The organism is Frankia sp. QA3 (assembly GCF_000262465.1).
GTDB lineage: Bacteria > Actinomycetota > Actinomycetes > Frankiales > Frankiaceae > Frankia.
The window spans coordinates 744,409-837,509 of the sequence record NZ_CM001489.1 but is presented as its reverse complement, the minus strand read 5'-3'; the positions used below and the strand labels follow the sequence as shown (position 1 = coordinate 837,509).

Genomic DNA, 93,101 nt, shown 5'->3' with positions numbered 1-93,101 from the left:
CGGGGCGGGCGGAGGGGTCGCGGCGGGCACGGTCCGCTGGGGGTCAGGCCGGCGGCCCCAGGCCGCGATGATGCTGGGCCCGAGGCCGAAAGGTGGCGCGCCACATCGGACGATCTCGAAGATGTCGTGACACAGGCTGCTCTGGCCGTATCCGGGCGGTTCGTCGGATTCGCGCTCAGCTCCGGTGCCGACGCGACGGCCGTCCCGGACCCCGCTGTGCTCGTCATCATCTCCCCCGCATGATCTCCCCCGCGCTCGTGCCTGAGGACATTCCAGGCGGTTCGCCGCGGCCCGTCCAGAGGTCTACCGATGCTGTTACCAGCACCAACAGGATGATGATGCCCGACAGAAAACGTCGTCCTGGCCACCGTCGAACTGACACCTCATCTCAGCCTGAATTCATCCTCACCACATTCCCGGGTCGATTCCCGGACGGCTGGAACCCTTTCTCGCCGATCCGGTCGCGGCCGCTCTCCGCCACCCGACGCGCCGGTGCGGGCTACCAGCGGGGAGGAGCACTAGCGCTTCCACGCCGTGGCCTTCGGCACCTGCTACAGCCGGCTCGTCGGCGAGGCGTGCCAGGAGGGAGTACGTCCACGCCGTCGGCGAGGTCACCCGGCGCCGCCTCGACACCGACGGGTACGCCACCCGGATGCCGGTGCGCCGCTGGCGGTGAACGCCGTCTCGGCGTCCCCCGACTCGACGATGCGCCCGCCGCGCAGCACGACCACCCGGTCGGCGCGGGCCACCACGGCCAGGTAGTGACTGATCAGCAGCAGGAAGCCGAACCGCCACGCCGCAGGTGCCGGAGGGTGCCGGCGGGCGTGCGTGGTGAGGTAGTCGCCGCTGGTGCGCGCGCCGAACCCGTCCAGATCGGCATCCACGCCCGACCGACGGAGAAGGATCGGCCGTCGTCGGATCGGACTCCCTGGGCCGGGAATTCAGCGATTCATGGCCTTCCGCCCACCGCCACAACCGCCTCGGGAACGGCGCCCTTCGCCGGGCGGACCGCGGGCGGAACCGACCGCCGCCAAGCCCGCCTTTTACCACTATCACCGGCGTTGCGGGAAGTCAGGGTGGTTGTCGGATTACCGCCGATTCAGACGATGCGGTCCCCGGCGGCGATACCATTCGGGCTCGTCGGCGGCTCCCGCCGCCATGTGCTGGTTCGGGGCGGTCCACATGGCACAGGTCTTCATCAGTCATGCGAGCGCCGATTTCGTGGTTGCGGAACGGGTGGCGGGCTGGCTTCGGGCGGCCGGACACCGGACGTTTCTCGACCATGATCTGGAAAACGGACTGGGCGTCGGCGACGTGTGGACGAAACGGCTGTTCGAAGAACTCTACGAGGCGGACGCACTCGTCGCGGTCGTCACCGCCGCATTCGGGGAATCGCCCTGGTGCGCGGCGGAGGTGGGTATCGCCCTGGCCAACGGACTGCGGCTGCTGCCCGTCCGAGCCGGCCCGGACGCCGCCCACCGGCTGATCTCCAGCGAGATCCAGTGGACCGACCTCGACCGCGACGGCGAGACAGCCCGCGCGGCGCTACTGGAATCCCTCCGGCGGCTGGATGGCGTTGACGGTCGGACCTGGTCCGCCGACGCGACGGTGTATCCGGGCCTGGCGGCCTTCACCACTGGTCAGTCGCGGGTCTTCTTCGGCCGGGCGACGGAGAGTCGTCAGCTCGCCGAGCGGGTGCGCGCAAGATCCGGGCCCGAGGCCGATGGGATGCTCATGGTCATCGGACCGTCGGGCTGCGGTAAGTCGTCGCTCGTGCGGGCGGGGCTCACGCCGATGCTGGCCGCCGATCCGCAGTGGCTCGTCCTGCCGCCACTCGTCCCGGCCGCCCGACAGACGGCGAGTCCACTGTCCGCTCTCGGCCAGCTGCTCGCCGCCGAGGGCCGTCGCCGCGGCCTGGGCTGGCGGACCGCCACCGTCGTCGACGCGCTCGACGATCCGAGCGAGATCATCCGCCTGCTGACCAGCCTCCTCGATGCGGCCGAGGCAAACAGGCTGCTACTCATCGTGGACCAGGCGGAGGAGCTGCTCGTCCAGACCAGCGAGGAACATCAGATCCACTTCGCCTCGGTGCTGCGGGAGGCGGCACGGGGGCCGGCTCGGGTGGTCGCGACCGTGCGGTCAGAATTCCTCGACCCACTGGTGACGCTGGCCGCCCGTACCCGCCTGCCCATCGACACCTTCGCCGTCAAGCCGCTGAGCCCGCAGGCACTGCCGCTGGTCATCACCGGCCCGGCCCGTCATGCCGGCATCGGCGTCGACGACGAGCTCGTGGCCCGGATGGTCGCCGACACCGGCACCGGGGACGCCCTGCCGCTGCTCGCGTTCGTCCTGGCCGAGCTCGGCGAAAACGTGTCCCGCGGCGGTGCGCTCTCCGGCGCACGCTATGACCGGCTCGGCGGGGTGCGCGGCGCGCTCGCGCACCAAGCTGACCAGGCGCTCGAGGCCGCCGCCCGCCGTGGCGCGCGCAGCGGCGACGCCGTGCTCGCCAGCCTCCTGCGACTCGTCGCCGTTGACGAGTACGGTCAGGCCACCCGCCGCCGGGTCCCCGTCGCGGACCTCCCTGACCGGGTCCGCGCCGATCTGCGCTTCTTCGTCGATCGCCGGCTGCTGACGATCCACGAGTCCGACGCGGACCCCCCGGCAACGGGGTCCGCCAACGGCCGCGCCGGGACGGCCGCCGACGCCGGGGCGAGTCGTCAGGTCGTCGACATCGCGCACGAGCAGATCCTCTCCGCGTGGCCGCCGCTGGCCGACGCCATCGGCGCAGCGATCGATCGACTGCGGCTGGGTTCACGAGTCCTGGAGGCTGCCCGGCAGTGGGCCGAGGACGGGCGCCCGGCGAGTCACCTGTGGGAGCCGGAGCGGGCCAGGCGGGCCAGGCAGGTCCTGGACGCAGACGATCTGCCCGAGCTCAGTCGGACGTTTCTCACCGCCAGCCGCCGCAGCAGCCTGGGCCGACGATGGCGGACCCTCGCGGTGCTCGGCACGCTGCTGTTGCTCGTCACGGCCAGCGGTCTCACCGCCACGGTGCAGCGGGCTGACGCGCTCGCCCGGGAACGGCACGCCACGGCCCACGGCCTCGTCCTGGCGGGCGAGCAAGAGCGCGAACAGGACGTGTACCGCGCGCTGCGCCTCGCCATCGCGGGCGTCGCCCTGCACAGCACCCCCGAGACGCGCAAGAGCCTGGAGTCGACCCTGGCGGCCACCCCATGGTCCCGCAGCCTGGACCTCGACAGCGTCGTCGCAATGGCCGTCAGCCCAGGCCTCGACCTGGTCGCCACCGGCGGGCGGGGCGGACACGACGGGAAGGGTGTCTGCCTGTGGCGCACGCCCGGCCCGGGCTCCCCCCTGCGATTCGCCTGCCTGGACGACCGGGAGGCGAGCGCACTGGCGTTCAGCGCCGACGGGCGCCGCCTCGCCGCCGTCGGCCGTCGCGAGGACGGCTGGCTCGCGATCTGGGACATCAGCGATCCGCAGCGCCCAAGGCGGACGGTGACCCAGCCCGACCCCGAGCAGGAACCGACGGCGGTGGTCTTCGGCCCCGACGGCCAGACCCTCGCCGTCACCAGCCGCCCCGTCTCCGGCTACGACGGCACGCTGACCCTGTGGGACGCCACCGGGAAGGGCGGCAAGCGCGGGACCACCCGGATCGGCGAGGAACCGACCGGCGTCGCCGTCAGCCCACTCGGGGGCGTCATCGCCGTCACTAGCCGCCACGCCAACGGCGGCGCGCTCACACTCTGGAACATCACCGGGCGGGGCGCCCCCACCCTGACCAGCAGAATCCCCGACGATCAAGAACTGACCGCGCTCGCCTTCAGCCCCGACGGTCACTCCCTCGCCACCACAAGCCGGCTCGGCGGGGACAACGACGACGGCGGCCGGCTGCAGTTCTGGCGTCTCACCGACCGGCATGTCCCGACCCGGGCCTTCGCCGACGTCGATGATCAGAACCTGGGCTCGGTCGCGTTCAGCCCCGACGGCCGGACCGTCGCGACCGCCAGCTTCCGCGCCCACAGCGACGTTGGGCGACTGCGGCTGTGGAACGCCGACGACATCGACCAGCCGGTCCGCGTCGCCAGCGTCGACGAGGACCAGACCCTGACCGCCGTGCGCTTCAGCTTCGACGGCCGGACGCTCGTGACCTCGACCACCCGGCAGGGCGATCCGGATGGTCGGGGCCGGGGACGGGTCCGGCAGTGGGACATCTTCGATCTGACCTCCCCGGCCCACATCGCCGACGTCCTCGACGACCGCAACCTCACCGCGGTGGCGTTCAGCCCCGACGGCCGCCTGCTCGCGACCACCTGTCTCAACGGCCGGATCCGGCTGTGGGAGTTCACCGCCCTACGTGTGGCCGGGCCGATCGTCACGATGGCTGGCGGCCAGGGCCTGACTGCCGCACGCTTCGCCCCGGACGGACACACCCTCGTCACCGCGAGCTTCGGGGGCGCGCGGGGCGGGAGCGCCACGGTGTGGGACGTCGCCAGCCCTCAGGCACCGCGCCGGCTCACCGACATCTACGACGACCAGAACATCACCTCTATCGCCATCAGCCCGGATGGACACACCCTCGCCACCACCAGCAGTCGGCCAGACGGTCACGGCGGGCGGCTTCGGCTGTGGGACCTCGCCAAGCCGCAAGGCCACCCGCTCGCCAGCCGGGACGACGCCCAGAGCCTCACCTCGGCCGCCTTCAGCCCCGACGGGCGCACCCTCGCCATCAGCAGCGCCGGCGGCGACGGGCGGGCGGCGCTGCTGAACGTCACCGACCTCCGTGACCCGACTCCGCTCGGCACGATCTTCCTTCGGAAGGGCCTCGCCGCGGTCGCCTTCAGCCCAGACGGACGCACTCTCGCCACGGCCAGCACCGGCGACGCCGACCAGGACGGCGGGTCGGTCGGACTCTGGGAGGTGAGCAAGCCCAGGTTCCCCAGCTACATCACGGGCTTCAGGACGTCATCGGCCAGGTCGTCAGTGGCGTTCGGCGTGGGCGGGCGCACCCTCGCCGTGACGAACGCGCCCACCACGAAGGACTCCGGCAGCTACACCCTGTGGAACACCACGGACATCAACAGCCCCAGTCCGGTCGGCAGTGGCGCGAGTGCCCTCGCCGTCGCATTCAGCCCCGACGGACGCACCCTGGCCACCGCGGGATCCAAGCCCGCCGGCGCCCGGATCAGCCTCCGCGACGTCCGCTGGGACCGCCGGCCGGGTGGGGATCCGGTGGCGCGGGCCTGCGATGCGGCGGGCGGCGGGTTCACCAGGACGGAGTGGAGGGAGGCCGTGCCCGGCTTCGGCTACCGCAACCCGTGCCGATGAGTCCGGTGGACGCACGCTCGCGGCGGGCCGCGGTCGCCGTCCGCGCGGATGGTGGCGGCCAGGTCGGGGCGGACCGACAGCATCAGCGGCGTCGTCACGTCCACGGTCCGGCCGGTGAAGACCCGGGCCGATCAGGCACTGCCACCAGCGGACCGGAGGACTGGTTGCGACCGGCTCGACCGGCGGCGGACCCGCGCGTCCGGGCCTGCGCGGCCGCAGGCGGCGGGCTAGCGCTTGGCGCGAAATTCTGTCGACGCCGGCGGGTGGACCGGGCATCGTGAGGGCCGTGACCGGTGATGAGCCCGCGGTGATCCGAGGCATGGTGCGCACCTACGATGCGGAGCGGGGCTGGGGTGTGCTCGACGCGCCGGAAGTTCCGGGCGGCTGCTGGGTCCACTACTCCATGATCGCGATGGATGGCTACCGGGAGCTCATCGCGGGCAGGCAGGTGACGTTCAGCTGGGAGCCGGTCGGCAACCAGGACGGCTACCGGTTCCGGGCGCTGACCGTGTGGCCCGGGACGACGCCGCAGGCCACCGACGGCCCGCCGGGCCGGTGAGGCGTCCGCGCACCAGGCGGACAGCCGGCCCGCCGTCAGACGGAGATCCGCTCCGGCGTGCCGGGGCCGTCCTCGCGCGCGCCCGCGGACCCCAGCCGGGCCGGGCCGTCCGCGTGCGGTTGGTCGTCCCGGCTCGACACTCGCGCGACGTCGGCCGTGAGGCGGTTGACGAGGTCGCGGTCGGCGGGGGTGGCCGGGGTCTGCAGCCAGATGGTCGACTCGGGATCGTCGCCGGGGCGCAGCACCGACAGCATCAGAGCGATCGTGCCCAGCGGCGTCGTCACGTCCACCGTGCGCCCGGTGAAGACCCGGACCGACCGGCACTGCCACCAGTCGTGCAGCTCGGGCCGGGCCTGCTCGAGCAGCTCCAGCACGGCGCGGGCGCGCCGGTCGTCCGGGTGGTGGCCGATCTGCGCCCGGAACTGGGCGAGCAGATCCTTCGCGACCTCCTCGGACTCGGTCATCCCGTCGCGTACCCGCGGCTGGGCGACGAGCATCCACAGCAGGTTGCGCCGCGGCTCGGGCACGTCGGCGGGGTCGCCCCACAGGGCGGTGTAGGCGTCGTTCCAGGCGGTGACGTCGAAGCGGCGGTCGAGCAGCAACGCCGGGCAGAACGGCCAGTTGTCCAGCACCCGGCGGAGCGCCTTGACCTGGGTGTGGTGGCGCTCGGCGGGCGGGGTGTGCAGCCCGGCCAGGGCGAGCGCGTGACGGCGGGCGTCGTCGTCGAGGCGCAACGTGCGGGCGACCGCCTCGAGGACCTGGCGGGACGCGGCGACCCGACCCTGCTCCAGCCACGCGTACCAGGCGAGCCCCAGCCCGGACAGCGCCGCGACCTCCTCGCGGCGTAGACCCGGGGTCCGCCGCCGCGGCGTCGAGGGCAGCCCGACGTCCTCGGGGCGCAGTCGCTCACGGTGGGCGCGCAGAAAGCTTCCCAGCTCGCGCTGGCGGGCGTCGTCGCTCATCGGATCCAGTCGGTTCGGGCGCCCGTCGCCGTGGCGCGGCCTGACAGCTCAGTCCGCCGCGTCGGGACCGACGCGGGCAGACGCGGCGCAGGTAGACACATGCGCCATGGTGCCATTGCGCCGCAGCCATGTCCGCCGCTGCCCGGCAGGAACCGCGCCGCCGCGACGACCGCGACGACCGCGCCGCAAGACGCCCGCGGGGAATTGAGGGCTTTGCTAAAGTCCTTCCCACGTCTTGAGTGCCAGCGTTCAGCCCCGGCTTGCTGGCCGGCAACCCTCCTTATGCAGCGGGGTGCCCCGGGTGGTGACGAGGCCGCGGCAACCCCGCCGACGGCAAGTGCCGACCCTTCTCGGGTCCTACCAGGAGCAATGATGACATCGATCATCTCTGCCGCGCCCCCGTCTCCCGGCCGGCAGGCCTGCCCCGACCAGCCGACCGGACGGCCAGGCGGCCACCAGGCAAGCGGCGACGCCGCGCCCGGCTTCCCGAGCACACGCCGCGCGCAGCGCACCGCGCCCGGCGCGCTGCTGGCGGTGCAGGGAGCGGGACTGGGCGTGCCGCTGGTCGGCGGCGGGTGGGCCGAATACGCCAACCTCGACCACGCGGCCAGCGCGCCGTGCCTGACCGCGGTGGCCGAGCACGTCGCCCGGGTGCTGCCCTACTCGGCGAGCGTGCACCGCGGCGCCGGGTTCGCCTCCCAGGTGTGCACGACCCTCTACGAGGGCGCCCGGCGCGACGTCGCCCGTTTCGTCGGTGCCCGCGACGGCGACCTGACCCTGTTCACCCGCAACACCACCGATGCCGTCAATCTGCTGGCCCGATGCCTGCCCGCGGCCGGCGGGGTCGGCGGGGTCGGCGGGGTCGTGGTGTTCGACGTGGAGCATCACGCGAACCTGCTGCCCTGGCGCGCCCGTGCGGGCTACCGATCCGTCGCAGCCCGGGCGACCCTGGCCGAGAGCCTCGTCGCGCTCGAGGCCGAGCTGAGCGCCGCACCCACGGCCCTGCTCGCGGTGACCGGTGCCTCCAACGTCACCGGGGAGACGCCCCCGCTGGCCCGGCTGGCCCGGATGGCGCACCGCGCCGGCGCGCGGATCTTCGTCGACGCCGCCCAGCTCGCCCCGCACCGGCGCCTCGACATGGCCGCCGACGGCCTCGACTACCTGGCGTTCTCCGGGCACAAGCTGTACGCGCCGTTCGGCGCGGGGGTGCTGGTCGGCCGGGCCGACTGGCTCGACGCCGCACCCCCCTACCTGGCCGGCGGCGGGGCCGTGCGCGAGGTGAGCACCGACGCCGTCAGCTGGGCCACCGGCCCGGCCCGCCATGAGGCCGGCACCCCGAACCTCGCCGGCGCGACCGCGATCGCCGCCGCCTGCCGCACGCTCGCCGCGCTCCCCCCGCACGCCTGGGAACGCCACGAGTCGGGCCTGCGCGCGCGGCTGCTGGGCGGGCTCGCCGGCCTGGACGGCGTCGTGATCCACCGCATCTGGTCCGACACCGACGACGGCCCGAACACCGACGACGGCCCGGACACCGACAGCGCCCGGGAGACCGGTGGCGGCCGGGACACCGACGACGGCGCCGGGGCCTGGCGGGACGCGGTCGGCGTCGTCACGTTCTCGCTGCCGGGACACGACCCGGCCCGGGTGTCGGCGTACCTGTCGGCCGAGCACGGTATCGGGGTGCGCGCCGGCCGGTTCTGCGCGCATCCACTGCTGGACCGGCTGGGGGCGCCGGGCGGCGCGCTGCGGGCCAGCATCGGCGTGGGCACGACGGCCGACCACGTCGACCGCCTGATCGCCGCGGTGGCGCGGTACCTGCGGGGCGGGGCCGGCTGGGACTACGCCCTGCGCGACGGGCAGTGGCAGCCGACCCCTGACGACCGGCGCCTCCCGGCCTGGGCCGAGGAGTACGCCGGCGCCGCCGCCCATGACCTGCCGGCCAGCCCCTGCGGGACCTGAGGTACCCGGCCGCACGACCCCCGCCGGCCGCCCGCCCAGGCGCGGGCGGGCGGACCCGGGCGGCCGGTGGTCACCTACCGGCCGCCCTCACCTGCCGGGTCACGCGGAGGCCGGACCCCCGGGTCTCGCTCGGGGGTGACCGCCACCAGCAGTTCTTCGGCGCTGGACGGGGTAAGTCCGTCCGACCTGCCGGCGAAGTAGCGGCGGGCGAGGCTGACGGCCGACACGTGTCGTGCCTGGGCGAGACCGGCGTCGCGGGCCAGCGCCAGCATCTCCGCCGGGGCGAAGAAGCTGACGAAGGGCGTGCCGGCGGCCCGCGCGGTGCGCTCGGTCACCTGCCGCAGGGGGCGCTCCGCCGGTTCGACGAGCTCCAGCGGCAGCATGAACGTCATGGCCAGGGTGGAGCCTGGGGCGAGGGCCGCGACCTGGCGCAGGGTGGCGACGGTCGCGTCCCTGCTGAGGTACATGGAGACACCGGCGGAGGCGACGAGCGCCGGGCGGCCCGCGTCGAAGCCGGCGCTCGCCAGCCCCTCCCACCAGGACCCGCCTGCCTCGAAGTCCACGGGCACGAGCCGCAGCCACGGCGGGACGCCGAAGTCGAGCTCGGTCAGGCGCCGCCGCTTCCACTCCTGCGGACCGGGCTGGTCGACCTCGAACACCCGCATACCGGCGGCGATCCGCGGCCGGCGCTGGGCGAAGGTGTCCAGGCCGGCGCCGAGGATGACGTACTGGTCGACGCCGCGGCCGGCCTGCTCGACGACCAGATCCTCGATGAGGCGAGCACGCGCCACGATGGACGCCCGGGTGCGGCTCGTGGCGTGCGGGTCCATGTCCGGGCGGCGCAGCCACCCGCCGTCCGGGGCCGCCAGCCGCAGCCCGACCTCGTCGGCGAACACGTGGGGCGGCGGGTCGAGCTGGACGTGCGCGGCCCGCCACAGCGCGACCCGCACCGCCGTGCTGTCCGGCCCCGCGGTTCGCTGCCCGTGGATCATCTTCCCGCTCCTCTCGACGACTCCGCTTACGGTGCCGGCGCCCGGCGCATCGCTTCACCGTGCGGCTGGGGATCGGCGCGCGGGCGCACGTCGATCGACTCGGACTGCCGTTGGATAGAATGCTAGCATTCTAGGAAGCCGGGCGAGCCCTTCCCGTGACGAGCAGGAGACCAGCCGACGGAGAGCGGGCCACCCGGGGTGCGGGGCGGCCTGCAGCACGAGGGTGATCCGCCGACGACCCGGACGTAGGGAGCTCCGTCGACGCGCGGCCGATCACGACCAAGCGTGACAGATAGACACACTCAGGGTTACCATAGCCGAAACTCATCTTTTATCGACCGGAAACCGCCCGTCGACCGCTGAGCTGGACAGTGTTCGCGTGATGAACATCGGGGCGGTCGCGGAGACCACCTGGCGTGACGCGGTCGCCCGGTGCCCCAAGAAGATGGCTCACGGGCCCTGCGGGGAAGTCCAGTCCGACGGTCGCTGCGAGGTCACGGAGCTCGCCGGCCGGCTGCTCGACCTGCCCGGCGTCGACGGGGTCAACCTCTCCGGCGGCGCGCAGCCGGGCCAGGAGGCGGCGGCGGCCCGCGCGACCGTCGAGATCGCCCGCTGCATCCTCGGCGCACGGGCACGGACGTCATGAGCTGGCTGCGGGGCGCGACGACCGCACACGGGGACATCGTGGACGTGCAGCTGTCGGACGGCGTCATCCGGCGGGTCGTCCCGAGGGGTGCGGGCGACGGCTCCTCCCGGCCGGGGCCGGGTGACGTCGACCTGACCGGCCAGGTGCTGCTGGCGTCGTTCGTGGAACCGCACGCGCATCTGGACAAGGCGCTCACCGCGTCGCTGGCCCGCAACGTCACCGGCGACCTCGCCGGCGCGATCATGGCGATCCAGACCCTGCTGCCCGACTCGACGGTCGAGGACTTCACGACCCGGGCCGAGGCGGCGCTGCGCATCCAGCTCGCGATGGGCACCACCCACATCCGCACGCACGTCAACGTCGGGGTGCAGTCGGGCATGCGGGCGCTGGAGGCGCTCGTCGACGTGCGGGAACGCTGGCGCGGCCTCGTCGATCTGCAGCTCGTCGCCCTCGTGTCGAACCCGCTGGACGGCCAACCCGGCCGGGACCTGCGCCGCGCGCTGGCCGAGGGCGCCGATGTGGCCGGCGGCTGCCCGCACCTGGATCCCGAGCCGCACCGCGCGGTCGCGATCTGCCTGGACGCCGCCGGGGAGGCCGGCCGCCCGCTGGACCTGCACACCGACGAGACCCTCGACCCGCGGCTGCTGACCCTCGCCACCCTCGCCGACCTGGTCGGCCGCACCGGTTTCCCGCACGGGGTGACGGCCAGCCACTGCGTCAGCCTCGCGATGCAGCCCCCGGACGTGCAGGCCCGGGTCAGCGAGCAGGTCGCCGCCGCCGGCATCGCCGTCGTCGCGCTGCCCCAGACCAACCTGTTCCTCCAGGGCCGCAACCACACGGTCGGCACCCCGCGTGGGCTGACGGCGGTGGCGCCGCTGCGCCGCGCCGGGGTGACCGTGGCCGCGGGCGGCGACAACCTGCGCGACCCGTTCAACCTCGTCGGCCGCGGCGACGCGCTGGAAACGGCGTCGCTGATGGTCACCTGCGGGCATCTCGCCCCGGACGAGGCGCTGGCGTCGGTGAGCGACGCGCCGCGGCGCGCCCTCGGGCTGCCGGCCGTGGCGATCACGCCGGGCAGCCCGGCCGACCTCGTCGCGCTGCCCGCGGCGAACGCCCTCGAGGCGCTCGCCGCGGCCGGCGAGCAGCGGACCGTGTGGCGGGCGGGCAGCGTCGTGGCCCGCACCACGGTGCACTCGGAGCTCGCCGAACCGCACCGACCGGCCCCGCGCGCCGAACCCGTCCGGCGCCCCGGGACCGAGCCGTACGCACCGGACCAGTGGGAGGCCGCCTCGTGACGATCGCCGACACCACCACCGCCGACACCACCGCCGACACCACCGCCGCCGGCGACACCGCCGCCGGCGCGCCGGCCCTGCATTTCGCCGGGGTGCGCAAGCGGTTCCGGGACGGCACCGTGGCGCTCACCGACACCGACCTGACGATCCGGCCCGGCGAGTTCGTCTCCATCGTCGGGCCGTCGGGGTGCGGCAAGAGCACCCTGCTGCGCATCGCCAGCGGGCTGGACGAGGCCACCACCGGGACCGTCGACGTGGCCTCGAAGAACGTCGGCTACGTCTTCCAGGACGCCACCCTGCTGCCCTGGCGCAACGTCCACGACAACGTGCGGCTGTTCGCGGAGCTGGAGCATCTCGGCTCCGCCGAGCGGGGGCGCCGCGTCGCCGACGCGATCAGCCTCGTCGGGCTCGGCGGCTTCGAGAAACATCTGCCGCACGAGCTGTCCGGCGGCATGCGGATGCGCACGTCGCTGGCCCGCTCACTCGTCCTCGACCCCTCGATCTTCCTGTTCGACGAGCCGTTCGGCGCGCTGGACGAGATCACCCGCGAACGGCTCAACGACGAGTTGCTGCGGATGTTCATGCTGCGCCGGTTCGCGGCGCTGTTCATCACCCACTCGGTGGCGGAGGCGGTGTTCCTGTCCACCCGGGTGGTGGTGATGAGCGGTCGGCCGGGCCGGGTGAAGGCGGATCTCGCCGTCCCGTTCGACTACCCCCGCTCGCCGCAACTGCGCTACAGCGCCGAGTTCGCCGCCCTGTGCGGCGAGGTCTCGCAACATCTCAGGAGCGAGTCATGAGCGTGACGGTGTCTTCCGTGGTCGAGACGGACGCGGCGGCAGGTGCGGCCCCGGCGGCGCCGCCGACCGGCGCGGCTCCGACCGGGCCGCGGCCTCGCCGCCGCGGCGGCAGTCTGGTCAGCCTCGTGCTGCTGCCCGGCGTGGTGTTCGCGGTGTTCGTCGGCCTCTGGTACGCCGTGTCCGACGGGGTGCTCAACGATCAGCAGCGGTTCATGCTGCCGCCGCCGCACGAGGTCGTCCGGATCGGCTTCCTCGACTGGTCGAACTTCACGACGATGATGAGCGCGCTGCGGCTGACCTGCGAGGTCACCTTCGCCGGCCTGGCCATCTCGATCGTCATCGGGGTCGGTGTGGCGGTGGCGATGAGTCAGGCCACGTGGATCGAGAACTCGCTGTACCCGTGGGCCGTCGTGATCCAGACGGTGCCGGTCCTGGCGCTCACCCCGGTGCTGAGCTTCTTCTTCGGGTTCGCGCTGACCAGCCGGATCATCGTCTGCGTCATCATCTCGTTCTTCCCGATCGTGTCCAACACGCTGTTCGGGCTGCAGTCGGTCGACCGGGGCATGCACGAGCTGTTCAGCCTGCACCACACCGGCCGGCTGACCCGGCTGTGGAAGCTGCAGCTGCCGGCGGCGCTGCCGTCGATGTTCACCGGGTTCCGCAACGCGGCCGGCCTGTCGGTCATCGGCGCGATCGTCGGCGAGTTCTTCTTCAAGCAGGGCGAGCCGGGGCTCGGCACGAACCTGTCGGTGTTCACCTCCCGGTTGGAGGGCGAGCGCCTGTGGGCGACCACGCTCACCGCGAGCCTGCTCGGCGTCGCGGTCTTCGTCTTCTTCGGCTGGCTGTCGCGCCGCGTCGTCGGCCGCTGGTACCAGCCGAAGCGCGGCTGACCCACCCGGCGCGACCCACCCGGCGGCGGCGCACCCTGCGCACCGCAGCCCCCTGCCGCCGCGCCCCACCGCACCACACCCACCGGCCCCACCGGCCCACCGGCCCACCGGCCCGAACGGCCCGAACGGCCCGAACGGCCTAGGAACTCGGGGAGACCCTATGAACTCGGGGAGACATAGTTGACCAGATCTCGGCGACAGCCCGCGCGGCTCGTCGCGCTGACGGCGACCGCGACCGCGCTCGTCCTCGCCGCCGCGGCGTGCGGCAGCAGCGGCAGCGACGGGGAGTCCACTGGCGCCGCGGCCCCGTCCGCGGGCGGCGCGGCGCCGGCGGCGCTCGACCTCAAGGCCGCCGGCTGCCCGTCGACGATCGTGCTGCAGACCGACTGGAACCCGGAGTCCGAGCACGGCGGCCAGTACCAGCTGCTCGGGCCGAACCCGAAGATCGACGCGGGCACGAAGTCGGTCTCCGGTGAGCTGGTGGCCCACGGCGGCGTCGACACCGGGGTGAAGCTGGAGATCCGCGCCGGGGGCCCGGCGATCGGCTTCCAGACGGTGACCTCGCAGCTCTACAAGGACTCCGGGATCACGCTGGGCTACCTGGGCACCGACGAGCAGATCGCGCTGTCCAAGACGCAGCCCACCGTGGCGGTGCTGGCGGGTCTGGAGAAGAGCCCGCAGGTCATCCAGTGGTCGCCGGACAAGCACCCGGGCTGGAAGACGATCGCCGACATCGGCAGGACCGACACGAAGGTCCTGTACTTCCAGGGCGCCTCCTACATGGACTACTTCACCGGCTCCGGGATCCTGAACAAGAGCCAGGTCGACGGCAGCTACGACGGCACGCCGACCAACTTCGTGGCCTCCGGCGGCGACGACGCGGTGCAGGGCTTCGCGACGTCGGAGCCCTACACCTGGTCCCACGAGGTGCGGTCCTGGAACAAGCCGCTGAAGTACCAGCTCATCGCGGACGCGGGCTTCGACTTCTACCAGCAGGCGATCGGCGTCCGTAAGGACAAGCTCGACGCGCTCAAGCCCTGCCTGAGCAGGCTCGTCCCGATCATGCAGCAGGGCGTCGTCGACTTCCTGGCGAACCCGGCCGCGACGAACAAGCTGGTCCTCGACCTGGTCGACAAGTACAACAACGGCTGGGTCTACTCCCCGGGCGTCGCGGACTACGCGGTGCAGACGATGAAGTCGCTGGGCATCGTCGGCAACGGCGCGAACGGCACCCTCGGCGACTTCACCGACGCGCGGCTGCAGAAGCTCATCGAGATCCTCGACCCGATCTACCAGGCGCAGGGCAAGCCGATCCTGTCCGGGCTCAAGCCCGCGGACCTGGTCGACAACAGCTTCCTCGACACCAGGATCGGGCTCGGTACCTGAGCGATGTCGGACTCGACCCTCGCGGCGTCGCGCGGCCGGGCCGGGGAGCGCACGCTGCCCGGCTTCGGCCGGGCGGCGCTGCCCGCCGTGACCCCCCTCGACCCCGGTGTGCTCGACGCGCTGGCCGCCGAGCTCGCCGCCCTGCTCGGCGCCGACGCCGTGCTGCGCGACGCCTCGGCCCGCCTGTCGGCCTCGACGGACTGGGCGCACATGAGCCCGGTGCTGGCGCCGCTGCTGCCCGGCGGCATCGCCGACGTGGTGATCCGCCCGCCCGACGCCGCCGGGATCGCGGCGGCGGTCGGGGCCGCGCACCGCCACCTGGTGCCGGTGACCGTACGCGGCCAGGGCACCGGCAACTACGGGCAGGGCATCCCCCTGTTCGGCGGCCTGGTCATCGACACCACGGCGGCCTCGCGCATCCTCGCGGTGGAGGACGGCTGGCTGACCGCGGAGGCCGGCGCGTCGTTCGTGCTGATGGAGAAGGCGGCCCTGGCCACCGGGCAGGAGCTGGCGATCCTGCCGTCGACCGTGGGCAGCACGGTCGCCGGTTTCATCGCCGGCGGCTCCGGGGGCACCGGCTCCATCGCCAACGGCGCGATCTGGGACGGCTACCTGCGCTCGCTGCTCGTCGTGCCGTGCACCGACGACGCCACCCCGGTGGACGTGCCCTTCCCCGACAACACCGCGATGGCGCACGCGTTCGGCGTCAACGGCGTCATCGCGCAGGCGACCGTGGCGCTGCGCCCCGCACGCCGCTGGACCGGGCTGTTCGCGTCCTTCCCGGCGCTGGCCGGCGCGGTCGCCGCGGGCGAGGAACTGTTCGACCTGGAGCCCACCCCGCGGCTGCTCTCCCTCGACGAGGCCGGGATCATCGCGACCTACCGGCCGGTCGACCCGGCGATGCCCGCCGACCGGGTCAGCGTGCGCGGGATCGTCACCGAGGACAGCATCGCCGCGGCAACCGCCGTCGTCGAGCGACACGGCGGGCGGGTCGACGCCGTGCGCCCCAAGGGCCCGGCGCACATCGCCTCGCTGTCGTACAACCACACCACCTACCGCGTCCGCAAGGTCCGCCCGGAGCTCACCCACCTGCAGTGCATGGGCCCCGGTCTCACCCGCCGCCGCGCCGAGGTCGCGGCGCTCGCCCCCGAGTCACTCGTCCACCTGGAGGGCTTCCTCACCGCGAACGGGCGCGACTGGGTGTCGATGCTGTTCCTGCGCTACGACGGCCCCGACGACCTGTACGAGCGGATGGCCCGCCTGGCCGACGTCGAGGTGTTCGTCGACGACCCGCACACCTGGGAGCTGCACCACGGCCGCCTGGACCTGGTCCGCGAGGCCGCCGCCCGCTTCGACCCCGACGGCCTGCTCAACCCCGGCAAGCTCCCACCCCCGCCGGGGTGTTCCTGACCCGGCGCGCGTCTGGAACGGCTGCGCTCCACCCAGACTGTTTGACCACGGATCGACTTGACCACGGATCGGCTGGGCCCTTCCCCTCGCGCAGTGCGACATACCGTTCCCAGCCCGTCTTCCAGCGCCCCTTCGCCCGGATTTCACCCTCCCTTCCAGTTCAAAACCCGAACTGGTCATCATTTTCCGAGCCGGCTCCCGCCAGGCCTCCCGATGTTCATCGTCAGTTTTCTCGTGCCCCGCTTTCCGCTGCCCTAGCATTGTCGGCTGCGCGGACAATTCCGTCTCAAGGACCTCTGGTCGTGCGGCGAAAAACCGTAAGCCCGCCACCCGCGGTCCGGCGCCCTTGTCGTACTTTGGAGGTCAGCAATGGAACGGCGCACGTTCTTGCGTTCCACTCTCGCCGGAGCCGGCGTGGTCGCTTTCTCGGGAGCGATGTGGGACACCGCCCTGGCCGCGCCCGCCCAGAACGGCCCGGGCCCCTATGGCGCGCTCTCGGCGGCCGACGCCAACGGCGTCATGCTTCCCGCCGGTTTCACCAGCCGCATTGTCGCCCGTTCTGGTCAGGTGGTTTCCGGAACCAGCTACACCTGGCACGACGCCCCGGACGGCGGCGCGGTCTTCCCGAACGGCACGGGCTGGACGTACGTCTCCAATTCGGAGGTCGGCAGCAGCGCGGGCGGGGCCTCGGTGCTGCGCTTCAACGCCAGTGGAACCGTCACCTCCGCCCAGCGCATTCTGTCGAACACGAGCAGCAACTGTGCGGGTGGGGCCACCCCGTGGGGCACCTGGCTGTCCTGCGAGGAGACCTCCAGCGGGCGGGTGTGGGAGACCTATCCGGCCACCGGCGCGGCGGCGGCCAGCCGGCCGGCCATGGGCCGCTTCAAACATGAGGCGGCCGCGTGCGACCCGGTCCGCCAGGTCATCTACCTGACCGAGGACCAGACCGACGGCTGCTTCTACCGGTTCCGTCCGACGACCTGGGGCAACCTCTCCGCCGGCACGCTCGAGGTGCTGGTTGCGGGATCCGGCACCTCCGGTACGGCAACCTGGCAGGTCGTTCCGGACCCGGACGGTTCACCGACCGCCACCCGCAACCAGGTTTCCGGCGCGAAGCACTTCAACGGCGGCGAGGGCTGCCACTATGCAAACAACACCGTCTGGTTCACCACCAAGGGCGACAACCGGGTATGGGAGCTCCACGTCGACACCAATACTTTCGAACTCGCCTATGACGACTCACTGGTATCTCCTGGACCTGCCCCACTGACCGGTGTCGACAACATCACCGGATCGACCTACGGGGACCTCTACGTCGCCGAGGACGGCGGAAACCTGGAGATCTGCATCATCACGCCGGACGACATCGTAGCCCCGATCCTGCGGCTGGTCGGACACAACTCATCCGAAATAACCGGACCAGCCTTCTCCCCGAACGGCCAGCGGCTGTACTTCTCGTCTCAGCGCGGCACGTCCGGCTCGTCCTCCGGCGGCATCACCTTCGAGGTCACCGGTCCGTTCCGGACCTGACCCGGTTCGGGCCGTCGGCGGCGGCGGCCATCCCACGGCTGCGGCGGTGGGATGGCGCCGACCACGCCGGCGGCCGGGACGGTCAGCCGAAGGTGTTGACCTTGGTCGGGTGTACGGCGATGCAGTAGCGGTGCGCGCCGGGCGGGGTGAGCTTGCGGATGTCGTCGGCAGTGCGCCCACGGCTCTCCGCGATCTTCGCGGCCCAGGTGTAGTCGTCGTCGAGGATGACCTCGGCGCTGCCCCGGACCTCCACCGTGCGGTAGACGTTGGTGACGTCCAGCAGGAACAGCGAGCACTGCGGCGTGCGCTGCAGGTTCTTCAGCTTCTGCTTGTCCGAGCTGGCGGAGATGCGGAAGACGCCGTCGTCGAGCAGGTAGCCCACGGCCGTGGTCTGGGGAGCGCCGTCGGGACCGAGCGTGGTGAGGATCGCGACCTCGGCGTTCTGGGCGAGGTCGCGGTGGGTCTGCGGGATGAGGGTCACCCGAAAATCCTACGCACACCGAGCATCCGCGGAGGACGGCGCGGCGCACTCCTGCGATCGGTCGCCGATCGGCTACCGGGCCCGGCCGCGGCGAGCGGCGAGGATGACCTCGGCGGTGTTGCGGCCGCTGGCACCCCGGACCCCGGCGCCGGGGAAGGTGCCGGCGCCGGTGAGGTACAGGCCGGCCACCGGCGTGCGGTAGCGGCTGAGCTCGCGCTGACGGCCGAGCAGCGCGGCGACGACGCCGCCCGGGAACGACGGGGCCGTACCCGCGGGGCATGGAGAACTCGCGCTCGTAGTCCGGCGGGGTCATGACGTGCCAGTCCCGCACGGACGCCACCAGCCCCGGGTCGCTGACCAGCCCGCGCCGGCGCGCCCGGGCCAGGTAGGCGGCGCAGGTCAGCCCGTTGTGCCCACCCCCGACGATGACCACGTCGGCCTGCACGGGCAGCTCGTCGGCGGAGGTCAGCCCCAACGGGGGGTGGCGGGCGGTGCGGGTCAACGCGTCGGTCGCGGGTCGAACCGGGCGATCTCGGCGAACGACTGGCCCGCCGCGGCCACCATCGCCTCGTAGAGTCGCCTGCCGCGCTCCGCGGTGGCCCCGGTGGGGTCGCCGATGGTTCCGTCGGTGCCGAAATCGTCGCTGAGCCACCCGAACGAGACCGCACCGCCGAAACGGACCCGGTCGAACGACGCGAGCCGCTCGGGGACGCTGCGCACCCCGAGATCGAGGCGGACCAGGTCGGGACGCAGGTGCAGCAGCAGCGAGGTCTCGTCGATGCCGGCGTGGATGCCCATGCCGAGCTCGGCGGCCGGCGAGGTGCCGCCGTGGTCCGCCGGCAGGGACGGGTGCATGACGAACGTGCGCAGCCCGTGCGCGAGGCGGATGTCGCGGCTGGCCACCTGCAGCAGCGCGCTGTTGCCGCCGTGGCCGTTGAGGAACACCAGCCGGCGTACCGGGGTGGTCGCGAGGCAGCGGGCCAGGTCGTCGAGGACCGCGAGCAGCGTCGTCGCCGACAGCCACATCGTGCCCGGCGACCAGGCGTGCTCGTTGGACTTCGTGTACGCCAGCGCCGGCAGCAGCCACAGGTCGCAGGCGTCACCGAAGGTGTCGACGGCGTCCCGGGCGAGCGTCTCGGCGACGACGAGGTCGGTCGACAGCGGCAGGTGGGGGCCGTGCTGCTCGATCGACCCGATGGGCAGCACGGCGACCGCGTCCGGGGACAGCCCGGCGGCCTCGGGGGCCCGCAGGTCGGCGAAGTAACGGGTCATGCGGGCTCCTCGGACGGCAACGGCTCCTCGGACGGCAACGGCGCCTCGGCGGCGAAGGACCGACGTCGAGCACGGGGGGTGACGTCGATGGCGGGTGGGTGCACGCGGCGCGGACGTCTGGTCAGATCGCGGCCACGGAGCCGGCCGGCAGCAGGGGGACCACCTCGTGGACGAAGCGTTCCATCTGCTCGCGGGCCCGGTCGTAGGGGTCGCCGGGCATGGCCGGGAAGATCACCAGGTCGGTGAGGCCGAGCAGGTCGTCGAGGGCGGCGATGTGCGCGGCGACCTCGTCGGCGGTGCCGACCGCCCACGGCCCCTGCGCCATCGAGTCCTCCAGGGTGGGGACGAACGAGCCGTCGGCGGGCCGCCCGTCCGGGCCCACGTAGCCCCGGCCCCAGCCGTAGGGGGCCAGGAAGCGCCAGAACTCGTCGTGGCCCGCCCGGACGGTGGCCATCGCCTGCGCGCGGGTGTCGCCGACGGCGACGTTGAGCACGAGCATCCGCCGCTGTCCGCGCTCCAGCGGCCGGCCGTGGACCTGCTCGAAGGTCTCGGCGAAGGCCCGCCAGTCGGCGGCGAGCCGGTGGCGTTCACGCAGCCAGAAGACGCCGCCGAAGCCGCGGGTCGGCACTGCGCGCAGCGTCGGCGGGCTGGTCACCGCCTGCCACGTCTGGAACGGGTAGCGCGGACGGGGCACCAGGGTGAGCTCGCGGACCTCCCCGCCGCGGTCCGGGATCCCCGGCGGCGGCACGCAGAAGTGCTTGCCCGAGTAGCTGAACCGCTCGTTCGTGAACGCGGCGTCCAGGATGTCGAGGCTCTCCTCGGTGATCTCCCGGTTGAGCCGGTCGGCCCGCGCCGCCGACGGGTTGTCGTAGGAGCCGACGGACACCGTTCCCGCCGTCAGCGGCAGCATCTCGCGGGGCACGGTCCCGCGGCCGACGCCGAGGATGCCGCGCCCGCCGCTGAGGTTGTGCAGCAGCGCGAAGTCCTCGGCGAGGCGCAACGGATGCCACTGGCCGACCACGTTGAACATCGTCCCGATCCGGATCCGGCTGGTGCGGGCGGCGAGGAAGGCGGAGAACATCAGCCCGTTCGGCACGACCTCGTAGCCCTCGTGCTGGAAGTGGTGCTCGGTCAGCCAGAAGCTGTCGTAGCCGAGCCGTTCGGCCAGTTCACCGCAGGAGAGCAGCTCCCGGTGGGCGTGCTCGATCGCCGCCTGGTCGTAGCGGCGGTCGGTGGGCTCGGGGCCGCCGGGCCCGGCGTCGGCCATCTCGACGCCGCCGAAGAGGAACACGCCGATCCGCACGCTGCCTCCGAATGTTGACGGAATCAACATCGTCGTGCGCATGCATGACGGGGCCGTCAGAGCCGAATTTCGGCGTCGCTAAACCTGACTACGCGGATGGACGGCCGACGATGGGCCATTCCAGCCTCGCTGCACTTGGACTGGCCAAGCGACTCCGAATCACTCTCGTGACCCTAGGTAGTCCTCCGCCACCCCCCAGCGCCGCACGACCACTGCCACCCGCCTGCCCGCCCGTCCGCCTGCCCGCCTGCCCGGTTTCCGGCCAGATTGCGGCCAGATCGTGCCGAGGTCTAAGCACGGTTTTCGAGCCGAAGACCGTAACTACCCCTCGACATGATTCTGTGCATGAATGGTCACAGAAGGATACGAAGGATGTGGCGGCCAGGGGCACGCCGAACCCCGAGTCGACCCCCCGTGACCCGGTCAGATCTCCACGGCCACTGACCAGGGACTCACTCGCCAGGCCCTGACGGCACGAAGCGGGACGGGCCCGGCCGGGACGCGCGTTCGCCCGGCGGGACTCAGGCGTTCTGCTGCACGACGACGAGCCGCACCTGCTCGCCGTCGAGACCGCGCCAGCGGTGGCGCACTCCCCCGGCGTAGTAGACGCTCTCGCCCGCGGCCACGGTATGCAGCACGCCGTCGACGTCGACCTCGATGCGACCCGCGACGACGTAGACGAACTCCTCGCCGTCGTGCTGGAAGTAGTCGTGGAAGGACGTCGGGGCACCTATGTACTCCGAGGGCAGCATGGCCCGGGTGCCGCGCACGAGGCTGCGGACCGACCCGCCGGGCGAATCGACGGCGACGGTGTCGTGGCGCACCACGCTGACCGGTTCGACGAGGGGGACGCTCGCCTCCGCCGCGGCCATCAGGGCCTGGGCGCTGGTCCCGAGCGCGGAGGCGATCGCCGTCAGCGACCGCATACTCGGCCGGGCCAGGCCCCGCTCGAGCTGGCTGAGGAAGGGATGGCTCAGTCCCGCCCGGCCCGCCACGTCCACGAGGGTGAGGCCGAGCGCGTGCCGCTGTGCGCGGACCGCCCCGCCGAGCCGGACGCCGACGTCCTCGGCGAAAGCGGTCATGACACGGCCGTGCCGGCGGCGGCCGCCGCGTCGAGCAGCGCCCGGTCCGCACCGGGCGGGCCGACCAGAGCTAGTCCGACCGGGGCTGGTCCGACCGGGGCTGGTCCGACCGGGGCTGGTCCGACCGGGGCTGGTCCGACCAGGGGGCGCCGCGGCCCGACCGCGGCGAGCGGTGCGCCGCCCTGGGTTATCGGGTCCGGCACGACACAGCTCGGTAGGCCGTACGCACTAGCCACAACGGTGCAGCCTAGCGTCGCCTGACGCCAGGTGTCCCGATCACGCTCGCCGCTGCCGCGAAGGTGCCCCGGGCCCGCGGCGGCGGGCAGCGCGAGCCAGGTGTCCGCACCGAGCCGGTCCAGCAGCCGCTCCCGCCCGGCGGCGATCTCCCGCCGGGCGTCGCGTTCGGCGTCGGCGTCGACTCCGGCGCCGAACCGAAAGCGCGCCTCGACGTCGGCGCCCAGCGCACCTGGGTGGGCGCCGATCCAGGCCCCGTGCAGCCGCCACGCCTCGGCGGCCTGCACCGCGCGGAACGCCGCCAGCAGCCGCGGGACGTCGTCGAGTTCGCGGACCGGGCCGGCGTCGAGGTCCGCGCCCAGCGCGTCGGCGAGCCGGCGGAGGGCCGTGCCCGCCGCGGGTACGGCGACGAGCAGGCGCGCCGGCGGCCCCGGCGGCCCCGGCGGCCCCGGCGGCGCCGACGGCGGCAGCAGGACCTCCCCGACGGCGCGCAGCAGACCCGGATCGGCGGTGAGCCAGCCGACCGTGTCGAAGGACGGGGCGAGCCCCAGCACGCCGCCCGCCGCCACCGCGCCGCGCGTCGGCCGCAGCCCGTACAGCCCGCAGACCGAGGCGGGCACCCGAATCGACCCGGCCGTGTCGGTGCCGAGCCCGACGTCGGCCCACCCGGCGGCGACCGCCGACGCGGGCCCGCTGCTCGACCCGCCGGTCACCCGGTCCGGGGCCGCCGGATTGGGCGGGGTGCCGTAGTGCACGTTCGCGCCGGACAGGGAGAAGGCGAGCTCGTCGGTCTGCGCGATCCCGGCGATCGCGGCGCCGGCGGCCCGCAACGCCCGGACGGCCTCGGCGTCGGCCGGCTCCACCGGCGCCTCGGCGAGCCAGCGGGGGTTGCCCGCGCCGATCCGGTACCCGCCGACGGCGAACAGGTCCTTCACGGCGACCCGCAACCCGTCGAGGGGGCCGCTGCCGGTCGGCGCGAGCAGCGGGTCGCCGTGGTCCCGCCAAACGGCCCGCGGCCACCCGTCGGCCGAGCTCACCGGCCACCCACCGGCGGGTCCACGCCCAGCGGGTCGACCGCCCCAGGGTCGACGGAGGGCGCGTCCGCGGGGCTCGGGTCGGTCATCGGTGAGACGCAGGCGGCGATCACCCGCCAGCCGTCGCCGGTGCGGGCCCACACCTGGGTCTGGGTGCTCAGGCCGAGGATCCGGCCGTCGGGTCCCAGCCGCTCGTTCGTCGACACCGTCACGACGGTCTGCCCGGGGCTGCGCACCATGTGCAGCGCGCGCAACCGCCGCGGGCCGGGGGTGGGCCGGGCGGCCCGGTAGGCCGCGAGCGCCGACGGCCCGACGAGCGGCCCGTCCCCGTCGACGCGCACCACGTCCGCACCGGCGGAGAACCACTCCTGCTGGGCCGCCACGTCCCCGGCCATGAGCGCCCGTTCGTACCCCGCGAAGGCGGCGCCGAGCGCGGGGTCGATGTCGGCCAACGCCGCCGGCACTCCGTCGCCGACCGACCCGACCTCCACCTCCACCGGCACCGGCACCGCCACCGGCACCGGCACCGGCACCGGCACCGGCACATCCGACCGCACGAGCTCATCCGACGGCGACGGCGCATCCGACCGCGACGACTCACCCGGCGGCGCGGGCTCACCCGGCGGCGCGGGCTCATCCGACGGCGCGGGCTCATCCGACGGCGACGGCACATCGGGCGAGACGGTGCCGGCGTCGAGCGGGCGCAGGACGCTGAAGTCGGCGAAGTCGTGCCGCAGCGCCGGGCGGCGCAGCAGGTCGGTGCCGGGCCGGCCGGGCGCCTCGCCGGCGGCGACCGCCTCGAACGCGTCCGCGGCGCGGCGCAGGAAGTCCGGGCCCACCCGGTACCGCAGGGTGTGCGCGGGATAGATCTCCCGCACCGAGCCGGCCAGCCGCGACGCGAGGCCGCGCAGGGTCGCGGCGAACACGTCGACCTCGGCGTCGGGCATGTGCACCCAGAAGTCGCCGGTGATCAGCGTGTCGCCGGCGAACAGCAGCCCGTCGCGCCCGTCGAGCAGGCACAACGAGTCCGGTGAGTGGCCGGGGGTGTGCAGCACGGTCAGCTCCCGGCCGCCCAGGTCGATGCGCTCGCCGTCGGCCAGCGCGGCCGGCGCGGGCCCCGCGGGCACGGTCCAGGCGTCGGCGGACGGCGGCAGCGGCCGGGGCGTCGTGGCCTCGGTGAGCAGGTGGAAGAACCGTGCGTCGTCGGCGCGCAGCCGTTCGTAGGCGGCGTACTGCTCGCGGGCGACGGCGAGGTAGGCGGCCAGCCGCCCGGCGGGCACCGGTGCCGTCAGCGCCGGCGTCGCCAGCGGGTGCGCCGCGATGTCGCGGAACAGCCAGTTGCCGCCGCGGTGGTCGTCGTGCCCGTGGGAGTTGACGGCCAGGATCGGCCGGCGGGTCAGCGACCGGGCTGCCGCGTGCACGTCGGCGAGGCCCAGCCCGGTGTCGACGAGCACCGCGCGTTCGTCGCCCTCGACGAGGAAGCAGTTGACGTGGCCGGGCTCGGCGACCAGCCAGGTCCGGGCCGCGACGGGCCGCAGCGCGAACCAGTCCGCCGCCGGTACTGGCGCCGCCCCGGCCGGCGCCGTCCTCGCCCGCTCCAGCCCGCCGCCCACCGCCGACCCACCGGTCACCGCTGTGTCGTCGCCCACCGCGTCGCCGCCGGTCACGGCGCGGCGGCCGGTGCGGCGGCCAGGACGGCGCGGTCCTCGTCGTCGGTCACCGCGAGGGGCCCGCGGCGCACCATCGCCGCGAACCCGTCGTCCGGGCTCATCAGGGTCAGCGCGTACATCCGGCCCGGTCCGGTGTTGGTGATGTGGTGCAGCGACGTGGGCGGGAGCACCAGCGTGCCTCCGGCGGCGACGGCGACCTCGGTGCCGTCGCAGACGGCCACCCCGCGCCCGCGCAGGAACACGAACAGCTCGGTGGACGCCGGATGGCTGTTGGGCGGCTGGGCGCCGCCGACGTCCCACGACTCCAGGATGACGGTCACCGGCGACGCCTCGGGGCCGGCGAGCACGCCGAGGCGCACGGTGTCCCCGGCGCTGATGTGGTGCATCTCCAGGGCGTCCGGCGCGATCAGGATCGGTAGCACGGGCACGGTCTCACCCCTGCCCGGCGGGGTCGGCGACGCCGGCCGCGGCCGCCGGGTGCCGCGCGGCGGGGGTGTCGGCAAGGGTGGCGGTGAGGCTGGCGGTGAGCGCCGCCGAGGAGGCGACGAACCCGAAGCACTGGGCGACGTTGTAGACGGTGGCGTCGTGGCAGAACGGCGGTGACGTCGTCGCCGCGCAGTCCTCGAGCAGCACGACGTCGTAGCCGAGGCAGGCCGCGTCGGTGAGGGTGGCCAGCACGCACTGGTCGGAGTTCACCCCGGCGAACAGCAGCGTCGTCACCATGAGGTTGCGCAGCACGGCGTCCAGCGGGGTGTCGAAGAAGCCGCTCATCCGGTACTTGTCGACGCACACGTCGCCGGGCGGCGCCCGCAGCTCGTCGACGATCGCCGCCGACCAGCTGCCGGCCTGCAGCGTCGGGCTGCCGCCGGGGCGGGCCGGCGCGCCGATGCCGCCGCCGGCCCCGTCCGGGTTGTAGACGTGCAGCACGCCGGGCGGCAGGTTCGCCGCGTCCGGCCGGTTGCCCCAGTTCAGCCAGACGACGGCGACGCCGGCGGCGCGCAGCACCGGCAGGGCGCGGCGCAGCGGTTCGATGGGCCGCCGCGCCGGGGTGATGTCGACGCCGATCGAGGCGAGCCAGCCGTCGGGATGGCAGAAGTCGTTCTGCATGTCGACGACGACCACGGCGGTGCGGGCCAGATCGAGGGTGAGCCGCTGCGGGCGGGCGTCGACGGTGACCGGCACCGGTTCGACCGGGGCGCGGCGCAGATCGACGTGATCGGACGACACCGCCCACGAGTTGCGGGGGCCGCCCAGCCGGATGTTGACCACGCGAACATCCTGTGGGCGGTCGTTTGCCGCGGCATTACCGAGCCGTTGCGTCGTGGTGGCGACCGCGCGGGTGGCGCGGTAACGAAGCCGACATCGGGGTGTGGCAGGGTCCCGGGCCGTGATTGTGCTGCACAGCGGGGTCGGGATTGCCGCGGGCGAGCCGTACCTGCCGGCGCGGCCGGACGAGGTCTGGTGGGGGCTGCTGCCGAACGCGGCGAGCCGGCCGGTGCTGACCGTGCCGTCCGGGCAGGCCGTCCGGATCGACACGATCAGCCACGAGGGCCTGCTGGCCGACCAGGGCGGCGACCCGCGGGCCTTCTTCGGCGCCGCCGGCATCCCGGCCGATCGGCTGCTCGACGACGTGCTGGCGCTGGCGGGCAGCGGCCGGCGCCACCAGCCGGACGTCGCCGGCCCGCACGTCGTCACCGGCCCGGTGGCCGTGGCCGGCGCCCGGCCCGGGGACGTCCTGGAGGTCGAGGTGCTCGACCTGGTCCGCCGGGCCCCCTACGGGGTGATCAGCAACAGGCACGGGCGCGGCGCGCTGCCCGGGGAGATGCCGATCGCGCCGCCGGGCCTGCCGCCCGGGGCCGCGGTGCCGCCGGTGTGCCTGGTCGCGCACACCCGGGGCGAGTCCGGGGTGCTGCCCGTGGGCGACGGCCGACAGATCCGCTTCCCGCTGCGTCCCTTCCTCGGGATCATGGGGGTGGCGGCGGCGACGACCGGCCCGGTCCATTCGGTGCCGCCCGGGCCGCACGGCGGCAACCTCGACATCCGCCACCTGGGCGTCGGCGCCCGCCTGTACCTGCCCGTCCAGGTCCCGGACGCGTGGTTCTACGCCGGGGATCCGCATTTCGCCCAAGGCGACGGGGAGGTGGCGCTCACCGCGTTCGAGGCGCCGCTGCGCGCCCTGCTGCGCCTGACCGTGCACTCCGACGCCACGGTGCGCCGCACGGCCCGGGCGCTGAGCGCGCCGTGGGCGCAGACCGACGCGCTGCACATCGTGGCCGGGCTCGACCCGGACCTCGGCGAGGCGATGCGCGCGGCCACCCGCAACGCCGTGGCGTTCCTGCGCGAGCGGTTCGCGCTGCCGCCGCACGTCGCCCTGGCCTACCTCAGCGCCGCCGGCGACTTCGCGGTGAGCCAGGTGGTCGACCAGGTCGTCGGCGTGCACTGCTGCATCCGCCGCGCCGACCTGCGCGGGCTGGGCAGACCGGACGGGCCGGGCGGACCGGGCGGGCTGGGCGGGCTGGGCGGACCGGACGGCGACATCGGCGAATGAGACGACGCCGCAGCGGATACCCTCGGCTCCTGGAACGGTTCCGCGGACGTCGGAGGGTGGTCCGGGTGGCGATGGCCGAGCAGGTCGAGGTCCCGTTGCTGCGCGGGCTGATCGGGCGGGCGCTGCGGCGGCGCCGGCTGGCCCAGCAGCGCACCCTGCGCGACGTCGCGGCGGCGGCGCTGGTGTCGATGCCCTACCTGTCCGAGATCGAACGGGGCCGCAAGGAGGCCTCCTCGGAGATCCTCGCGGCGATCTGTCGCGCGCTCGGCGTGCGCCTGACGGACCTGCTCGACGAGGTACGCCTCGAACTCGCCCGGGTCGAGCCCGAGATCGCCCCCACCGCGCCGGCCACACCGCCGGCCGAGGTCGGCCGGCCGGTCACGGCCCGCCTCGGCGTCGCGCCCCCGAGGCGGAGGTCGCGGCCGTTCGAACCCCGTGCCACCGCCGGCGGCCCCGCCGGGGTGGGCGGCCCGCTCGCGGTGGACGCGGCGGCGGCCTGGGACGGCGACGGCCCCACCGCCGGTGCGGCGCTCGGCTCCCCGGCGTACCAGCACGGCGTGTCCCCGAACCTGGGGCTCTCGGCCGGGTTCGAGGCGGTGCTCGGCGCCGGCCGCGTCGTCGTCCCGGCCGGCACGCGGGCCGCTCGCCGCTCCTCCCACCGCCTCGCCGCCGGAGCGATCCGCGCCGCCCGCCGCGGTTGCCCCGCGCCGGCCGGCCGGTCCTGCCCACCGGTGGTTCCGCGGCGCCCCGCTGGGCGGGTCGGGCGGACCACCCGGCGGTCAGCCCGGGTCTGCTCGGCAGGCTGACCGTCGAACGCTGTGAGGGGGCATCATGCGATTCCTGGTCATCACCCTGATCGTCCATCGGCCGGACCCGATCACCGGCGTCACGCCGTCCACCCGGGACCGGTTACGCGAGGTGGTCGACAGCGCGGTGCTGGCCGAGGAGCTGGGTTTCGACGGGTTCGGCGTCGGTGAGCGCCACGAACGGCCGTTCATCTCCTCCTCGCCGCCGGTCGTGCTCAGCCACCTCGCGGCCCGCACCTCGCGCATCCGGCTGTTCACCGCGGTGACGACCCTGAGCCTGCTCGACCCGGTGCGCGCCTACGAGGACTACGCCACCCTCGACAACCTCTCCGACGGCCGCCTCGAGCTGATCATCGGCAAGGGCAACGGCACGGCGCAGCGGGAGCTGTTCAACGTCACTCCCGAGGACCAGTGGGAGCGCAACGCCGAGTCCTATGAGCTGTTCCGGCGGATCTGGCGGCAGGACACGATCACCGCGCAGCCGCGGTACCGGCCCGCGCTGCACGAGGCCGAGGTCTGGCCCCGCCCGTTCCAGCAGCCGATCCGGGTCTGGCACGGCAGCGCCACCAGCCGCGAGTCGGTCGACCTCGCCGCCCGCTACGGCGACCCGCTGTTCTCCGCCAACGTCACCAACCCGATCGAGCCCTACGCCGAGCTGGTCCACTACTACCGGCAGCGCTGGGCGGAGTACGGCCACGACCCGGCGCTGGCCGCGGTCGGCGCCGGCACGGCCGGTTTCCACGTGGCGCCTCGCTCCCAGGACGCCGTCGCCGCCTACGCGCCCGTGTTCGCCGGGCAGCTCGCCTTCCAGCGTTCGATGGGGATGGAGCCGGTGTTCCCGACGCTCGAGGACTTCATCGAACGCAGCTCCGCGCTGATCGGCAGCCCCCAGCAGATCATCGACAAGGTGCACCGCTACCACGAGCAGTTCGGCCACAGCGTGCTGCACCTGCACGCCGAGGCCGGCGGCCTGCCCGCCGCCGAGCACCGGGCGAGCCTGGAACTGTTCCAGTCCGAGGTGGCCCCGGCGCTGCGCCGCAGCATCCCCGACCCGCCGTGGCCGTGGGCACCGGCCCGGCCCGAGGCCGCCGAGCCCGCGTCCGCAGGCTGACCAGCCTCCCGCGGCAGATACAGCCACAGCTCCGGCTGCCTGCCGTCGAGCTGCGGTGGAGGTCCACGCTGCTGGCACCAGAAGCGTTTCAGGTGAACGCGCTACGTAATCAGAAACCGGTGGCCCGGTGATCCGGCCTGGTGGAATTATCAGCGGCCGGATCACCGGGGTGAGGGTCAGGCGGCGCCGGAGATGCGGCGGGAGGAGGACTTGCGGCTGGTGATGACGTCGTCGATCAGGCCGTAGTCCCGAGCCTCGGCGGCGCCGAAGATCTTGTCGCGTTCGGTGTCGCGGCGGATCTCGGTCTCGCTGCGGCCGGTGTGCCGGGCGAGCAGGGTCTCCTGCAGGGCGCGCACCCGCAGGATCTCGCGGGCCTGGATCTCCAGGTCGCTGGACTGGCCCTCCCCCTGCGCCGACGGCTGGTGGATCAGGATCCGGCTGTTGGCCAGCGCGAACCGCTTGCCCGGCGCTCCGGCCGCCAGCAGCACCGCCGCCGCCGACGCCGCCTGCCCCATGCAGATCGTCGAGATGTCCGGCCGCACGAACTGCATCGTGTCGTAGATCGCCGTCAACGACGTGAACGACCCACCCGGCGAGTTGATGTAGATCGAGATGTCCCGGTCCGGATCCTCCGACTCCAGGAACAGCAGCTGCGCCATCACGTCGTTCGCCGACACATCGTCGATCTGCACGCCGAGGAAGACGATCCGCTCCTTGAGCAGCTTCGAGTACGGATCCATCGAGTACTCGCCGCGCGACGTCCGCTCCACGATGTTGGGCAGCACATGGCGGGCGGCGCTCACCGGGCGCTCCCCGCCGGGCCGAAGCCGGTGCGGCCGGCCGCGCGGCGCGGGCCGATCCCGGCGCCGCCGACGCCGCTGGGCACCTGGTCGGCCCGTTCGACGACGTGGTCGACCAGCCCGTAGTCGCGGGCCTCCTCGGCGGTGAACCACCGGTCGCGGTCGGAGTCGGCCTCGATCTGCTCGACGGTCTGCCCGCTGTGGAAGGCGATGCGCTGCTGCAGCGTCCGCTTCGTGTACAGCATCTGCTCGGCCTGGATGGAGATGTCCGCGGCCGTGCCGCCGATGCCGCCGTGCGGCTGGTGCATCATGATCCGCGCGTGCGGGAGGGCGTACCGCTTGCCGGCGGCACCGGCGCAGAGCAGGAACTGGCCCATCGAACCGGCGAAGCCGAGCGCGACGGTGGCCACGTCGTTGCCGATGTACTGCATCGTGTCGTAGATCGCCATGCCGGCGCTCACCGAACCGCCCGGCGAGTTGATGTAGAGGTGGATGTCGGAGGTCGGGTCCTCGGCGGCGAGCAGCAGCAGCTTCGCGCTGATCGCGTTGGCGACGGCGTCCTCCACCACGGCGCCGAGGAAGACGATGCGGTTCTCCAGCAGCCGGCCGAACACCTGGTCGTCGCCGGTGGCGGCGCCGGTGGCGGCCTGGGCGACCGGGCGACGCGGCCGGCCGATACCGGGCCCCGCGTACGCCGCCGATATGTCGATCATGGGACGTGTCCTCCCGCCGGCCGGGTCGGGACTCGTCGCGCACGACGAGGGGCCGGCCCTTCCAGGGTCACCGGGAAAGCCGCTCGGCGGACCGGCGGTCTGCCCGCGGCAGATCTGCTCATGGCAGACAGGCCGCGGCGCCCGGCCCCCACGCCGGCCGGCGTGGCATGCGTGGCCGGCGTGGCACGCGCCCCGGGCGTCAGCGGTCGTCGCCGCCGAGCGGGTCGTCGAGGAAGTCGAGGAAGGAGTCGTCCAGGTCGGGCCGACCGCCGCCGAATCCCGAGGCCGGACCGCCGGCGTCGCGCGCCGGCCCGTCCGCGTCGCCGTCGGTCCGCAACGACCGGGCCGTGTCGTCCCGCAGACCGATCATGAAGTCCTCGGCAAGGCGCACCTGCTCCTGCAGCGAGGCGAGCTTCTCCTCGGCCAGGCTGACCCAGGTCTGCAGCCGGTCGTGCAGCTCCGCGCGGAGCTGGGGAGACAGTCCCGGCTGCGCGATCCGCTCACGCAGCGTGAGCAGCGAGCGCATCTCCTCCACCGTGAAACCAAGCGGCTTCATCTTCTTGATCAGAAAGAATCGATCGAGAGCGTCATCGTCATAGAGCGGAAAACCGCCCGCCGAGCGGCCCACGGCGACAAGAAGGCCTGCCTCCTCGTAGAACCTGGCGGTACGCAGGGACAAGGTCACCAGAGTGGCGACGTCGCCGATCTCGTAGCGCCCGTCGCGGGCGTCGGCGGAAGACCTGGCGCTGCTGGTTGTGGACAATTCAACCCTTATCAGGTGAGCATGGCGGCTGGTGTTCAGATATCTAGCGTCTACGCGTCGGCTATCCGCGGCTACAGACAAGCGGTAAAGATCTGGTAATCGCTGCCGGACCGCGGGTCCACGGCGATTCCGGCTCGCCGCGGCCGCGGCCGGGCACCCCGGAACCAGGGCGGGACGGAGGACCGGGTCGGCACAGCCTCCGAACCCCCCCGGCAGCGGGGCGACGCGGGATACACCAGAGCCTGCTCCATCACTTACCGTAGCTGGCGGGCTCGGCGGGTCAACGTGCCCCACGCGGCTACCGTAGCCGGTGACCTGGCATGACACGCCCGCACTCGCCCACCGGGCGGACAACCACCTAGCAGTCTGTCACGCCGATCGGTCCGCGTCGCCGTGCAGGCCGATGACGAAGTCCTCGGCGACACCGGCCTGTTGGCGCAGAGTGGCGAGCTTCTCCTCGGCCAGCACGACCCAGGTGCGCAGCAGCTCGCGCAGCTCGGCCCGGCGGGCATCGGAGATCTTCGGGTCGGACAGCTCATCGCGGACGGACAGCAGCGAGCGCATCTCCTCGAGGGTGAACCCGAGGGATTTCATCTTCTTGATGACCAACAGCCGGTCGACAGCCGCGTCGCCGTAAAGACGGAAACCGCCGGGCGTGCGGCCGGCGATGGTGAGCAGCCCGGCCTCCTCGTAGTACCGCACCGTGCGCAACGAGAGCCCGACCCGCTCGGCCACCTCACCTATCTGATACGTGGTTCCGCGGGCCGCGCGGAACGCGGATGGATCGCGACGCGTCGTGGACAAGGTGACCCTAACGTTAGTGGCTCGACGCCGGGAGCAAGGCTGATAACACACGACTCTACGACGTTCCGGACAGCGAGCCGATACGGGTCGCTTCGGCTCACCGTGCGCCCCCGGACGGACGACCGGCCGACCCGGTCTGCGGAGGCGACGTCCAGGCCGGCCGTGCCGCCGGCCGTGCGGGCCCGCCTCGAACACCGCCGCGACCGCCGTCACCCGCGCCACCGGCCCGCATCGGTCGACGCGGGGATCGCGAACGGGCAATCTCTTCCTCGGGGCCGAGCTCTGCGGCGAGGCCGAGCCCGGACGCCGCCCGTCGCGGGCATCATCATCGGCAGGATCCGGCCGCCGGGCCGGTGGAGCGAGGAGAGCGTTGTGCTGACCAGGATCGACCACGTCGGGATCGCGGTGGCTTCGCTGGCCGAGGCGATTCCGCGCTACGAGGAGGCGTTCGGCCTCAAGGTCGTGCACCAGGAGGACAACGACCGCCAGGGCGTGCGCGAGGCGATGCTGCTGGTGCACAGCGGCGAGGTCGGCAACTCCTACGTCCAGCTGCTCGAGCCGCTGCGCGAGGACAGCCCGGTAGGGAAGTTCCTGGCCAAGCGAGGACCCGGCATCCACCACATCGCCTACGGCGTGGCTGACATCGACAGCGCCCTGGCCGCGCTGACCACCACCGGCTTCGACCTGGTCAACAAGACGCCCGTGCACGGCACCGCCGGCAGCCGGATCGCGTTCATCCACCCCAAGGGGCTCGGCGGGGTGCTGACCGAGCTGGTCGAGGCCGCCGAGGGCCACTGAGTCGACGCACCCGCGCAAGGCACCGTCCCACATGCCGCGCGGCGGGAGCCCGGTGGGACAGGAGCGCGAGACGACAGGGAGGAGCAGCGGGTGCGGATCGTGATTGCGGGTGCGCACGGCCGGATAGCCCGAGGGCTGAGCCACCGGCTGCGCGGGCAGGACGCGACGGTGATCGGGCTGATCCGCAACCCGGACCAGCGCGACGACGTGCGCGCGGCGGGCGCCGAGCCGGTCGTCGCCGACCTGGAGTCGATCGACGCCGCGACGCTGGCGCAGCACGTGCGTGGCGCGGACGCCGTCGTCTTTGCGGCGGGCGCGGGACCGGGCAGCGGCGCGGCCCGCAAGGACACCGTCGACCGTGCCGGCGCGGTGCTGCTCGCCGACGCGGCGCAGCTCGCCGGGGTACGTCGCTACCTGCTGGTCTCCTCGGTCGGGGTCGATGGGCCGCCGCCGCCGGGCACGGACACGGTCTTCGCGGCCTACCTGCGGGCCAAGGCCGCGGCCGAGGAGACGATCCGCGGCCGCGATCTGGACTGGACCATCGTGCGCCCGGGCCGGCTGACCGACGACGACCCGACCGGCCGGGTGCGACTCGCCCCGGGGGTGGACCGCGGCGCGATTGCCCGCGAGGACGTGGCCGCGGTGCTCGCCGCGCTGCTCACCGCACCCGGCACAGCCGGGATCACGGCCGGGCTGGTCAGCGGCGAGACGCCGGTGGCGCGGGCCGTCACGGAGCTCACCTCCGCCTGACCCGCGCGCCGCGCCTCGGGACAGTCGCCGGCACCGGCGCGTCCGGCTTGCCCTCTCCCGTGTCTTTCCAGAGGCTTTCGTGTCCGATTCGTCCCTCTGGAAAGGCCGGGCCGCCGCCGGACGGCACCCGCGGGCTGCCGCCCCGCGGGTGCCGGAGAACGGTCAGCGGCGGCTCGCCGGGGCGGAGAAGGCTGCGCTCGGGATCGGGTCGAGCGGCGTCACCGAGCGGCCGTTCCACTGGTAGCGGACCGTGGCCCCCCCAGCCGTCGGGCAGCACATCGGATCGCCCGGCTTGTACAGGTCGTACTGCAGGGCCACCACCCGGTCGGTGGACCAGATCCAGCGGATCGTCGCGCTCGGCTGAGGCGAGTCGTAGCCGACGAACGCCCCGCGGTGGAAGAGGAACGCCCGCTGCGGGTGCCCGTCCGCGGAGGTCGAACGCAGCCCGACGATCACGCTGAGGTCGTTGTTCTGGTCGTAGCCGCCGAGAGAGATCGGCGTATAGCCGGCGGCGCGCACGACCGACGACGCCTTAGCGACGCTGAGCGCGGGCGTCCCCACCGCGTTCGGCGCAGCCGAGGCGCTACCGGTGAGCCCGCCTACCAGCACGAGTGCACCGATCAGCACTGAAACGGCAAGTCCGCGACGTAGAGTCATGAGAACCCCCAGGTTCCGTGTTGACCCGACCACGCTAGATGCCCTGTTCGACGGCCGCCGCCCCGGCAGGGCCTATGGGCGGTATGTCGCCCGGTTCGACCGCAATCGCCCGACGGTCGGCGTGCCCCATGTCGGGTGTGTCCCACGCGAGTCGGGAGTCGGCGCCGTCGTCGCCGGGTGGCGGGCTGCCGCGGGGTGTGAGGCTGTCGCGGGGCGCGGGTCAGCGGCCGGGAGGGGCGGCCGGGGCGCGGCCGTGGCGGCGGCGGGCGGCCCAGCTGACCGCGGCCAGCAGCCCGGGCGGGCGCTGGAAGGCGGTCAGCGTCGTGCCGGGCAGCCGCAGGCGCAGCGTGGCCACGGAGCGGGGGCGGACGAACTCGCGCAGCCCCTCGGCCCCGTGCACCCGGCCGAAACCGCTCTCGCCGCTGCCGCCGAAGGGCAGGGCGGGGATCCCGGCGAAGGAGAGCACGGCGTTGACGGACACCATGCCGGCGTCGAGTCGGCGGGCGATCTCGTCGCCGCGACGGCGGGAGAACACCGTCGCGCCCAGCGCGTACGGGGTGCCGTTGGCCAGGGCGACGGCCTCGTCGACGTCGGCGACGGTGCGCACCGTGACCACCGGGCCGAAGGTTTCCTCCTGCACGGCGGGGCTGTCCTCGGGGACGTCGACGAGGACGATCGGGGAGATGAAGGTCCCGCCCACCGCCTCGACGCCGCCGAGCAGGGCCGTCGCGCCGCGGGCCAGCGCGTCGGCGACGTGGCGGCGCACGACGGCGGCCTGGCCGGGCATCGTCATCGGGCCGTAGGAGGCGTCCGGTTCGCCGCCCGGCCGCACGCCGGCCAGGGCCCGGCGGAGCTCGGCGAGGAACGGCTCGGCGACGGCCGCGGTGACGTAGATCCGTTCGACGCCGGCGCAGGTCTGCCCGGCGTTCGACATCGCCCCCCAGGCGGCCGCGTGGGCGGCGGCGACCACGTCGGCGTCGTCGGCGACGATGCACGGATCCTTGCCGCCGCACTCGATGACGACCGGGGTCAGCGACTGCGCGCACGCCGCCATCACCTTGCGGCCGCTGGCCACGGAACCGGTGAAGGCGATCTTGTCGACGCCGGCGGCGCAGAGCGCGGCGCCGGTGGCGCCGAACCCGGTGACCACGCCCAGCACCCCGGTGGGGGCGGCCGGGTTCGCGGCGGCGAAGGCCTCCGCCAGCCGGCTGCCCAGCGCCGATGTGTACTCACTGGGCTTGAACACCACCGGGTTGCCGGCGGCGAGGGCGTAGGCGATCGAGCCGACCGGGGTCAGCAGCGGGTAGTTCCACGGCCCGATCACCCCGACGACCCCGAGGGGGCGGTACTCCACCCGGGCGGTGTGGTTGGCCAGGAACGGGCCGGGCAAAACTCGACGCGTGCGCAGTACCCGCCCGGCGTTGCGGGCCGCCCAGCGGATGTGCTCCAGGGTGAGCAGGAGTTCGATGCGGGCGTCGGCGGCGGTCTTGCCGTTCTCCGCGTGCAGCAGCTCGACGAGCTCGCCGTCGTGGCGGGCGAGGTGGGCGGCCCAGCGCAGCAGGTGCTCGCGCCGCCCGGCGGCGCCGAGCCCGGCCCACCAGGGAGCGGCTGCGCGGGCCGCCGCCACCGCGGCCGAGACCCGCTGCGGGGAGGCCACCGGGAAGTGGCCCACGACCGCGCCGGTGACCGGGTTCGTGGAGGCGAACGTCGCCTCGGGCGCGCTGACCGTCGCGGCGGCCGGATCAGCCGCACCGCCCGGGGGCGCGCCGGTGCCGGCGCCGACGAGAGGGGTCGGGGCGCCGCTCGCGGCCGGCTGGTCGGGCACGGCCGCCACCTCCGCCCCGGGACCAGCCGCCTCGCCCGGCGAGGTCGTCACAGACTGTCGCACCGCATGCCCCTCAGTGGTCGTCGCGGACCTTCCCTCCTGAAAAACCTCCCCGGGAAAGGATAGGTCGCGCACGGGCCAAGGTCGACCGGCCGGCGTCCCGTGCTGACCGGGTAGGACTACCGGAATTCGTAGGACTGCCGGAACGGGTGGAGGCTGCCGGAACGGTGGGAGCTGCCGGAACGGGTGGGCTACAGGAAGGAGTCCCGGTAAGTGGTGAACCATTCCCGCTGGGCTCGCAGGTCGGCGGTTTCGTCGGCGTAGACGTTGCCGAATGTGGTCACCGCGGCCGGCGGGTCCATGGCGAGGCATTCGCGGCGCAGGTCGGCCGCGGCGTCGTCGGCGCGCTCGCGGACCTCGTCGAACCAGCCGGCGGCCACGTCGGCGGCCAGCAGCAGCCGCAGTCGCTCGATGGGGTCCCGCGCCCGCCAGAGCACGAGCTCCTCGGCCGGCTGGTAGCGGGTCGCGTCGTCGGAGGTGGTGTGCGGCGCCATCCGGTAGGTGTTGGCCTCGATGAGGACCGGGCCGCCCCCGCCGCGGGCATGCTCGAGCGCCCAGGTGGTGACCGCGTGCATGGCGAGCACGTCGTTGCCGTCGACACGCACGCCGGGGAAGCCGAACCCGTCGGCGCGCCGCGCCAGCTGCACCGGCGACTGCCGTCGGGCCGGGGTGGAGATCGCCCACTGGTTGTTCTGGCAGAGGAACACCACCGGCGCGCCGAAGCTCGCCGCCCACACGAACGCCTCGTTGGCGTCGCCCTGGCTCATCGCGCCGTCGCCGAGGTAGACCAGCACGGCGCCGTCGCGGTCCGGATCGCCGGTGCCGACCGTGCCGTCGAGCACCATGCCCAGGCCGTAGCCGACGGCATGCAGGGTCTGCGACGCGAGGACGATCGTGTAGTTGGCCATGCTGTGCTTCGCCACGTCCCAGCCGTCGTGGCTCACCCCGCGCAGCAGGCGGATGACCTCGCCGGCCGGCACCCCCCGGTGCCAGGCGACGGCGTGCTCGCGGTAGCTGGGGAAGACGAAGTCGTGCGGCCGGACCGCCGCCGCGGAACCGACCTGCGCCGCCTCCTGCCCGCGCAGCGGGATCCACAGCACCAGCTCACCCTGCCGCTGCAGGGCCGTGGCCTCCTCGTCCAGGCGGCGCGCCAGCACCATGGACGTGTAGAACTCCCGGCACAGATCGTGGTCGGCGAGGGCGTCGAAGCGCGGGTCGGTGACCCGCGTGCCATCCGGCGCCAGCAGCCGGACGCCGGAGTCGCCCGGCTCCTGCGCCGGGAACGGCGCCGCCGGGGGTGCGGCCGCCACCGGTACCGGTTCCGGTGGCCGCGCCGGTCGCTCCGCAATCAGCTCCGGCCCGCGTACGACATTCATATGAGTACCTCTCCCCCACCGGAGGATCGAAGGACGTCCTACGATCGGAAACCATCGAAAAAAGAGTGGTATACCGGTAAGACAGTACGCGGTCCGGGATCGCCGAGAACATCGGATCGCCTCGATTCATTCACGCCGTACTCCTACCCCGCCGGCCGGCCGGGATTCCAAGGACGTCCTACGATCGGAAACCATCGAGAGAGAAACAGCCCGGTTGTGAACTCACACGAAACTCGAGCGGCCTTACGGCGCCCGCAGGTAAGGAGAATATTTCGGCCGGAGCCCGGCGAGACCTGAGCCTGCGCCCCACCCGCCCCACCCGGGGAGATCCACCCGGAGTCGGCCGGCCGAAAAGGGGGCAGCGCGCTTCTGATCGGCGCGTCCGACCGGTCCGACGGACGCCCGGTGCGGGGCGGACCCCCGGCCGGTCCCGGCGCACAATGGCGGCATGGCAGGCGAGGCAGGACGCGTCCGCGTGGCGTTGGAACGGTCCGGCGGGCTGCTGGGACGGCCGATCCGGCGGGGGCTGGACAGCGCCGACCTGCCCGCGGCGGAGGCGGTCCGGCTGCGCGAGCTGGTGCGCGGGGCGGTCCCCCCGGACGACGGGTCGGGCCGGCGGGCCGGGGGTGCCATGCCGCGGGGTGCGCCGGCCGAACGTGGGCCGGTCGGGGGCGCGGACCGCTTCATCTACACCCTGGAGGTCGACTACGCCCCGGAGGGCGACCAGCAGGGCGAGCGCACCGTGCGGACCTTCTCCGAGCCGGCCCCCGAGGAACTGCGGCCGCTGCTGGCCCTGCTGCGGGTCGCCCCCCTGCTGCCGGCCCGTGGCCGCGACACGCTGCGCTGACCCGCCGGCCGGCCGCGGGGGCGCCGGTCCGCCCCCCGCCGGGCCTGCTCGGGCCTGCTCGGGCCTGCTCGTCCGCATCACCGGCCGCGCCCGGCGGCCACCCTGGTGCGCCGGGCCTCGCCCGCCAGGGCCCGGCGCCGGAAAATCATTCGCCGGACGGCGGTGAAGCAGGCATCCTGAACAGGCGGAGCGGAACGGTCTCGATTCGGATTTCCGGACCGGGCCGGCACGTCCGCCGAAGTCGGCGGCGGGCACGTGAACCGGGGCCTGGATTCTTGCAGCCAGATTTCCGCGGCTGGTGGGATCCGCCCCCGGCCAGCTTGTTCCCAACCGTCCGGCGACGGACCGGCGCGGGAGCTCCCGGTGCGAGGTCCTGATTCCGGAGCGCCCGCGAAATTTCCGGCCGACGGGCAGAATGTCTTCGGTCGGCAAGAAGTGAACAGCACGGACCACACCCTCCGTCGAGAGTAGGAACCAACCGATGAGCCCCGTCGCGACGCTCGGCGCAGCGGCGCATCCGATCTGGCTGTGGACCCGGCCCGAGGAGGTCGAGAGCGCCGCGCTGGACCAGCTTCGCAATGTCGCGTCCCTGCCCTACATCCATCACCATGTCGCGGTGATGCCCGACGTGCACCTCGGCTACGGCGCCACGGTCGGCTCCGTGATCGCCCTGCGCGACGCAGTCTCCCCCGCCGCCGTCGGGGTCGACATCGGCTGCGGGATGGCCGCGGCGCGGACCAACCTCACCGCGGCCGATCTGCCCGATGACCTGGGTCCGCTGCGGGCCGCGCTGGAGGCGGCCGTCCCGGTCGGGATGACCGGCCACCCGGAGCCGACCGCGCGGGCCCGGCGCCAGGACGATCTGTGGAACACGTTCGGCGCGCTGCATCCCCGCGTCGCCGGGCGGCTGGCGAGGGCGATGAACCAGCTGGGCACCCTCGGCTCGGGCAACCACTTCCTCGAGGTGTGCCTGGACACCGACGACGCCGTCTGGATCATGCTGCACTCCGGTTCGCGCAACGTCGGCAAGGAACTCGCCGAGGCCCACATCCGCGTCGCCAAGCAGCTCGAGCACAACGCCGGCCTGGCCGACCGCGATCTCGCCGTGTTCCTCGCCGGCACCCCCGAGATGGCCGCCTACCGCCATGACCTGGACTGGGCGCAGACGTACGCTCGGCGCAACCGGGACCTGATGCTCGCCGCGGCCGTCGAGGCGCTGCGCGGCCCGCTGCCCGGGCTGCGCGTGCCCACCCCGCCGGCCGACGGCCCGCACGCCGGCGACCGCGACTTCGCCTTCGTGAACTGCCACCACAACTACGTCGCCGAGGAGCACCACTTCGGCGCCGATGTGCTCGTCACCCGCAAGGGCGCCATCTCCGCCCGGGAAGGGGAATACGGCATCATCCCCGGTTCGATGGGAACCCGGTCCTACCTGGTGCGCGGACGGGGAAACCCCGACTCGTTCCATTCCGCCAGCCACGGTGCCGGCCGCACGATGAGCCGCAACCGGGCCCGGCGGACGTTCACCGTCGACGACCTCGCCGCCCAGACCCGCGGCGTGGAATGCCGCAAGGACGCCGGCGTCCTCGACGAGATCCCCGCGGCGTACAAGGACATCGACACCGTCCTCGCCCGCCAGAGCGACCTCGTCGAGATCGTCGCTACGCTGCGCGCGGTGCTCTGCGTGAAGGGCTGAACTCCACGCCCCCTGCGCGGGGGCCGTCGGATTCGGACGGCGGCCCCCGCGACCTCAACGGACGCTCCCCGTGTGGGCGACCCCGACCAGCTCGTCCCCGTCCGGCCATCTCTCCCGCGCAGCCGTCTCCATCCGTCACAGCCGTGCCGACATCAACCGCCGACCCCGTGCCTGGGGTGTCCGGCGAACGATGGACGTGCGTCGGCGGTCTCGCCCGCGGCGATGAGGACGGCTCGTCATCGGTGACGTCATCGGTGACGATGTCGGTTTCCCGCCCCCACCGCGCCGGACGATACCGACCGGCGTCCATCCCGGATTATCGGTGGCCGCCGTCGGGTAGGAGAATGCCGGCTGATCCCAACGACAGCTGACCGGCTCGATGGCGTCCGCATGCGTTGCTGGGGGTCGTGATGATTTCTCGCCACCGAGCCGTCCGGCTCACAGTTGCAGGATTGATCGGCGCCTTTGTGATGGTCGGCGCCAATCAGCCGGGCCTGTCCTTGCCGACGGCATCGCCCACGCCGCCGACGCAGGGTCAGCCGCTTCGCGACCCGCCGCAATACGTGAGCAGGGACGGGGTCCTGCGGGTCCGTATCGTCGTGGAGCGGCGCCAGGTCGAGCTGGCCGGCCGCCGGCTGTGGGCGCTGACCTACAACGGCCTGTACATGCCGCCGACGCTGCGGTTCCGTCCGGGTGACCGGCTGGATGTGACGATGGTGAACCGCGTCCATCCCTACACGAACCTGCACGTCCACGGGCTGCACGTGTCGCCGGCCGGAAACTCCGACAACGTCTTCATCCACATCCATCCGGGCGAGACGTATCATTACGTTTACCAGTTTCCCCGGACCTTGACTCCAGGGACCTACTGGTACCATTCCCACGGTCATCCGCATGCCGCGTCGCAGGTCGCCGCAGGCATGTCGGGAATCATCATCGTCGACGGGCTGCAACGGTATCTGCCACCGGATCTCCGTCACATCACCGAGCACGTCGTCGCGCTGAAGGACTTCCAGGTCCAGGGCGACTCGATCCGGACCGAGGACCTGCACATCGGAGGGGCCACGAACCGTACGGTCAACGGCCAGCTGAACCCGACCATCCAGATCCGGCCGGGCGAGACCCAGCTGTGGCGGCTGGCCAACATCAGCGCCAACATCTACTACCGGCTGCGGCTGCCAGGACAGCGGTTCCACGTGATCACGCAGGACGCGAGCCCCGTCACCCGGGTCTGGTCCGCGGATTCCCTCGTCATCCCCGCTGGCGCCCGCTATGACGTGCTCGTGCAGGGCGGCCCGGCCGGCCGCACCGCATTGGAAACCCTCGCCTACGACACCGGACCGGCGGGCAACAGTTTCCCCCGGCAGACCCTCGCCACCGTCGTCTCCAGCGGCCCGGCGATACGACCGGCGGCGTTGCCCACCACCTTCGCCCCAAGACCGGCAGTGGACCTGAGTCGCGCTCCGATCGCCGCGCGGCACACCCTCGTCTTCTCGGAGAACAGCGCCGGAACCCAGTTCTACATAAACGGCCGGACCTTCGACGAAAATCGGGTCGACGTCCGCTCCAGGCTCAACACAGTGGAAGAGTGGACCGTCCGCAACGACTCCGACGAGCAGCACTCCTTCCACGTTCACACCAATCGCTTCCGAGTGATGAGTATCAACGGCAAGCCGTACAACGCGCTGAGCCTGCAGGACACCGTGAACCTCCCCGCCAGGGGAGAGGCCGTCGTGCGGATCCACTTCACCGACTTCACCGGGAAGACGGTCCTGCACTGCCATATCCTCAACCACGAGGACATGGGCATGATGGCCGTCCTGCAAATCGTGAAATGAACCGCGGCGCGGTGACCTTGCCCGACGAAGGACCGACGCGAGTCCGCCGACGGCAGGCGATGGCGGGACTTTTCGTTCCGTTCTCGTCGGCGCCGTCACGGCGGCTCGTCGCCGCCGGGATGATCCGCGCCGTCGAGGTCGTCGAGCAGGCCCTGGGTGCGCTGGGTGTAGGGATGATCGTCGCCGAGGGTGCGGCGCTGGTGGGTGACCGTGTCCCGGGCGAGCCGGCGGGCGCGGTGAAGGTCACCGAGAGCGGCGAGGCGGCTGGCGAGGTTCAGCGCCGAGCGCAGGGTGTTGGGATGCTCCTCACCCAGGACTCGCCGGCGGCGGGCGAGGGTGTCCTCGTCGACCCGCCGGGCAGCGCGGTGGTCGCCGAGGGCGGCGAGCCGGTTGGCCAGGCTGTGCGCGGAGCGCAGCGTGTCCGGATGATCCTCGCCGAGCAGCCGGCGGCGGCGAGCGAGGGTGTCCTCGGCGAGGGCGCGGGCGGCGCGGTGCTCACCGCTCTCGGCGAGCCGGCTGGCCAGGTTGTGCGCCGAGTGCAGCGTGTCCGGATGATCCTCGCCGAAGATGCGCCGCCGGCGGTCGAGGGTGTCCTGCGCGAGCCGGCGGGCGTCGCCGTGGCGACCGAGGGCGGCGAGGGTGTCGGCGTGGTGGAACGCCGCGTGCAGCGTGTCGTCATGGTCCGGACCGAGCTGGTCGGCGGTCCGCCGGTGCAGCCGGGCGGCGAAGCTGTGGGCGGCGGCGTAGTCCCCGCGGGCGTACAGATGAGAACCGAACTCGGCGGCGAGGCGTCGCAACCGGTGCGGATCGTCGTCGCGTCCTTCGAGCCGGGTGACCGCGTGCAGCAGGTGAGGACCGAGGGCGGCCCAGGCCGGCCAGGTGACGGGGTTGACCGGGTCGCCCGGCGTGGCCGCGGCGAGCAGGCGGGCGATGGTGTCGGCGAGACGGCGCCGCCGGCCCGGGGAGTGCTGCCCGGCGATGACGGCCTGGACGAGGCGGTGCACGACGATGCTGTCCCCGGTCCGGCGGGCCAGGGAGAAGTCGGCGGCGGCGGCCAGCGCGTCGTCGAGGGTCAGGTCGGGGTGGGTGTCGGCGGCGATGTCCGCCAGCGGGTCGTCGAGCAGGTCGGCACGGGCGGCGAACAGGCTCAGCGGGATCGGTTCGGGGGCGAGGTGCGAGCACAGGTCCAGCAGCTGCACGGTCGCCGGATTGTCCGCGTGCAGCCGGTCCAGGGAGATCGACCAGCAGGTGTCGAGCCGACCCGCGTACAGCGGGTCGTTGCCCTTGCCGAGGAAACGCTGCCGGCGGCCGCGGAAGCGGCGCAGGTAGTCATCGGGTGCCAGCCCGGTCTGGTTGAGGTAGCCCGCCGCCTGGGCCAGGGCGAGCGGCAGGTCGCCGAGCTCCTTGGCGAGCGCGTCGGCGACCGCCGGGTCGAGGCTGGTGATCCGGCGGGTCAGCAGCGTGATCGACTCGTCCCGGGGCAGCAGGTCGACGTCGACGGCGGCGGAGACCGCCTCCCAGCCGGGGTTGCGGGAGGTGATGAGCACGTGCCCCGGGCCGGACGGTAACCACTGCCGCAGGGCGACCGGATCCTCGGCGTTGTCGAAGACGATCAGCCACCGGTCGCGGCGCGCGAGCTCCTGCAGCACCGCCTGCGCGATCTGCGGGACGGGCCGCCCCGCGGGCAGGCACAGCGGGACCGCCAGCGCGGCGATCTTCTCGGCGAGCAGGGCGGTCTGCTCGGCGTCGATCCACCAGACCAGCGTGTAGTCACCGGCGTGCCGGTGGGCGTACTCGATCGCCACCTGTGTCTTGCCGACGCCGCCCATGCCGTGCAGGGCGGTGACGGCGACCGGCCCGGCGCCGAGCTCGGCGTGGATCCGGTCGAGGATCTCCTTCCGGCCGGTGAAGTGCCGGTTGCGGCCCGGGACGTTCCACCCCACGGGCAGCCGGTGCGGGAACGTAGGTTCACCGACCGGCGCAGGCCGCGGCCCACGCGGCGCCGTCGGGCCGGGGGCGTCCCTGCCGGGGAAGGCCGGTTCGGTCTCGGGTTTGCCCCGCTCGCCGCGGGCGGCGGCGAGCAGGCGCCGCGCCGCCGTCTCCCGGTCGACGTCGAACAGGTCGACGCCGACGATCTGACCGAGCAGGCCCGGCCACGGGCAGTCCTCGACCCGGAACACCAGCAGCCGGCGCTCCCGGCCGTCGGGATCGCCGGTCCAGGCGACCCGCCAGCCGGCCTGCGACGCGGCGCCGACGGCGTAGGCGGCCGACAGCACCGCGACCGTCCTCGCCGCCGCCCACGTCGCCGCGTGCAGCTCGGTGGCCAGATGGGCACCGGGCGCGAAATCCCACGCCTGGATCCGGGCGGAGTAGCCGGCGTCCTCCAGCACCCAGGCGATCCACTCCGCCCAGCCCTGGTCGGCGTCCGCGTAGGAGACGAAGAAGTCGACGGGCGCGCCGGGACGGGTGACACCGATCGCTGGAGCCCCCGGATCCATACCAGGACAGCCTGCCATGAACGGCACCATCCGTCACGGTTCGGCTGCGGCCCGGCGCCTGGCGGCTCGGCGACCGGGCAACTCGGCGACCGGGCGGCTCGGCGACCGGGCGGCTCGGCGACCGGGCGGCTCGGCGACCGGGCGAGGCGGGATGCGCCCGGCGGCCGCGCATGCGGGGTCCGCTCAGGCGGCGTCGTGGAAGATCAGTCCGAGGGTGTGGCGCTGGCCCGATCGGACGGTGCTGACCCCATGCCGCACGGGCGAGGCGGACCAGCCGCGTGCCGAGGGGACCGGCCGATCCCGGGTGGTGAAGATCAGGGCATGCCCGCGCAGGAGGGTGCGGGCGGTGCCCCGGGACTGGGCCCGCATGCGCTGCTCGACAAGCAGGAACTCGCCGCCGGTGTAGTCCGTGCCGGGGGTGTCGAGGCCGATCACGACCTGTAGTGGGAAGACCAGTTCGCCGTACAGGTCGCGGTGCAGCGCGTTCCAGTCGCCCGCCCGGTAGCGCAGCAGCAGCGGCGTGGGGAGGTGCTGCCCGGCGCGGTGGCAGTCGGCCAGCCAGGCGTCGAGGGTGTCCGGCCACGGGGCCGGCCGGCCCAGGCGGGCGGCCCACTGCCGGGCGACGGGCAGCAGGAACGGGTAGAACACCGCGCGCAGGGCCTGGACCGGCGGGGGAAGAGGATGGTCGAAGTAGCGGTATTCCCCTGACCCGAACCGGTGACGGGCCAGGTCGACGGTGGACCGGAAGCGCCCGTCGTCGCCGTAGAGGTCTGCGAGCTCCCGGCACTGCGCCGCGGTGAGCACCGGGCCGGTCAGCGCGCAGCCGGCCGCGTCCAGCTCCGCGGCGATCGCGGCCCAGTCCATCGCCCGCACGCGCGCCCCGACGTCCGTCCCCACCAGGGCCGCCGCGTCATCCGAGCCGGCCGGGGTCGCCGCACCGCCCAGCCGGGCCGGCGCCACTGCCCCATGCGGGTGGGCCGGGGATCGCGCCGCCCCCGATCCGACCGGGCGCGCCGTCACCAGAGGCCCCCGCCCGCGCCGCTCGGCGCGGGCGCGAGGTCCAGCGTCGGCGCCAGCGCACCCTCGTGGCGCAGCAGGAACTCCTTGCGGGCGAGGCCCGCGGCGAACCCGCGCAGCGCACCGTCGGCACCGATCACCCGGTGGCACGGGCGCAGGAGCAGCAGGGGATTGGCGCCGACGGCCGTGCCGACCGCCCGGACCTCACCGCGCTCGGCCCCGATCCGGCCGGCTAGCTGGCCGTAGCTGACGGTCGTGCCGTAGGGGATGGACTCCAGCGCCTGCCACACCCGCTCCTGGAAGTCGGTCCCCCGGGTGCGCAGAGTCAGCGTGAAGGTGCGTCGCTCGCCGACGAAGTACTCGGCGATCTGCCGGGCGGCCTCGGCGAACGGCTCGTCTGCCCGCCGCCAGTGCGGCGCGATCACCGCGGCGCCCCGCTGCTGCGGCATGGACAGCGAAGCGAGGGCGAGCCCGCCGGACGCCTGGTCCGACTCGGCGCCCACCAGCAGCAGGTCCCCCACCGGGCTGGTCAGCGTCGTGTAGACCATCATCGGTCCACGTCCCTTCTTGCTTGTTACGCCCATCGGGGCTGGTTCCAGATGCATGGTCATGCCGGACGGCGCGCCGCGTGAGGCGGCGCGACGTCAGGTCCGGCGGCCCCGGCGGGGGCGGCCGCTTCGGCGGGGGCGGCTGCCTCGACGCGTGGCGCCGCTGTGACCCACAGGTGGTGCGCCGCGTAGGAGCGCCACGGCGCCCAGGCCACGGCGGCGGGCGGGGCAAGGCGGTGGCGGCGCAGTGCGGCCCGCAGCGCCGCGTCCCCCGCGGGGAGCACGTCCGGATCGCCGAGCCCCCGCATCCGGACGTAGCCGGCGGTCCAGCGACCGATGCCCCGCACGGCCAGCAGCGCCCGCTCGGCCTCGGCGCGGTCGACGCCCCCGTCGAGCGGGACGTCACCGTCGGCGAGCGCGGCGGCGAGCGCGCGCACCGTCTCCCGCCGGGTCTCGGGCATGCCCACCTCGTGCAGGGATGCGGCGGCGAGCGCGTCGGCCCGGGGGAACAGCAGGGCGAGCCCGCCGCTCGGGGTGGGCAGCGGATCGCCGTACTCGGCGAGCAGTGCCTCGCCGAGGCGCCGTCCGGCAGGCACTGAGACCTGCTGCCCGAGCACCGCCCGTACGGCCAGCTCGTGCGCGTCGGTGGCCCCCGGGGCACGCAGACCCGGGTGGCGGGCCACGAGGGGCGCCAGGACCGGATCGGTCGCGAGATGGTCGGCGACGGCCCACGGGTCGGCATCCAGGTCGAACAGCCGCCGTAGCCGGCTGACCGCGACGGTCAGGTCGCGCAGGTCGCTCAGGGACAGGCGGCACTCCAGCCAGCCGACGTCGTCGGCGCCTGGCCGTTCGGCCACCTCCGCGATGCCGTGCCCGCGGGTCAGCCGCAGCGTCCGCCGGTAGGTCCGCCGCCCGCGGTCACCGACGACCTCCTCCACTCCGCGCAGCGCCCGGCGGGCCAGATAGTCGAACACCTCGCCCGCCGCGTATGGCCGGCGGTAGCCCAGCCGGAGCACCAGCCCACCCGGGCCGGCGGGCTCGTCCTCCCCCCGACTGGGGGATGCGGATCGCGGCGCCCGTGGTCCGCGAAGGTCACTTGGCGTCGCCGCGTAGACCGTGCGGATGGTGTCGTTGAACTGGCGGACGCTCGCGAAGCCGGCGGCGAAGGCCACCTCGGTGGCGGGCAGCTCGGTCATCTGCAGCAGCAGCCGCGCGGTGTGCGCGCGCTGCGCCCGGGCGAGGGCAAGCGGTCCGGCTCCCACCTCGGCGGTCAGGTGCCGCCGCAGCTGGCGGGGGCTGTAGCCCAGACGGGCGGCGAGGCCGGCCACACCTTCCCGGTCGACGACACCGTCGCCGATCAGGCGCATCGCCCGGCCGACCACGTCGGCGCGGATGTTCCACTCGGCAGAGCCGGGCACCGCGTCCGGTCGGCACCGCCGGCAGGCCCGGAAGCCGGCGCCGTGCGCCGCCGCGGCCGTCAGGAAGAACCGGACGTTCGCCCGCTTCGGTGTCACCGCCGGGCAGCTCGGACGACAGTAGATGCCCGTGGTGGTCACGGCGAAGTAGAAGGCGCCGTCGAACCGGGCGTCCCGGCTGGCCACCGCCTCGTAACGGCCCTCGTCCGTCCTCATGCCCCCACTCTCGACGCGATCGACCCCGGATGCTGGCGGGAATCGGACGTCGTGCCAGCTCGCCGGCACTCGCTGCCGGCACCACGGCCGAGTCGATGCCCAAGGCCGAGAAAGCCGCCGGGGACCGGCGAATCGCACCCGAGGCCGCCGGGGCGGCCGCCGGCGGATCAGGGCGACGTCAGGCGAGCGGCCTGCGCAGGACGACGAAGTAGAGGTCGGGCCGCAGCGGCCGGCCGAACCGCTCGTCGGCGTAGGGAAACGGTCGGGTCTCCGTGGTCGGGACGTATCCTTTGCGGCGGTACCAGTCGATGAGTTCGGTCCGCTGGGCGATGACCTGCATCTCCATCCACGCCGCCGACCAGGCCGTGACGGCGTGCCGTTCGGCGAGCCGCAGTAGTGCCCCGCCCACTCCGGCCCCCTGCCGGGTGGGGCTGACGGCGAACATGCCGAAGTAGGCCCCCACCGCCGCGGTGATCCCCGCCCCGATCGTCCCCTCGTCCTCTCCCGGCTGGGTCACCAGCTCACCCGTCCGGACCACGCCGGGTCCACCATGCGCCGCCGGCTCGATCAGGCGCTCCACGTGGCAGCAGCCCACGAGGAGGCCGGAGGGCTCCTCCGCGAGCAGGACACCACCGTGGGGGGCCGCCAGGGCGGCACGCACCTCGTCGGCATCCGTGCGCTGGCCCCCGAGCAGGTCCGCCTCGGTGGTCCACCCCGCCCGGCTGGACTCCCCCCGGTACGCGGATTCGACGAGCGCGACGATCGCCGCTGCCTCGGCGTCGCTGTCGGTGGCATGGCGGAACGCCACGTTCGCGGGCTGGGGACGAAAGACCGATCGCATCCCCCCATCCTCACAGCTCGGCAGGCGAATCCCCTGACAGGGCGAGGGACGGCACGGTCCGTGACAGCCCGAGCGTTCGTTCGCCGCCGGTGACGGCAGCAGCGAGCCGGGGCAGCAGTGATCCGAGGGGAGCATCGACACGGACGGTCGCCCGGCTGTCCCCGCGAGTGGGCCCCTGGTTGACGATCGCGACCGGAATGCCGAGTTCGGCCGCCCGCAGCACGAAACGGTACCCGGACATCACGGTCAGCGACGAACCGAGGATCATCACCGCCCGGGCGCTCTCGACCAGGTCGAACGCCTGCGCCACGCGGGGACGCGGCACGGTGGCGCCGAAGAACACCACGTCCGGTTCGAGCTGCTCGCCTCCGCAGCCACGACAGTCGACCATGACGAAACGGGCGACCGCCTCCTCCGAAAGGGTGACGTCACCGTCCGGGTTGGTGGGGGCCCCGGAGATGTGGAAGCCCGGGTTCGCCGCGCTCAGCCGCTCGTCGAGGTCGCGGCGCGGGCTCACCTCCCCGCAGTCGCTGCACACCACGCGGGACAGGCTTCCATGCAGGTCGATGACATGGCGGGAACCGGCGCGCTGGTGCAGCTCGTCGACGTTCTGGGTGACGATGCCGGTGACCAGCCCCGCCTGCTCCAGCCGGGCCACCGCGCGGTGGCCCGCGTTCGGCTCGGCCCGGGCGACCTGCCGCCAGCCGGCGTGACTGCGGGCCCAGTAGCGGTGGCGGGCCCCCGGTTCCTTGGTGAACTGCTGGTAGGTCATCGGGGTGTGGCGGCGCAGTGCCCCGTTCGGGCCCCGATAGTCCGGGATGCCGGAGTCGGTCGAGATCCCCGCCCCGCTCACCACGGCGACGCCGCCGGCCGCGACGAGGGCGCACAGCCGGTCGAACGCCTCGCCGTCGTTGGTCGTCTTTACTCCCACCGCTCCCATGCTGCCCGATCGCGCGGCCGCGGACCCCTCGACGGCCGGACGGGCCGGACGCAACCACCGGGCTCGCCCGTCCGGCACGACGTCCCGTCTCCCCTTCGCTCTCCTCCGAACGGGCCCTCCCACCCGCCGCCGACCACCGGATCCCTCGACCAGCCGGGACGGTCCGCCCGATCCGGCCAGACCGGGCGTCGCCTGTTCGGCCGATGCGACCCGGGCGTCGGCTCCGACCCGATGACCATCATCCGAGTCGACTGGTGACCTCCGAACACGGGTCGTACCGTTGCGCCGGGTAGACCTCTATCGAGGTGATGACCGATGAACGAGCAGGTCAGAAGCACCAGCACACCGTCACGACGACAGCGGGACACCCACGGCTCCGCCGCGGTGCCCTCTGGACGGCGCAAACCGCGCATACCCGATGCGGGGGACGATGCCGCACGTACGGGACCCGAACGGCTGTCGGCGTGGGAGGCCGCGCAGGCCGCCGCCCATCCGGGCCCCGAGGCGCCCGTATGTGGTGCGGCCGGTCAGGTCGCCGGGCCGGAGGAGACGATCGAGGCCGAGATCGTCCGGTGTCTGCCGGGCTCGGTCGCACTCGTCCGGACACCCGCCGGCACGGAGGAGATCGGTCTCGGCCTCGTCCGAGCACAGATGGGCGATGCGGTGCTGGTCCACGCCGGGGAGGCGATCAGCGTCCTTTGACGTCCTCCCCCGTCTGAGATCGGGGGATTCCGACTCCTACAGACCCACACTGCCGAAACGGGTCATGCGCCCATTCCACGGAAAGGGATGACCACCCGTGAACAATCTGGGGCAGCGTTTCCTCCCGGCCTCCAGGCCGGGGCATCCACGCCGAAACCATGGTGACCGGCCGCGACGCCCGGTGCGCCCGGGAGTGAAGGGGGCTACCGATGAGGACGGTTCAGGCGCCGCTCGACCGGGCGGCGGCGATCGCCGACGCGACGATCTACCGGCACGATCCGGATCATCGCGTGCGGTCCGGCGGGGGCGGGTCGGGCAGGCTCGTCGGGGTGCTGACCCCGGCGGCGTACGCCGCACGCCACCCGGATGACCGGGCGTACGTCCACGCGGAATGCCTGTTGGAGGCCGGCCCCGACGCCGTGCTGACCGCGCGGGTGCGCTGGTTGCAGATCACGACGAGGGAACAGCAGGTCCTCCGGTCGGGCGACGCCAGCGGCGGGGCGAGGGCGGCGAGCGACGCCGACGCCGACGACCAGGCCGAGTTTCTGCCGCACGAGGTCGACGAGGCCGTGACGGTCGCGGACCTGCTGGCGGCGCGCCCCGGGCCGATGGCTCACCCCCCGGGCGGAGGATGGCCGCGCGGCTGGCTGCCTCACCTGAGTGCCCCCCGACCGGATCCCTGGGAGCCGGCCCGCGAGGCGACGGGCGGGCCGGGTGCGACCCGATCGGGGGCCCACACGGTCCAGCTCAGTGCGCCGTCGGGCCGTCGCGTGCGGACGGTGGATCACGGCGGCGGAGCGGCGCCGACCAGGATCACCTGGGACACCTGGTTCGCCCGGGCGGAGCTGCGGCTGAGCGCTGGGCTGTATCCCGGTCCGCGCCCGCTGCTGCGGCTGCGCGCGGAGTTGGTCAACACCTCCGGCTGGCCTCCCCTCGCCGACGAGGCCGGGGAGCGGATCCCGGCGGGGTGGGCCGCCCGGACCCCGCGCGGGCAGGCGCTGCGCCATGCGCTGATCGGGGCGCACGTGATCCTCGGCACCGACCAGGGTCGCTTCGTCTCCCTGAGCGCGCCCCCCGACTGGGCTCGCGAAGTCGCGCGGGACTGCGTCAACGACGGCCTGTGGCCGGCAGTGGTCGGCGGTTCCGGCGGCGACCACACCGCCGTGCTGATCGCGCCGGTCCGGATCCCGGACGATCCGGACCGCGGCCCGCCCATTCCCGGGCGTGACGGGACCGTCCGGGCGGCGTCGTAGCGGCGTCCGGGGCCTGGCTCGTAGCGGCGTCCGGACCCTGGCCGGGATCCGCTACGGCCGGGGGCCGCCGGGATCCGCGACGGCCGGCGGACCGGGAGCCGCGACGGCCGGCGGACCGGGATCCACGTCGGCCGGCGGACCGGGAGCCGCGTCGGTGGCCGGGTCACGACCCACGGCGGGGGCCGCTGACGACGGGTCGCTTGCCGGTCGCTGCTGGTCGGGCAGATCGGTGAAGGTGACGTCCACCTGCTGGAAGCTTTTGAACTGCTCCGCCTTGGCGTACGAGGTGTAGGCCCGCCGGTCGGAATCGGTGAGCTCGACGTCGTCGGTGAACGGGGTCAGCAGCGCCCGCGGGTAGAGCCGGCCCGCCCGCACCGCGTTGATCTCCATGGCGAGGACCACGACGACGGCGAGGAAGTACAGCCAGGTCATCAGGCCGAGAACGAGCCCGAACAGCCCGTAGACCTGGGTGGAACCCTTGAGCTGGTGGGCGATGTAGTAGCTGCCCAGCGTCTGCACGAGCTGCCAGCCGAGCGCCGCGAACACCGCCCCGGGCAGGATCTCCCGCACCCGGACGGACCGGGCGGTCAGGACCTTGAAGGCGACCAGGACCAGGCCGGCGTTGCCCGCCGTGGAGATCGCGACCGCGAGCACCTGGAACCCGGCGGCCAGCCGGCCGAACGCCGAGGCCCCAGTCGTGACGCTGGAGAGCACCGTCGTCATCAGCACACCGAGGCCGAGCAGGCCGATGAGGCTCAGGCTGCGCAGCCGGGCGAAGAACGGGTTCGGTCGGGACCGGCGCGGCACCGCCCAGACGGTGTCCAGGGCGTTGCCGATCGCCCGGGCGACGCCGAGGCTGCCGTAGACGGCGCCGAGGATGCCGACGGCGACGGCGATCCCGCTGCCATTGAGGGCCTGCACGTCGTCGCGGAGCTGGTCACCGATGATCGGAAACTGGCTCAGCGTGGAGGTCACGACCTGCTCCTGCAGATCGGGATGACCGTGCAGGACGAAGCCCAGCCCGGTCGTGAGCAGCAGCAACAGCGGGAACAGCGACAGGAAGGCGTAGAAGGTGACCAGGGCGGCGAGATAGCCGCCCTGGTCGTCGGCGAACTTGTAGATGACGGCGATGACGAAGCCGACCCCACGGTTGCGCTGTTGGGCCCGGTCGATGCGGCCACCAAGCGCCATCCCGCGCCTCCCAAGCCCGTCCGTCGTCATGAGGCTCTCCCCCGTCCGGATGGGCCGCATACCCGCTGACCTGCCGGTAATGCGCCTCGACCTGCTGGCAACGCACCTCCCAGCGCATCGCGCCCGAATTGTTGCCACGGCTGGCCCGATCGGGTGACGTACCGGGCCGCGCGGCCGGTCGCCGCCCGCACCCCCGGTCCGGGCGGCACCACGGGCGGATCCCTCCGCCGACCCATCATCGCGTTGACGGATGGGCGCCCATGGCCTTGGCTGATGCCGCCACCCTATGCATCTGATCGATCACGGAGTAGCCACGGTCCACCGCCCGAAAGGAGCCCGCGGATGCGACGAGGTCTCAGGGGGATCGTCCCGGGGATCGGCGTGGGCCTGCTTCCCCTCGCCATCGTGCCGCTCCTGGCCGTATGGGGCCCAGACGGGGCGGACACGGTCGGGGCGGACACGGTCGGGGCCCCACTACCGCAGGGCGGCAACCCGCCGGCGCCACCGGCCTCCACGGACTCGACGCCGACCGGACGGGGGGCCACACCCGGCGGCGAACCGACCTATCTCGTCGCCGACCTCGGACCGGTGAACCGATCCGGCGCGAGCGGCACGGCCACCGCGACCCTGCGGGGGAACCTGCTGAGCATCCGGATCGCGACCCACGGTCTCGCCCCGGGGCTGCCGCACCCCCAGCACATCCACATCGGCGGCAGCCATTCCTGCCCCGCTCCGGACGCGACGGGCAGCGGCGCGGGGGGCCAGGTCCGTTCGGGCGACGCGAAGAAGTCGGTCGGCGCCATCGCGGTGTCGCTCACCACGACCGGCGACACCAGCCCGGACAGCTCCTACGCGCTGGACCGCTTCCCCGTCGGCGACGCCGGCTACGAGCGCACCATTACCGTCTCCCCGAAGGTCGCCGCCGAGCTGCGCGCCGGCGAGGGCGTGATCGAGCAGCACGGCGTCGACGCGAACCACAACGGCCGCTACGACGGGGCGGCCCGCAGCGACGTCAAACCCGAGCTGCCCGAGGAGGTCTCCAACACGGCCGCCTGCGGCCGGCTCGCCACGAGCCCGGTCCCGGTCCCGGTCGGCGGGGTGGCGGCCGGCGGCGGCGGAACCGTCTGACCGGGGCGGCCGGCGGCCCGGCTCACCGCCCCCCGACGCCGCCCGCCGCACGGTCCGGTGGCGCCGGCGAGGCGACCGGGCCGGCACCGCCGCCCGCCCGCTGCGGCGCTGCGCCGGGGTAGATACCGGTCTGCTCGGTGGCGGCGATCGTGGGTCGCCACCCGTCGGCGAAGCCGAGCTGCACGATCTGGTGCGGGATGACCAGGTCCAGCGCCCAGTCCGTGAGCACCCTGGCCCGGTTGGACCCGTTGTTCAACGCGTAGGCGTGGTACGCCCGGGTGACCACGGCCGCCGGCAGGCCATGCAGGGTCAGCCCCAACGGGTTGGCCACCGCGTCCCGCCCGCCCAGGTCGACCACGAACCCGAGATCCCGGTGCCGGTATGGCCGGGCAGTGCCGTGGCCGAGGGACGCCGCCACGTTGCGGGCGGCGGCCGCGGCCTGGCGCACGGCGTGCTGGGCGGTCTGACCGGCGGGGGCGCCCGAGCGGGTCACGTCGGGCACGGCGGCGGCGTCTCCCAGCGCGAACAGGCCATCCACCTCGGGGACCCGGAAGCAGTCGTCGACGACGAGGCGCCCGTGCGTGGTGGGCAGGCCCAGGTTCGTCATGAGCGGACTGGGGGACACCCCCGCGCACCAGACCACCGTGTGGGTGTCGATCGTCTCGTGCTGGTTGGCGGCCTCCGCCTGACCCAACCGGACGGTGCGCTCGGTGACCTCGTTCACCGACGTCCGCAGCCGCAGCTCGACGCCGCGGGCGGTGAGCACGTCGGCGGCCCGGCGGCCGAGCGCCGGCGCAAGCTCGTGCAGCAGGCGCGGCGCATGGTCGACGAGCACCCAGCGGACCTCCTCGGCCCGCACCCGCGGGTAGTTCGCCACCGCGCGCCGGCTGAAGCGGGTCATCTGCGCGGCGAGCTCGGTGCCCGTGTACCCGGCGCCGACGATCACGAAGGTGCACAGGGCGTGCCGGCGGGCGTCGTCCGCGGTGGCGTCCGCCCGCTCGAACTGCCGCAGCACGTGGTCGCGCAGGTGGACGGCCTCGGCGAGGTTCTTCAGGCCGATCGCGTGCTCGCGCACGCCCGGGAGGTCGAAGGTCCGCGTGACGGAGCCGGGGGCCAGTACGAGCCGATCCCAGCCCAGCTCGTCGACCGTGCCGTCGTTGCCGTGCACGGTCACCGTGCGGGCCCGGGTGTCGACCGCCACGGCATGGCCGAGGCGCAGCACGGTGCGGCGCAGCGCCCCCCGGGTGGCCACCGCCAGGTGCCGCGGCTCCACCGAGCTCGCGCAGACCTGCGGCATCAGGGAGGTGTAGAGCAGGTGGTCCACCGGGGAGACCACGGTGAGCTCCGCCGCCGACGCCGGCAGCAGGCCCTCCAGCCGCCGCAGCAGCCGCAGGCCGGCGAACCCGCTGCCCACCACGACCACGCGGGGCGCGCCCGCAGCCGCGGCGGACCCGGCGGACCCGGCGGACCCGGCGGCGCCGGACGCCGGGGCCGGGCGATCGGCCGCCCTGCCGGCGCGCAGGAATCGACGCAGGGGCGCCGGCAACGACGTTGCTGCGGGCACGTTCCACCTCCGGAGGGCCGCACACGGCGGTAGCGCGAGTCGGGCGGCGGCGGGCGCGGGCGCGCAGCCGCACGGGGATGCGGGCCGCGCCGGCCACCTTCCCCTGCGTGCCCGGGTATGCGGTCGGGCAACCGCCCGGCGCAGTGGCCCCGCCCCCACGCCTGACCGCTTCTGATGAGCGCGGCGGCGGGGAGCCGTCAACAATGTTGATTATCTTGTCATCGCCCGACTACGGGGCGGAGAGCCGTTTTCTACCGCCGATGTTTCTACCGCCGATGTCAAGTGCCCCGTCAGCGAGCGTCGTCGACCACCCGGCACGGGAAGACCCGACGGGGCCAGCCTCGGACGATGGAGAAGCCGGCCGCGATCTTCTACAACGAGATCGAGGATCTCGTCGAGCTCGTGGCCCACCCGCCCGAGCTCTCGGCCGACGACGTTGACCGGATCCTCGCCCGTGGAGAGCCACGGCCCCTCGAGGAGGAGGGCCTGACAACCACTCCGGTACCGGGAACACCGGCCCACGCTGATCTCACAGTCCGTGGACGAGCGGATCAGGCGCCCCCGCGAGGGGCTACTGATCTTGACCGTGCGCTGCCGGTCGATGGATCATGATGATCGCTCCACGCTCGGCCCGGCGACGACGATCATGGTGTTCCCGCGGAGCCGGAACCGGGCAGGATCCACTCCAGCCCGACCCGGCGGACCAACGATCAGCAAGAAACGATCAGTAAGAGCAGTGAGGCGACCACCATCGGTTGTGCGTCGCCGAGTTCCTGACATCGTCGGACGAGGGACTACTCGGGGAGCGCGACCCGATCGGCGAACAGGAGCATCGGGAGCGGGACGACCGCCGACGCCGTGAGACCTATCGGGAACACGACGTCGGCGACGCCGGTACGGCGGGCGGAGTTCCACACCTTCACGCCGAGGATCCCGCCGCTATCCCTGCTCCTGGTACTCGTGCTGCTCCCGGCGCCCGCCGGGGACCAGCTGGCGGATCTGGGGCGCAACCTCCAGGGCGGCCCGGACCTCCAGGGCATCGACCACGACGGCCGAGACGGGGATCCCGAGCCTCTCCGCTCTGGAGGTCGCCCATTCCAGGACCCCAGCGGGTAGGCATAGCCATACGTCGCTGATGTCGGGCTCGTCTTCCATCAGAGCGTCCAGAAACGTGTAGTCGTCCGCCCTGCTAGGGCGCGAGCCCCACTGTCTACGTTCACGGTGACGGCCACGGCTTGGCCCCTGCGAGGGCGTGAATTCATCGGCTCTCGGGCCGCGGGAGAGCCTCACAGCGTCCCCACCACCATGATCGCGACTCCCGGCTCCGGCCGGCGGTCCATCACGTCACCAGCCCGCGCCACGACTTCCCGGGCGATGTTGATCGCCCATCTCGCCACGTCGGACCGGCCGCCGAATTTCGGTATCATTCGGTCGACGAAGGAGTTCCGAAAGCTCGTCGGACTCACGGCGAACCGGTCCGTGTCAATGGCATACGACCGGCGTCCCGCCACACTTCTATCTGTACCCATGGAAGCAATCCCTTAACTAGCTGGCCCTTTACCTCAAGTGAACCGACCGACTGTCGTCAAATGCCCGTTCCGCACTATTTTTGATCATGGAAAACGCCTGCTTTCCACCAGAGACGCGCGCCATGGGGTGCTGGGAACACGCCGACAGGAGCGCCTTCCGTGGCTGACCCCGATACTTCCACCACGAGCGTGCACCCGCTGCCGGCACCGCCGCCGAAGCCGGCTTCAGCGCAGACGGACGCCATGTACGAGCCTGCGGCTGTCGACCCGCCAGTCGCACCCCCGCCGGAAATGGCACCGTCGCCCCGGCGGCGCCCAGCAGTCAGCACAAATCCGAAGGAACGACAGGGGACAGCCATGAGCGCAGATCCTGGGTGCTGGGGGTGGCATCGCGATGATGACCTGCACGCCGAAATGGTGCGGCGAGCCGCAAGCATCAGCACGATGACCGGCATGCCCATGACCGCCGAAGTCGATCTCCCCGCCCTCCATGCCTTCGCGAACGGGCTGGAACGTGACCATCATCAGGCCGTGTGAGCGAAGCGATCCGAACGAGCCGGCGGCCATGCCATCCTGCTCGGGTGGAGTTTCCCTGGCGGCTGGTGATGACCCTGGCGTGGGAGGCATACCAGGCCGGGAGCCTGCCGGTCGGCGCGGTCGTTGTGAACGGCTCCGGTGAACCGGTTGGGCAGGCACGCAGTACCCGCCACGAGGACATCCAGGTTCCCGGCCAGCTCGCGAACACGCGGATCGCGCACGCCGAGGTCAACGCGCTCGCCCAGCTACCGTGCCGGGGGTCGTTCCAGCAGCACGTCCTCTACACCAACGTGGAACCCTGCTGCCTGTGCATGGGCGCCGCCCTCCAGACCGGCGTCGGCGTGCTCCATTACGGTTGGAGGGACCACTACGGCGGGGCGGCAACGGTCGTCCACAATCCCCAGCTCAGCCGACGCAGCTTCGAGGTCCTCGGGCCCGCCGACGACGTGGTGGAGCTGGTAACCGGGCTCCTCATGACCTGCCACTACTTCTACCGGCGCCCAGGACGAGGGGCTGTGAGCGTTCCCTGGCGCGAGGAGACCCCCGAGGTCGTCGCGGTCGCCGGGCGGCCCTCGGTGGCCGCCACGATCTCCCAAGCCGTCGAGTGCGACGCGGACCTCGACACGCTGATCGACGCACTGCGATCCCCGCTCGGGCTCGCCGTCCGCTGACCTCACTCCCGTCAGCACGCCACACGCCGGGGCGGTCCGCTACCGGCGTCCCGGCCGTTCAGGCGGGCGGCGCCGCCGGCCAGGAACCAGGGAGTCAAGGACCCGGGGCTGGTGCCCGCGCTGCTGGCACTCGTCGAGCCGGACCAGCGTGGGGATCCGGAGTCCCCGCTGCTGTGGACCACCAAGTCCACCCGGAGGCTGGCCGCGCAGCTGACCGCGGACGGCCATCCGGTGGGTGCGGACACGGTCGCGGCGCTGCTGCAGGCCGAGGGGTTCAGCCTGCAGGGCACCTCGCGGACCGAAGAAGGAACTGGCGGACTTCGCTCACACCGCCGGTCTAGCGGTGACCGTGTGTCACTTCCCGCCGGGAACCTCGAAATGGAACCAGATCGGGCACCGGTTGTCCTCCCGGATCAGCACGAACTGGCGCGGACAGTGGAACTACATCCTGTGGTCACAGCCACCAGTCCCCCCGCCACCGCGGGACGACCGCGCCCAGCCCGACAACCGCGCCCCGGACTGGCCGCATCATCCGACCACCGCCGGCATGCGGGCCCACCACGTCGCGGACCTGCTCGTCTCCGTCGAGCAGTACATCCTCGACCACCCACCGATCAGCCTGCACCACAAGCCCGCCCGCTACCACGTCCTGCGACGCGGACCGCTCTCGCTGTCCGACCGCCTGCTGGTCACCGTGATCCACCACCGCTGGAAAACCCAGCAAGACGCGCGGGGCGGTTCCGTGCTCGCCATGCTGAGGCCGGCAGCGTCCTGGTGGACCCGGACGGTGGTCGAGTCCACCGACCAGGGACGTCTCCGCCTCACCCCGCTTCGCGGCTTCAGGAATCAAGCCCCCCGGCAGGGCACCGAAGACGCCTGCGCCCCACCACCGCCGGACCGCACCCTCGACCCACCACCGCAACCACGCGGGACATGGCCCGAACCCGCCGATCAGCAGGTAGGGCTCGAGGAACTTCCCCTCCTCATCCGTCACCCGCACCCGCACCCGCCAGAACGATCTACCGGATCAGGCCCCGCCACGACGGCGAACCCCACAGACAGATCACAACTCGACACACGCCCTAAAACGGGGACACGTTGCCGCTGCTGCGCGGGTTCCGCCCGGCAGTGACCACGATGAACGTTCTACGGCGCGTAGAATCCGGCGGGTGCGACGACAGGTGCAGACGGCTCCCGCGCGTCGCGGCGACGACCGGCAGGCTCGCGACCGGCAGGCCCACAACCGGCAGGCCCGCGGCCGGCGGAGCAGGGTCACCGCCGCGATCGGCGCCGTCGCCGCGATCCTCCCCGCGCTGCTGCTGGCCCTGGCGGCACCCGCGGCGGCGCACTCCCGGCTCGTGGCCACCACACCGGCCGCGAACAGCGTGCTCCCCGCCGCGCCGGGTGAGATCACCCTGACCTTCAACGAGTCCGTCTCGGCCCGCTACACCCACGTCGCCGCGACCCGCGCCGACGGCACCAGCGTGGCCAGCGGTGCCACGCTGGTCGAGGGCGCCACCGTCCGCCAACCGCTCACCGCGCTGGGCGACGGGCGCTACACGGTCTCCTACCAGGCCGTGTCCGAGGACGGCCATCCGATCGGGGGGACGTTCACGTTCACCGTCGCGGGACGGGCGAGCCCCCCGGCCGGGGACGCCGGCACCGCGCCACCCGCCGGGGGCACCGTGCCCACCGCCGGCGCCGGCGCGGCCACGGCGGCGCCCACCGCGGCCACGCCGGGCACCCCGACCTCGACGGGCGCCCCGACCTCGACGGGCACGGGGTCCGCCACGACCGGTCCGGCCGCCGGCGCGGACGATGGGGACGGCGGTGTCGGCTGGGCCGTCGTCGTCGTGATCGTCGCCGTCGTCGTCCTCGCCGGCGGCGGCCTGCTCGTCATCCTGCGCCGACGTCAACCCGGAGCGCGCTGACCATGGACACTTCCGCCTCGACGGGCACGCCCACCTCGACCGACGCCCCCGCCGCCCCGGAGGTCCTCGCGCCGGGGGACGTCTCCCCCGCGCCGAAGGCCGCCCGGTCGCCGGGCGCGGCCGGGCGTGCGCTGCCCGTCGCGGTGCTGGCCGGCTGCGCCGTGCTGGCGCTGGTCGTCGGCTTCGGCCCGGGTCCGCTACGGCTACCCGGGCTGCCCTCATCCGGCGAGGGCACCCACTGGGCGTTGCCGTTCGCCCGGTTGGCGGGCCGAATCGCCTCGGTCGCCACCCTCGGCTGGCTGCTCGCCGCCGCGGTCCTGCTGCCGGCTCGGCGCGCCCCCGCTCACCGAGACCGCGAGCCTGCCGGTGCGGACGCGGGGGCGGCGGGCGCGGGCGACGTGCGGGCAGCCACCATGCCGGACCGCGCGGCCGGGTCCCGCCAGCGGCCGTTGACGTTGACCGCGCGCCGCTGCGGCCGGTACGCGGCCGATGCCGCGGTGGTGTGGGTGCTCGCCACGCTCGCGGAGCTGGTGTTCACCCTGTCGGACGTCTCCGCGCAGCCGGCCGGGGACGTGCTCGACCTGCACGCGCTGCGCTCGTTCGTCTCGTCGACCGCCCAGGGCCGCGCCCTGGTCATCGTCGCGGCGCTCGCCGCCGTCGTGGCGATCGTCGGCCGTACGGTGACGACGACGACCGCGGCCGGCGCGCTGCTCGCCGTCGCCGCCGCCGGGCTGCTGCCGCCGGTCCTCGCCGGGCACGCCGCCACCTCCGGTGACCATGCGATCGCGGTGGTGGCGCTCGCGGTGCACATCCTCGCCGCGTCGGCCTGGGTGGGCGGGCTGCTCGGCCTGCTGTCCGCCGTGCGGCTGCCCGCCGGCTCCTTCGGCCCGGCGCTGCGGCGCCACAGCCGGTTCGCGGCCGGCGCGGCGGCCGTCACCGCGGTCAGCGGGATCGGCGGGGCCGCACTGCGGCTCGGCGGCCTCACGCCGCTGTGGGAGACCCGCTACGGCCTGCTCGTCACGCTCAAGGCGGTGGGCCTGATCGCCGCGGTCGTGCTCGGCGGCCTGCTGCGCCGCCGGGTCGTCACCCGGCTCGCCGCGGCCACGACGGAGACGACGGCGGGCGCTGGGACGACGGCGGGCGCTGGGACGACGGCGGGCGCTGGGACGACGGCGGGCGCGGTCGGGCGGTTCGTCCGCCTGGCGGGCGTGGAACTGACGGTGCTGACGGCGACGCTGGGCCTGGCCGTGGGACTGTCCCGCACGGCCCCGCCGGTGGACGACGCCCTCGTCCCCACCGACCCGACCCGGGCGCTGCTCGGCTACCCGATGCCGCCGCCGGTGACCGCCGCGCGGCTCGCCGCCGACTGGCGGATCGACTGGGTGTTCCTCACCGCGTCGCTGATCGCCGCCGGGCTGTACCTCGCCGGTGTGCGCCGGCTGCGCGCCCGGGGCGACGGCTGGCCGGTCGGACGCACCATCGCGTGGCTGTCCGGTCTGCTCGTCGTCGTCGTCGCCACCTCCAGCGGCCTCGGGCGCTACGGGCCGGTCCTGCTCAGCGTGCACATGACCCAGCACATGCTGCTGAGCATGCTCGCCCCCGTCCCCCTCGTCCTCGGCGCGCCGGTGACCCTGGCGCTGCGGGCGATGCGCCCCGCGCGGGCCCCGCATCGCGGCGGGCCGCGGGAGTGGCTGGTGGCGCTGCTGCACTCCTGGCCGGTGCGGGTGCTGACCCATCCGGCGTGGGTGACGGTGAACTTCGCCGGCAGCCTGTACGTGCTGTACCTGACGTCGCTGCTGACCACGCTGATGCGCAACCACCTCGGCCACCTGTACATGAACGTGCACTTCCTCGCGGTCGGCGTGCTGTTCTTCGAGCTGCTCATCGGGATCGACCCGCTGCCGCGGCGGCTGCCGCACCCGGGGCGGATCCTGATGCTGCTGTCCGTCGTGCCGTTCCACACCTTCCTCGGCATCACGATCATGAGTGAGTCGACGCTGCTCGGGGCCGGCTGGTACGGCCGGCTGGTCCGGCCGTGGGGCGTCAGCGCGCTCAGCGACCAGCACACCGCCGGCGGCATCGCCTGGTCGTTCGGGGAGCTGCCGACGTTCGTCGTGCTCATCGTGCTGGTCATCCAGTGGTCGCGGATGGACGAGCGGCGCACCCGGACCCGCGAGCGCCGCATCGCCGCCGCCGGCGACGTCGACGCCGAACTCGACGCGTACAATGCCTACCTCGCCCGGCTCGCCGGTGGCCCGACCCGTCGTCGCACCGCGGCGACGACCAGCCCGGCGGTCACGGGGAGCCCGGCGGTCACGGAGGGCACGGCGGTCACGGAGGGCACGGAGGGCACGGCGGTCACGGAGGGCACGGCGGTCACGGAGGGCATGGCGAACGGCAGCGGGCCGGCGGGACCGACCACGGCCGGACCGACCACGACCGCGGCTCCCGCGCCCCGGGGCGCCGCGGACGACGACGGCGGCGGGCACGCCCCCGCCGGGAACGGCGGCTGACGGCGACCGCCGTGGTGCCACCCGACCGGGCGGGCGGGAATCAGCCGCTTCGGCCGCCGATCCAGTCGGCCCAGTCCTGATCGGAGCCGACGAAGGTCACCACGATCCGCCGGGCGCGAGCCGCGGACCCGCCGGACGGTGGGGTTACGGGTGGGCGCGGCAGCGGAGCCGTCCGGTCGTCCGTCAGGAGCGGCCCGGCGCCGGGCGCTGCCGGCGCGGGCGATGGACCGGTCGGCATCATCCGGGAATCCCTGCTCCGGCGGCCGCCACGGCACCGGGATGCATCTCTTTTCCAGCCGTCGGCGCGGGCCGGCCCCGTTTTCCGGCGCCGCCGTGAACTGCGCCCAGTCGCGCCGGCATCTCCCATCGGCGAAATACCGGTCGGAACACAATGCGACCAGTGCGGGGGCGACGTCCTGGTTCTCCTCGACCGGAATATCACCGGCGGGCCGGACCCGCCCCTTGTTCAGAAGCCCGCCGACCCCGGCACCGGCCAAAATCCTCGGCTCCGCCTCCACGTCCGCGTGAAAGCGTTTGACCGCCGGCAGATCCTCGCCGCGCGCCGAGCTGAGCAGAAAGTAGGTCTTCACCCGGTGCCCCCGTCACCCATACGCCACCCCCCCGAGTAGCGCATGACCGCGCACCGGGTGCGCGGCGTGATCGGCCCGCATAGTGCCCGGCTCGGGCGACGTCGACAACCCCTTTCGCGCCGACTTTTTGATCCGCGGCAGTCATGACATACCTGCCGACCCGGTGAGCCGTGGTCCGCGAACCCTTGTCCCGAATGATTCATCCGGCCGCTGACCTGCGACGTCGCCAATTCCTGGAGCGGGTTGGCGGCGGCGGGGCACGCCCCGTGGACCGCGACGCCGACGGCGCCTGCCGGCCTGGTGCGCGGGGCTCCCCCACGGGCGCCGTCGCCAGGCCGACTGCGCGACCGCGGCGCCCGCCCCACCGCGCAGCGCCACGCGGCCGGTCCGGAGGGTCCGTCCGGCGCGACGGGGGCCCGCGGGCCCGGACATCCCCAGCCCGGTCGGGCGGGGGGCACGCCGGCACGCGCAGGAGGTCACCGATGGGCCGGGCGGCCCGCTGCGCCCGCCGGGGCGTCGGGCCGGGCGGCCACCGGGCCCGTCCCACCGGCCCCGCACGAGCCGCCCACGAGCCGCACGCGTTTTCCCTCGGTGTTGGGCATTCAGCGGCAGGCGGCAGCCCCTCGGGCACAATACCGGCGCGTGGGCGACTGCCCGGCGAATCGGCCTGCCCCGTGGCCCCGCAACCCTCGAAAAAATTTCGGACGTCGGCGTAGTCCGAATGTGGGGTCGTATCATTTCCGGCGCACCGCGAGGCATTCACGGTTACGATCTCCGAGGCGGTCGGAAATCCCCTCGCCGCGCAGGCTTCGTCGCCCGGCGGCGGCCGCGACGGAGGAGCAGCCAGGTGTCGCAACCCCCCTGTGAACCGGGCCCCGCTGGCCGCGAAACCGCACGGAAGCAGGCGTTTGTCCCACGTCAGGGAAAACGTCCGGCCTGGCGGCCGCGCCAACTCCGGGCCCGCGCTCAAGGGGCCGATCGCAACGGGTTCGTCGTCTTCCTGCGGGCGGAGACCACCGGTGGGCTGCTCCTCGTCGGCGCGACGGTGGCCGCCCTGATCTGGGCGAACGTCGCACCCGGCTTCTACCACACGGTGTGGTCCGCGCACGCCGGCCTCGGCCCGCCCTGGCTGCACCTGACCGACCTGCGCGCCGCCGACTGGGTCGCCGACGCCCTGCTGGCCGTGTTCTTCTTCGTCGTCGGCGTGGAACTCAAACGGGAACTGACCGTCGGCGCCCTGGCCGACCGCGCCAGCGCGGCACTGCCCGTCGCCGCCGCGGCCGGCGGCATGATCGCACCCGCGCTGATCTGCCTGGCCCTCACCCACGGCACCCCGGGCGCCGGGCGGGCCTGGGCCATCCCCGTCGCCACCGACATCGCCTTCGCCCTCGGCGTGCTGTCGCTGGCCGGCCCCCGGGCCCCGGCCGGGCTACGCACCGTCCTGCTCGGCCTCGCCGTCGCCGACGACCTCGGCGGCATCCTGCTCATCGCCGTCGGCTTCAACAACGGCATCTCCCCCGGCTGGCTGGCCGCCGCCGCCACCCTGCTCGCCACCGCCGCCCTCGCCCACCGACGGCGGTACACCTCACCGCTGCTGCACGTCCCCCTCGCCGTGGCCACCTGGGTCTGCGTGCACGCCGCCGGCGTCCACGCCACCGTCGCCGGCGTCGCCCTCGGCCTGCTCGTCCGGGCCCGCCCCGACCCCGACGAGACCGAGGCGCCCGCCACCCGGCTCGAACGGCACCTGGGCCCGATCTCCGCGGCCGTGGTCATCCCCGTGTTCGCGCTGTCCGCGACGGGGGTATCCCTCGCCCCGTCCGCCCTGCTCCACGCCGCCGGCGACCCGATCAGCCGGGGAGTCGCCATCGGACTGGTCGCCGGCAAACTCCTCGGCGTCCCCGCCGGGGCCTGGCTGGCCGTGCTTCTCGGCGCCGCCCGCCTGCCCGACGGCGTCCGCTGGGCCCACTTCGTCCCCCTCGGCCTGCTCGCCGGCATCGGCTACACCGTCAGCCTGCTCCTCGCCGGCCTCGCCCTGCCCGACACCCGGGTCGAAGGCGCCTCCACCGCGATCCTCACCGCCTCCGTCGTGGCCAGCGCCCTCGCCCTCGTCGCCCTGCGCACCCCGCTGGCCGCCGCCGGCGACCCGGGCGCCCGCGGGCCGGGCACGCTCGCCGAGCAGGCCGGCGGGCGGGCGGGACCGATCCCACGCACCAGACGGGAGTCGGACGGTGGCCCGGCCGGCGGGGAGGAGCCGCCCCGGCGAGCCGGACGCCGTCCGAGGCGGGGAAGGCCGTCGCGCCCGTCGCCCACCACCGCTCCTGACGAGCGTGGCGGCGCCCCGGGCGGCCCTGCCCCCGCAACGCGGACCCGGGTCAGGCGCGGGCCCCGGCCGTCCCCCCACCCGCGGTGACCTCACCCCGGGCCACCGCGCCCCGGGTCGCGTCACCCACCGCCACGTCACCCACCGCCACGTCACCCACCGCCACCTGGCCCGAAGCCGGCCCGCCGGAGGTCGGTTCGTCGCCGGCATCCGGCCCCCCGCGGAGGGCGGCGGGCTCGGTCCCGGACGCCGACGGCCGCGGCAAGGTCCGCACGTTGCTCTGCGACGCCGAGGGGCGCCGCGCCGCGGCCAGCTCGTCCCGGGAGGCCGCGGCGGACAGGTGCCGGCGGGTCAGCAGCCAGACGAGTTCGAGCAGGACCCCCGCGCCCGCGGCGATGGCCACCCCGGTCCACGGGCCGGTCGTCCCCACCAGCGACAGCTGGAAGAACTCCTGGCCGAACGGGATGACCAGGACCAGCACGAACGCGACCGCCATGGTCAGCACGAGGGCGATGCGCCACCACGTGTAGGGGCGGGCGACGATCGCCAGCGCCCACAGCGCGATGAGGAACAGCGTCAGGGTCGCCATCGACGTCTCGGCGTCGAGATCGTCGTAGATCGACCGCGCCACCAGGTAGGACGCCATCGTCGCGGCGGCGGCGAGGATCCCCGCGGGCAGGGCGAAGCGCAGCACCCGGCCGACGAAGTCCGGCCGGGCCCGCTCGGCGTTCGGGGCGAGCGCGAGGAAGAACGCCGGGATGCCGATCGTCAGCGAGCCGAGCAGCGTCAGGTGCCGCGGCAGGAACGGGTAGGGCACCCGGGTGACGACGACGAGGACGGCGAGCAGCACCGAGTAGACGGTCTTCGTCAGGAACAGGTTCGCGACGCGTTCGATGTTGCCGATGACGCGGCGCCCCTCGCCGACGACGGACGGCAGCGTCGCGAAGCTGTTGTCGAGCAGGACGATCTGGGCGACGCCGCGGGCCGCCTGGCTGCCCGAGCCCATCGCCACGCCGATGTCGGCGTCCTTGAGGGCGAGGACGTCGTTGACGCCGTCGCCGGTCATCGCGACGGTGTGCCCGCGGGACTGCAGCGCGGCGACCATCTCCCGCTTCTGCTGCGGCGTCACCCGTCCGAAGATCGAATGGGTCTCCAGGGCGTGCGCGAGGCCGTCGGGATCGGTCGGCAGCGTTCTCGCGTCCACCGGGGAGTCGGCGCCGGGCAGGCCCAGGGAGCGGGCGACCGCGCCGACGGACAGCGCGTTGTCCCCGGAGATCACCTTGGCCGCGACGTTCTGCTCGGCGAAGTAGCGCAGGGTGTCCGGCGCGTCGGCCCGCAGCCGCTGGGCGATCACGACGAGGGCGACCGGCACGACGGACGCCGGGACGGTCGCCGGGTCGGCCAGCGCGCCGTCGAGCGGCGCGGTGAACCGGCCGAGCAGCAGCACCCGCAGGCCGCGCGCACCGTAGCCGTCGACCTCGGTGAGCACCGGGTCGCCGGCGGGCAGCAGCACGTCGGGCGCGCCGAGCAGCCAGGTGGCGACGGTGCCGGCCGGGTCGGCCAGCGTCGCGCCGCTCCACTTGCGGGCCGAGGAGAACGGGGCGTCCGCGCGCACCGCCCAGCCCGCCGGCGCCGGGTACGCGTCGATGATCGCCTGCATGCTGGGGTTCGGTCGGGCGTCGGCGGCGCCGAGCACACCCAGCACCTGCCGCGCGGCGTCGGTTGCGGCATCGGTTGCGGCATCGGTTGCGGCATCGGTTGCGGCGTCCGCGTCGACGATGCGCAGCTCGGCGACGTCCATCGCCGCCTCGGTGAGGGTGCCGGTCTTGTCGAGGCAGACGACGTCGACGCGGGCCAGCCCCTCGATCGCCGGCAGCTCCTGGACGAGGCACTGGCGGCGCCCCAGGCGCACCACCCCGACCGCGAAGGCGACCGAGGTGAGCAGCACGAGCCCCTCGGGCACCATCGGCACCAGGCCCGCGACCATCCGGCGGATCGCCTCGGGCAGGTCGTCGTCGTTGACGAAGAGCTGACTGATGATCAGCGCAATGCCGGTCGGGATGATCATCCAGGTCACGACCCGGAGGATCGTGCTGATGCCGGCGCGCAGCTCGGAGTGCACCAGGGTGAACCGGCTGGCCTCCTCGGCGAGCTGCGCGGCGTAGGCCTCGCGGCCCACCCGGGTCGCCCGGAAGGCGCCCGCGCCCGCGACCACGAAACTGCCGGACATGACCTGGTCGCCGGGCTGCTTGTGCACCGGGTCGGCCTCGCCGGTCAGCAGCGACTCGTCGACCTCCAGGTGCTCGGCCTCGGCGACGACGCCGTCGACGCCGATCCGGTCGCCCGGCCCGAGCTCGATGACGTCGTCGAGGACGATCTCGGACGCGGCGAGCTGCGCCGCGACCCCGTCGCGGCGCACCAGCGGCCGGGACTCCCCGACCACCGCCAGGCGGTCCAGGGTGCGCTTGGCGCGCAGCTCCTGGAACAACCCCACCAGGGTGTTCGCAACGATCACCCCGCCGAACAGGGCGTCCTGCAACGGGCCGACGACGACCATGAACGCCAGCAGGACGCCGATGATCGCGTTGATCCGGGTGAAGACGTTGGCGCGGACGATCTCGCCGAGGGTCCGGCTGGAGCGCAGCGGCACGTCGTTGACGCGGCCGTCGGCGATCCGCTCGGCGACCTCGGCGGCCGTCAGCCCGACGACGGATCCGCCGCCCGGGGTGGTGGATCCGGCCGGATCACCGGGCTCGGCGGCGTTCGCCGGCTCTTCACCCGACGCGCCATCCCCGATGGTCGCCGTGTCCGGGCCGTCGTGCCGTCCCGGGGACGGCCGCGCTCCCGCGACCCCTGGCCGATACATGGCGTCCTCCACGCTCCGTCGCGGCCGCCACCAGGAGCTCGGCGGCGGCGTCGGGCATCGCCTGCTGGGCCCGGGATCCGGCAGGCGGCCGGCGCGCACACCGCGAAACCGTGCGCGCGCCCGGGGACGGCCACGTCCCGGCATGCCGCGTCCCCCACCGCACCGTGTCCCTCGCCACCGCGCCGACCGGGCACCCCGCACCCCCGCCCACCGCGCGTCGCGTTCCGTACGCCGCATGGGCCGCCCGCCCACCGTAGTTGACGCGCCCGCGACGGGTCCGCCCGCGGGTCGTCAGTCGCCCGGGGCACCCGCGTCCGCGCTGATCGCGCCGCCGGCGAGCAATGCCAGCAACAGCAGCCCCAGGGCGACCCGGTACAGCACGAACGGCGCGAAGCTGCGGGTCGAGATGTAGCGCAGGAACCAGGCGATGGCCGCGTAGCCGGTGGCGAACGCCACGATCGTGGCGGCGATCGTCGGCCCCCAGGACACCTGCGCGCCATCACCGCCGATGGACTTCAGCTCGAACACGCCGGAGGCGAGCACCGCGGGCATGGCGAGCAGGAACGAGTAGCGCGCGGCCGCCTCGCGGGTGTAGCCGAGCAGCAGCCCGCCGCTGATCGTCGCCCCGGAGCGGGACACGCCCGGGATCAGCGCGGCCGACTGCGCCAACCCGTAGAGCAGGCCGTCGCGCACCGACAGGTCGGGGAGGGTCTTGCGCGGCCGCGGCAGTGAGTGCCGCCCGCGCGGGCGGCCCTTCGAGGCATACCAGTCCGCGCCGCCGAGGATGAGACCGAGCACGATCAGCGTCGTCGCGATCAGGCGCAGGTCGCGGAACGGGCCCTCGATGGCGTCCTGGAAGATGACGCCGAGCAGACCGATCGGGATCGTGCCGAGGATGACCAGCCAGCCGATGCGGGCGTCGGTGTCCTTGCGCATCTCCCGGCGGGTCCACGACAGCGCCCAGGCCCGCACGATCCGCGCGATGTCCCGGCGGAAGTAGATCAGCACCGCGGTCTCGGTGCCGATCTGGGTGACCGCGGTGAACGCGGCGCCGGGATCGTCCCAGCCGGCCAGCGCGGCGGTGATCCGCAGGTGGGCACTGGAGGAGACGGGAAGGAACTCGGTCAGCCCCTGGACCAGCCCGAGGACCGTGCCCTCGAAGAAGTTCATCGGCGACGACTGGAGCCCGAGAGCCCGCTGCGCCCGGACTGCTCGGCGTACCCGGACTGCTCGGCGTACCCGGACTGCTCGAGTCGCCCGGTGGGCTCGGTGCGGTCGATGGGACCGGCCCCCATGTCGGTCGGCGGGTCACCCGCCCGTCGGGTCCGATCTGGTCGCGTCATCCGTCTGCACCCCTCCACTCGCCTCACGCTAGCGGAGCGTGAGGCACGTCCGGAGGGCGGGGATGACGGCCACCGCCCGGCCGGTGGCTGCGGCGACGCGCCCGGATCGCCGGCATCGTGGCTGGTAGGGTGCGATGCAACCTGTCGTCCGGTTTCCCGCCGTCGTGGCTGGTGTGGGCGGCGGTCGTCGTCGCGTTCGCCGTGCGTCGGCGGCTCGGGCGGTCGCCGCGTCGGCGTCCACGCCCCCGGGCAGGACGTTGCCGGGCCTCGTCACCCCGCCGGATTCGCGCCCGCCGGGCGCTGTGGCCCGCGGACGCATCCATGAGCCTTTCCCACGACGACGCCGCCGTCCCTCCGGAGGCGCCCAACTCCCTCACCGCGCCACCCCACCGCTCACCGCGCCTGGCCGCGGGCACCGGTGGCCGGCGCGCGCCGAGCCTGCCCCGCCCGGTCCGTCCCGTCCGCCGCGGCCGCACCGGTGCGCCGCACCGACATGCCTCCCCCACCCCGGCCTCCCCCGATCCTGCCTCCGCCGCCCCGACTACCCCCGGTCCCGCCTCCCCCGGTCCCGCCTCCTCCGGTCCCGCCTCCCCCGCGCCGGCCCAACCGTCCGCCCCGGCAGGCCCACCGCCTGTTCGGACCACAGCCTGTTCGGCCCACACCGCCTGTTCGGACCACACCTGCACCGTCGGCGCCGCCCGTGCCGCCAGGCGCTCCCCACAGCGCAGCGCGCGGTTACGGCGCTCTGCTGGACCAGCCCGGCGGGTGGGTGCGCCTCGCGGCCGGTCTCGTGGGGCGGCTGCCCGTCTCGATGCTGGGCCTGGGCAGCCTGCTGCTCGTGGCGGACGTCACCGGCTCCTACGGCCAGGCCGGGGCCGTCAGGTCGTGATCCCGATCTCGGCCGGGCTGGCCGCCGTCGGGACGCTGCTCGCGACGCGACGCGACGCGCCCCGACATCCCGGACGGGACCGGCCGAACCGGCCATCCGCCGCCGTCCGCGGGCGTTGCCCGCGGACGGCTTCACCATCACGTCACATCCGCGAACGAGAGCTCTCACCTTCCGTTCACCTTTGGACCGCATGGTGTCACCGGAAAGCGGGGGCCCGCCGACGCATGCCCCGCTCCGGGCGCCGGCGCGGGCGGCCGAGCAGCTTCGACGGCGTCAGATCCGGATGTGCAGCACGTCCACGTCAGGCACGGGAGGTCCGATGATGAACCATCTGCTCGCAGGAGTGATCATCGAGGTGGTCGGGACGGCGGTCATCCTCGTCCTGACCACCCTGGTGCGCCGCTGGCTCGGCGTGCCGGCCGGCCAGCGGGCCTGACCCGGCCGGGCAGCGGGCGGCACGCCGCCTCGCCCCCGCCGGCCATCCCGGATCCGGCAGGTCAACCCCGCCCCGGCGGCGTGGCGGGACTCTGGTACCTCGCCGCCCGCCAGGCCGCGAGGGTGGCCGCGGCGGCGGCGCCCAGCGCGATGCTCCAGCCGACCGGCCCGACCGGGCGGGACCCGAACAGCGCGCTGAGTACCGGCGTCTGCACCAGCATGGCTAGCACGACCACGCTGGCGATCGCCGTCGTGATGACCAGCGGATCCCGGCCCGCAAGGGTCAGGGTCTGGCCCAGCTGGGCGCCGACGAGCGCGAGCAACGCGACGGTCGAGGCGCGCCGCCGGGTGCCGGTCAGCCGGGCGAGCAGCCACGCGGCGCTCGCTCCGCCCGCCGTCGCCCCGCCGCGGATCAGCAGGATGCGTCGCAGCGGGCCGGTGAGCCAGTCGGTCGCCGTCACCCCGCCGCGGCGGACGCTCCCCGGCCCGGCACGGCCCGTCCCGGTGTGCTCCCGCTCGGCCGCCCCGCCCGACCGGGCGGTCTCGGCGCCGGCGCGGGCTGCGGGATGCCCGCCGTCCGGTGCACGCCCCCGGACGGCCAGCGCCATCGCCGGGGCCATGTCGGTCAACAGGTTGACAAGCAGCAGCTGGCGCGGATTCAACGGCGCCGTCCCCCCGAGCGCCGTGCCGAGGACGGTGAACGCGACCTCCCCGGCGTTGCCGCCGACCAGTACCGACACCGCGTCGGTCACCGCCTGCCACATGCTCGCGCCCTCCTCGAGGGCGTCGACCAGGCGGGTGACGTCGGCGTCGGTGAGCAGGAGGTCGGCGGCGCCGGTGGCCGCGGCCGACCCGTGGCCCCGGACGGCGACGCCGACGTCGGCGGCACGGATGGCGGCGGCGTCGTTCGTGCCGTCCCCGGTCATGGCCACGACGTGGCCGCGCCGGCGCAACGCGAGGACGAGGCGCACCTTCTGCTCCGGGGAGATGCGCGCGAACACCGTCGCCTTTTCGACCCGGCGCGCGTACTCCTCGTCACCGAGCGCCGCGAGCTCCGCGCCGGTGACGATGTGATCGGCCCGCGGGACGCCGACCTCGGCGGCGATCGCCCCGGCGGTCACCGGATGGTCCCCGGTCACGACGAGCACTCGGATCCCGGCCTCGACCAGCCGGCGCACGGCCGGGGCCGCCGACGGCCGGGGCGTGTCGGCCAGGCCGAGGAAGCCGACGAGCTCCAGCCTGCGGAGCTGGTCCTCCCCGAGCGGGCTGCCCGGGCCCGGTCGCGGGTGCGCACCCGCGGGCCGTGGCCGGTCTGGCGTGCGGTCCGCGCGGGCGACGGCGAGAACTCGTAGCCCGCGCCGGGCCAGGTCCTCGGCGACCATCGCCGCCTCCCGCCGCCGGGCGGACCCCAGCCGGCAGCGGTCGAGCAGCACCTCCGGGGCGCCCTTGACGGCGAGCGTCACCGTCCCGTCCGGGCCACGCAGCAGCGTGGCCGCATATCCTCGCGCGGTCTCGAACGGCGTCTCCGCCAGGCGTTCACCGGGCGGGATGAGGCCGCGGGCGGCATCGAGCACCGCCCGGTCGGTGGCATGCGGCACCGGCCCACCCGGCCCCCGGACTGGCCGCGGCCGCGGTCCGGTGGACCGCCGCCGCGGCCGGGTCCGTTCCGGCGACCCGCCGCCACCGGGCGGCGCGCCCGCCCGCGGCGCTGCTCGCCCCCCGGGGTGCGACGGCCGCGCGGACCACGACGTCGCGCAGCACCAGCCGCCCCTCGGTCAGGGTGCCGGTCTTGTCGAAGCACACGGTGTCGACCCGGCCGAGGGCCTCGACGGTGCGGGAGGAGCGGACGAGCACGCCGAGCCGGGCCAGGCGGCGCGCCGACGCCATCTGTGCGACCGTCGCGACCAGCGGAAGCCCCTCGGGGACCGCGGCCACCGCCACGGCCACCCCGGCGTTGACGGCGGCCCGCAGCGACGTGCCGCGCAGCCAGGACAGGCCGGCCACGGCGATCCCGCTGACCGCGGTGAGCGGCAGCGCCAGCCGGGTGAGGTCGACGAGCCGGGCCTGCACACCCTGCGGCGGGCCGTGGCCGACCGCGGCCTGCCCTGCCCGCCCGGCCTCGGTCGCCGCGCCGACGGCGACCACCACCGCCCGACCGGACCCGGCGAGCACGGTCGTCCCCTCGTAGAGCATGTTGCGCCGCTCGGCGAGCGCGGCGCCCGGCGTCGGGGCGATGTCCTTGATGACCGGCACCGACTCCCCGGTCAGGGAGGACTCGTCGACCTCCAGGGACTCGGCGTGGACCAGCCGGGCGTCCGCGGGCACCACGTCGGCGGCACGTACGTCGACGAGGTCGCCCACGCGCAGATCGCCGGCGTCGACCAGCCGGGTGCCGTCGGTCGTCACCACCCGGGCGAGCGGGGTGTGCCGGGCCACCAGCCGGCGCATCACCGCCTCGGCCCTGGCCCGCTGCGCCCCGCTGACCACGGCGTTGGCCACCGACACGCCGGCCACGAGCGCGGCGTCGACCGTCGACCCGAGCACCGCGCTCGCGGCGGCCCCGACGAACAGGACCGGGATCAGCGGATCGCGCAGGTCCGAGAGCACGGCGACGGTGAGCCCCCGTCCGGCGGAGACCATCGAGCCGAGGGCCCGTCCGCGCGTCGGGGAGTCGTTCTCCCCGCCCGGCGGCGGGCGTTCCGACGGCGGGCCTGCCGGCGGCGGGCGTTCCGACGGCGGGGTTTCCCGTGGGGTCGCACGCGTGGTCCGCTCGGGTGGGGCCAGCCGCGTGGAGTCAGGTTCGGCGGTGGCGCCGGCCAGGCCCGCCGGGTCCCGCGGGACGGCGGCCAGTCTGCGTCGCACGGTGTCCGCCGGCAGGGCATGCCAGTCGGTGTGCCACGCGGGCGCGGGGGGGCTTCGCCGGTCGGCGTGGCTCGCGGTGAGCGCGCCGAGGGCCATCGCGCCGAGCGAGGCGGCGTTGACCGGACCGCCGCGCGCGAGCGCCGCGGGCCGGATCAGCGCCGGCCAGCCCTGGCCCGAATCGGCGTCCGGGCGTCCCAGCCCGGCGATGGTGGTCAGGACGGCCAGGGCCGACGCGCAGTGGGCGAGCGTCACCGACCGGCTGCTGACCGACGCGGCGACCGGCGGGAGCTGCAGGATCCGCCAGGCATCGGCCAGCCCGTCCGCGCAGATCAGATCGGCGGACCAGGGCGGGCGGGCACCGGGGGTGTCCACGCCGATTCCCACGTCCGCCCGAAACAGCGCGTCGGCGTCCCCGGCGGCGACCGCCGGCGCCCCCGGTCGCGCGCCCCCGCCCACGACGGCGACCACCCGCCCGGCCGCCTGCAGGCGCCAGACCTCGGCGTCCGGGTCCGTGCCCGCGGGCAGCACGGTGTCGACGAGCGTGGCGAGCTCGGCCGTGCTGGCGTGGGCGGTGAGCACGACGGTGCCGCACGCCCGGGCGGCACGCAGGAGTGCCTCGGCGAGCCCGTCGAGTTCGGCGCCGACGACGGCACGCGCCCGGCGGCGGCCGGCGCGAAGCTCCACGGGTAGCCCGGCCGGGTGCAGCGCCGATCGCGGCCCGTCAGCGTGCACCGCCACCACCCGTGCGGACCCCTCGCGCGCGACGACGTCGCCCGGATGGAACACCCGTCGGGGATCCACCTCGTCGAGCAGTCGGTCCGCCCGTGACCAGGTGGCCGCGTCCGCGGCGGCCAACACCCGCGTCCGCTCCCCGAGCAGGACCGAGGCGCAGACGACGACGGCGTCTATCCGATCGAGCCGGCGCAGGCAGCGGGCGTCGAGGGTCACCACGTCCCGAGCGGACAGCCGGCGGGCCGCCGTGGCCGCGAAGACCTCCCGGCCCAGCCGGGCAGCTCGCGGCACGGTCGCCAGCACCAGCTCGCCGCCGACCCGCGGGGAGCCGGTCGCGAGCAGGCCGGCCGCGCCGACGGCGAGCCCGACGGTGGCCATCCGATCGGCGCACCGCTCGATCGGGCCGGCGGGAAGAGGGCGGGGCCTGTGCTCACGCGCGCGTGCGCCGATCTCGCCGGGTAGTCGGGACGGGCCAGGCAAGCCGTCGGGCGGCTGCCCTGGCGCCGACGAATCCGCGGCACTCGGCAGCTGCGCGGCACTGTCCGGGGCGACCAACGGTGCGGTGTCCGGCGAGGCCGGCCGTGCAGAGTCCGGGGTGACCGGCTCGGATGGGACCGGAGGCGAGGCGGGAGCCTGGTCCGCCCGGGCGGTGCGGCGCAGGAGGTCGGGCTGGCGGCGGAGGAACACCGCCCGTTCGGCGAGCAGCTCGCCGGCGGCCGCCGCCCGGTGGGCCACGTCGACGATGAGGACGTCCGGGCTCTGGGTCAGGGCACCCGCACCGGCGCCGGCCAGGCCGATCATCAGATCGGCGCCATGCTGGCCGAGGCGGCGTTCCACCGCCCGCCGGACCCACGGCTGGTGATCCACGAGTGCCACCACCGCTCCCGCGGCGCGGGGCAGGGCCGGCACCCGGCAGACGCGGGCCGCCACGGCGACGCCGAGCGCCGCGGTGTCCACACCGAGACCGATCATCGTGGCGACCACCGGCCCCGGATCCCCCGGGTGCGCGGCTTGCGCAGGCACCGCCGCCCGCCCGCCACCGTCCCGAGCACCGGCACCGGCACCGGCACCGGCGACGTCAGCCGCAGCACCTACCTCGGCGCCGGCTCGGGCGCGCCCTGCGTCCGGGCCCGGCTCGCTCGTGCCTTGGCGCAGGGCTGTCTCCACCGCGGCGACGGCGTCGACCAGCTCCGCCACCCCGACGCGATCGGAGTCGAAGCTGACGAGGACCCGTCCGATGCCCTCATCGACCTGCGCCCAGTCGACGCCGCCCAGTCGGTGCAGCGCGGCAACGACCGCGTGGTGCAGGCGCCGCCGGCGGGCGTCCGCGACGGCCGGATCCGGTTCGGTGTCGTCGGGCCACGGCGGATGAATCTCGATGTGCGCGTCGCCGTCCCGGCTCCACACGCGCCGCGGTCGCCGCTGCGGCCGGGTCAGCTCGGCGCTCAGCGTCCGGACGAGCATCGCCGCCGCGGACCTGGCCGCGGCCGGGCCGGGCAGTCTCACGTGCGGGGGCTATCCCCGGGACCGAGGCCGAGCGGCGCCACCACCGCCATATCCGTTGTGACCACGGCCCTCGTGATCACGCCCGTGGTGACCATTCCCGGTGTGACCGTTGCCGCCGGGCAGCCCGCCGAGGCCGTGCTCGGAATGCCGGAACCGCCGCCACAGCCCGCGCGGGCCGAGGCTGGTGGGCAGCTCCGCGCTGATCTCGACCTCGGCCTCCCGCTCCCGGGGAGCAGCGGCCCGCGGTCCCACGGCATGCCCGGCCACGTAGGTGCCGGCCGCGATGGCCAGCGCAACCGGCCATTCGATCAGCTCGACCACCGCGAGCGTACCCAGCCCCAGGTAGTAGGCGGTGCGACCCGGGGTGGGCAGGCTCAGCGGCCCCAACCGGATCTGGCCGCCGGGCGCGGGCGGCGGGGAGACCTCGAAGTGGGCGGTGACGAAGGGCAGGCGCAGCGTGGCCGTTCGCACCTCCGTCGGAGTGCCCGCGCGACGGTGCGTCTCAGCTGCGCCCCCCGCGGGGACGGAGGTCACCCGAACGGCGGTGGAGGCCGTCACCCGACTGCCGCCCCCCTTCCGGGCGGTGGTGCGTCCGCTTACCGCACGGCCCGACGTCGTGGCCGCCGCCCGGCCCGGCGCTGGCCGGGTCGTGGTGGCCCGCGACGTCCCGGTACGGGCCGCAGCGGCGGCCCGGCTGCTCGTGGATCGGGTCGAGGTGCTCCGGCTGCCCGCCGCCGACCTGCCGGCGGGGCTCGTTGGGGCGGCTCCTGCCCGCACGGTGGTCGAGCGGGTGCCGGCGGCCCGCCCCGTGGTCCCGGTGGTTGTCCTGGCCGAGGCCGCTTCCGCCGGCGTCGCCGCGGCGGACGAACGCGCGGACGACGGGCGGGCGGAGGCAGCCCGGGTTGTGCTCGCCCGGGTGGAGCTGACGCGCGCGGAGGTGGACCGCGACCCGGCCGCCCCCGTGGCGGTGGACCTGCTCGACGCCGGCCTCGCCGTGGTGGCCGAGCCCGCGGCGCCGGACGCGGCGGCGGTCTTCGCGCTCGCCGACCTCGCCTCTCCCGCCTTCCCAGCCTCTCCCGCCTTCCCGGCCTCTCCCTCCTTCCCGGTGGCGGCCTTCGCGGTGCTGGTCCTCGCGGTGCTGGCCTTCGCCGCGGTGGACCTTTCGCTGCCGGCCTTGCCGGTGCTGGCCCTGGCGGTGCCAGCCCTCTCGGTGGTCGTCCCGGACTCGCTGGACCCGGACTCGCTGGACCCGGACTCGCTGGACCCGGAGCCGGTGGACCCGGAGCCGCTGGACCCGGAGCCGCTGGACCCGGAGCCGCTGGACCCGGAGCCGCTGGACCCGGAGCCGGTGGACCCGGAGCCGGTGGTGCCGGGGGACGTGCTGGCGGAGCTGGCCTGCGGCGCGGGCGTCTCCTCGGGCACAGGCGCGGATGCCGTGCCCGGCTGCGAGCTCCCATCACCCGGCGGGGTGCCGCCCCCGGCAGGTGATCCTGAGGGCGGCACGGCGGTCGGGCTGGCCGAGGCCCCGGCGATGGTGCTCTCGCGCGTACCAGCACTGCTCGGCTCGGCGCCGTTCCTGGAGCTCGTGCTTGCCATGGAGCGCTTCCTCCCCGTCAACCGGCCAGCCGATGACTCCCCAGAGTCATCGGACCGCTTCGATGGGTGCACAGCCTCGCAGCTTCGGCGCCAGAGCGCTACCGCTCGCCGCAATGATGTGACTACTTTTCGTTGCGGCGCGAGCGGGTCGATCGTCACCGCGAGTTACGGCCATCCGGCCGTCAGAACGCCTCGAAACCGGTCGCAAGCAGCCCGAGCGCCTCGTCGAGGATCGCGACCAGGTCCGCGCCCTCCTCCCGCAGCCACTGCTCGTACGCGGTGACCGCGACCCCGAGATGTGCCGCCGCGACCGCCTGCGGTGTCAGGGCGTCCGCCGGTTGACCGACCCGGCGGGCGACGAACTCGGCGATGACCTCGCGCCAACTTGCGTAGCGCAGCGTCGAGTGCGCCTGCAGGGCAGGGGTACGCAGGATGAGCGTCATCCGGCGGCGCAGCCAGGCGCCCTCCGCGGGCGGATAGGTGTTGAAGTCGAGAATCGCCCGGCGCAGCACGGCAAGCATCGGTTCGCCCGCTCCCGCGGCCGCCAGCGACGCGCGCATGACCTCGAGCTGGCCGTCGAAGTCCCCCCAGGGGACATCGTTCTTGGAGGCGAAGTAGCGGAAGAAGGTGCGCCGCCCGATCCCGGCCGCCCGGGCGATGTCGTCGACGGTGGTCTCCTCGAACCCCCGCTCGGCGAAGATCTGCAGGGCGAGGTGCTCGAGCTCCGCCGCGCTGGTGGCGGGCCGGCGGCCGGTGCGCCGACTGTCGGCACCCATGGTCACAACGGGGGGGACCACTCGCCCCTCACCTCACTTCACTTTCGGCACCGAGTGCCACTAATGTCCGAGGCGGCGGGCGACGCCCGGACGGCCCGCGTCGTCGACACGCCGGTCCTGCTGCCCCCGGGCCGTCCCCCACGGCGACCCACCATCACCGTAGAGGAGATCGATGCGGCCCGGGGAACCGGCGGGCGCACCGCCCGTCCGAGCGGTGGTCACAGCCACCCGACTGAGTCAGCCGATCGTCCTGCGCGCCGGGCGGCGCGCGCCCTCCCGGGTCCTGTTCGGGCCGCACGAGACCAACCTGAGCCGCGGGCGGGCGCTGTCCGAACGGCACGTCGCCTACTACGGGCGGCGGGCGGCGGGCGGCGCCGGTGTCATCGTCACCGAGACCGCCTCGGTCACCCCCGACGACTGGCCCTACGAACGGGCCCCGCTGGCCGCCGACTGCGGGCCCGGCTGGGCGGCTCTGGCCCGGGCGGTCCGCCCGCACGGGACCGTGCTGCTGGCCGGCCTGGGCCATGCGGGCGGGCAGGGGTCGAGCGCATGGTCCCAACAGCCGCTGTGGGCACCCTCCGCGGTGGCCGATGTGGTGAGCCGGGAGGTCCCTGCCGAACTGGACCAGAGCGGAATCGCAGGCATCATCGCGGGTTTCGCGGCCGGGGCCGAACGGGCGGTGGCGGCCGGGCTCGACGGAGTCGAGATCGACGCCGGGGTGTTCTCCCTGCTGCGGCAGTTCCACTCGGGGCTGACGAACCGGCGCGCCGACGGCTATGGCCGGGACCGGCTCCGCCTGACCCGCGAGGTCCTCGCGGCGGTCCGCGCGGCCATCGGCGGCGCGCGGATTCTCGGCCTTCGGCTGTGCTGCGACGAGCTGGCGCCCTGGGCGGGCATCACCCCGCAGCTGGCGGCCGGGCAGGTCGCCGCGCTCGCCGGGCTCGCCGACCTGCTCGTCGTCGTTCGCGGCGGCCCGTTCGCGACGGGCGCCTACCGGCCGGACGCGGCCACCCCGCCCGCCTTCAACACCGACCTCGCCCGCCAGATGCGGCACGCCGCCGCCGGCCGGGTGCCCGTCGTCCTGCAGGGCAGTGTGGTGGACGTTGCCGACGCCGAGCATGCCCTCGACGCCGCGGCCGCCGACGTCGTGGAGATGACCCGCGCCCTCATCGCGGAGCCGGACCTGGTGGCCCTGGCCCGCGCGGGTCAGGGCCACCGCGTGCGTCCCTGCGTGCTGTGCAACCAGGCATGCCAGGTCCGGGATGTCCGCAACCCGGTGGTGAGCTGCATCGGCGAACCCGGCAGCGGCCACGAGACCGTCGAACCCCAACCAGGCGGGCGCGCCCCGACCCCGGTGGATGTCCTCGTCGTCGGTGGTGGCCCGGCCGGGCTGGAGGCCGCGCGCGTGCTGGCCACCCGCGGACACCGGGTCCGGCTGGCCGAGCGCACGGCCCGCCTCGGCGGGACGCTGCGGATCGCGGCCCGGGGGGCCGGGCGCGACCGGCTGGCCCGGCTGGCCGACTGGTGGGTGGCCGAGTGCCACCGGCTCGGCGTTCGGATCTGCCTGAACACCGACATCGGCACCGAGGAGATCGACCGGCACCGGGCGACCGGCCGCGCCGTGCTGCTCGCCACCGGCTCGGTCCCGGCGCCGCTCCCCGAACGGACGGACCTGCCCACCCCCAACGCCACAGCGACGATCGACGTCCTCGACGTCCTCGACGTGGTCGACGTCCTGGCGGCGGGGCCGGCGATCCTCCCCCCGGGGCCGGTGGTGGTTCATGACCCGATCGGGGGACCCGTGGGGGTGGCGACCGCGCAGTGGCTGGCCGCGCTCGGCCGCCCGGTCACGATCGTCACGCCCGACCCGGTGGTGGGCGCCCGCCTGGCCGCCGGCGACCTCGCGCCCGCGAGCGTGCGACTGGCCCGCGCCGGGGTCCGCCGGCGGGTGCGCTCCCGGGTGCGCGAGATCGGTCGGGACGGGCTCGTCCTGGAGGACGTGTGGACCGCCGAGCGGCAGATCCTCGCCTGCGCCGCCGTCATCGACTGCGGTCCCCGGCTGCCGCGGGACACGCTGCACACGCGCCGCCCGGGCCTGCCCCGGGCGGGGGACGCGATCGCGCCGCGGACCGTCCTCGAGGCCGTCCTGGAAGGCCGTCGCCGAGCGCTGGAGATCGGCGCCGGCCAGTGCGACGCCCCCCGGGCGGGCCATCGCGTCCCCGGACCGGGCCAGGGCCGACCCGCCGCGACGGCGGATGCCCCGGGCGGGCCGCGGGAGGCCGGGCCCGCCGGTCCGGGCGACGCGGCGACGAGCGAACATCCGGGGCTGTTCACACCGCGGCAGATCGGGCCGCTGACGGTCCGCAACCGGATCGTGTTCTGCGCGCACCTGACGAACTACGCCGACGAGGGCCTGCCGAACGCGCGCCACGCCGCCTACTACGCCGCTCGGGCGGCCGGCGGAACGGGGATGGTCATCACGGAGGAGCTCGCCACCCATCCCGGTGACCGCCCCTACGAGAAGATGATCCGCGGTTTCGATCCGGCGGTCATCCCCGGCCTGCGGCGTATCGCCGACGCGGTCCACGCGCACGGGGTACCGGTCCTCGCCCAGCTCAACCACAACGGCGGGCAGTCTGCCTCGACGTACACCAGGCTGCCCGTGTGGGCGCCGAGCGCGATCCCGGACCCGATGTTCCGCGAGGTGCCCAAGGCGCTGGAGGAATCCGAGATCTCCGAGGTGGTAGCCGGCTTCGCCCGCGCGGCCGCGCACGCCGCGGCGGGCGGCTTCGACGGCGTCGAGGTGCAGTGTTCGCACAGCTCCCTCATCCGCGGGTTCCTGGCGCCGGTGACGAACCGGCGCACCGACCGCTACGGCGGCCCGCTCGCGAACCGGGCCCGGCTGCTGCTGGAGATCATCGACGCGGTGCGCAGGGCGATCGGGCCCGGCCGGGTCCTGGGGGTGCGGCTGTGCGGCGACGACGGGGTCGAGGGGGGCGTCACCCTCGACGAGGCGGTCGCCGTCGCGACGATGGTCGACGCCACCGGCGCGGTCGACTACCTCAACACGGCGATCGGCGTCGCCACCTCGACGCTGCCCCTGATCGTGCCGAGCATGCAGGTCCGCCCGGGCTACGCGGCGCACATCGCGGCGGCGATCCGGGCGGCGGTCGGCCTGCCGGTCGTCGCCGTCGGCAGGTTCACCGACCCGGCGCAGGCCGAGCGGGTCCTGGCCGCCGGTCAGGCCGATCTCGTCGGGGTGGTCCGCGGCCAGATCGCCGACCCCGCCTTCGCCACGGGGGCCCGTGCGGGCGGCCGCGGCGAAGGCGGCACCTGCGTGGCATGCAACCAGGAGTGCGTGGGCCGGACGGGCCGCAACCGCTGGCTGGGCTGCCTGGTCAACCCGCGGGCGGGCCGGGAGGCGGTGGCGGTGGCACCGCCGCGCCGGCGCGGGCGGCGGGTGTACGTCGTCGGGGGCGGCCCGGGTGGTCTGCGGGCCGCCGTCACCGCGGCCGGGCGCGGCCACCGCGTCACCGTGGTCGAGCGTTCCGACCGGCTCGGCGGGCAGGTGCGGCTCGCCGCGGCGCTGCCGGGCCGGGGCGGGCTGCGTGCGCTGGTCGACGACCTCGCCACCCGGCTGGGCGGGCTCGGCGTCGAGGTGCTGCTGGGCACCGTCGCCGACAGCGACCTGCTGCGCACCGCCGCCCCCGACGCCGTCGTCCTCGCCACCGGTGCCCGGCCGGCCCGGCCCGACTGGGCGGGTGACGAGCCACGGATCGTCGACGTGCGGGAGGTTCTGACCGGCGCGGCCCGCCCGCACGGGCGGGTGCTCGTGGTGGACGGCACCGGCTTCCACCAGGCCCCCTCGGTGGCGGAGCTGCTCGCCGCCCGCGGCGCCGACGTGACGGTGATCAGCGACGCGATGGTCGTCGGCCAGGACCTCGGCCTCACCCTGGACCTGGAGCGGTGGAACCGGCGGGCGGCCGCCCTGGGCATCCGGCAGGCCGGTGACCTCGTCGTGACGGGCATCGCCGCCGCCCACCCGGTTCCCGGACCATCCGGACCATCTGGTCCCCACGGGGACTCCGTGCGCGCCGACGGGCTGACAGTGAGCGTGACGCACCATCCCACCGGGGCGGTGCGACGCCACACCGTGGACTGGGTGGTCCACACCGAACCCCCCCGGGCGGAGGACACCCTGTGGTCCGCGCTGCGCGAGGATGCCTCGTTCGAGCTACACCGGGTCGGTGACTGTCTGGCTCCGCGCCGCGCGCACGCCGCGATCCTCGAGGGCGACCGGGTGGGTGTCCTGCTCTGACGCGCCCCGCGGCGGCGAGGCGCGACGCTACCGGTCCGCCCGCGCGGGCGGCTCGGCCCGCACGGGCGGCTTGGCCCGCGACGGTGCCGGTTCACCCCGGCGGCGGGCCAGACACCATCGGCTGCCCGAGTGCAGGCCGCGCAGCGCCCGGCGGATCGCCGGGACCTGGGTGGCACGGTGCACCTGGTAGCGCCACGGCGGCTGGCGGCCGTGGCGACCCGCCATCGCGTAGGCGAACGACACCGCGTCCCGGTCGAGGTACCGGTCCGCCTGCTCGAACCAGGCCATGCTGGTCCGCGCCGCCGCCTGCACCGGGTGCAGGGCCATCCGGCCCCGGGCGTCGAACGACCGTAGTGCGGCGGTCAGATCGTCGTTGTTGTCGTAGAGGATCTGCGCGAGCATGACCGCGTCGACGATCGCCAACGCCGTCCCGGACCCCAGGGTGAAATGGGTCGTGTGGGCGGCGTCGCCGAGCAGCACGACGTTGTCGTGGTACCAGCGCTGATTGGTGATCTCGGTGAAGCGCTGCCAGCGCGCGGTCCGGCCGCGGCACTGGCTGATGAGCGCATGGCCGTCCAACGGCTCAGCGAAGATCTTCTCCAGCTCCCGCAGCGTGTCCTCGTCGCCGCGCTCGTCGAAGCCGAGCCCCTCCCAGGTCCGCCGGGTGCACTCCACGATGCACGTGCTCAGGCCCGCGCTGGACGGGTAGGCGTGGCACCAGATCCAACCCGCCGGCGTCCGTTCGAAGGCGAAGGCGAAGCTGTCGAAGAACCTGTCCGTACCCAGCCAGATGTAGGGGTTGCTCCCGGTCGTGACGCTGGTCCCGAACAGGTCCCCGCCCGCCTGGCGCACTCGGCTGTTCGCACCGTCGGACGCCACGATCAGGTCGGCGTCGGCGAACGGACCCAGATCGTCGATCTCGTGGCGGTACTCGACCCTGACCCCGAGCGCGATGGCGCGCCGCGCGAGGATGTCGAGCAGCGCCGCCCGCTGCATGCTGAAGCCGTATCCGGCGAGATAGGCCGCCCCCGCCCCCTCGACGCTGATGCGCTGCTCCTGCCAGAGGGTGGACTGCGCCCGGATGTCGCGCGCGCTGGCGGGATCGTTGCGGAAGAAGACGTCCAACAGGTTGTCCCAGTAGACGACCCCCCAGCCGTAGGTGGCTCCCGGCGGGTCACGTTCGATCACCGTGACCTCGTGGGCGGGATCGCGCAGCTTCGTCGAGATCGCGAAGTAGAACCCGGCCGGTCCGCCGCCGACGCAGACGATCCGCATGTCGGTCCCCCTGATCCCATCCCGCTGGTCCTCCGCGGCTCGGCCGTGGCCGGCGGTGGCACGGCTGGAACGAAGAAGTGGCGACGGCCGAACGGATCGCCGGCTCGTCGCCACCCCGCTCCTATGGAAGATCACCGATGGTGGGCGTCGTGATGGTCGGTTGTCGCACCGCTGGACTGTCGGCCGCGGGGCTGGTCGGCCGTCGGACTGTCAGGCGCGTGGAGCACCGGCTGCGGACTACCAGCCCCAGCCGCCGCCCCAGCTGCTCCAACCACTGCCACCCCAGCCGCCCCAGCGGCTCCAACCACCGCCACCCCAGCCGCCCCAGCGGCTCCAACCCCGGCCGCCCCAACCGCCCCAGCCCCAACCGCTGAAGCCCGCGAAGAAGCCGACGAAGCCGGTAGCCTGCTGGAACGTTCCCTGGGACTGAAGCGCCGGCGCCTCATATGTAGCCTTCATGCCGACTTCCCCCGTCTGCGCTCGATTACCTGTCTCGGCAGCCCGGCCTTCGTGTCCATGCTCCGGCCGGCTAGGCGGCCTGCGACCGAGCAACTCCATTCTGCTTCCACGAGGTCCATCCACGGTTCATCGACGGTTCGTTGCACCCGGTCGCAACGTCGCCGAACGTGATCGGCCGGCCGAGTTCCAGCTGGGTCCGGCCGAGCCCCGCCCGGACGTCAGGGCGTCCGGGCGCGTTATCATCGAGAAGCTCACCATCTGAGAGATCCTGTCCAGATGTTGGGACGCCCCGCCGAGGGGACGTCCCCGTGAGGGGATGTTCCGTCGGTGTCCCCCGACGCGCCGAGACGGTCGGCCCGGCGTCGGGGACCTCGATGCCCCGCCCGCCGCCGCGACCCGGCCGGCGGACGGGGCATCGGCCCGCCACGGCCCGGTCCCACCGCACCCGGCCGCGGGCCGCACCCGGCCGGATGCCCGCGGCGCGGAAGCGGCCGCGCCTGCGACCCATCCGCAGCCCCACGCAGCCCCACGCACCACCAGTCCGCAGCGCCCCACCCATCCGCAGCACCCCCGTCCGCAGCGCCCCACCCATCCGCAGCGCCCCACCCATCCGCAGCACCCCCGTCCGCAGATCGGAGTCGACAAGCCGCCATGACGACCGCCTCCGCCCCACCCGCGCTCGCCGCCCGCGCCCGGTCGGTGCGCACCTCCCCGGTGCGCGAGATCCTCGCCCTGACCGCCCGCCCGGAGGTGATCTCCTTCGCCGGCGGCCTGCCGGCCCCCGAGCTGATCGACGCCGCCGGCATCCGGCGCGCCTACGACCGGGTGCTCACCGACGAGCCCCGGCGTGTGCTGCAGTACTCCACCACCGAGGGGGACCCGCAGCTGCGGGCGGCGGTCGCCGCGCGCCTGGGCCGGCGTGGTCTGCCGACCCGACCCGATGACCTGCTGGTCACCACCGGCTCCCAGCAGGCCCTGACGTTGCTCGCCGCCGCGCTGCTCGAGCCGGGGGACGCCGTCGTCGTGGAGGATCCGACCTACCTCGCCGTGCTGCAGTGCTTCGGCTTCGCCGGGGCGCGGGTGATCGCCGCCCCCACCGACGACCAGGGGATCCTCCCCGACCGGCTGGCCGACCTCGTCGCCCGGGAACGCCCCCGGCTGCTCTACCTGGTGCCCACCTTCCAGAACCCCACCGGCCGCACCATGTCCGCGGACCGCCGCCGCGCCGTCGCCGAGGTCGCCGCCCGCCAGGGCCTGTGGATCGTCGAGGACGACCCCTACGGCGAGCTGCGCTACGAGGGGACGGCGCAGCCGTGGATCGCCTCGTACCCGGACGCGGCCGATCGCACGGTGCTGCTCGGCAGCTTCTCCAAGACCATGGCCCCGGGCATGCGGCTGGGCTGGCTGCGCGCGCCGGCGGCGCTGCGCCGCGCCTGCGTCATCGCCAAGCAGGCCGCGGACCTGCACACGTCGACCGTCGACCAGGCCGCGGCCGCCCGTTACCTGGCCGAGGCCGACCCCGACGTCCACATCGCCGGGATGTGCGCGGTGTACCGGGAACGGCGCGACGCGATGCTCGCCGGGCTCGCCGGGGCGTTGCCGGCCGGCAGCTCCTGGAACCGGCCCGAGGGTGGCATGTTCGTCTGGGCCCGGCTGCCCGCCGGCCACGACGCCACCGCCCTGCTGCCCGCCGCGGTCGCCCACGACGTGGCCTACGTCCCCGGCGCCCCGTTCTTCGCCGGCACGCCGGACCCGGCATCGCTGCGCCTGTCGTTCACCACGCACGCGCCGGCGCGCATCGCCGAGGGGATGGCCCGCCTCGCCCGCGCCCTCGGCGGCCCGGCCGCGGCGGGGTGAGGAGGGCGGGCAGCCGAGCGGGCGCGCGCCGACGGCCGGGCTCAGGCACGGATCTCCAGGGTGGCGCACTTGATCCCGCCACCGCGTCGGCCTCGCTCACCAGCCCGCACGCCGCAGGCCCCTGCCCGTCCAGCCTCCCCACCTGACCCACATCCGGGTATAAGCGGGCAACGTGCACAAGGAAGCTCACGGTGTCGGATGGGTCGGGAGCAGGCGCCGCGGGCGGGACGGCGCACCGCGACCGGGCGGGAGAAGGAGGTACCGGGCGGGAGAAGTAGGTTCGTCCGCAGTGGTCGCCGACGCGCGCGGCCGCACGGACGCCGCGCCACGCGTGGCGCCGGGGCACGCGGACCCCCGTCCGGTCCCCCCTCGGTCATGAAAGGCAGGACACGACAGCGATGTCGACCTCCCGACCCGAACCGTCCGCCCCCAGCGCCCCCAGCGCACCCAGCCCATCCGGGCCGCTCGATCCCGCCGCGCGGCCGGCGCCGGGCGGGGCGGGCCGGTTCCGCGACGCACCCGCCCCGCCCCGCGGCGACTGCGGGTCGTCCGGGTCACCCCGCTGGCCGATGACATGGTCACCGTGACCCTGGGTGGCCCCGCACTGGCCGGCTTCGTCCTGCCCCGGCCCGCGCATCACATCAAGATCTTCCTTCCGGTCGGCGGGCAGCTGGAGCCGGCCGTCCCGGCCTGGGGACCAGACGGGCGGCCGGTCTTCCCCGCGGGGGAGCCCCGCCCGGTGGTACGGACCTACACTCCGCGCCGGTTCGACCCCGACGCCGGTGAGCTGGACATCGAGATGCTGCTGCACGCGGGGGGCCCGGCCGGGCGGTGGGCGGCCGGCACCCGGCCCGGGGACCATCTCGCCATCGCCGGGCCGGGGGGTGGGTACGAGGTCCCCGCCGGGGCGACCCATCACCTGCTCGCCGCCGACGAGACCGGCCTGCCGGCGCTGGCGACGATCCTCGAACGGCTACCCGCGGCGGTTCCCGTCACGGTGCTGGCGGAGGTCCGCGACGCCGGGCGTCGCCGCGATCTGCCAGTCGGCGCGGGGACCCCGGTCACCTGGCTGCACCGCGGTACCCGGGTCGCCGGGGCGCTGCTCGCCGAGTCCGTCGCCGCGGCCGCCCTGCCGGCGGGCACGGCCGCCTGGGTCGCCTGCGAGGCGACGGCGGTGCGCCGGATCCGCCGGCAGCTGCTCGGCGCAGGGCTGGACCGCGCCCATGTCTCGACCCGCGGCTACTGGCGGCTGGGAGCGGCGGACCATCCCGACCACGACTTCGGGGAGGGGGAGGCCGCCGAGGTCGCCCGGGACGGCGAGGGTCGCCGGGACCGGCTGCGCCGCACGCTCGGGCCCCTCAAGCGACGCGCGCAGGACGCCGCCCGGGAGGTGCGGGCCACGGTGCGCGACCGCGGCGACGAGCGGACGCGATGACCACAGCCGACGCCCCGAGCGGCGGCGCCCCACCAGCGAGGCCCCGAGCGGTGCGGCCCGAGTCCCGGCGCCGGCGCCGGCTGGCGACGCCGCGTGCGGCACCGAGACGGAGCCGCCGGTGCTGCGCTGCGCGGGCGTCGCCCTGGTGCGCGAGGACCGGGAGCTGCTCGCCGACGTCGATCTGACGGTCCGTCCCGGCGAGCACTGGGCCCTGCTCGGCGCGAACGGGGCGGGCAAGAGCTCGCTGCTCGGCCTGTGCGGCGCGGTGCACCACCCCACCCGCGGCAGCGTGGACGTCCTCGGGCACCGGCTGGGCCGGGTCGACGTCCGGGTGCTGCGGGGCTGGCTCGGGCACCTGGAGGATCTGCCGGTCACGACGACCCATGCCATGCTGCTGCGCGGCGGGCGAGCGCTGGCGACCGGACGGGCGGATGACGTGCTGACCACCGAGCTGGTCAGCGCCTGCTTCGACCATCCGATCTCGGTCCGCCGCGAGGACGGCCGGTGGTCGGCCCGCGCGCCGCGCCGCACGGGGTGACCACAAGGTTCGACCTCACTTACCCGCGGCCACTCGGGAACCTTTCGCGGAATCCGACAGTTTGACCGGAGCCCCACCGGGGATACAACCCGCGATCATCCCGGCGAACAGGAAAGCGGCGCACCCCGGCACCGCCGCCGGCCACGGCAACATAGCGGAGGTTCCCGTGATCTGGTTCATCCTCACCATGATTCTGCTTGGGCTCGTCGCGGGCGCCGTCGCCCGACTGCTGGTTCCCGGTCGCGACGCGATGAGCATTCCGGCGACGATTGTCCTGGGCCTTGTCGGCTCCTTCATCGGTGGTTTCCTCGGCTACCTCCTGTTCGGCCACGACTTCGACGAGGGCGCGTTCCAGCCCTCCGGGCTGATTGGTTCCATCATCGGCGCGATCATCGCGCTGCTGATCTACCGGGCCGTGCACGGCCGTCGGCCGGTGCACCACTGACCTCCGCCGAGCCTGAGCCCCGGCGTCCCCGCCCACCAGCGGCGTCGCCCCGGGTACGGGATCTGCTCCCGCGGGCCGACCGGGCAACCCCCGGTCGGCCCGCGGTCGTGTGCGGGACGGGCGCGGTCGGCGACCTCGTGGCGGCGCGGCCGTCGCCGACATTGCGTGGGTGCCGTCGATCCCGCCCGGACAGACCACCGCTCGAAAGGCCGCGCCGCCACGAAATCGGGTTTCTTCGCACTGGCGAAGGGCTCGCCGTGCGCCCGCCGCCCGGAATCCGGGCGGCGGCGACGCGTTTCCGACCGATCCCGGTTTTTCGGCACCGCTGGAACCCCACGCGCGGGCCGCACCCAGGCGTCGCCCAGCCGACGAACCGGGACACGCCCGGGCCGCAGTCCAGAAAGCCGTCAGCATACGATCGACCTCTGGGTCACAGCTCCGCCGCCACCACGGAACTGTCCGTGTCGGGAGCAAAGGGCGCTGCGCCACGACGAACGTGCGGGACCGTGGCAGGCTGACGGCACGGGCCGGCAGCGCCCCAGCCGGGCCGCGGACGGTGGCGGAGAGGGACCTATGGCGGAGGACGGCGCGACGCTGCCCGACGGAGGACACCGCGAGGACCGATCGGATTCGCCGGCGGACCGCCCTAGCCGCGGCCCGGCCGAGCCCGGCCGATGGCTCGAACCCACCGAACCCACCCGGGCTCGCTTCACCGGTTCACCCCGGCCCGGCGACGGCGGCGACGACAGCCGCGAGGGCGTGGCGGGCGCCGGCGCGGTGCCGGTCCCCCGGACGATCTCCTCCCCCCGACGTGGCCCGGCGCCCGGCGTACCTCGCGACCCGCTGCGGCTGCCCCGCCGGATCGGGCCACCGCCCGGTGCCACCCCACCGCTGCTGGAGGCGCCGAGCGTGCCCGTGGGGTTGCGGGAGTGTGCCGGGTGCGGCGCGCCGGTGGCCCGACCGGGCCAGTCGGGAACGGTCGCGCTCGATGGCACCTGCGGGATGTGCGGGCACCGTTACTCGTTCACCGTGAAGCTGCGCCCCGGCGAACGGGTCGGCCGGTACACCGTGCATGGCGTGATCGCCCACGGCGGCCTCGGCTGGGTGTATGCGGCCACCGACGACAATCTCGGCGGCGACGACGTGCAGGCCTGGGTGGTGCTCAAGGGCCTGCTCGACGCGGCCAACCCCGAGGCCCGGCGGATCGCGGAGGGCGAGCGGCGCATCCTCACCACGGTGTCCCACCCGGCGATCGTGAAGATCCTCGACTACGTCGCCCACGCGGGCGAGGACTACATCGTGATGGAGTACGTGCCCGGGATCTCCCTGACCGGGCTGACCGACACCGGGCCGCCCGGTCCGGACGGGCGACCCGACCCACCAGCCCCCGCGGACGTGCTGCGCTACCTGCTGCGGGTGCTGCCCGCGCTGGGCCACCTGCACCGCATGGGCCTGGTCTACTGCGACTTCAAACCGGACAACGTGATGGTCACCGCGTCCGGGGTGAAGCTCATCGACCTCGGCGGGGCCCGCCGCCTCGACGACCTGGTCTCCGGCTATCTGTCGACACCGGGCTACCGCGCACCGGAGCTCGACGACGACGGGGAACGCCCCGGCGGCATCGAACGCGCCGCGCCGTCGGTGACGACGGACATCTTCGCCGTCGCCCGTACCCTGGCCCGGCTCGTCCTGGGCCGCTTCCCGGGGTTCGTCGACGCCTACCGGCACGTGCTGCCCCCGCGACGCGCCCACCTCCCGCTGCGGGAGTTCGAGTCGCTGGACCGGCTGCTGCGCCGGGCCACCGCGACCGACCCGCAGCGGCGCTTCCAGAGCGTCACCGAACTGGCCGACGAGCTGGTCGGCGTGCTCTACGAGATCGTCGCCCGGACGGAGGGGCCGGTCCCGCCGCTGGCGAGCCGGTGGTTCGATGCCGCCGGGCATCCGACCGGGGAGGCTGGCCCGGCCGGGCCCCCGGCCGCCTGGGAGGTGCTGCCGGACCTGCGGGTCGACCAGGACGACCCGTGCGCGCCGGCGCTGACCGCCGGGCCGGACGAGGACCCGACGGCGCTCGCCGCCCGGCTGGCCGCGATCGTCCCGGTGACCACGGAGGTGCACCTGTCGCTGGCCCGGGCGAGGATCCGCGCCGGGCAGCTCGGCGAGGCGGCCCGCACCCTGGACACCGCGGCCGCGGCGGCCCCTCGGGAGTGGCGCATCGACTGGTACCGGGGGCTGGCCGCCCTGGTCGCGCGGCGGCCGGGTCTGGCCGCGGCGGCCTTCGACCGGGTGTACTCGCAGGTGCCGGGGGAACTCGCCCCCCGCCTCGCCCTCGCGACTGCCCTCGCGGACGTGGCGACCACAGCGGGCTCGGCGCGGGAGCGCGAGGCGGCGCGGGAGCGCGCGGCCGAGCTGTTCGACGTCGTCGGCGCCATCGACCCCGGCGTCACCAGCGCCGCGTTCGGGCTGGCGCGGTGCCGCACCGACCCGACCGACAAGATCGCTGCCTACCAGCGGGTGCCACGCTCCTCCTCCGCCTACACGGCGTCACGCGTACGGATGATCGGCGTCCTGGTCGCCCGCGTCCTTCGGACGGACTCCCCGGCGGCCGGGTCCGCGGCGCTGCTACGGGCTGCGGCGTTGCTGGCCGATCCCCTGCTCGACCTGGGTGAACGACGCCGCGCCGAGCTGCGCCGCGACATCTTCACCGCGGCCCTGGAGCTGGTCGCCGCGGGCCACCCGCCGCCCGACGGGCCGCGGCCGCCGACCCTGCTCGGCCGGGCCATGACCGAACGGGAGCTGCGGTTCGGGCTGGCCGAGACCTACCGGGAGATGGCCCGGCTGGCCCCCGACCGGGCCGGCCGGGTCCGGCTGATCGACCGGGCGAACCGCGCCCGGCCCCGCACGCTGATCTGACCGGCCATGCACGCCTAAACGGTCCAGCACGCCGACCGGTCCAGCACGCCGACCGGTCCAGCACGCCGACCGGTCCAGCACGCCGACCGGTCCAGCACGCCGACCGGTCCGGCCACCCGGCCCGGGGCGCGCCGGGCTCAGGAGGTGAAGGCGTCGGCCAGCGGCGGCCGGCCGAGAACGCGCAGTCCGGGCCGCAGCCACTCGTCGTACAGCCGCGACCAGGTGCCGTCGAGCATGATCTGCCGCAGCACGCCGTTGACGAACGCCACGAACCCGTCGTCACCCGCGGTGTCCCCGGTGATCGGCATCGCGATGCCGTAGGGCTCGTCGAGTCGCCCGCCGGCCGCGAACGCCGCCCCGAACGCCTGCGGGCCGAGCACCGTCGTGTACGGGTCCTGGGCGGCGAGCCCGGCGAGCAGGACGTCGTCGCCGACGATCCCGTCGACGTCGCCGTGTTGGAGGGCGACCAGGCAGTCGGCGATGCGGGAGCGGGTCACCGGTCGCGGCGTGGGCGCCGGCAGCTGCGCGAGCTTCTCGCTGGCCGTGCTGCCCGCCGAGGTGCACACCGGCCGGCCGGCGAGGTCCGCGATGGCGGTGAACCCCGCCTCCTGGCGGACCAGCAACCGCAGGGTGGATTCGTAGTAGACGCTGGAGAAGCGCACCTGCCGCTTGCGTTCGCAGGTGATGGTCATCGTGGCGACGAGCATGTCGACCATGTTGGAGCGCAGCAGGTCCTCCCGTTCCGACGTGGTGACCGCCCGGAACTGGATGTGGTCGTCGACGTCGCCCGGTCCGAAGATCGCCGCGGCGACGGCGCGGGCGATGCCGACGTCGAACCCCTCCAGCCGCAGGGTGCGCCAGTTCATCAGCCCCGCCGGCGGCGCGTCGGTGACGATGCCGACCCGCAGGTAGCCCCGGTCGTGGGCGATCATGCGCATCCGGCTGCCGGCCGGCATGCGGCCCGGCGCCGGCATCGGGTCCAGCGGCGGCTGCGTCGAGCGCACCGGCCGGCCGTCCTGGCGGCAGGTGCCGTCCGGATTGACCGCCCCGGCCGGCGCCGGCGTCGGCTCGGCCTGCGGCGCCGGGGAACGCGGCAGCGGGCCGGCCTCGAGCGGTAGTGGGCTGCGCGCCGTGCTGCAGCCCGCACCGCCCAGCAGGGCCAGGCAGCAGGCGAGCCCCGCGGCGACCAGCCGGCCGGGGCGGCGCAGGCGGGCGGGG

General features: G+C 74.3%; 72 protein-coding genes, 3 pseudogenes and 1 riboswitch. Of the genes and pseudogenes, 36 read left to right on the top strand and 39 right to left on the bottom strand.

The genetic code is table 11. The features are described from left to right. Window positions 1-611: 611 nt before the first annotated feature. Window positions 612-884 carry a hypothetical protein gene (locus tag FRAQA3DRAFT_RS03300; RefSeq protein WP_009737653.1) on the bottom strand — a complete coding sequence of 91 codons (273 nt, stop codon included), beginning with the start codon at window positions 882-884 and terminating at the stop codon, window positions 612-614. Window positions 885-1,182: 298 nt separating this feature from the next. On the opposite strand from FRAQA3DRAFT_RS03300, the gene FRAQA3DRAFT_RS03295 reads away from it, so the two are divergent. Then, on the top strand, window positions 1,183-5,343 hold the full coding sequence (locus tag FRAQA3DRAFT_RS03295; protein WP_198287015.1) for a TIR domain-containing protein: 4,161 nt from the start codon (window positions 1,183-1,185) through the stop codon (window positions 5,341-5,343). A 319-nt stretch (window positions 5,344-5,662) separates the two neighbouring features. Further along, complete coding sequence (locus FRAQA3DRAFT_RS03290; RefSeq protein WP_232291898.1) at window positions 5,663-5,902, top strand: cold shock domain-containing protein; 240 nt, start codon at window positions 5,663-5,665, stop codon at window positions 5,900-5,902. Window positions 5,903-5,937: 35 nt separating this feature from the next. On the opposite strand, the gene FRAQA3DRAFT_RS03285 is transcribed toward FRAQA3DRAFT_RS03290, so the two are convergent. Next, complete coding sequence (locus FRAQA3DRAFT_RS03285) at window positions 5,938-6,864, bottom strand: helix-turn-helix transcriptional regulator (protein WP_009737650.1); 927 nt, start codon at window positions 6,862-6,864, stop codon at window positions 5,938-5,940. A 231-nt stretch (window positions 6,865-7,095) separates the two neighbouring features. Next, a riboswitch (SAM riboswitch) is annotated at window positions 7,096-7,210 on the top strand. 26 nt (window positions 7,211-7,236) lie between these two features. Between FRAQA3DRAFT_RS03285 and FRAQA3DRAFT_RS03280 the strand changes: the two genes are divergently transcribed. Then, window positions 7,237-8,823: an aminotransferase class V-fold PLP-dependent enzyme gene (locus FRAQA3DRAFT_RS03280; RefSeq protein ID WP_009737649.1), complete on the top strand. Its 1,587-nt coding sequence runs from the start codon at window positions 7,237-7,239 to the stop codon at window positions 8,821-8,823. A gap of 74 nt (window positions 8,824-8,897) precedes the next feature. Here the strand turns inward: FRAQA3DRAFT_RS03280 and FRAQA3DRAFT_RS03275 are convergent, their stop codons facing one another. Then, window positions 8,898-9,812 (bottom strand): class I SAM-dependent methyltransferase, encoded by a 915-nt coding sequence (locus tag FRAQA3DRAFT_RS03275; protein WP_051054538.1) that lies wholly within the window; start codon window positions 9,810-9,812, stop codon window positions 8,898-8,900. 385 nt (window positions 9,813-10,197) lie between these two features. On the opposite strand from FRAQA3DRAFT_RS03275, the gene FRAQA3DRAFT_RS03270 reads away from it, so the two are divergent. The 7 genes from FRAQA3DRAFT_RS03270 (at window position 10,198) to FRAQA3DRAFT_RS03240 (ending at window position 17,769) form a co-directional block, all read left to right on the top strand. Beyond that, window positions 10,198-10,461, top strand: a complete 264-nt coding sequence (locus tag FRAQA3DRAFT_RS03270; RefSeq protein ID WP_035920528.1) for a methylenetetrahydrofolate reductase C-terminal domain-containing protein — start codon at window positions 10,198-10,200, stop codon at window positions 10,459-10,461. Further along, a complete protein-coding gene (locus FRAQA3DRAFT_RS03265) occupies window positions 10,458-11,756 on the top strand; it encodes an amidohydrolase family protein (protein WP_009737646.1) in 1,299 nt (432 codons plus the stop codon). Before FRAQA3DRAFT_RS03270 ends, FRAQA3DRAFT_RS03265 begins: the two co-directional genes overlap by 4 nt. Beyond that, window positions 11,753-12,553 (top strand): ABC transporter ATP-binding protein, encoded by an 801-nt coding sequence (locus tag FRAQA3DRAFT_RS03260; RefSeq protein WP_009737645.1) that lies wholly within the window; start codon window positions 11,753-11,755, stop codon window positions 12,551-12,553. The genes FRAQA3DRAFT_RS03265 and FRAQA3DRAFT_RS03260 overlap by 4 nt, the downstream gene beginning before the upstream one ends. Continuing rightward, a complete protein-coding gene (locus FRAQA3DRAFT_RS03255) occupies window positions 12,550-13,443 on the top strand; it encodes an ABC transporter permease (RefSeq protein ID WP_009737644.1) in 894 nt (297 codons plus the stop codon). Before FRAQA3DRAFT_RS03260 ends, FRAQA3DRAFT_RS03255 begins: the two co-directional genes overlap by 4 nt. 180 nt (window positions 13,444-13,623) lie before the next feature. Beyond that, window positions 13,624-14,829, top strand: a complete 1,206-nt coding sequence (locus FRAQA3DRAFT_RS03250) for a hypothetical protein (protein WP_009737643.1) — start codon at window positions 13,624-13,626, stop codon at window positions 14,827-14,829. 3 nt (window positions 14,830-14,832) lie between these two features. Continuing rightward, window positions 14,833-16,239, top strand: a complete 1,407-nt coding sequence (locus FRAQA3DRAFT_RS03245; RefSeq protein ID WP_009737642.1) for an FAD-binding oxidoreductase — start codon at window positions 14,833-14,835, stop codon at window positions 16,237-16,239. A 369-nt stretch (window positions 16,240-16,608) separates the two neighbouring features. Beyond that, window positions 16,609-17,769, top strand: coding sequence for an alkaline phosphatase PhoX (locus tag FRAQA3DRAFT_RS03240; RefSeq protein ID WP_009737641.1), 1,161 nt, complete (start codon window positions 16,609-16,611; stop codon window positions 17,767-17,769). 82 nt (window positions 17,770-17,851) lie between these two features. Here FRAQA3DRAFT_RS03240 and FRAQA3DRAFT_RS03235 read toward each other — a convergent pair whose 3' ends face one another. The 8 genes from FRAQA3DRAFT_RS03235 to FRAQA3DRAFT_RS03200 form a co-directional block, all read right to left on the bottom strand. Continuing rightward, window positions 17,852-18,250, bottom strand: coding sequence for a PPOX class F420-dependent oxidoreductase (locus tag FRAQA3DRAFT_RS03235; RefSeq protein WP_009737640.1), 399 nt, complete (start codon window positions 18,248-18,250; stop codon window positions 17,852-17,854). A gap of 498 nt (window positions 18,251-18,748) precedes the next feature. Further along, window positions 18,749-19,522 carry a creatininase family protein gene (locus tag FRAQA3DRAFT_RS03230; protein ID WP_009737639.1) on the bottom strand — a complete coding sequence of 258 codons (774 nt, stop codon included), beginning with the start codon at window positions 19,520-19,522 and terminating at the stop codon, window positions 18,749-18,751. 121 nt (window positions 19,523-19,643) lie between these two features. Next, window positions 19,644-20,825 carry an LLM class flavin-dependent oxidoreductase gene (locus FRAQA3DRAFT_RS03225; protein WP_009737638.1) on the bottom strand — a complete coding sequence of 394 codons (1,182 nt, stop codon included), beginning with the start codon at window positions 20,823-20,825 and terminating at the stop codon, window positions 19,644-19,646. Between the two features lie 521 nt (window positions 20,826-21,346). Further along, on the bottom strand, window positions 21,347-21,907 hold the full coding sequence (locus tag FRAQA3DRAFT_RS03220) for a helix-turn-helix domain-containing protein (RefSeq protein ID WP_009737637.1): 561 nt from the start codon (window positions 21,905-21,907) through the stop codon (window positions 21,347-21,349). Continuing rightward, on the bottom strand, window positions 21,904-23,178 hold the full coding sequence (locus tag FRAQA3DRAFT_RS03215; protein ID WP_009737636.1) for an amidase family protein: 1,275 nt from the start codon (window positions 23,176-23,178) through the stop codon (window positions 21,904-21,906). The genes FRAQA3DRAFT_RS03220 and FRAQA3DRAFT_RS03215 overlap by 4 nt, the downstream gene beginning before the upstream one ends. Further along, on the bottom strand, window positions 23,175-24,806 hold the full coding sequence (locus tag FRAQA3DRAFT_RS36605) for an AtzH-like domain-containing protein (RefSeq protein WP_232291896.1): 1,632 nt from the start codon (window positions 24,804-24,806) through the stop codon (window positions 23,175-23,177). Before FRAQA3DRAFT_RS36605 ends, FRAQA3DRAFT_RS03215 begins: the two co-directional genes overlap by 4 nt. A gap of 32 nt (window positions 24,807-24,838) precedes the next feature. Next, a complete protein-coding gene (locus FRAQA3DRAFT_RS03205; RefSeq protein ID WP_009737634.1) occupies window positions 24,839-25,273 on the bottom strand; it encodes a cupin domain-containing protein in 435 nt (144 codons plus the stop codon). 4 nt (window positions 25,274-25,277) lie between these two features. Then, window positions 25,278-26,114, bottom strand: coding sequence for a cysteine hydrolase family protein (locus FRAQA3DRAFT_RS03200; RefSeq protein WP_009737633.1), 837 nt, complete (start codon window positions 26,112-26,114; stop codon window positions 25,278-25,280). A 118-nt stretch (window positions 26,115-26,232) separates the two neighbouring features. Here FRAQA3DRAFT_RS03200 and FRAQA3DRAFT_RS03195 point away from each other — a divergent pair, with 118 nt between their 5' ends. The 3 genes from FRAQA3DRAFT_RS03195 to FRAQA3DRAFT_RS03185 all read left to right on the top strand — a co-directional run bounded on the left by FRAQA3DRAFT_RS03195 (window position 26,233) and on the right by FRAQA3DRAFT_RS03185 (window position 29,310). Then, window positions 26,233-27,393, top strand: a complete 1,161-nt coding sequence (locus tag FRAQA3DRAFT_RS03195) for an acetamidase/formamidase family protein (protein ID WP_009737632.1) — start codon at window positions 26,233-26,235, stop codon at window positions 27,391-27,393. Between the two features lie 71 nt (window positions 27,394-27,464). Next, window positions 27,465-28,199 (top strand): helix-turn-helix domain-containing protein, encoded by a 735-nt coding sequence (locus FRAQA3DRAFT_RS31185; protein ID WP_083873721.1) that lies wholly within the window; start codon window positions 27,465-27,467, stop codon window positions 28,197-28,199. A gap of 25 nt (window positions 28,200-28,224) precedes the next feature. After that, window positions 28,225-29,310 carry an LLM class flavin-dependent oxidoreductase gene (locus tag FRAQA3DRAFT_RS03185; protein WP_009737630.1) on the top strand — a complete coding sequence of 362 codons (1,086 nt, stop codon included), beginning with the start codon at window positions 28,225-28,227 and terminating at the stop codon, window positions 29,308-29,310. A gap of 176 nt (window positions 29,311-29,486) precedes the next feature. Here FRAQA3DRAFT_RS03185 and FRAQA3DRAFT_RS03180 read toward each other — a convergent pair whose 3' ends face one another. From FRAQA3DRAFT_RS03180 to FRAQA3DRAFT_RS03165, 4 genes are all read right to left on the bottom strand, one after another. Further along, the gene (locus FRAQA3DRAFT_RS03180) at window positions 29,487-30,113 is read right to left on the bottom strand and encodes an ATP-dependent Clp protease proteolytic subunit (RefSeq protein ID WP_009737629.1); all 627 of its coding nucleotides are present in this window, start codon (window positions 30,111-30,113) and stop codon (window positions 29,487-29,489) included. Beyond that, window positions 30,110-30,823, bottom strand: a complete 714-nt coding sequence (locus tag FRAQA3DRAFT_RS03175) for an ATP-dependent Clp protease proteolytic subunit (protein ID WP_009737628.1) — start codon at window positions 30,821-30,823, stop codon at window positions 30,110-30,112. The genes FRAQA3DRAFT_RS03180 and FRAQA3DRAFT_RS03175 overlap by 4 nt, the downstream gene beginning before the upstream one ends. A gap of 199 nt (window positions 30,824-31,022) precedes the next feature. Beyond that, complete coding sequence (locus tag FRAQA3DRAFT_RS03170; protein WP_009737627.1) at window positions 31,023-31,586, bottom strand: MerR family transcriptional regulator; 564 nt, start codon at window positions 31,584-31,586, stop codon at window positions 31,023-31,025. Window positions 31,587-31,955: 369 nt separating this feature from the next. Further along, a complete protein-coding gene (locus tag FRAQA3DRAFT_RS03165) occupies window positions 31,956-32,390 on the bottom strand; it encodes a MerR family transcriptional regulator (RefSeq protein WP_009737626.1) in 435 nt (144 codons plus the stop codon). A gap of 372 nt (window positions 32,391-32,762) precedes the next feature. Between FRAQA3DRAFT_RS03165 and mce the strand changes: the two genes are divergently transcribed. Together mce and FRAQA3DRAFT_RS03155 are read left to right on the top strand one after the other, a co-directional pair. Continuing rightward, on the top strand, window positions 32,763-33,188 hold the full coding sequence (mce, locus tag FRAQA3DRAFT_RS03160; RefSeq protein WP_009737625.1) for a methylmalonyl-CoA epimerase: 426 nt from the start codon (window positions 32,763-32,765) through the stop codon (window positions 33,186-33,188). A gap of 90 nt (window positions 33,189-33,278) precedes the next feature. Next, the gene (locus FRAQA3DRAFT_RS03155) at window positions 33,279-33,938 is read left to right on the top strand and encodes an NAD(P)H-binding protein (protein ID WP_009737624.1); all 660 of its coding nucleotides are present in this window, start codon (window positions 33,279-33,281) and stop codon (window positions 33,936-33,938) included. Between the two features lie 162 nt (window positions 33,939-34,100). Here FRAQA3DRAFT_RS03155 and FRAQA3DRAFT_RS03150 read toward each other — a convergent pair whose 3' ends face one another. The 3 genes from FRAQA3DRAFT_RS03150 to FRAQA3DRAFT_RS03140 all read right to left on the bottom strand — a co-directional run bounded on the left by FRAQA3DRAFT_RS03150 (window position 34,101) and on the right by FRAQA3DRAFT_RS03140 (window position 37,856). Then, a complete protein-coding gene (locus FRAQA3DRAFT_RS03150) occupies window positions 34,101-34,565 on the bottom strand; it encodes an LppP/LprE family lipoprotein (protein ID WP_232291895.1) in 465 nt (154 codons plus the stop codon). A 250-nt stretch (window positions 34,566-34,815) separates the two neighbouring features. After that, window positions 34,816-36,420 carry an aldehyde dehydrogenase family protein gene (locus FRAQA3DRAFT_RS03145; protein WP_009737622.1) on the bottom strand — a complete coding sequence of 535 codons (1,605 nt, stop codon included), beginning with the start codon at window positions 36,418-36,420 and terminating at the stop codon, window positions 34,816-34,818. A 251-nt stretch (window positions 36,421-36,671) separates the two neighbouring features. Next, the gene (locus tag FRAQA3DRAFT_RS03140; protein ID WP_009737621.1) at window positions 36,672-37,856 is read right to left on the bottom strand and encodes a thiamine pyrophosphate-dependent enzyme; all 1,185 of its coding nucleotides are present in this window, start codon (window positions 37,854-37,856) and stop codon (window positions 36,672-36,674) included. Window positions 37,857-38,304: 448 nt separating this feature from the next. Between FRAQA3DRAFT_RS03140 and FRAQA3DRAFT_RS03135 the strand changes: the two genes are divergently transcribed. From FRAQA3DRAFT_RS03135 to FRAQA3DRAFT_RS03125, 3 genes are all read left to right on the top strand, one after another. Further along, window positions 38,305-38,703 carry a protealysin inhibitor emfourin gene (locus FRAQA3DRAFT_RS03135; RefSeq protein WP_063820778.1) on the top strand — a complete coding sequence of 133 codons (399 nt, stop codon included), beginning with the start codon at window positions 38,305-38,307 and terminating at the stop codon, window positions 38,701-38,703. Between the two features lie 481 nt (window positions 38,704-39,184). Beyond that, entirely contained in the window at window positions 39,185-40,399 is a 1,215-nt protein-coding gene (locus FRAQA3DRAFT_RS03130; protein ID WP_009737619.1) for an RtcB family protein, read from the top strand. Window positions 40,400-40,962: 563 nt separating this feature from the next. Next, entirely contained in the window at window positions 40,963-42,237 is a 1,275-nt protein-coding gene (locus FRAQA3DRAFT_RS03125) for a multicopper oxidase family protein (protein ID WP_232291894.1), read from the top strand. Between the two features lie 95 nt (window positions 42,238-42,332). On the opposite strand, the gene fxsT is transcribed toward FRAQA3DRAFT_RS03125, so the two are convergent. The 6 genes from fxsT to FRAQA3DRAFT_RS03095 all read right to left on the bottom strand — a co-directional run bounded on the left by fxsT (window position 42,333) and on the right by FRAQA3DRAFT_RS03095 (window position 49,712). Then, window positions 42,333-44,735: an FxSxx-COOH system tetratricopeptide repeat protein gene (gene fxsT / locus FRAQA3DRAFT_RS03120; protein WP_009737617.1), complete on the bottom strand. Its 2,403-nt coding sequence runs from the start codon at window positions 44,733-44,735 to the stop codon at window positions 42,333-42,335. 183 nt (window positions 44,736-44,918) lie between these two features. After that, window positions 44,919-45,599: a 2OG-Fe(II) oxygenase gene (locus FRAQA3DRAFT_RS03115; RefSeq protein WP_035922066.1), complete on the bottom strand. Its 681-nt coding sequence runs from the start codon at window positions 45,597-45,599 to the stop codon at window positions 44,919-44,921. 152 nt (window positions 45,600-45,751) lie between these two features. Beyond that, window positions 45,752-46,303, bottom strand: a complete 552-nt coding sequence (locus FRAQA3DRAFT_RS03110) for a methylated-DNA--[protein]-cysteine S-methyltransferase (RefSeq protein WP_009737615.1) — start codon at window positions 46,301-46,303, stop codon at window positions 45,752-45,754. A 56-nt stretch (window positions 46,304-46,359) separates the two neighbouring features. After that, window positions 46,360-47,931, bottom strand: a complete 1,572-nt coding sequence (locus FRAQA3DRAFT_RS03105; protein ID WP_009737614.1) for an AlkA N-terminal domain-containing protein — start codon at window positions 47,929-47,931, stop codon at window positions 46,360-46,362. Between the two features lie 178 nt (window positions 47,932-48,109). Continuing rightward, window positions 48,110-48,772 (bottom strand): GNAT family N-acetyltransferase, encoded by a 663-nt coding sequence (locus tag FRAQA3DRAFT_RS03100; RefSeq protein ID WP_009737613.1) that lies wholly within the window; start codon window positions 48,770-48,772, stop codon window positions 48,110-48,112. Between the two features lie 10 nt (window positions 48,773-48,782). Then, window positions 48,783-49,712 carry an NAD-dependent protein deacetylase gene (locus FRAQA3DRAFT_RS03095; RefSeq protein ID WP_051054536.1) on the bottom strand — a complete coding sequence of 310 codons (930 nt, stop codon included), beginning with the start codon at window positions 49,710-49,712 and terminating at the stop codon, window positions 48,783-48,785. Between the two features lie 315 nt (window positions 49,713-50,027). On the opposite strand from FRAQA3DRAFT_RS03095, the gene FRAQA3DRAFT_RS03090 reads away from it, so the two are divergent. Both FRAQA3DRAFT_RS03090 and FRAQA3DRAFT_RS03085 read left to right on the top strand, forming a co-directional pair. Further along, window positions 50,028-50,414 (top strand): hydrogenase assembly protein HupF, encoded by a 387-nt coding sequence (locus FRAQA3DRAFT_RS03090; RefSeq protein ID WP_009737611.1) that lies wholly within the window; start codon window positions 50,028-50,030, stop codon window positions 50,412-50,414. Between the two features lie 209 nt (window positions 50,415-50,623). Then, window positions 50,624-51,667 carry a hypothetical protein gene (locus tag FRAQA3DRAFT_RS03085; protein WP_009737610.1) on the top strand — a complete coding sequence of 348 codons (1,044 nt, stop codon included), beginning with the start codon at window positions 50,624-50,626 and terminating at the stop codon, window positions 51,665-51,667. Window positions 51,668-51,718: 51 nt separating this feature from the next. On the opposite strand, the gene FRAQA3DRAFT_RS03080 is transcribed toward FRAQA3DRAFT_RS03085, so the two are convergent. Then, window positions 51,719-52,858: a YihY/virulence factor BrkB family protein gene (locus FRAQA3DRAFT_RS03080; RefSeq protein ID WP_009737609.1), complete on the bottom strand. Its 1,140-nt coding sequence runs from the start codon at window positions 52,856-52,858 to the stop codon at window positions 51,719-51,721. A gap of 342 nt (window positions 52,859-53,200) precedes the next feature. On the opposite strand from FRAQA3DRAFT_RS03080, the gene FRAQA3DRAFT_RS03075 reads away from it, so the two are divergent. Then, window positions 53,201-53,986: a hypothetical protein gene (locus tag FRAQA3DRAFT_RS03075; protein WP_009737608.1), complete on the top strand. Its 786-nt coding sequence runs from the start codon at window positions 53,201-53,203 to the stop codon at window positions 53,984-53,986. A gap of 22 nt (window positions 53,987-54,008) precedes the next feature. Here FRAQA3DRAFT_RS03075 and FRAQA3DRAFT_RS03070 read toward each other — a convergent pair whose 3' ends face one another. The 3 genes from FRAQA3DRAFT_RS03070 to FRAQA3DRAFT_RS03065 form a co-directional block, all read right to left on the bottom strand. After that, window positions 54,009-55,550 carry an NAD(P)/FAD-dependent oxidoreductase gene (locus tag FRAQA3DRAFT_RS03070; protein WP_009737607.1) on the bottom strand — a complete coding sequence of 514 codons (1,542 nt, stop codon included), beginning with the start codon at window positions 55,548-55,550 and terminating at the stop codon, window positions 54,009-54,011. 794 nt (window positions 55,551-56,344) lie between these two features. Beyond that, the gene (locus tag FRAQA3DRAFT_RS37970) at window positions 56,345-56,473 is read right to left on the bottom strand and encodes a hypothetical protein (protein ID WP_009737606.1); all 129 of its coding nucleotides are present in this window, start codon (window positions 56,471-56,473) and stop codon (window positions 56,345-56,347) included. A gap of 16 nt (window positions 56,474-56,489) precedes the next feature. Next, window positions 56,490-56,705, bottom strand: coding sequence for a hypothetical protein (locus FRAQA3DRAFT_RS03065; RefSeq protein ID WP_009737605.1), 216 nt, complete (start codon window positions 56,703-56,705; stop codon window positions 56,490-56,492). A gap of 731 nt (window positions 56,706-57,436) precedes the next feature. On the opposite strand from FRAQA3DRAFT_RS03065, the gene FRAQA3DRAFT_RS34495 reads away from it, so the two are divergent. The 3 genes and pseudogenes from FRAQA3DRAFT_RS34495 to FRAQA3DRAFT_RS38380 all read left to right on the top strand — a co-directional run. Further along, a complete protein-coding gene (locus tag FRAQA3DRAFT_RS34495; RefSeq protein WP_157467046.1) occupies window positions 57,437-57,616 on the top strand; it encodes a hypothetical protein in 180 nt (59 codons plus the stop codon). Between the two features lie 44 nt (window positions 57,617-57,660). Beyond that, the gene (locus tag FRAQA3DRAFT_RS31180; RefSeq protein ID WP_051054125.1) at window positions 57,661-58,287 is read left to right on the top strand and encodes a nucleoside deaminase; all 627 of its coding nucleotides are present in this window, start codon (window positions 57,661-57,663) and stop codon (window positions 58,285-58,287) included. Window positions 58,288-58,386: 99 nt separating this feature from the next. After that, window positions 58,387-58,723, top strand: a pseudogene (locus tag FRAQA3DRAFT_RS38380) (hypothetical protein); the annotation flags it as partial. A gap of 18 nt (window positions 58,724-58,741) precedes the next feature. On the opposite strand, the gene FRAQA3DRAFT_RS36595 reads toward FRAQA3DRAFT_RS38380, so the two are convergent. Beyond that, complete coding sequence (locus FRAQA3DRAFT_RS36595; RefSeq protein WP_232291892.1) at window positions 58,742-58,894, bottom strand: hypothetical protein; 153 nt, start codon at window positions 58,892-58,894, stop codon at window positions 58,742-58,744. Between the two features lie 562 nt (window positions 58,895-59,456). Here FRAQA3DRAFT_RS36595 and FRAQA3DRAFT_RS03050 point away from each other — a divergent pair. The 3 genes and pseudogenes from FRAQA3DRAFT_RS03050 to nhaA form a co-directional block, all read left to right on the top strand. Beyond that, a complete protein-coding gene (locus FRAQA3DRAFT_RS03050; protein ID WP_232291891.1) occupies window positions 59,457-60,218 on the top strand; it encodes a copper resistance CopC family protein in 762 nt (253 codons plus the stop codon). 2 nt (window positions 60,219-60,220) lie between these two features. Then, window positions 60,221-62,731 carry a cytochrome c oxidase assembly protein gene (locus FRAQA3DRAFT_RS03045; protein WP_009737600.1) on the top strand — a complete coding sequence of 837 codons (2,511 nt, stop codon included), beginning with the start codon at window positions 60,221-60,223 and terminating at the stop codon, window positions 62,729-62,731. A gap of 1,590 nt (window positions 62,732-64,321) precedes the next feature. After that, window positions 64,322-65,437 (top strand): annotated as a pseudogene (gene nhaA / locus FRAQA3DRAFT_RS03035) (Na+/H+ antiporter NhaA); the annotation flags it as partial. A 256-nt stretch (window positions 65,438-65,693) separates the two neighbouring features. Here the strand turns inward: nhaA and FRAQA3DRAFT_RS03030 are convergent. The 3 genes from FRAQA3DRAFT_RS03030 to FRAQA3DRAFT_RS34480 all read right to left on the bottom strand — a co-directional run bounded on the left by FRAQA3DRAFT_RS03030 (window position 65,694) and on the right by FRAQA3DRAFT_RS34480 (window position 69,850). Further along, entirely contained in the window at window positions 65,694-68,507 is a 2,814-nt protein-coding gene (locus tag FRAQA3DRAFT_RS03030) for a cation-translocating P-type ATPase (RefSeq protein ID WP_009737597.1), read from the bottom strand. Between the two features lie 291 nt (window positions 68,508-68,798). Then, on the bottom strand, window positions 68,799-69,677 hold the full coding sequence (locus FRAQA3DRAFT_RS03025) for an undecaprenyl-diphosphate phosphatase (RefSeq protein WP_009737596.1): 879 nt from the start codon (window positions 69,675-69,677) through the stop codon (window positions 68,799-68,801). After that, window positions 69,674-69,850: a hypothetical protein gene (locus tag FRAQA3DRAFT_RS34480; RefSeq protein ID WP_009737595.1), complete on the bottom strand. Its 177-nt coding sequence runs from the start codon at window positions 69,848-69,850 to the stop codon at window positions 69,674-69,676. Before FRAQA3DRAFT_RS34480 ends, FRAQA3DRAFT_RS03025 begins: the two co-directional genes overlap by 4 nt. Before the next feature lie 700 nt (window positions 69,851-70,550). On the opposite strand from FRAQA3DRAFT_RS34480, the gene FRAQA3DRAFT_RS35705 reads away from it, so the two are divergent. Continuing rightward, the gene (locus tag FRAQA3DRAFT_RS35705; protein WP_198287236.1) at window positions 70,551-70,739 is read left to right on the top strand and encodes a hypothetical protein; all 189 of its coding nucleotides are present in this window, start codon (window positions 70,551-70,553) and stop codon (window positions 70,737-70,739) included. Window positions 70,740-71,236: 497 nt separating this feature from the next. Here the strand turns inward: FRAQA3DRAFT_RS35705 and FRAQA3DRAFT_RS36590 are convergent, their stop codons facing one another. From FRAQA3DRAFT_RS36590 to FRAQA3DRAFT_RS03015, 3 genes are read right to left on the bottom strand one after another with little or no spacing between them, the layout of a single operon-like run. Next, a complete protein-coding gene (locus FRAQA3DRAFT_RS36590) occupies window positions 71,237-72,772 on the bottom strand; it encodes a cation-translocating P-type ATPase (protein WP_051054124.1) in 1,536 nt (511 codons plus the stop codon). Further along, window positions 72,711-76,274: an HAD-IC family P-type ATPase gene (locus FRAQA3DRAFT_RS38195; protein WP_051054122.1), complete on the bottom strand. Its 3,564-nt coding sequence runs from the start codon at window positions 76,272-76,274 to the stop codon at window positions 72,711-72,713. Before FRAQA3DRAFT_RS38195 ends, FRAQA3DRAFT_RS36590 begins: the two co-directional genes overlap by 62 nt. Window positions 76,275-76,283: 9 nt before the next feature. Next, window positions 76,284-76,745, bottom strand: coding sequence for a hypothetical protein (locus tag FRAQA3DRAFT_RS03015; RefSeq protein ID WP_009737591.1), 462 nt, complete (start codon window positions 76,743-76,745; stop codon window positions 76,284-76,286). 73 nt (window positions 76,746-76,818) lie between these two features. Here FRAQA3DRAFT_RS03015 and FRAQA3DRAFT_RS03010 point away from each other — a divergent pair, with 73 nt between their 5' ends. Continuing rightward, window positions 76,819-78,153, top strand: a complete 1,335-nt coding sequence (locus tag FRAQA3DRAFT_RS03010) for a hypothetical protein (protein ID WP_009737590.1) — start codon at window positions 76,819-76,821, stop codon at window positions 78,151-78,153. Here FRAQA3DRAFT_RS03010 and mftR read toward each other — a convergent pair. After that, window positions 78,053-78,646 carry a mycofactocin system transcriptional regulator gene (gene mftR / locus FRAQA3DRAFT_RS03005; RefSeq protein WP_035920526.1) on the bottom strand — a complete coding sequence of 198 codons (594 nt, stop codon included), beginning with the start codon at window positions 78,644-78,646 and terminating at the stop codon, window positions 78,053-78,055. The two genes, FRAQA3DRAFT_RS03010 and mftR, sit on opposite strands and share 101 nt — an antisense overlap. 172 nt (window positions 78,647-78,818) lie before the next feature. Here mftR and FRAQA3DRAFT_RS38375 point away from each other — a divergent pair. Both FRAQA3DRAFT_RS38375 and FRAQA3DRAFT_RS38370 read left to right on the top strand, forming a co-directional pair. Further along, a pseudogene (locus FRAQA3DRAFT_RS38375) lies at window positions 78,819-80,753 on the top strand (mycofactocin system FadH/OYE family oxidoreductase 1); the annotation flags it as partial. Between the two features lie 219 nt (window positions 80,754-80,972). Next, complete coding sequence (locus FRAQA3DRAFT_RS38370) at window positions 80,973-82,964, top strand: mycofactocin system FadH/OYE family oxidoreductase 2 (protein ID WP_035922048.1); 1,992 nt, start codon at window positions 80,973-80,975, stop codon at window positions 82,962-82,964. A gap of 27 nt (window positions 82,965-82,991) precedes the next feature. On the opposite strand, the gene FRAQA3DRAFT_RS02990 is transcribed toward FRAQA3DRAFT_RS38370, so the two are convergent. Together FRAQA3DRAFT_RS02990 and FRAQA3DRAFT_RS34470 are read right to left on the bottom strand one after the other, a co-directional pair. After that, complete coding sequence (locus FRAQA3DRAFT_RS02990; protein ID WP_009737587.1) at window positions 82,992-84,239, bottom strand: FAD-dependent monooxygenase; 1,248 nt, start codon at window positions 84,237-84,239, stop codon at window positions 82,992-82,994. A gap of 237 nt (window positions 84,240-84,476) precedes the next feature. Further along, the gene (locus FRAQA3DRAFT_RS34470; RefSeq protein ID WP_009737586.1) at window positions 84,477-84,698 is read right to left on the bottom strand and encodes a hypothetical protein; all 222 of its coding nucleotides are present in this window, start codon (window positions 84,696-84,698) and stop codon (window positions 84,477-84,479) included. Window positions 84,699-85,349: 651 nt separating this feature from the next. On the opposite strand from FRAQA3DRAFT_RS34470, the gene FRAQA3DRAFT_RS02985 reads away from it, so the two are divergent. From FRAQA3DRAFT_RS02985 to FRAQA3DRAFT_RS02965, 5 genes are all read left to right on the top strand, one after another. Next, entirely contained in the window at window positions 85,350-86,555 is a 1,206-nt protein-coding gene (locus FRAQA3DRAFT_RS02985) for a PLP-dependent aminotransferase family protein (RefSeq protein WP_009737585.1), read from the top strand. 574 nt (window positions 86,556-87,129) lie between these two features. After that, the gene (locus FRAQA3DRAFT_RS02980) at window positions 87,130-87,990 is read left to right on the top strand and encodes a siderophore-interacting protein (RefSeq protein ID WP_157467040.1); all 861 of its coding nucleotides are present in this window, start codon (window positions 87,130-87,132) and stop codon (window positions 87,988-87,990) included. 118 nt (window positions 87,991-88,108) lie between these two features. Continuing rightward, the gene (locus FRAQA3DRAFT_RS02975; RefSeq protein ID WP_009737583.1) at window positions 88,109-88,528 is read left to right on the top strand and encodes an ATP-binding cassette domain-containing protein; all 420 of its coding nucleotides are present in this window, start codon (window positions 88,109-88,111) and stop codon (window positions 88,526-88,528) included. A gap of 187 nt (window positions 88,529-88,715) precedes the next feature. Further along, the gene (locus FRAQA3DRAFT_RS02970; protein ID WP_035922045.1) at window positions 88,716-88,973 is read left to right on the top strand and encodes a GlsB/YeaQ/YmgE family stress response membrane protein; all 258 of its coding nucleotides are present in this window, start codon (window positions 88,716-88,718) and stop codon (window positions 88,971-88,973) included. A 573-nt stretch (window positions 88,974-89,546) separates the two neighbouring features. After that, window positions 89,547-91,883, top strand: coding sequence for a serine/threonine-protein kinase (locus tag FRAQA3DRAFT_RS02965; RefSeq protein WP_009737581.1), 2,337 nt, complete (start codon window positions 89,547-89,549; stop codon window positions 91,881-91,883). Window positions 91,884-92,020: 137 nt separating this feature from the next. Here FRAQA3DRAFT_RS02965 and FRAQA3DRAFT_RS02960 read toward each other — a convergent pair. After that, the coding region (locus FRAQA3DRAFT_RS02960) for a glutamate ABC transporter substrate-binding protein (protein WP_009737580.1) at window positions 92,021-93,101 on the bottom strand (1,081 nt) is incomplete at its 5' end.

What these genes read in the sequence shown, in the direction of transcription:
- FRAQA3DRAFT_RS34470 (WP_009737586.1), bottom strand. Translation starts at nt 84,698, where the DNA reads ATGAAGGCTACATATGAGGCGCCGGCGCTTCAGTCCCAGGGAACGTTC.
- FRAQA3DRAFT_RS02980 (WP_157467040.1), top strand. Translation starts at nt 87,130, where the DNA reads ATGGTCACCGTGACCCTGGGTGGCCCCGCACTGGCCGGCTTCGTCCTG.
- FRAQA3DRAFT_RS03100 (WP_009737613.1), bottom strand. Translation starts at nt 48,772, where the DNA reads ATGCGATCGGTCTTTCGTCCCCAGCCCGCGAACGTGGCGTTCCGCCAT.
- FRAQA3DRAFT_RS03045 (WP_009737600.1), top strand. Translation starts at nt 60,221, where the DNA reads ATGGACACTTCCGCCTCGACGGGCACGCCCACCTCGACCGACGCCCCC.
- FRAQA3DRAFT_RS03265 (WP_009737646.1), top strand. Translation starts at nt 10,458, where the DNA reads ATGAGCTGGCTGCGGGGCGCGACGACCGCACACGGGGACATCGTGGAC.
- FRAQA3DRAFT_RS02965 (WP_009737581.1), top strand. Translation starts at nt 89,547, where the DNA reads ATGGCGGAGGACGGCGCGACGCTGCCCGACGGAGGACACCGCGAGGAC.
- FRAQA3DRAFT_RS03220 (WP_009737637.1), bottom strand. Translation starts at nt 21,907, where the DNA reads ATGACCGCTTTCGCCGAGGACGTCGGCGTCCGGCTCGGCGGGGCGGTC.
- FRAQA3DRAFT_RS03285 (WP_009737650.1), bottom strand. Translation starts at nt 6,864, where the DNA reads ATGAGCGACGACGCCCGCCAGCGCGAGCTGGGAAGCTTTCTGCGCGCC.
- FRAQA3DRAFT_RS34495 (WP_157467046.1), top strand. Translation starts at nt 57,437, where the DNA reads ATGAGCGCAGATCCTGGGTGCTGGGGGTGGCATCGCGATGATGACCTG.
- FRAQA3DRAFT_RS03255 (WP_009737644.1), top strand. Translation starts at nt 12,550, where the DNA reads ATGAGCGTGACGGTGTCTTCCGTGGTCGAGACGGACGCGGCGGCAGGT.
- FRAQA3DRAFT_RS03290 (WP_232291898.1), top strand. Translation starts at nt 5,663, where the DNA reads ATGGTGCGCACCTACGATGCGGAGCGGGGCTGGGGTGTGCTCGACGCG.
- FRAQA3DRAFT_RS03105 (WP_009737614.1), bottom strand. Translation starts at nt 47,931, where the DNA reads ATGAGGACGGACGAGGGCCGTTACGAGGCGGTGGCCAGCCGGGACGCC.
- FRAQA3DRAFT_RS34480 (WP_009737595.1), bottom strand. Translation starts at nt 69,850, where the DNA reads ATGACGCGACCAGATCGGACCCGACGGGCGGGTGACCCGCCGACCGAC.
- FRAQA3DRAFT_RS03185 (WP_009737630.1), top strand. Translation starts at nt 28,225, where the DNA reads ATGCGATTCCTGGTCATCACCCTGATCGTCCATCGGCCGGACCCGATC.
- FRAQA3DRAFT_RS03175 (WP_009737628.1), bottom strand. Translation starts at nt 30,823, where the DNA reads ATGATCGACATATCGGCGGCGTACGCGGGGCCCGGTATCGGCCGGCCG.
- FRAQA3DRAFT_RS03095 (WP_051054536.1), bottom strand. Translation starts at nt 49,712, where the DNA reads ATGGGAGCGGTGGGAGTAAAGACGACCAACGACGGCGAGGCGTTCGAC.
- FRAQA3DRAFT_RS03240 (WP_009737641.1), top strand. Translation starts at nt 16,609, where the DNA reads ATGGAACGGCGCACGTTCTTGCGTTCCACTCTCGCCGGAGCCGGCGTG.
- FRAQA3DRAFT_RS31185 (WP_083873721.1), top strand. Translation starts at nt 27,465, where the DNA reads ATGGCCGAGCAGGTCGAGGTCCCGTTGCTGCGCGGGCTGATCGGGCGG.
- FRAQA3DRAFT_RS03115 (WP_035922066.1), bottom strand. Translation starts at nt 45,599, where the DNA reads ATGGACTGGGCCGCGATCGCCGCGGAGCTGGACGCGGCCGGCTGCGCG.
- FRAQA3DRAFT_RS03245 (WP_009737642.1), top strand. Translation starts at nt 14,833, where the DNA reads ATGTCGGACTCGACCCTCGCGGCGTCGCGCGGCCGGGCCGGGGAGCGC.
- FRAQA3DRAFT_RS03135 (WP_063820778.1), top strand. Translation starts at nt 38,305, where the DNA reads ATGGCAGGCGAGGCAGGACGCGTCCGCGTGGCGTTGGAACGGTCCGGC.
- FRAQA3DRAFT_RS03085 (WP_009737610.1), top strand. Translation starts at nt 50,624, where the DNA reads ATGAGGACGGTTCAGGCGCCGCTCGACCGGGCGGCGGCGATCGCCGAC.
- FRAQA3DRAFT_RS03025 (WP_009737596.1), bottom strand. Translation starts at nt 69,677, where the DNA reads ATGAACTTCTTCGAGGGCACGGTCCTCGGGCTGGTCCAGGGGCTGACC.
- FRAQA3DRAFT_RS03230 (WP_009737639.1), bottom strand. Translation starts at nt 19,522, where the DNA reads ATGACCCGTTACTTCGCCGACCTGCGGGCCCCCGAGGCCGCCGGGCTG.
- fxsT (WP_009737617.1), bottom strand. Translation starts at nt 44,735, where the DNA reads ATGGATCCGGGGGCTCCAGCGATCGGTGTCACCCGTCCCGGCGCGCCC.
- FRAQA3DRAFT_RS03090 (WP_009737611.1), top strand. Translation starts at nt 50,028, where the DNA reads ATGAACGAGCAGGTCAGAAGCACCAGCACACCGTCACGACGACAGCGG.
- FRAQA3DRAFT_RS03130 (WP_009737619.1), top strand. Translation starts at nt 39,185, where the DNA reads ATGAGCCCCGTCGCGACGCTCGGCGCAGCGGCGCATCCGATCTGGCTG.
- FRAQA3DRAFT_RS02985 (WP_009737585.1), top strand. Translation starts at nt 85,350, where the DNA reads ATGACGACCGCCTCCGCCCCACCCGCGCTCGCCGCCCGCGCCCGGTCG.
- mftR (WP_035920526.1), bottom strand. Translation starts at nt 78,646, where the DNA reads ATGGGTGCCGACAGTCGGCGCACCGGCCGCCGGCCCGCCACCAGCGCG.
- FRAQA3DRAFT_RS03295 (WP_198287015.1), top strand. Translation starts at nt 1,183, where the DNA reads ATGGCACAGGTCTTCATCAGTCATGCGAGCGCCGATTTCGTGGTTGCG.
- FRAQA3DRAFT_RS03280 (WP_009737649.1), top strand. Translation starts at nt 7,237, where the DNA reads ATGACATCGATCATCTCTGCCGCGCCCCCGTCTCCCGGCCGGCAGGCC.
- FRAQA3DRAFT_RS03075 (WP_009737608.1), top strand. Translation starts at nt 53,201, where the DNA reads ATGCGACGAGGTCTCAGGGGGATCGTCCCGGGGATCGGCGTGGGCCTG.
- FRAQA3DRAFT_RS03140 (WP_009737621.1), bottom strand. Translation starts at nt 37,856, where the DNA reads ATGAATGTCGTACGCGGGCCGGAGCTGATTGCGGAGCGACCGGCGCGG.
- FRAQA3DRAFT_RS03030 (WP_009737597.1), bottom strand. Translation starts at nt 68,507, where the DNA reads ATGTATCGGCCAGGGGTCGCGGGAGCGCGGCCGTCCCCGGGACGGCAC.
- FRAQA3DRAFT_RS02990 (WP_009737587.1), bottom strand. Translation starts at nt 84,239, where the DNA reads ATGCGGATCGTCTGCGTCGGCGGCGGACCGGCCGGGTTCTACTTCGCG.
- FRAQA3DRAFT_RS03270 (WP_035920528.1), top strand. Translation starts at nt 10,198, where the DNA reads ATGAACATCGGGGCGGTCGCGGAGACCACCTGGCGTGACGCGGTCGCC.
- FRAQA3DRAFT_RS02970 (WP_035922045.1), top strand. Translation starts at nt 88,716, where the DNA reads ATGATTCTGCTTGGGCTCGTCGCGGGCGCCGTCGCCCGACTGCTGGTT.
- FRAQA3DRAFT_RS03110 (WP_009737615.1), bottom strand. Translation starts at nt 46,303, where the DNA reads ATGATGGTCTACACGACGCTGACCAGCCCGGTGGGGGACCTGCTGCTG.
- FRAQA3DRAFT_RS03065 (WP_009737605.1), bottom strand. Translation starts at nt 56,705, where the DNA reads ATGGAAGACGAGCCCGACATCAGCGACGTATGGCTATGCCTACCCGCT.
- FRAQA3DRAFT_RS03080 (WP_009737609.1), bottom strand. Translation starts at nt 52,858, where the DNA reads ATGGCGCTTGGTGGCCGCATCGACCGGGCCCAACAGCGCAACCGTGGG.